We start from the raw sequence: 113,786 nt of genomic DNA on the forward strand, positions 1-113,786 counted from the left end.
CCAGGCGCCACAAGGCCGGCAAGCCGTTGTCGCCCGTCGACGGCTGTCCGGTCGCCATCAAGGACATCATGGCGACCCGGGACATGCCCACACAGATGGGCAGTCCCGCGTTCAAAGGCTGGCAATCGGGACAGGACGCGGCGTGCGTGCACGCGCTGCGCCGCGGCGGCGCGATCATCTTCGGCAAGACCGTCACGACCGAGTTCGCCATCGGCTTCTCGGGACCGACGACCAATCCTTTCGATCCGAAGCGCACGCCCGGCGGCTCGTCGAGCGGAACGGCCGCGGGAGTGGGCAGCGGCATGTTCCCGGTCGGACTCGGTACGCAGACGCAGGGCTCGACGATCCGACCGGCCGCGTACTGCGGCGCGGTCGGCTACAAACCGACGATCGGCGCGCTGCACACCGCCGGCATCCATCCGCTCTCCGCGACGAGCGATCACCTGGGCGTGATCGGGGCGACGCTCGACGACGTGTGGTGCGTCGCTTCGCAGATCTCGCTGGGGGTCGGCAGTCCCGGCTACGGGTTTCTCGACCTGCCGGGCGCCACGGCGCCGGAGGCGGTGAAGCCGCGCCGGATGATCCGGCTGTACACGCGAGGCTGGAAGGAGATCGACGAGGAAACCAGGGGTGCGTTCGAAGCCACGGTCGAGGCGCTGCGCGCGCAGGGCGTGGACATCGTGGGCAAGGACGACGACGCACGCATCGACGCTTTCGAGGACGCGCTCGAGCGCGACGTCGACGGGGCGCTCGACATCGTGGCGTACGAGATGAAGTGGCCGTTCGAGGACTACATCGAGCGCTTCGGCGACGCGATCGGCAAGCGCATCCACGGCCTCATCGCGCGGGCGCGCGAGATGACGCCCGCAGCGTACGCCGACCTGCTCTACAAACGCGAAGGGATACGGCGCTATTGCCGGCACGTGGCGGCGCAGCTCGAAGCGGACTGCTATCTCACCCTCGCCTCGTCCGGCCCGGCGCCGCAGGGCTTCGAGCACACCGGCAGCCGCAGCTTCATCGTCTACGGCTCGTGGCTGGGCTTTCCGGCGTTCTCGCTGCCGCTGCTCCAAACGCAAGGGTTACCGTTCGGGCTGCAGCTGCTCGGACTCGATCACCGCGACGGGGAGTTGTGTGCGCGCGCGAACTGGGTGATGCAGAACCTCGGTGAACGGGTGAACGGGTAAAAAGCCTCGGTGGTTGCAAAACCACGACCGGCTGATCGAGCCGCTTGGCGTCCGGTTTTCACCTTGGTTTGTCTTGTTTTCTTTGCGCCCTTTCTTTTTCCTTCGCGTCCTTGTTCTTCCCTGCTTTTAACGGTCAACGGCCATACTCGAGCTTGAGGTCCATGCTGTAACGAAACCGGTCCGCCGGATAGATGCTGAACGTCACCTCGAACACGCGATCCTCGGCATCGATGTAGTGCCTCACCAGCGCAAGCCCCAGCGAACCCGCTTTGACTTTCAGCGCGCGCGCCGCTTCGTCGGGCATCGCCACCGCCCCGATCTCCTGCCGCACTTTCTCGGTCTTGATGCCGTAACGCTCTTCGACGAGCGAATAGATGGGCACGGTGCGCTTGCCGACTTCGGACGCGACCGAGTCGTAGCGCGCGTCGATGTAGACCTGCTTCCATGCCGCAGGCTCGCCGTTTTTTTCGTAGCGCACCGCTTCGATGAGACGCCATGAATCGGCCGGCTGCGCGCCGGGCAGCGGCGTCAGCGCCTCTTTCGCGCGCACGAGCTTGCGCCTCACGACCTTGAGCTCGGTGTTCTTGACGTATTCCCACAGGTCGGGAATCGCGTCCATCGCGAGCACGTAGCGCGATGCGGCTTTCGACGCCTGTATGCGCGTGCCCAGTCCCTGGTGCCGCGCGACCAGACCGAGCTCCTGCAGCACGCGCGTCGCTTCGCGCACCGTGTGGCGGCTCACGCCGTGGCGCTCGCAGAGCTCCGCTTCGGAAGGCAGCAGCGTGCCGACGGCGTACGTGCCCGCCTCGATGCCGCGGCCGATCTCCTCCGCGAGCTCGAGATAGCGCGGTTTCGGCCGTGCGTCGTTCATTCCACTTCAGCGCCCGTCATCGGAATGAGTTTCGCATCACTGCCGGCGAGCGCGCCGAAAGGCATGCACGCGACGACAAAGGCGGCCGCCGCTCGCACGATGGCATTCATGGAAACTCCCCGGGATTGGTACAGGACTGCTGCGAGCCCGTATTTTATCCCGCCCCCTGCCAGGCTTGAAATGGATTCCCGCCTTCGCGGGAATGACGGCGTTCGTCATTCCCGGCCGCGCAGCAGCGCGAACGACCGGGAATCCAACTCGACCTCAATCGATCTTCGCCCCCGTCATCCTGATGACCTTTCCGTACTTGTTGTAGTCCGACTGCAACCGCTTGGCGAACTGCTCGGGCGTCATGAGCATCGGGTCGAGGGTCTGGCCTTTGAGCTTCTCGGCGACGTCGGGCATCTTGAGAATCTTCTGGATGTCGCCGTTCAGCCGATCGACGATCGGCTTGGGCATGCCCGCGGGGCCGAAAGCGCCGATCCAGGCGGTGAACTCGTAGCCCGGCACGCCCGCTTCGGCGAGCGTCGGCACGTCGGGAAACGTTTCGACGCGGTAATCGGACGACACCGCGAGCGGCCGCACGCGGTTTTGCTTCACCTGCTGCATCACCGCGCCGATCGTGCCCAACTGCGCCTGAGTCTCGCCCGACGAGATCGAGATCGCCGCGGGACCGCCGCCCTTGTACGGGATGTGCGTCATCTTGATGCCGGCCATCTGCGCGAACAGCGCCATGGTGAGGTGCACGAAGCTGCCGTTGCCCGACGAGCTGTACACGATCTGTCCCGGCCGCGACTTGGCGAGCGCGATGAACTCCTTGACGTTCTTCACGGGCAGCGAAGGATGCACGATGAGCATGCCGATCTGCGCGCTGATCGGCGCGATGCCGACGAAGTCCTTCAGCGTGTCGTAGGGCAGCTTGCCGTAGAGGTGCGGGTTCGCGACGTGCGTCGCCGAGTGCACCATCAGGGTATAGCCGTCGGGCGGCGCTTTCGCGACCTGGTCCGCGCCTATCGTGCCTGCGGCGCCGCCGCGGTTGTCGACGACGAACTGCTGGCCTGCGAGCTCGCCGAGCTTCTGCGCGACGATGCGCCCGACGATATCGTTCGAGCCGCCCGGCGGCCATGGGATGACGACGCGGACAGGCTTCGCAGGATACTGCTGGGCAAACACGGGCGCCGCGAATGCCGCTGCGGCGAAGACGAGCAAAAGACGGGTACGACCGGTCATTCGGTAATCCTCCTCGTTGGTATGTTTGGGGGGCATTATGGGTGCAGCCGCAAGACACGGCAACGCACCGCGGCTAGAATCGGTCCACGCGTGTCAGGCTCTTCCGCACCGCACGAACCCTCAAGGAGATTTCCACGATGGCGCTTCCTCTCGAAGGCGTCCGGGTGCTCGATTTGACGAGCGTCATGGCCGGTCCCTATTGCACGATGGTGCTCGGCGACATGGGCGCCGAGGTGATCAAGGTCGAGAACTTCCCCGAAGGCGACGCTTCGCGGCGCTTCGATCCCAAGGTCAACGGCGAGTCGTACTGCTTCGCGGTGCTCAACCGCAACAAGAAGAGCATCGGCATCAACATGAAGGACCCGCGCGGCAAGGAGGCCTTCATGAAGCTCGCCGCCAGGGCCGACATCATCACCGAGAACTTCCGCCCCGGCGTGGTCAGGAAGCTCGGCATCGATTACGACTCGATCAGCAAATTCAATCCCGGCGTGATCTACGCGTCGATGTCGGGTTTCGGCCAGACCGGCCCGTACGGCAAGAAAGGCGGTTTCGACATCGTCGCGCAGGGCATGTCGGGCATCATGATGATGACCGGCGCACCCGGCGGCCGGCCCGCGAAGGTCGGCATCGCGATGAACGACATCGCGAGCGGCGTCACCGCGCTCTCCGGCATCCTCGGCGCGTACATCCAGAAGCTGCGCACCGGCAAAGGCCAGTACCTCGAAACCTCGCTCCTCGAAGCGGGGCTCGCATGGACGTTCTGGGAGTTCGGCGCGTACTTCGGCGGCGGCGAGGTGCCGACCGCGACCGGCACGCGCCATCGCCGCTCGACGCCGTACCAGGCGTACAAGACCAAGGACGGTTACGTCACGGTCGGCGCGAACAACAACAAGCTGTGGGCGAACTTCTGCAACATCGTCGTGCAGAAACCGGAATGGCTCGAAGACCCGCGCTTCAATCCGCTCGGCGCGAGGATGAAGAACATCGACGAGCTCGAGCGCGAGATCGAAACGGTGCTCACCACGCAGCCCACTGCGCACTGGGTCGAGCTGCTCGACAAGGCCGAAGTGCCGGGCGGCCCGGTCTACACCTACGCGCAGATCCTCGACGACCCGCACATCAAGGCACGCCGGATGGTGGTCGAGATGGACCACCCGAAGATCGGACGCATGAAAGCGATGGGCATCCCGGTGAAGTCGACCGGCGAGCTCCTCGAGATCCGCAAGCCCGCGCCGTGGCTCGGGCAGCACACCGACGAAGTGCTGCGCGAAGTCGGCTACGGCGACAGCGAGCTCGGGAAGATGTGGTCCGACGGCGTGCTCTACGACCGCTATCGCGAGAATGCGGCGGGCGCGGACGATCAATCGGCGGCGGCAGTGACGGCGCAGTAGTGGCCTGGATCTATCTCACCATCGCCGGCGTGCTCGAGATCGTCTGGGCGATCGGGCTGAAGTACACCGAAGGCTTCACGCGCGTGCTGCCGAGCGCGATCACGATCGTCGCGATGATCGCGAGCATATGGTTTCTCGCGCTCGCGCTGAAGACGATACCGCTGGGAACGGGTTACGCGGTATGGACCGGGATCGGCGCGGTGGGCACCGCGATCCTCGGCATCGCGCTGTTCAACGAGCCGGCGACTGCGGCGCGGCTGTCGTGCATCGCGCTGATCGTCGCCGGGATCGTGGGACTCAAGCTGGTGTCGGGCTAGTCGCCGGTCTGCCGGGTGGCCTGGGGACCGGAGCTCTGCGACAGCGAGCGGAAGAACGAGCGCAACCCGCCGGATGACTCGGGCTCGGCGGTTTTCTGCACCGCCGACGCGGCCACTGCGGCGTTTTCCGGCGCGGACGTGGTCGCGGCAGGTTTGTCGGCTGCCGCCGCCGTCACGGGCTTCTCCACCGCGGCTGTCGATGCCGGCTTGTCGGCCGGCGTAGCCGCCGGTTTGGCGGCCTGCTCGACAGCGACCGCCGGTGCCTGAGTCTGCGGCTGGGACGGCACCTGCGGTGCTTCCGCCGGTTTTTCGGGCGCGTTGACGACCGACGGCGACTTGTCCGCCGGCGCTTTCGCCGCTTCCTGCGTCGTCACCGGCAGCAGCCCGGTCGGCGCCTTCTCGTCCTCCTTCTTCGCAAAGGCTTCGCCGAGCGGCGTGCCCTCGACCATGATGTCGCCGCCGAGCTCGCACGCGTCGGAGCCCTTTTTGATCGTCAGCGTGCCGTTGATGACGCCGTCCATCCCGCAGTAGCGCTCGCGGTCGACGTTGCGGAAGATGAAGTGGTATTCGTTCTTGCGGTTCTCGACGAGGAACGTGCCTTTTTCGATCTCGACCGTGGTGAGGTTCCCGGTGTCCGACCACTTGCTGTACATGTCGCGGTCGCGCTGAAGGTAAACCGAGCAGGTGCGCGGCTTCCACTTGCTGTAGTAGGCGAAGCTGTCGACGGTGCCGCCGATCGTCACCACGGCGATGCGTGCGTGACGGTCTTCGGTGCCGAGGCGGCAGGCGAGCGTCTCGTGCTTGCCCCGAAGCTTCTTGGGACCGGGCTTCGCCTCGGCTTTGGCGGTGCGCTTGGCTTCGGGTTTACCCTTAGTGGCGGCGACGCCGGGAACGGCGAAAGCCATCAGTGCTGCGCCCAGGATGAGGCGGGTACTAAGCATGCGTCTGTCTTCTCCTCGTCGGCTGGCGGCGTGACCCGCGCTCGTGCGCCTGAGTTTACGACGCTGGATCGCCGCGCTTCAATCCACTTGCATCCGGTTACAGCGCGCGTACGATCGCGTCTCCCATCTCGGTCGTGCTCGCCCTGCCCCCGAGGTCGCCGGTGAGATGCTTGGCTTCGGCGATCACTTTGTCCACGGCGGCGGCGATAAGTTTCGCAGCCTCGGCCGCACGCGGCTCGTTGCGCTTGCGCCCGAGCCATTCCAGCGCCATCTGGCCCGACATGATCATCGCGTAGGGATTGGCAATGTTCCTCCCTGCGATGTCGGGGGCGGAGCCGTGGGTGGCCTGGGCCATCACCTGCGTGTGGCCCACGCAGATTCCCGGCGCCAGGCCGAGGCCGCCGACCAGCCCCGCGCCTTCGTCGGTGAGGATGTCGCCGAACTGGTTGGTGGTGACGACGACGTCGTACTGCTGGGGCCGCATGACGAGCTTCATCGCCATGCCGTCGACCAGCACTTCCTCGAGTTCACAATCCGGGAATTCCTTCGCCACCTTGCGGCATTCTTCGGCGAACATCCCGCAAACGAGCCGGTAGACCGGCTCCTTGTGCACCGCGGTAACCTTCTTGCGCCTGCGCGTCCTCGCGATCTCGAACGCTTCGCGCGCGACCCGGTTGGCGCCCTTGCGCGTGACGACGCGCGAGCCGATCGAGATCTCGTCGTTCGGCCGGAACTCGCCCGCGCCCGCGAACACCACGCTGCCCGACTGCATGCCTTCGGTCACCTCGCGCAGGAAGACGATGTCGACGTCCTTGTGCAGCGAAGGCAGGTTGGGGTAGGACTTCACCGGCTTGATGCTGGCGAACAGCTCGAACTTCTTTCTGAGCGGCGGATTGATCCAGGTGTTGTCGTTGCGCGGATACGCGTTGTGACCGATCGGTCCCTGCACCCAGCCGTCGACGGTGGCGAGCGTGTCGACGGTGATCTGCGGCATCGTGTGGCCGTGGGTCTCGTGGCCGCGCTTGCCGATCGGCAGCGGCAACCATTCGACTTCGAGCCCGGTTTTCGCGGCGGCCGCTTTCATGACCTTGATGCACTCGGGGACGACCTCGAGGCCGATGTCGTCGCCTTCCAGAATCCCGATCTTCAGCACGCTGCAATCCTCTTCAACAGACCCATGTTAGCGCGCGATTATAGCGGCGCAGGCCTTGCCGCGGCCGCCCCGCGATGTGCAAGAATGAAGTCCACGTTACGAGCAGGTGAGCGATGGCTACGCGCGTGCCGCACCGCATAGGGCTCTATCTCGCATTCGTGCAGTTTTTTTTCACGCTGACGTGGACCGTGTACGTCATCTACCTGCCGAAGCTCGCGGCGCAGGCCGGCATTCCCAGGGAGGCCGTGGTCTGGATCCTGATGGCGGACCAGATCATCTTCGTGGCGGTCGATTACGCGATGGGCGTCGCCGCCGATCGCATGGCGAAGGTGCTCGGCAAGCTCTCTTACGTGGTGCTCGCCGTCACGCTCGGGTCGTGTCTCGCTTTTCTCCTGCTGCCTTTCGTGGCCCCGGCAGGCGGCGCATGGCTCTTCCTGCTGTTCACCGCGGCGTGGACCGTGTCGTCGTCCGCGCTGCGCGCGCCGCCGCTGGTGCTGGTCGGCAAGTACGCCGCGCAGCCGTCGGTGCCGTGGCTCTCGGCGCTGTCGCTGTTCGGGCTCGGTCTCGCGAGCGCGGTCAGTCCCTACCTCACGATCGAGCTGCGCGACGCCGATCCGCGGCTGCCTTTCGTGCTGTCGAGCGTGGCGCTCGCGCTGGCGACGCTCGGCATACGCTGGGCCGAGCGCAACCTCGCACAGGACGCCGCGGAGGCGAAGGCTGCTGCGGTCGAGCCCGCGCCCGCCCCGTGGGCGGTGTGGTTCCTGATCGCGGTGCTGCTCCTGGGATTCGGCTTCCAGATCCACTTCTCGCTCAACACCGCCTCGCTCTTCCTCAAGCACGCGCCGCCGAGCGAGCTCCCGTACCTGATGCCGGTATTCTGGATCGGCTTCAACCTCCTCATGCTGCCGGCGTCGCTCGCCGCGAAGCGCTATGGCGGACTCCCCGTCGCGGCCGCCGGCGCGCTGCTCGCAGCGGTCGCGGCGCTGGGTACGCAATACGCCGTCACGAAGAACGAGCTCGTCGCGCTGCAGTTCGTCGCGGGCGGCGGCTGGGGCTGCGTGCTGATGAGCGCGTTCTCCGCCGCGATCGCGCTCGGCCACACCGGCCGCGAAGGGCGCATGACCGGCGCGCTGTTCTCGCTGCTCGCGCTCGCCGCGGTCGCGCGCATCGTCATCCTCGCCGCGCAGCTCAACACCCATTCGGTTTTCGTCGCGGCGTCGGCGTGGCTGCCGGTCGCCGCATGGGGCATCGCGGGCCTGCTGCTGCTCGCGCTGCTGCCGAAGCAGAAGAAACCGATGCCCGCGCCGGCATAACCCCACAGGAGGAATCCCGGATGGCGATGATCGTTCGCGCGTTCCCGGTGTTGCCGGGCAAGGAAAACGAAGCGCTCGACTTCGCGCGCGTGGCCAGCGGCACGCGCAACAAGGAGATGACGAGCTTTCTTTCGAGCTTCGGCGTCCGGCGCGAGACCTGGCACCTGCAGCGCATGGACGGCCGCACCTTCGTGATCGTCGTCACCGACGTCGAGCACCCGCCGCTCGAGAAAGCGCAGGCGTACGGCGCGTCTCAGGGCGCGTTCGAGCGCTGGTTCAAGGACCACATCAAGGCGCTGTGCGGGATCGATCCCGACGCGCAGCCGCTGGGGCCGCCGAGCGAGACCATCTTTCAGTGGGACAGTGCGGACAACCGCCGCCGCACGCTCGACGCGCCCGTGGCTGCGCCCTGATCGTCATCCCGGACGCGTGCGCGAAGCGCACGCGATCCGGGATCCATTTTGACTTTGAGCCCCTGAAAATGGGTCCTGGCGTACGCCAGGACGACGTCCGTCAGCGAGGCACCGACGCGCGCGCGATCTCCCCCGCATCGCCGAGCTTCTCGACGTTCCATGCGAGCGCGATCAGCGCGTCGGTCTGCTGCGGCGCGAGTATGCCTTTCGCGAGCGCGCGGAACTTCGCCTCGAGGTCGGCGTCGCTCATCGGACGGTCGAGACTGCCGATCGCGTGCTCGACGTACTTCTCCAGCGTGCGGCCGTCCGCGAGCTCGATCGTCACGCGCGTCTGGTCCTCGCGCATCGACGCGTCGACGGTCGCCTCGACGCGGTCGCGCAGGCGGATCACCTCCGGGTCGCGCACCACTGCATCGCCGTACTCCGCCTCGCTCGCGGCGCCGTGAATGATCGCCGCCGCGGCGGAGTGATAGACGCTGAACTTGCCTTCCAGGCCCACCTGCGGCGTCTTCTTGCCGGTGAGCTCGAGCACGAGCGGATGCACCTTCGCTTCGATGCGCTCGATGTCGCGCGCTTTCAGCCCGTGCTCGTTGCGTAGCTGTATGCACGCGTCGATGATCGGATGGATCACGATGCCGCATGCGTAAGGCTTGTAGGTGTTGAGCGCGATCTCCCACGCGTCGCCGAGCCCGTCGGTGATCTGGTTCGGATCGAACTTGGTCGACAGCACGTTCCCGAAGCCGCGCTTGGCTTCGATGCCCTGATTCGAGCTCGTGAAATCGCGCTGCGCGAGCAGCGCGGCGAGCAGACCGTTGCGCGCGGCGTTGCCCGGATGGAAGGGCTTGCACATCGTGCCGAACATCTCGCGCAGCCCCGACGACTGCGTCGCGGCGATGCCCAGCGCCCACGTCATCTGCTGCTCGGTGAGACCGAGCAGCCGGCCCGCCGCCGCGGCGGCGCCGAACACGCCCGCGGTGCCGGTGATGTGCCAGCCGACGTCGTAGTGGTTGGGATACACCGCGTTGCCGATGCGGCACTCGACTTCGACGCCGAGGATGAAGGCGTGCAGGAAAGCCTCGCCGGACACCGGCTGCTTTTCCGCGAGCGCGAGGATCGCCGAGGCGACCGGGCCGCTCGGATGGATGACCGTCTTCAGATGGGTGTCGTCGAAATCGAAAGTGTGCGACGTGATGCCGTTCATCAGCGCCGCGTGCAGGATGTCGAGCCGGTCGCGGCGGCCGAGCACGGTCGCCTGCGCGGGCCCCGAGAACGGCGACAGCGCAGCGAGCGCGCTCTCGACGGTCTCATGGCGGCTGCCCCCGACCGCACAGCCGAGCCAGTTGAGGAACGAGCGCGCGGCTTCGTGGCGGACAGCCTGGGGGATTAACGAGAACTGATGCTGAACGACGAACTTGGCGAGGGTCTTTGTGATGTCCATTTGATCCAGTGAAACGTAAAACGTGAAACGTGAAAGGTGAAACGTGAAACGTGGATCCCTGGGGCACCGCAGTGGCGTTACGTTTCACGCCTCACGTTCCACGTTTCACGCCTCACGTTCCACGTGCGCTAGCGCATCAAGTACTTCTTCTCCCACGCCTCGACGTCCTTGATCCCGAGCACCTCGTTGTATTCCTTGAACGTCAGGGCCTGCTCGCGTGCCTGTTTGCTGTTGCCGTCGCGCTTGAGCACGTTGAGGGCGTTGCGGATGCCCCAGCCCGCGGCATTGCGGCCGAGACCCGGATAGATGGCGATGCGGAACCCGAGCCGGTCGTAGTCCTCGGCCGTGAGGTCGCCGAGCTTGCCGAGATCTTCGACGTTGACGAGGCACGGCGCATCGATCTCACCGATGACGCGCGTGAGCTGCTCGATGATGTCCGGGCTGCTCTTCAGCTCGACGAAGATCACGTCGGCGCCTGCCTTGCGATACGCCTGGCCGCGGCGGATCGCTTCGTCGAGGCCGTGGCCCGACGCCGAATCGGTGCGCGCGATGATGATGAAGTCGTCGTCGCGGCGCGCCGCACACGCGGCTTCGACCTTGCCGACGTGCTCCTTCATCTCGACCACCGGGCGCGAGCCCGGCATGTGCCCGCAGCGCTTGGGCGAGACCTGGTCTTCGAGGTGAATTCCGGACACGCCCGCGGCTTCGAACTCGCGCACGGTGTGCTGCACGTTGACCGCGTTGCCGTAACCGGTATCGGCGTCGCAGATCAGCGGGATGTCGACGCATGCGGCGGCGCGATGCGCGTGCGCCGCGAACAGCGAAAGATCGATGAGGCCGACGTCGGGCCGGCCGAGCAGGCTCGCCGAGACGCCGTTGCCGGTCATGTAGACCGCTTCGAATCCCGCCTGCCGCACGATGCGCGCGCCGTAGGCGTCGTAGATGCCCGGCGCGACGACCATCGGGCCGTCGCTCAAACGTTTACGCAGTTTCTGTCTGACTGTGGTCATGCAATCTTCCAATCCGGATGTTCTTTGAGAAAGGGGATGAGGCCGCCCGCCGCGAGCAGCGACTGGATCTCGCGCGGGAGAGGTGCGAACGTGCAGCCGCCGTCGCGCCCGGCTGCCTTCAGCGTGCCGGCGGTCAGGTCGATCGAAAGCTCGTCGCCTTCGCGGATGGCGGAGATGTCGCACTCCATCAGCGCGAGGCCGTTGTTGATCGCGTTCCTGAAGAACTGGCGTCCGAACGCCGGCGACACGACCGCCGACACGCCGAGCACGCGCATCACCTGGATCGCCTGCTCGCGCGACGAGTTGATGCCGAAGTTCTTTCCCGCAACGATGATGTCGCCTTTTTCGAAGCGGCCGACGAAGCCTGCGTCGATCTGCTCGAACGCGTGCTGCGCGACGTACTCGGTATTCTTCCCCGGCATATATTTGGCCGAGCAGTGCACGTCGGTGTTGATCTCCGCGGGCAGGATCCGCGCACGTCCCTGGATGATGCCGCTCATGCCGCGGCCCTCCAGCGTCCGCCTTCGACTTCGCGCGGGTCGGTCAGCCTGCCCATCAGCGCCGATGCGGCGACGGTCGCGGCGGAGCCGATCCAGATCTCCGACGTCGGGTTGCCGAGCCGACCTTTGAAGTTGCGGTTCGCGCTCGAGATGATGGTCTGGTGGTCGCCGGGGATGAGGTGGCCGGTGATGTTGACGCACGTGCCGCAGCCGGCGGCTTCGAACGATGCGCCCGCGGCGGTGAGGATCTCGATCAGGCCTTCGCGCAGCGCCGCGAGATAGATCTGGCGCGACGCGGGCGTCACGATCATGCGCACGCCTTTGGCGAGACGGCGCCCTTTCAGTATCGCGGCGGCCTGGCGTATGTCGTCGAGGCGTCCGTTGGTGCACGTGCCGATGAGCGCGATGTCGATCTTCTGCCCCGCCACTTCGGGGACGCCGATCACGTCGTCGATCTGGTGGTTGCGCGCGACCTGCGGTGCCAGGTCCGAAGCGTCGATCGTGATGCGCTCGGCGTACTTCGCCTCGGCGTCCGCGAACACCGGCTTGGGCTCGCGCGCGCCGTGCGCTTTCAGCCACGCAAATGTCTTGTCGTCGGCTTCGAGCAGCGCCGCCTTGGCGCCGAGCTCCGCCGCGTGGTTGGACAGCGTCATGCGGTCGTCGATGTCCATCGCGGCGACAGCTTCGCCGCAGTATTCCAGCGCCTTGTAGTTCGCGCCTTCCGCGCCGAGCTTGCCGAGCATCGTCAGCGTGACGTCCTTCGCCCACACGCCGGGCTGGAGCTTGCCTTTGAGTTCGATGCGGATCGTCTCCGGCACGCGGAACCAGAGCTTGCCGGTCATCATCACCGCGGACACGTCGGTGCCTTCGACGCCGGTGCCGAACGCGTTGAACGCGCCGTACGTGGTCGAATGGGTGTCGGTGCCGACGACGAGATCGCCGCAGGTCAGGTGACCGCCTTCGGGCAGCACCTGGTGGCAGATGCCGTCGCCGACGTCGTAGAGCACCGCGCCGCGCTCGTCGGCGAAACGGCGCATCGCGACGTGGGTGTTGGCGGCTTCGGGATTGGGCGGCGGCGAGTAGTGGTCGAGGACGAGCGCGGTGCGCCCGACGTTCGGGAGCTGCCTGGCGCCGAGCTTCTCGATCTGCTTGAGCGCGTTGGCTGCCCGCGCGTCGTGGATCATCGCGAAGTCGACGCGGGCGACCACCACCTCGCCCGCGGAGACGGTGCGATCGGCGTGGCTGCCCAGGAGTTTTTCAGCGAGGGTATGAGGCACGGGGGATTTCCGGGAAGGCGAAACGCTCAATTTTACGGGAGTTCTCTGGCGCCGCGACGCGCGCTGTGGTATTAAGCCTCCTCGCTTTTGCCCCACCCCCTCCCGCATGGCCCAAGACCCGTCGCTCACCGCTTACGTCGCGCGTTTCGTCGTCGATACCAAAGGCAGCCGAATCCCCAAGGACGTGATGCACCTCGGCAAGCGCTCCATCCTCGACGGATTGGGCCTGGCGCTTGCGGGCAACGCGGCGGAATCGGGACACCTCGTGCGCACGTACCTGAGGAAGCTGGGCGCGACGAGCGACCGCGGCTCGACCCTGATCGGCACCGACCTCAAGGCCGCGCCGCGCTTCGCCGCTTTCGCGAACGGCATCGCGATCCACGCCGACGATTACGACGACACCCAGCTCGCAGTGGCCAGGGACCGCGTCTACGGATTGCTCACGCATCCCACCGCGCCGGCGCTGCCCGCGGCGCTCGCGGTCGGCGAACGTGCGGGGAGTTCTGGATTGGACGTGCTCACCGCCTACCAGATCGCGGTCGAGGTCGAGACCAAAGTGTGCGAAGCGATCGACCCACGTCATTACGATGACGGCAATCACTCCACCGCGACGATGGGGACGCTCGCTGCCGCCGCAGCCGCGTCGCGCCTCATGGGCCTCGACGTCGAGCAGGTTCGGCGCGCCCTGGGCATCGCCGCCAGCCAGTCGGCGGGCCTGCGCGAGAACTTCGGCACGATGACCAAGCCTTTCCATCCCGGGCGCTCGGCCGAATCGGGCATCGTCGCCGCGGAGTTCGCGTCCCTCGGCTGGACCGCCACGCCGATCGTGCTCGAAGCGGGCCGCGGCTTCTTCAAGGCGGCGGGCGGCGGTTACGACGCCGCAGCGATCGACGGCAAGCTCGGCAAGCCGTGGACCTTCGCTTTCCCCGGCGTGTCGATCAAGCCGCACCCCAGCGGCTCGCTCACCCATCCCGGCATGGGGCTCATGCTCGACCTCATCCGCGAGCACGACATCAAGCCCGCACAGGTCGTGAAAGTGCGCGTCGGCACCAACCGCCACATGCCGAACGCGCTCATCCACCATCGCCCGACGACCGAGCTGCAGGCGAAGTTCAGCATGGAGTTCTGCATGGCGATCCTGCTGCTCGAGCGCAAGGCCGGCCTCGCCGAATTCACCGATGCCGTGGTGAACCGCCGCGACGTGAAGAAAATGATCGAGAAGATCGACTTCGGGGTGCACCCGGAAGCCGAAGCCGCCGGTTATGAAAAGATGACGACGATCATCGACATCGAGCTGAAAGACGGCCGGACGCTCAGCGGCCGCGCCGACTTCGGCAAAGGCAGCCCGGCGAACCCGATGACCGACGAAGAGCTCGCCGCCAAGTTCCGCGAGTGTGCGGCATGGGGTGGGCTGCCGAAACCGAACGCCGAGAAGATCGTCGATCTCGTCTTCGGTCTGGAGAAGGTCCGCAACATCCGCGAGATCACGAAGTTGCTCAGCATCACGGCGAAAGGCAATCGACCGCCAAGGACGCAAAGGACGCAAAGGACGCAAAGGTAACCCGTCGGTGGTCACCTCCGGCGAGTGCCAATGGCGACAGCGCAAGCTACGAATTATTTTGTTTCGATTTTCCTTTGCGTCCTTTGCGTCCTTGGCGGTTAAAAAGCTTTTGATCTTGTCTTCCTACAGCAATCCCAAACGTTAAGGATCGACTCATGGCAAACCTCCCCACCATCGGCGTCATGCTCGGCGACGTCACCGGTATCGGGCCGGAGATCGCGGCCAAGGTGCTCGCTTCCGGCGCCTTCAGGGAACGCGCGAACCTCGTCGCGGTCGGCGACGAGCGCGTGCTGAAGCTCGGCATCCAGGAAGCCGGCGTGGAGCTTCCCTACACCCGCTACACCGCCATCGACGACGTGAAGTTCCCGCGCGGCGACCTGCCGCTGGTCGACCTCGGCAACATCGATCCTGCGCAGTTCAAGCGCGGCGTGCACTCGCCCGAGTCGGGCAAGCTCACCGGCGACACGTTGAAGGCGATGATCGACCTCGCGCTCGCCGGCAAGCTCGACGGGATCTGCTTCGCCCCGCTCAACAAGGGCGCGATGCACCAGGGCGGCTGGAAGTTCCACGACGAGCACCAGATGTTCGCCAAGCTCACCGATCACAGCGGCTTCTTCGGCGAGATGAACGTCATCAAGGAATTCAGCACGTTCCGCGTCACCTCGCACGTGTCGCTCAAGGAAGCGGTCGGTATGATCACGCCCGAGCGCATCACGGCCGCGGTGCACCTCGCGCAGGACAGCCTGAAAGCCGCCGGTCACGCGAAGCCGCGCATCGGTGTGGCCGCGCTCAATCCGCACTGCGGCGAGAACGGCCTCTTCGGCGACGAGGAGATCCGCATCATCCGCCCGACGGTGGAGAAGCTCCGCGCGGACGGCATCGAGTGCGTCGGCCCGGTCTCGTCGGATGCGATCTTCCTGAAAGCGCTGAAGGGAGAGTTCGACGGCGTCGTGATGATGTACCACGACCAGGGCCAGATCGCGACCAAGCTCCTCGGCTTCAACAAGGGCGTGACGGTCACCGCCGGTCTCAAGACGGTGTTCACCACCCCCGCGCACGGCACCGCCTACGACATCGTCGGACAAGGGAAGGCGGATCCGGGCGCCATGACTCACGCGCTCGAGCTTAACGTGCAGCTCGCAACTTCGCGCAAGGCCGCGCGCGCGCAGGCTTCAGCGGCATAGCAGCACCCATTACTACGGAGGAAACACATGAAGGTCCCGGCAATTCGCATCATCACCCTTAGCATGGCGGTGCTCGCCTGCTACGGCGGCAGCGCCCTGGCAGCGGCGTATCCCGACAAACCCATCCGCATGATCGTCGGCTTCGCGCCCGGCGGCGGCACCGACACCACCGCGCGCGCGCTCACGCCCAAGCTCTCCGAGCGCCTCGGCCAGCAGGTCATCGTCGACAACCGTCCCGGCGCCGCAGGCAACATCGCGACCGAGATCGTCACCAACGCACCGGCGGACGGCTACACCATCCTCATGGGCACGATCGCGGCGCTCTCGATCAACCCGACGCTGTACGGCAACCTGCCGTTCAATCCGCTGAAAGACCTCGCGCCGGTGACGCAGGCGGTGGACTCGACCAACATCCTCGTCGTGCATCCCACCGTGCAGGCGAAAACCGTGAAAGAGCTGATCGCGCTCGGCAAGAGCGGCAAGCCGCTGAACGGCGGCTCGTCGGGCATCGGCGGCGCGGGCCATCTCGCGCTCGAGCTCTTCAACGTGAGCACCGGCACCAAGATCACGCACGTGCCGTACAAAGGCGGCGGCCCGGCGATGACCGATCTCCTCGGCGGCCAGATCAACCTCATCTTCGCGACCGCCGCGAGCGCGATCCCGCACATCAAATCGGGCAAGATCCGCGGCCTCGCGGTGACGACGCTCAAGCGCTCGCAGCTCGTGCCCGACCTGCCGACGGTCGCCGAAGCCGGCGTTCCCGGCTTCGAGGCGAACAACTGGTACGGCATCGTCGTGCCGGCCAAGACGTCGCGTCCGATCGTCGATCGCCTCAACAAGGAGTTCGTCGCGGTGCTCAACATGCCCGACGTCAAGGAAGTGCTGTTCCGCCAGGGCCTCGACGCGCATCCCTCCACCCCCGAGCAGTTCGGCAAGTACATCCAGGCCGAGACCGTGAAGTGGGCGAAGGTGATCAAGGCTTCGGGCGCGAAGCCGGAATAACCGTGTAGCGCAGGCGCCCTCGCCTGCAAGGGTTTGAGGGCGTGTTTGCTGCAGGCGAGGCGCCTGCGCTACGGCCGGATTATTGCAATACCGACGCAGGTGCCATAAACCTGCGCAGCGAATAACAAAAAGAAAGAACAGGGGGGCGTACCAACAGATTCCGAGGTTTTTACAATGCGACACTCCGCAGTCGTAACTCTCCGCACCCTGGCCGCGGCAGCAGCCGCAGCCGTCGTCAGTCCTGCTTTCGGCGCCTCCGGCGAGTGGACCCCGTCCAAACCGGTGCGCATGATCGTGGGCTTCCCGCCCGGCGGCGCGACCGATCTCGTCGCGCGACAGATCGCGCCGAAGATGGGCCAGGGCCTCGGCCGTCAGGTCATCGTGGACAACCGGCCCGGCGCGAACGGCGTCATCTCCAACGAGCTCATCATGCGCGCCGACCCCGACGGCCACACGATCGGCTTCGGCCACATCGGCACACTGGTCATCAGCCCGGCGATCCAGAAAGTGCCGTACAACGTTTACAAGGACCTGGCGCCGGTCGGCATGGTGGTGTCGCTGCAGAACATCATCGTCGTGACGCCTTCGCTCCCCGCCAAGACCGTGAAGGAGTACGTCGCGCTCGCGAAGTCCAAGCCGGGCAGCATGCTCTTCGGCTCGTCGGGCAACGGCAGCCCGGGGCATCTCGCCGCGGTGCTGCTCGAAACGATGTCTGGCGCCAACCTGACCCATGTCCCGTACAAGGGCGGCGGTCCGATGATCACCGACCTCGTCGGGGGCCAGATCCCGTCGGCTTTCGCGGTGATCTCGACCGGTCTGCCTCACGTGCGCTCGGGCAAGGTGCGCGCGCTCGCGGTGACCGGTGAAAAGCGAGCGGCCGCGGCGCCGACCGTCCCGACGGTCGCCGAATCGGGCTACAAGGGTTACGCGGCGACCAACTGGTACGGCATGCTCGCGCCCGCCGCGACGCCCGCCAACATCATCGAGCGTTTGAACCACGAGATGAACGCCGCGCTGCGCTCGCCGGAAATCGTCAACAGCCTGCGGGACAGCGGCATCGACGCCGCACCCTCGACGCCGGCGGACTTCTTCAAGTTCGTGCAGACCGAAGAGAAGAAGTGGGCTCCGATCATCAAGAAGTCCAACATCAAAGTTGATTAAGCGCGCCGAAGCGCGCTTAATCAACCTCGTCCGGTGAACGCCAAGGAGGGAAACCAAGGTTTCCCTCCTTGAACCTTTACGCTCGCTCTCGCTCGCGAGTCGTCTCTCAAGAGGAGCGGTCATGTCCGATCACGTCTACAAGTACATCGAGCTCACGGGTTCATCCAAGGCCAGCATGGAAGACGCGGTGAAGAACGCGATCTCGCGCGCGAGCAAGACGCTGCGCGGGATGCACTGGTTCGAGGTGACGGACACGCGCGGCTTCATCGAGAACGGCGCGGTGGCCTACTGGCAGGTGACGGTCAAAGTCGGTTTCACTCTGGAAGAGTGAAACCCCTTTGACTGTCATTCCCGACCCGCGATCCGGGTCCAAAATGGGTCCCCGCCGTCGCGGGGACGACGATCCGCGTCGCCTACGCGGGAATGACGGACCTCCCGGCGCCTGATCAGGAGCCGAAGAACCCCTTCAACTCCGAGTAAACGTCCTCCGGCGCCTGCTCCGCCGGATAGTGCCCGCACGGCAGCGCTTTGATGCGCTGGATGTTCGCCGCGTACTGCGGCCACGCCTTGCGCGGATCGTAGAATTTCTCGGTGTGCGAGAGCTCGCCCCAGTAGATCGCGGCGGGGCACTGCACCTTGCGCCCTGCTTCGAAATCGGCGGTGTCCATCTGCATGTCGATGCCCACGCCCGCGCGGTAGTCTTCGCACACCGCGTGGATGTTCTCGGGCGTGCAGCAGCGCGCGTATTCCTTTAGCGTCTCTTCCGAGAATCCGCCCTTGCCGATGCCCATCTTGGTGAGCTTCTTGAGGATGTAGTAATCCTCATTGCCCGAGATGAGCTTCTCGGGGATGTCGTACGGCTGCGCCATGAAGAACCAGTGATACGAGTTCAGCGCCCACTGCCAGGTCGCGCCGGTGAGGACGTTGTGCGTCGGCAGGATGTCGAACGTCGCGAGCTTCTGCACCTTGTCGGGATGATCGAGCGCCATGCGGTGCGCGGCGCGGCCGCCACGATCGTGGCCGGCCACGCAGAACGTGTCGAAACCGAGGTGCGCCATGACTTCGACGCCATCGAGCGCCATGCGGCGGAACGAGTAGTTGCTGTGATCCTCCTTGCCGCGCGGCTTGCCGCTGTCGCCATAGCCGCGCAGGTCCATCGCCACGACGGTGAAGTCCTTCGCAAGCCGCGGCGCGACGAGGTGCCAATGCACGTGCGTGAGCGGGTTGCCGTGGATGAGCAGCACGCCGGGGCCGCTGCCGCCGTAGCGCAGGTTGATCTTCACTTCGGGATCGCTGGTCTGGACCTGGATCTGCTTGAATCCTTCGAACATCGCTGGCTCCTTTGCTGAACCGCGTACGCTACACCAGGTCGGGCCGCTTTCACCGCGCGTGCTAACATCGCCGCCTGCCCCACTCGTTCACCCGTTCACGCCCTCCACACCATCATGAAAATCCTCGTACTCCCCGGCGACGGCATCGGCCCCGAGATCACCGAAGCGACGCTCCACGTGCTCGACGCCGCGAACGCGAAATACAAGCTCGGCCTCGAATGGCAGAAGGAAACGATCGGCTTCGACGCGCTGAAAGCGAGCGGCTCGACCTTCCCCGAGCGCGTGCAGGAGATCGCGCGCCAGGCGCCGGGAATCATCCTCGGCCCGGTCGATCACCTCATCTATCCGTCCAGCGACAAGGGCGGCATCAATCCTTCGGGCTGGCTGCGCGTGAAGCTCGACCTTTTCGCCAACATCCGGCCGGCGAAATCGCGCATGGGCGTCGGACTCACGGGCAAGCCGGTCGACCTCGTCATCTTCCGCGAGTGCACCGAAGGCTTTTACGCCGACCGCAACATGTTCATGGGCAAGGGCGAGTTCATGCCGACGCCCGACGTCGCGATCTCGGTGCGCAAGGTGACCGCGCGGCAGTGCGAGCGCATCGCGCGGGTGTCGTTCGACTGGGCGCGCAAGCGCCGGAAGAAAGTGACGGCCGTGCACAAGGCGAACGTGCTGCACATCTCGGACGGCCTGTTCCTCGAGCAGGTGCGCAAGGTCGCGAAGGAATACCCCGATGTCGAGCTCGACGAGAAGATCGTCGATGCGATGGCGGCGCTGCTGGTGCGCGACCCGTCGAAGTTCGACTGCATCGTCACCGGCAACATGTTCGGCGACATCCTGTCGGACGAAGCGTCGGAGATCTCCGGCAGCCTTGGCCTCGCCGGCTCGACCATGGCCGGGGACGAAGCGTGCTGCGCCCAGGCCCAGCACGGCTCGGCGCCGGACATCGCCGGCAAAGGCATCGCCAACCCGACTTCGCTGATCCTGTCGGCGGCGATGCTGCTGGAGTGGCTCGCACAGCGCCACTCGGCACCTGCGTTCGATCAGGCGGCGCAGGCGATCGACAAGGCGATCGACGCGGCGCTGCAAAAGCCCGAGACCCGCACGCGCGACTTGGGCGGCTCACTCGGCACGGCCGACTTCGCGAAGCACATCGCTCAGCAGATCGGGTAGACCTCGCACGGAAAAAGCAAAGCATTAACACGGAGGACACGGAGGTCCACGGAGGACACGGAGGAGAACCCAATGGACGCGAATGCCTTTCAGCCGAGCGTTCGCGACGAGCTGCTTCCCTCCGTGTCCTCCGTGCCTTCCTCCGTGCCCTCCGTGTTTAAGCTTTTGACTTTCAGCTCGGGGGGCCCTTCAGCTCGACGGTATTGCCCTCGGGATCGGTGATGTAGATCGACGGCCCCGTGCCGTCGGCGCCGTAGCGCTGCTTGGTCTCACCCGGCACGACGCCGTGCTTGATGAGGTGCGCGATCACCGCGAGCTGATCCCACGGCTCGACGCGCAGGCAGAAATGATCGAGGTTGCGGCCTTCGGCGCCCGGCGCCGCGCCGCCTTTCGAGCCCAGCTCGCCGTCGATCGGCACGAGGTCGATCAGCGACTGCCCCGCCCTGAGCTGTATCAACCCGATGTCCTGCCGCGCGCGCTCGACCTTGCAGCCGAGCACGTCACAGTAGAAGCGCGTCATCCTGCCTGCGTCGACGACGCGCAGCACGAGATGGTCGAGGCCGAGAAGATTGATCATCTTTATTTCGTCAGCTGCAGCGGGTAGCGTCCGTAGGTACCGGTGATGCGATTGCCCTCTATCGTGCCGCGCATTCCGAACTCACAGTCGCCGGCGCGTCCGCCCTTGACGTTCGAGCGCACACCGAGCTCGTTGCCCTTCAGAAAGCCTTCGAACGGATAGTCGCCGGCGCACGGACCGCCCAGCGTCGCGACGCCTTTCACGCGGCCGTTGTCGGCGCTGGCGATCACCATCGTCAGTCCTATGCTGCTGTCACGCCCCTGGTACTGCACCACGAGGTTGCCCGTATAGCGACCGGTGATGTCCGCCTGCGCCCACGCCGGCGACGCACAGCCGGCCGCCATCACGATCGCTGCTGCATGCCAACGTTGCCTCATGCACGACCTCCAAACAAAAAAGCCATCGCGCCCGTGACGCGATGGCTCGGTGGGGACGCAGGCTTGCCTTACTTCGTGATGTCGCCCAGACAGAGATACTTGATCTCGAGATAGTCGTCCATCCCGTACTTGGACCCTTCGCGCCCGATCCCCGACTCCTTGACACCGCCGAACGGCGCGACCTCGGTCGAGATGATGCCGACGTTGATGCCGACGATGCCCGCCTCCAGGCCTTCGGCGACGCGCCAGACGCGGCCGATGTCGCGGCTGTAGAAGTACGCCGCGAGGCCGTATTCGGTGTTGTTCGCCAGCTCGAGCAGCTCCTTCTCGGTCTTGAAGCGATAGAGCGGCGCGACCGGGCCGAAGGTCTCTTCGTGGGTGACTTTCATGTCGGTCTTCACGTCGGCGAGCACGGTCGGCTGAAAGTACTGGCCGCCCTTGTCGTGGCGCTTGCCGCCGGTCAGCACGCGCGCGCCCTTGGAGAGCGCGTCGCTGATGTGCTCCTCGACCTTCTCGACCGCATGCATGTCGATCAGCGGGCCCTGCGAGACGCCGTCCTCGAGGCCGTTGCCGACTTTCATCTGCGAGACCTTGTCGGCGAACTTCCTGGCGAACGCGTCGTAGACGCCGTCCTGCACGAAGAGCCGGTTCGCGCAGACGCAGGTCTGGCCGGTGTTGCGATACTTCGACGCCATCGCGCCCTCGACCGCCGAATCGAGGTCGGCGTCGTCGAACACGATGAACGGCGCGTTGCCGCCGAGCTCGAGAGACACTTTCTTGACGGTCGACGCGCACTGCGCCATCAACTGCTTGCCGACTTCGGTGGAGCCGGTAAACGTGAACTTGCGCACCAGGGGGTTGGTGGTGAGCTCCTGGCCGATCGCGCCGGCCGAGCCGGTCACGCACGAGAGCACGCCTTTGGGGATGCCCGCGCGCTCGGCGAGCACGCACAGCGCGAGCGCCGAATACGGGGTCATCGACGCGGGCTTGATGACCATGGTGCAGCCCGCCGCCAGCGCCGGGCCGGCCTTGCGGGTGATCATCGCGTTCGGGAAATTCCACGGCGTCACCGCCGCGCACACGCCGATCGGCTGCTTGATGACCACGATCCGGCGATCCGGCGACTGGGACGGAATCGTGTCGCCGTAGACGCGCTTGGCTTCCTCGGCGAACCACTCGATGAACGACGCGCCGTAGGCGATCTCGCCCTTCGACTCGGCGAGCGGCTTGCCCTGCTCGACCGTCATGAGGACCGCGAGGTCGTCCTGGTTCGCCATCATGAGGTCGAACCACTTGCGCAGGACCGCCGCTCGCTCTTTCGCGGTCTTCGCCTTCCATTCGGTCATCGCCGCATGGGCGGTCTCGACCGCGCGCCGCGTCTCGGCGGCGCCCATCTTGGGCACGGTGCCGATCTGGACGCCGTCGGCGGGGTTGTACACCGGCAGGGTGGCCTTATCGTCGGCGTCGACCCACTCGCCGTTGATGTAGCACTGCTGCCGGAAAAGGCTCATGTCCTTCAACTGGACCGCGGGTTTGACTTTGTCGAGCATGGCTGGATCCTGCCGTGTAGGGGTGTGGGAGAACGCGGGCGGCAGAGTCGCCGCCGGGGCTGGGCCAGTATAACAAACCGCCCGCGGCCGCCTTTCCGCGGTCTTTTGGTGCCTTGCGGCATCCCGGCTGCATAAAATGTGACGCTATGCCTTTTCGCCGGCAGGGGCCGAAAGTCCCATGGCCAAAGCGTGGCCGCACGCGTAAAACCGTTGATATAATGAAAAATCTTCGGATACAACAACAACGCAAGAACAAACAGGGAACCTACGGATGCCTTCCGCTTTTACGCGCCTGGTCAGGCTCTTCGCGTGCCTGACTCTCGCCGCCTCGCTCCTCGCGGGCTGCGCCATGGGACGCGATCCCCGCGACCCGTTCGAGCCCGTGAACCGTGGCATCTATGAATTCAACGAAGGGGTCGACAAAGCCATCCTCAAGCCGGTGGCGCAGGGCTACAAGTTCGCCGTCCCGCAATTCATCCGCTCCAGCGTCTCGAACTTCTTCTCCAACCTGAACGACGTCGTCGTCGCGCTGAACAACCTGCTCCAGGGCAAGTTCACCGCAGCGTACTCCGACCTCGGCCGCATCGCGATCAACAGCACGATCGGCGTGCTCGGTCTGTTCGACGTCGCGTCCGAAGCCGGCATCGAGAAGCACGACGAGGATTTCGGCCAGACCCTCGGCCGCTGGGGCGTGCCCGACGGTCCGTTCGTGATGCTGCCCTTCTTCGGACCGAGCACGGCCCGCGACGGCGTCGCCCGCATCGCCGACTACTACAGCGACCCGGTGACGTACGTCGAAAACATGCGGGTGCGCAACTGGATGTGGGGCACGCGCATCGTCAACCGCCGCGCCGAGCTGCTCGACGCGAGCACGGTGCTCCAGACCGCCGCGCTCGATCCGTACGAATTCGTGCGCGACGCGTATCTCCAGCGCCGCCGCAACCTGATCCACGACGGCAACCCGCCGCCCGACCGCGAGTTCATGGAGCCCGGCCAGCCGCCCGCGCCCAAGACCTCGATCTCGCCGTTCCCGACCGCGGCCTACGAGAATGGTCCGGCGCCGGGGCTCAATTACGCCCGCACGCCGGTCGTCGCGGCGCAGGACTCGCCGCTGCCGGTCAAACCGGCGCTGGCCAGGCGCTGAACGCACAACGCACGGCAAAACGGGCACGCAGTCGCCTGCCCGTTTACGTTTCCAGCCACGCTTTCACCGCCTCCGCCACGCGGCGCCAGCCCGGCTCGAGCATGAGCGCGTGCGCCATGTCCTCGAACATCACCGGCGTGACGCCGTGGAAGCGCGCGGTCTCCTCGATCATCGGCGGCGGGAAGAACGCATCGCGCCCGGCGCCGATCACCAGCGTGCGCACCCCGCGCGACGGCGCGATCCAGAAATGCTGCGGCCACGCGAGGTCGGCGAGCGCGCGGCTGGATTCGCGCTGCATGCGCATCAGATGCCGCCTCGCGTCGGCTTCGGTCACAGTCTGAGAGAAGAGATAGTCCCGCACGCGGATGAGGTCGGGCTTCGCGCCCCCGTTCGCGAGCTGCATCGTGTTGAGCGCGAGGAATAGCGGCGGATCGCGCGCCGCCAGCGTGAAGGCGCTCCCGGTGAGGCCGTGCGGCGGGACCGGCGCGAGCAGCGCCATCGCCGGCGCACGGGCGCGCAGCGCCGCACGCTGCACGACGATCGCGCCCATCGAATGCCCGATCAGCACCGGCGGCTCGCCGAGACCGCCCGCCGCTTCGAGCACGTCGGCGACGTAATCGTCGACGCTCGCGAAATCGAGCGAGCCCGGCACCGGGCTCGCCCCGTGGCCGCGCAGGCTGACCGCGTGCGCGTCGTAACCCCGACGCGCGAACCACGGCAGAAAATTCTCCCAGCACCACGCCGCGGTGTACGCCCCGTGCACGAACAGGAGCGGCGGTGCCTTGCGTTCCTGGTTCGCTTTGCGCGAGATGATCTCGAGCGTCACGGCTTCGCCCGCGACGCGATGAAGATGCCGGTGAAGATGAGGACCGCGCCGGCGTAGTGATACCAGAGCAGCGCTTCGCCGAGGAAGATCGCCGCCAGCATCGCGCCGAACAGCGGCATCAGGTGCAGGAACGTGCTCGAGCGCTCGCCGCCGACGCGCGCGACCGCGGCGTTCCAGAAGAAGTACGCGAGCACCGACGGGAAGATCGCGAAATAGGCCAGCGCCGAGAACGTGATCGGTCCCCAATCGGTGCGCGCCCCCGTCTCGTAATCCCATGCGAAGATCGGCAGCAGGAAGAGGACCCCGATCGCGATGAGGCTGCCGGTGAACGCGCTCGACGACAGCTCGCGCGGACGCCAGCGCAGCAGGATCGTATAGATCGCCCACGCCAGCATCGCCGAGAGCACCCACAGGTCGCCCGGATTGAGCTTCAGATGCAGCAGCGTGTCGGGATCGCCGCGCGCGACGATGGTCAGCACGCCGGTGAGCGACGTCAGCACACCGGCGGCCGCCGCCGGCTTGAGCGGCTCGCGCAGGAAAGCGACGCCGATGGCGATCACGAGTATGGGGATGACCGAGTTGAGCAGCACGCCGTTGGTCGCGGCGGTGTACTTGAGCCCGGTGTACGACAGGGTGTTGAACGCGCCCACGCCCAGCACGCCGAGCGGCACCGTCACTTTCCACGCGCGCAGGATGCTCTTCCACTCGCGCGCGATCGGCCGCGCGACGAACGGCAGCAGGATCACGAGCGCGCCGGCCCAGCGCCAGAACGCCATGGCGATCGGCGAGATGTGGCCCTGGATGCCGCGACCGATCACCCAGTTGCCCGCCCAGAAGAGCGTGGTGAGGACGAGGAGCACGTACGCCGTCGACACGCTGATGCGCGCGCCGGGGCGCGCGCTGCCGCCGCGTTCCCGCACGGGGTCAGTTCAGGCGCGCCGCGAGCGGCTCGAGCTCGGCGATGTGCCTGGACACCGCGGCGCTGTCGCTCGCTTCGGGCTTCATGCGCAGATAGCGCCGGAAGTCGGTGAGCGCCGCCCTGAAGCACTCGAGCTCGAGATAGAGCTGCGCGCGGTCGCGATATTCCTCCGCGGCGTGGGGGAGCAGCGTGACGATGCGGTCGCTGGCCGCGAGCGCCTTGAGCCGCTCCTCTTTGGAGAGCCAGATCGCGCGCAGGTTGCGCAGCAGGCGCGCGAAGACCTCGTTCGGCGCGGCCGCGGCGAGCATCGACTTCATCAGCTTGTCGTCGACGTCGAGGTCTTTCGCCAGCGAGAGCAGGCGCCGCTTCAGGTCGTCGAGGCCGAGCGAGGCGCCTTTCGCATACGGATCGAGGATGATCGCGCCGTCGCGCAGCGTGCACTTGACGAGGAAGTGGCCGGGGAACGACACGCCGTGGAGCTGCAGCCCGATGCGGCGTCCGACTTCGACGTAGACGATGGCGAGCGTGATCGGGATGCCGAGCCGGCGCTCGACCACCTCGTTGAGATAGCTGTTGCGCGGATCGTAGTAGTCCTGTCCGTTGCCCGAGAAGCCGATCTCGTCGAAGAGATAGCGGTTGAGCGCAAGCAGCGCTTCGGTCGGGCTGATGTCCGAGCGCAGCCGCCGGTGCAGCGTCGCGCCCATGGTGTGGATGCGCGAGAGGTACTCGTCGACGTCCAGGCCTTCGTATTCCTCGGCCGCGATGAGCAGCGCGCCTTCGGCGAGGCTCACGTTCTGCGGCGGCGCCGCGACGAGGCGCTGCCAGCGCTCGGCGGAGGACAGCCCGAGATTCACACGCGCCTCGCGAGCGGCAGGTTCATCAGCAGGTTCTGGGGTTTCATGCGCAGTGTCGATTGCGGCGTCGTCGCGAGCCCGAGGAACACCGGCGCCCCGCCGAGATCGGCGAGCGCCGCGCCCGCGTCGCGGAATTCGAGGCGATACAGCCCGACGATCCGCTTCATGCGATCCTCGTCGACGTCGCCGCCATTATAGAGGTCGTTCAACATCGCGGTCGCCTCGGCGTCGAGGCCGACGTGCCAGAGCCAGTCCTCGTCCGGGATCTCGCGCACCGGCTCGATCTGCGTCTGGATGCCGTGAAAGTGCGCGATCCAGCGCTCGAGCACACGGGCGAACGCCCGGGAGGCGTCCGAGCCGGGGTTCATCTGCAGCGCGAGGTCGTAGCGCTCGTCGCGTGAGAAATATTCGGTCGCGGTCGAGCGGTCGAGCACGTCGAGCTCGGCGCTCGTCAGGGGCTGCTGGAGCTCGCGCATGAGGCGCCCGAAGTCTCCGAGGCCGGCGCTCGAGGCGTGGCTGTGCACCGTCTGGCGGTCGGCGAACATCACCGCGCCTTCGGGGATCACGATCGACTGCTCGCGGAAGAAGATCTCGGCGGCGCGCGCTTCGAGGCCGTCGTCGACGCCGTCGAGGATGCCGCGCAGGATCACCTGCACCGTGTGATGGATGAAATCGGGCGGTACCGCGACGTCGCGCCGGAACAGGCCGTCGTAGAACGCTTCGAGCGTCGGCGCCTCGAGGAGCTGGTCGCGAAAGCGCAGCATCACCGCGTAGTTCTCGCGCGCATCCTCGTCCGCGAGCTCCGCGAGGCCGGCAGCGCTCACCTCGCTGCGGGGCTCGTCCAGCAGCCGCTCGTGCAGCGCACGCTCCGCGGCGCACGACTCGGGGACGAGCGCGAGCTCGGGGCGCGCAAAGTACAGCCTCAGGTAGTCGTCGGTGACGACGAGCCGACCTTCTTCGTTGCGGCGGAGCAGGTGATAACCGCTCGACGTCCAGAAATCCTGCGTCACTGGATCGGTTCTGAAATCTCGATCAGATTGCCGTCGGGGTCGCGCAGATAGATCGAGCGTATCGTGCCGCGCGCGCCGGTGCGCACCACCGGACCCTCCTCGATCGGGACGCCGCAGTGCTCGATCTTCTCGATCGCGTCGACCAGCGGCCCGTCCGCGAGGAAGCACAGATCGAGCGAGCCCGGCGTCGGCACGCGCGCGCGGATCCCCGCGACGTAGCCGGGCGGGTGCACGTTGAACTTGTGCGGGCCGAACTTGAGCGCGATGCGGCCGGCGCCGTAGGTCTCCATCGTCATGCCGAGGACGCGGGTGTAGAAATCGAGGCAGGCTTCGAGATCGTTCGTGCTGAGCACGATGTGATCGACGCTCGCGAGCATGGGACTCTCCGTGGGAAAACAGCGGTAGGCCGCCACTATAAACGAGAGAGGCTCATGTAAAATAGCCGGGCTTCTTTCCCCCTCGCCCCGGTAGCTCAGTGGATAGAGCAGCCCCCTCCTAAGGGGCAGGTCGGACGTTCGATTCGTCTCCGGGGCGCCATCCAGCGCAAACGCTTGTAAGGGATCCACCCTCATCCCGATGCGTGGTCTTCAATTCGACCTATACGAGGCGGCTACACGCGCTTGACGCATGCATAGTGCGCGAGTAGCTTGAATCTTCCCCTCGCGAGCGGGTTTCTTTACACGAGTGTTTCTCCCCGCTGCGCCACGCTTCGCCGTTCGAGGAGACGTCATGCGACTCCAGAGACTGCGTTCCTTTCTTTCTTGATTGCCCTGTAGTTCGTGCAGCCCGTCGCGCCGTAGCGCGCGCTTTGAAATGGGCGCACCGATGCGTTCAGTGGTGGGAGAGAAAGCGAGGTGTGCTGCACGGAAGCGACCGACTTCTCCATTGCATCGAAATCCCGTCGTTGCGGCCGGAGATAGCGCCGCACGATTCAGATGACTGTCCGGGTACCGAACAGGAGGGCAGCATGGCCGGCGATATCGGAATCCAGGAACGTGTAGTGATACTGCCCGAGGCGCGCGCGCTGGAACTGGCGCCCGCTCTCGCAGCCGACGCGAAACGGCGCGTGGTTCACGTGTACGGATCGCGCGTCATGGTGATGGAACACTCGGCGGATGCGCCTGCGCCGGGCGCGATGGCCGAGGCGATGGCGCCGTCGAAAGCGGTGCTGGGCTCGCTTTCTCCGGAGGAACAACTCGGTTACGCCGCATTCAACCTGCGTGAGTCGGACGAGTATCAAGCCGCGAAATCGGCGCGTCCGCGCGACGGCGAAAGCTGGGACATGGCGCCGGACACGAACCACGCGTGCACCGCGCCCGACGAAACCACCGGGCAGGCGGCCGAAGCGAGAGCGGCCCTGGCCGGTGCGCCGACGAGCCAGCGGCTGACCGGCAGCGTCGCCGTCGGCATCATCATCGTCGAGGGACCGACCGCGGCGTTGAAGTTCTCGCAGGCGGAGCGCACCAAAGTCGTGGCCGAAGTGCAGAACGGCCTGTCGTGGCTCGCGACGCAGAACCCCGAAGGCCTGACGTTCAAGTACGACATCAAGATCGTCACGCTCGCCGTTCAGCCGGGACCGAGCACGCTCAGCTTCGACGAGAAAGAGACGCGATGGCGGGATCCCGCGATGCAGCAGCTCGGCTTCGGCACCGGCATGGGCGCGTGCACGCAGTACGTCGAGCAGCTCCGGACGAATCTCGGCACCAACTGGTGCTATTGCGGGTTCTTCACGAAATATCCGCTCGGGCATTTCGCATACGCCTCGATCGGCGGTCCGCGCCTCGTGATGAATTACGACAACGACGGCTGGGGACCGGACAACATCGACCGCGTCTTCGCGCACGAAAGCGGCCACATCTTCGGCGCGCCGGACGAGTACGCCTCGAGCGGCTGCAACTGCGGCGGCTCGTGGGGCTATTACGGCAAGCCGAACGCGAACTGCGAGAACTGCGCGCCCGGCGGCGGCGTCGACTGCCTGATGAAAGGCAACACGTGGGCGATGTGCGTGAACACGCCTTATCACCTCGGCTTCCCCCTCGTGCAGCAGACGTATTCGGGCGTGTGGCGCGCGGGCACCGATCCGTACTACCTGTGGGTCAACGCGTCGTGGTCGAGCTTCCAGACGAAATGGCAGCAGCTCGCGCAGCAGAACCTGCGGCTGGTCGATCTGAAGATCACGCGCGAGAACGGCATCGAGCGCTTCCACGGCGCGTGGCGTCAGGGCACCGGCGGTTACTACCTGTGGGTCAATGCGGACCAGGCGTCGTTCATCAGCAAATGGCAGCAGGTGTCCGCGCAGAACCTGCGCCTCGTCGACCTCGAGTGCCAGAACGTCAATGGCACGCTGCTGTATTCGGGCGTGTGGCTGCCCGGCACCGACGCGTACTACCTCTGGGTCAACGCCGACTGGAACAACTTCGTCGCGAAGTGGCAGCAGCTCGCCGCGCAGAACCTGCGGCTGATCGACCTCAAGATCGTCAACGTCGGCGGGCAGCAGCGGTTCTCGGGCGTGTGGCGCCAGGGCACGGGCGCTCACTACCTGTGGGTCAACGCGGACTGGCCCAACTTCGTCGCGAAATGGCAGCAGCTTGGAGCACAGAACCTGCGGCTGGTCGACTTCGAGATCACCCAGACGCCGCAAGGCCAGCGTTATTCGGGCTGCTGGCTGCCGGGTACCGATGCGTATTACCTGTGGTCGGGCGCCGACTGGCAGCACTTCTACGCGAAGTGGCAGGAGCTCGGTGCGCAGGGACTGCGTCTCATCGATCTCGACGTCGTGCCGGCATCCGGCGCGCAGAGTCCCGTGGCCCCGTCGGGAGCGATCGAGTACGGTGGGCTCGCGCCTGCGGTTGCGGCGGCGTTGTCCGGTGAAGAAGACGGACTGGGTGGCGCCGGTGAAGGCACGGCCGAAGCGAGCGGCGCGGCCGGCTACGGCGTGGGCAGCCTGACCGGAGAAGCGCCGATCGCCGCATCGGCGGGCGGTCTCGCCGGAGACGGCGGCGGATCGCTCGGCGGCGAGCCGATGGCCTTGCGCATCAGCATCACGCCCGTCAGCACGGTACCGGTCGGAGGCGGAGCGGCGACCCCGGCCGGCGCCGAAGCGCCGCCGGAGCTGGAGACCGAAGGGCTCGGCGGGGGCTCGGCGGTTTGAGTCGGCGTTGAACGTCCTCGCGCACCACACGCGTGGTGCGTGAGGATCCCGCAATCAGGGTTTGCGTGGCGGATCCGGCGGAACCATCGGCGGCGTGTCCCAGCTCAGACCGTCGCCAGGACGCTGCTTGGTCTGTCCCGCCCGCGACAGCCACGCGTGCGCGAACAGCGCCTCGGTATCACTCAGCGTCGGCAGCGATTCAACGGGCTCGCCGCCGGTCAGCACTGCCGCGATTCCCGCCATCGAACGCAGCTGCGCGGCGTTACCGCCTGCGCTCGTGAACACCCGCTGCGAGATGGTCTGCGCAGCGGGCGCCGCGCTGATCACTGCCGCGCGCTGCGCATCGGTCGCCGAAGTCGCGAGGATGACGAGTACTTCAGGCATGGTTGTGTCCTGACGAACGCATGAGCTTACCTCCGCAGGCGTCCGCGTGCTCGACGCAATCGGGCACACCCGTTGCTGAATCGGTAACGTCTGCATCACGGTCATGAGTGCAGACCGGCCGAGCGAAGTACGGGATTGCGGTCGACTCGCCCTAGCAGACGGCCGGAAATAGTCTGCCACCTTCTCTGGTGGGCTGTGTAAGGAAATCGTCTTGGACCACTGGCATTTCGATGGCGGCGCCGAATCGCGCGAATGGTCGTGGATGTGCATGAGCGAAGAAGAAGGCATCGCGACGCAATGCTCTGCGCGCACGTTTCCGACGCTCACCGAATGCCTGCAGGACGCGGTGAACCACGGCTACGCCGACTAGAAACAAAAAAGCCGCACGGTTCACGTGCGGCTTTTGCTGAAGCTGCCGAACAGTCAGTCGCCGTCTTCCTCCTCGGACGCGGCGCACATCGCGCAATGCTCGCCGTAGCCGCCGGTGACGCGCTCGACCGCTGCGAGCAGCTCGCGCGCGTTGCCGTTGAAAACGCGGACGTTGGGATCGAGCGGATCGACCAGCGTCGGCGCGAGCTTCCTGCGGTTCACCAGCTTCGCCTTGAAGGGTTGGCCATGGAACGGGCACTCGCGCAGCCAGCCGATGTTGATCGCGAAGTCTTCCGCGGCCCACTGCCTGACGGTCTGAGGATCGCTTTTTTCCGATCCGAAGAGCGGTGTCATCGTCTGCATTCCGAGCTCCTCGTGGACAATATCGGTGAATCCCCGAGCAATGTCCGTGCCTCTTTCGTCCGGCGGCGGAACGAGAAAATTCGCCTCAATCACATTCGGTCGAACGGCGGCGGCGGCCTGCGCTCACGACCTGAGACGATCTATCGCGACGATCCGAGGAAGTTCGCAAAGCGCCCTGAATCTCGTGGTAAAGTTTGCGTCGCGCCCGCGGCCACGACACCAAATTACACGCGGGCGTTGCAACATCTCCTGAGGAGGAGGATGGAGCGAGACTAGCAGTAGCCATTTACGGTGAAGATTGGAGCCGGGGTCCCCCCCGGCTTTTTTTTGGTGCGCCCGCCCGAAATGCGCACCAGCTCGATGCCCTCAGAGGCATGTGCATTGCTCCGAATTCTTGCTTACGCCCGACGCATTCCGCGCCGGGTTTCACGAGATATCAACGGATCAAGGAGCACCCTATGGCCGAAAGACATCATTGGCGCGGCGGTTACGGCGAGCACGGCGGCAGCGGTCAGCGAGACGACGAGTCGTGGCGTCACGAGCGCCAGGGGCAACCGGGTTGGCCGGGCAATCAGGACTGGCAGAGCAACCAGCGCTGGCCGAGCAACCAGGGCCAGAGCAGCCAGAGCGGCGGCTACGGCGGCCCGGGCGGTTACGGTTCACAAGGTGGATACGGTTCGCAGGGCGGATACGGCGGCAGCCAGTGGTCGCAGCGCGAGCATGAGGGCAGCCACCGCGGTTCCCAGGGCTACGGCACCCAAATGAGCGGCGGCACCCAGGCCGGCCAGCAGAGCGGCAGCTATCACTCGACCGGCTACGGCAACGAGCACGGCACGGGTTACGGTCCGCAGGGCTACGGCACCGGCGGCGGCAGTTACGGCGGCGGCCGGAGCCATCAGGGCGGCGCCTACGGCGGCAGTTACTCCGGTGAGAGCGGCTACGGCCCCTCGGGCGGATTCCGCTCGCAAGGCGATTTCGAATCGCAGGGCGGCTATGGCTCGCACGGCAGTCACGGCGGCGGCCAGTGGTCGCAGTGGGAGCGCGGCGGCAGTCAAGGCTCGTGGCAGGAACGGCAACCGTGGCAGAGCGGCCAGGGCTCGCAGGCCCGATTCGGCGGCGGGCAGCAGGGCGGTTACGGCCAGGGCAACTGGGCCAACGAGCGCTACGGCGGTCAGGACTACGGCTCGTCGCGAGGCGGGCAGCAATCGGGCTACGGCGGTTACGGGGAGCACGGCGGCGGCTACGGCTCGCAGTCGAGCTACGCCTCACACGGCGGCTACGGCTCGCAGGCCGCCGGTTACGAGGGCCACGGCGGCTGGGCTCACGAAGGCTCGCCAGGCGGCTACGGCGGCGGCCAGCAAAGCGGCTACAGCCCACAGGGCGGCGGCTACGGCGGTCAGGGCGGTTACGGCTCGCAAGGCGGTTATGGATCGCAGGGCCGGATGAGCGGCTGGGACCCATCGGGCTCCGGGCAGCAAGGCCGTTCGATGCGCCGCGGGCCGAAAGGCTACCAGCGCTCCGACCAGCGCATGAAGGAAGACATCTGCGAGCGCCTGATGCAGAGCGGCCACATCGATTCGTCGGAAGTGACGATCGACGTCAGCCAGGGCAAGGTGGTCATCGACGGCACGGTGCCCGATCGCCGCATGAAGCACGCGATCGAGGACATCGCCGAAGCCTGCCCGGGTGTGACCGACGTCGACAACCGCGTGCGCGTCGAGCACGGCAACCCGTGGGGCTCGGACATGCGCCAGGGCGGTGAAGGCGGCCATTGGGCGGGCGGGAGCCCGACCACCCGCGGCGGCACCGGCACGACGAGCTCGCACACGGGCACGGGCAATCCGACCGCGACCACCGCGACCGGCGCATCGAGCGGCCAGAGCTACGGCGGCGCGACGACCCCGGCGGGCGACGGCGAGAAGACCGCGTCGCGCGGGCCCGGCGGCGGCATGGCCGGGCAGAGCGTGAGCTCGAGCTCGACGTCCAAGTCCAGGAAGAACGAATGAAGCGACGGATGAACCGTGACGGGTAACCCGTGACGAGGCCGGCGCGATGCCGGCCTTTTTCTTTTCTCGCGGCATTGCGGCACACGCCTTGCACTAGGCGCTCACAACCAACGTTCCACGTATCCGCCGCCTCATGCCCGCTCAAAGCCCCCTGCTCCGCCGGCTCGGCTGGCTGCTCGTCCTCGCGACCGCGCTCGCCGGGTGCGAGCAGCGCACGACCGCCACGGGCCCGCAGCAACAGGCCGGACAGCCCCCGGCACAGCCGTTCCCCGGACCGCAGCCCTCGGCCGACGCCGGTACGACGCCGCGCGCACAGGCGAGCGGCCTCCCCGACTTCACCGTCCTCGTCGAGACCCAGGGCCCCGCGGTGGTCAACGTGGTCACCACGCGCACGCGCGGCGGCGGCATCGGCGGCGACGCGGCCGACGATCCGCTGTCGGACTTCCTCCGGCGCTTCATGCCGCAGCAGCCCGATCCGGGTCCGGAGCGCGCGCAAGGCATCGGCTCGGGATTCATCATCACCACCGACGGCTACGTGCTCACCAATGCGCACGTCGTCTCGGACGCCGACGAAGTCACCGTGCGCCTCGCCGATTCGCGCGAGTTCAAAGGCAAGATCGTCGGCGTGGACATGCGCACCGACGTCGCGCTGCTGAAGCTCGCCGCGACCGGGCTGCCGACGGTGAAGCTCGGCAACTCGGAAAGCCTCAAAGTCGGCGAATGGGTCGCGGCGATCGGCTCGCCGTTCGGCTTCGTCAACACGATCACCGCGGGCATCGTCAGCGCGAAAGGCCGCTCGCTGCCCGACGAATCGTTCGTGCCGTTCATACAGACCGACGTGGCGGTGAACCCGGGCAATTCGGGCGGGCCGCTCCTCAACCTCAAGGGCGAAGTGGTCGGCATCAATTCGGCGATCTACAGCCGCACCGGCGGTTACATGGGCGTGTCGTTCGCGATCCCCATCGAGGTCGCACTCGACGTCGGCAAGCAGCTCCAGGCGACCGGCAAGGTCACGCGCGGAAGGCTCGGCGTGCAGATCCAGGCGCTCACGCCCGAGCTCGCGAAGTCGTTCAAGCTGCCCAGCACGCAGGGCGTGCTCGTCGCCTCGGTCGAGCCCAAGAGCCCCGCCGACCAGGCGGGCCTGCAGCCGGGCGATGTCATCCTCGCGTTCGAAGGCAAGCCCGTGAAGAGCGCGAACGAGCTGCCGCGCGTCGTCGCCGCCACCAAGCCCGGAACGGTGATCACGCTCGACGTGTGGCGCGGCGGCGCGAAGAAACAGATCAAGGCGACCCTGGCGGAGTTTCCTTCGGAGAACGTCGCCCAGCAGCAATCGCCCGAGACGCGCAAGAGCTCGAACAAGCTAGGCCTCCTTGTGCGCGAGCTCACGCCGCCGCAGGCAAAACAGCTCGGCATCGAATACGGGCTGCTCGTCGAGAACATCACCGCGCCCGGTCCCAACATGCAGGTGCAGCGCGGCGACATCATCGTCGCGATCAACAACATCTACTTCAAGAGCCTCGACGAGTTCAACCGGCTGCTGTCGAAACAGCCGTCCGGCAGCATCGTCGCGCTGCTCGTGCGCCGCGGGGACGCGGCGCTGTACATCCCGGTGAGGGTCGGACCGGAAGCCGCAAAGTGAGCTCGAATTGAAGCGGTACCTGCTGAACTGCCTCGTCTCGGGAACGCTCGGAGGAATCGCCTCGCACGTCGTCGCATCGCTGTTCAGCCGGCACGAGCACCGCCGCAGCGAGCTGCCGATGCACGCGGTGAGCCACATCTATTACGACGACGAGCCGGCATCGCACGAGGGCGATGAGCCGATCGACGCGGCGATCGGCTCGGTCCTGCATCACGGCGCGAGCATCTTCTGGGCGGCGTTCTTCGAAGCGCTGTTCGGCAGGGACGCGGAGAAGAGCACGTCCGCCGCTCTGGCCGGCGGCGCGACGATCGCCGCCGCCGCGTACATCACCGACTATCACATCGTCTCCGACCGCTACAAACCGGGCTTCGAAGCAGTTCTCTCCGACCGCGCGCTGTTCCTCGTCTACGCCGCGCTCGGCGCCGGTCTCGCCGCGGGTGCGCGCTTACGCGGGCTTCGCAACCATCAGGTAGAAGATGGCGATGAACGCGAAGAACGCGGGAAAGCCGAGCGCGGTCCAGATGCGGTCGTAGCGCCAGAAGAGCGGCGGTAGATCGCTTTCTTCCGCCGCCGCGCGCTCGGCCATCCCGGCCATGCGGATCTGCAGCCACACCACCGGCAGCCAGCACGCGCCCGCGACGACGTAGAGCACGAGCGCCCACGCGATCCACGGCGTCGTGTAGGGCATACCCATGAGATGCACGAGATACAGCCCGCTCGCCGGCTGGACGATCGCCGTCGGCGTGGTGAACAGCCAGTCCGCCCACACCACCCTGCGCGTCACCACCGCGATCGCGCGCACGTCGCGCGAGCGGTTGGTGCAGAACATGTAGAAGGCCGAGCCCAGGCCCGTGCCGAACAGCAGCGTCGAGCTGAGGATGTGGATGAATTTGATGAGCAGGTATTCCATAAACAGTGACGGGTAATGCGGTGACGGATAGTGCGGTGACGGATAGTGCGGTGACGGATAAAGCGGTGACGGAAGGCGTGTGCTCGGCTGAAACGCGTCACCGTTCCATCCGTCACCGTTTCACCCGTCACCGCATCATCCGTCACTTCTTTCAAACTGAAGCAGCACCAATATCGCAACCACCATCGGCGCATTCTTGGTCAGCGGTCCATACGGATGCAGCCAGTACTCGGGCAGGAAGATCGTGATCAGGATCGTGTAACCGACGATGAGCGCGATCTGCGCGCGCCACAGCCCTGCGCGGCGGCGCATGACGAGGCTGCCGATACCGAACGCGAGGTCGAGGAGCGCGGCGCCGTAGAGCGCGATCGACGCGGCCGGACCCGTGAGCCCGACGCGCTCGAGCAACGCGTAACTCTCGTTCACCGGATACACGCCGAGCGAGACGATGCCGGTGACGATCCACACCAACGCGACGGCGTAGCGCAGGAGCGGCAGCAGCCAGGCGAGCCGCGCCTGGTTCGCGAGCGCGCGGGCAGCGCGTGCGCTCACGAAGCGCTCGGCCGCGCATGGCGCGCGGCCGAGCAGGCGCGTCACGTCATCGGCCGGCGCGGCGTTGCCGCGTTCCAGCATCGCCAGCGATTCGCGGTCGAGGAGCGAGCCCGGCAGCTTGCCGCCGATCGCGGCGGCCTTGCGCACCAGCGGCATCGGCACGCCGACGAAATGCGGTGCGCCCAGCCCCATCGAGCGCCGCAGGATCGCGAGGTATTCGCGCAGCGTCAGCGGCCGCGGCCCCACGACCGCAATGCGCGTGCGATCGAACTCGGACGTCGCGAGCACACGCACGATCGCTTCGGCGAGGTCGTCGACGTGTACGGGTTGTATCGTTTGCGCGCCGCCGCCGGGCACCGGTACGAGCGGGAGCGACGCGAGCATCGCGAACAGCGCGGTGCTCGCGCCCTCCTCGCCGAAAACCAGCGACGGCTGCACGATCACCCACGGCATCGGCAGCGTCGCGAGCGCTTCGTCGGCGCGCCGCTTGGTCAGGTGATACGCGCTCGAAGCCCGCGCGTCGGCGCCGAGCGCCGAGACCTGCACGACCTTCTTCACGCCGGCTCGTGCGCTGGCGCGAAACAGCGCCTGCGGCGCGGCGACGTGCAGCGCCTCGAACGTCGCGCCGCCGGTCTCGCGCATGAGGCCGACCGCGTTGATCACGTAATCGATGCCCGCGAGCCGCGGCAGCCAGATCGCTTCGTCGTGATCCCGCGCGAAGTCGACGCGCATCGCGCGGCAGCCTTCGGGCGCTTCGCCTCTGACGCCGCACACCACGCCGTAACCTTCATGCGCCAGCGCCCGCAACGCGTGACGGCCGATGAAGCCGGTCGCGCCGAGGAGCAGGACGGTTCCCGGGCTCACCCCGAGAAAGCGCCGACGATCGCGCGCACGATGAAGTACGCGGCAGCGCCCGTCGCGGCGATCAGCAGCAGGAGCGCCGCGATCAGGCCCGTCACGAAGACGCCGCTGGCGCGTTTCGCGCGCCGCGGATGGTCGAGATGCCGTTCCAGCAGCGCGACGTTGCGCTGGTTCGCTTTCCACGCGGCGTCGAAGATATCGCCCGCGAACGGAATGAGACCGATCACGCCTTCGACCGCGACGTTCCAGACCATGTGCGCGAGCACCACGCGAGGCGCGCCGGCGCGGGCCGCTTCGCGCACGATGTAGCTCGACAGCACGACGCCGATCGCGTCGCCGAGCCCGGGAATCAGCCCGAGGATCGCGTCGAGGCCGAAGCGAAAGCGCGTGCCCGGCAGCGGTATCGAGCTGTCGAGCAGCCACGCGATGCGCCCGAGGCGCCGGCGCAGCTCTGTGAGGTCGTCCGAGCTCATAGATGCGGCAAGAGCAATTGCAGAGCCTAAGGGGCTATCTGCTACGATTGGACCATATCGGGACCGGGGAAGAACGTTGGCCAAAAAAGCTCCGAAGCGTGCGCTTCAATCGTGCTGTGCCGCGCACACCCTGCACGACGGTCTCTCGGACGTCACCTACGTGCTGCTGCCGCTGCTCGCCCAGACCTTCGGCCTCTCGCTCGCGCAGGTCGGCTTCATCCGCTCCGCGCACCGCACCGCGATGGCGGCTTTCCAGCTTCCCGCGGGTCTTTTCGCCGAGCGCTTCGGCGAGCGGAACCTGCTCGCGTTCGGCACCTTCGTCGCGGGCTGCGCGTTTTTCGCGCTCGGCCACGCGACCGGCTTCTGGATGATCATCGTCGCGCTGTTCTTCGCGGGCTTCGGCTCGGCGGTCCAGCACCCGCTCTCCTCCACCATCATCTCGCACGCCTATCCCGACGCGGGACGGCGCGCCGCGCTCGGCACCTACAACTTCTTCGGCGACGTCGGCAAGTTCGCGTTCGGCGGCGCGGTGAGCCTGTGCCTGCTCGCGGGCATCTCGTGGCAGGCGCCGGTGACGGCGTTCGGCGTGATCGGGGTCGTCACCGCGGTGCTCATCTTCATGAACGTCGCGAACACGCGCGCCGCGCGGACGGATGACGCCGCGGCCGAGGCGACGCCGAAGACCAAAGGCTGGGGCATACGCGACCGGCAGGGCTTCACCGCGCTGTGCCTCATCGAGATTCTCGATTCCTCGACGCGCACCGGCTTTCTCACGTTCATCGCCTTCCTGCTGATCGACAAAGGCATCCCCGAAGGCTGGGCGGCGCTGGCGGTGCCGCTGATATTGACCGGCGGCATGGCCGGCAAGCTCGCCTGCGGCTTTCTCGCGGAGCGCGTCGGGATCGTTCGGACCATCGTCGTCAGCGAGGTCTTCACCGGCGCCGGCATACTCGCAACCCTCGCGCTGCCGGGCATCGGCGTGATGATCCTGCTGCCGCTCATCGGCGTCGCGCTGCAGGGGACGTCGTCGGTGCTCTACGCGACCATCGGCGACCTGGTCGAGCAGGACCGCCTGCCGCGCGCGTTCGGGTTCTTCTATACGATCGGCTCGGTATGCGGCATCGTCGCGCCGCTCGGCTACGGCCTGCTCGGCGACATCACCAGCGTGCCGGTCTCGATCGCGACCGTCGGCTGTGCGGTGCTGCTCGCGGTGCCGCTGGCGGCGATGCTGCGGCCGTCGCTGGGGACCGCGAAAGCGGCGGCGATTTAGATCGTCATTCCCGCGCAGGCGAAAAATCGTCATTCCCGCGCAGGCGGGAATCCATTTTCAAATCGTCGAGGTCAAAATGGATTCCCGATCACTTCCGCTGCCGCGGGTCGGGAATGACGTCTCTCAAGCAGCCTTCGCGGGCTTGAGCATCGACCCGACCAGCATCGGCACGCGCGACGCGCGCACGTAGACGTAGCCGTCGAAGAGCCTGCGCTGGGTGCGGAAGAACGCGCCCTGCTCCGCATACCATGCGCCGCTCTCCTTGCGCACCGTCGCCGCAACCGTCAGCACGCCCGACGGCATGGCGATGCGGATCGGCGCTTCGGGATTGTCGGTCCTGCGCGCGGCCGCGTGCACCACGCTGCCTTCGAGCCGCGCCGCGACCGCCATGCACAGCGACGCGGTGAGCGGCAGCGCACGGTGCGTCTGACCGCTGGAGAGCATGCGGCCGGTCAGGTCCATATCGTCCGCGGCGAGCTTCTCGCCCGTCAGCGTCACGGCGTCCTGCGGCCCCGAGACGAAACCGATGAACGGCACGACGCGCTTGGCCTTCGCTTCCTCGATGTTGGAGGCGATGCCCATCGCGACCGAGGCCGCGAGGCGGATCGCCCCGAGCTTTTCCAGCAGCGCGGTGTTGCCGTCGAGCGCTTCGGGCATGTCGGTGCCGGCGATGCCGAGATCGGCGGCGCGCACGAAGCAGCACGCATTCGCGGCATCGACCATCGACACGGTGAGCTTGCCGCAGCCGGGCACGTCGAGCACGTCGGTGACGTTGCCCGTCGGCAGCAGCTTGCCGGTCGTGGCGCCGCCGGGCTCGCGGAACTCGAGCTTCACCGGTGAGCCGGTGCCCGACACGCCGGGTATCGCGAGCTCGCCGTCGACCGCAGACTCGCCTTCGTCGAGCGCGAAACGCGACCAGATGATCTTCCTGGTGTTGGTGTTGTGCACGCGCACCAGCGCTTCCTTGCCGCTCCCCGGCACGATCCCTTCATCGATTGCGAACGGTCCCATCGCCGAAGACATGTTGCCGCAGTTGCCGCTGTAGTCGACCTTGGCTTCCTTCACCGAGATCTGGGCGAAGGTATAGTCGATGTCGGCGTCGGGCCGCGACGAAGGACCGACGACGCACACTTTCGACAGCGACGAGATGCCGCCCCCCATACCGTCGAGCTGACGGCCGTACGGATCGGGGCTGCCGATCGCCGCGAGGAAGATCTCGTCCCACGCCGCACGCTCGCGCGGCAGGTCTTTCGCGTTGAAGACGATCGCGTTGCTGGTGCCGCCGCGCATGAAGACGGCGGGGATCTTGAGTTGCTTCATTCCGGGGGCTCCTTGGCTGCAGGCGAGGCGCCTGCGCTACGAAAAAGAACGATTCTACCGGCGCGGCAGCACGAGGTGGTCGCGCCCGAGCTCTTCGAGCCGCGAGACGCCGAGCAGAGCCATCACGCGATCGACTTCGCTCCTGAAGATCTGCAGCGCCCGCGCCACTCCCGCCTCGCCCGCGACCGACGCGCCGTAGAGCGTCGCGCGGCCGGTGAACACCATGCGGGCCCCGAGCGCGAGCGCCTTGACGACGTCGGAGCCGCGGCGCAGGCCGCCGTCGAGCACGACCGCGAGCTTGTGGCCGACCGCGTCGGCGATGTCCGGCAGCGCGTCGAGCGGAGCGAGCGCGCCGTCGAGCTGCCGTCCCCCGTGGTTCGACACGAAGACGCCGTCCGCGCCCGCCGCCAGCGCGCGGCGCGCATCGGCGACCGTAAGCACGCCTTTCACGAACAGCTTGCGCGGCCACGCGCGCCGCATCCACTCGAAGTCTTCCCAGTCGAGCGCGTCGCGGCGCGAGCGGAATTCCTGGAGGTTCCTGGCGACGATCCTGCCGCCGACATCGGTGTCCACGTTGCGAAACCGCGGCACCCCGTCTTTCATCAGCGTCCTGAAGAAGACGTTCAAGAGCCAGCGCGGGTGCAGCACGCCCTGCGCGAGGTTCGCCATGTTGAGACGGAACGGCACGTCGAAGCCGTTGCGCAGGTTGTATTCGCGGTTGCCGCCGACGCACACGTCGCTCGTCACGACCAGCGCTTCGTAACCCGCGTCGCGTGCGCGCGCGATGAGCGCGTCGACCGCGAGCCGGTCCTTGTTCGCATAGAGCTGGAACCACTTGGCGCCGCCCGCCTCCGCCGCGACGCGCTCCATCGCGACGAACGAGGCGGTCGAAAGCACGAACGGCACGCCGGCCGCCGCGGCGGCGCGAGCGAGCGCGAGGTCCGCCTCGTGCCAGTAGAGACCTGCCGCGCCGGTGGGCGCGATGCCGACCGGCATCGCGTAGGTCTTTCCGAACAGCGTGACTTCCTGCGAGCGCTGCGACACGTCGACGAGCGTGCGCGGTCTGAACCGGATGCGCTCGAACGCGGCGCGATTGTCGTCGACCGAGACTTCGTCTTCCGCGCCACGCTCCAGAAACTCGTACGCGACGCGCGGCAGGATGCGCCGCGCGGCGGCGCGCAGGTCGTCGATGTTGAGCGCTTCGGCTGCGTTCACGATACGGAATACGGGGCGTGGGCCATACGCGGCGTGCATTAGAATACCGCCTTCCCGCCGCTGTCCACGATTCAAAAAGTCCCACATTTGCGTCCGATCTATCTCGTCGCGTTCACCACGCTGCTGGTCCAGGGTTGTCACATGGGCAGCCGCGTCGTCGCTTCACTGCTCGCGATCAAGCTCGGCGCCAACCCTCTCGAAGTCGGCGTGCTCATCAGCGTCTATGCGATCTTCCCGCTGCTGCTCGGCCTGTATTCGGGACGCATATCGGACCGGCTCGGCCCGAGAAAGCCGATGATCGCCGGTGCGATCGGCATCGCCGCAGGGCTCGTACTGCCATTCCTCAACCCGACGCTGCCGGCGCTGTACGTCTCGTGCACCCTGATCGGCACCGGCTTCGTGTTCTTCAACGTCTCCAATCAGACGCTCGGCGGCGCGCTCGGAACAAAGGACGAGCGCACGCACAACTTCGCGACGCTGGGCCTCGGTTACGCCGCGGGCCACTTCGCCGGACCGGTGAGCGTCGGCTATGCGATCGATCATCTCGGCCACACCTCGGCGTATCTCATGCTCACCGCGATGGCCGTGCTCGCCGCGGCGATCTTCGCGCTCGATCCGCGCTTCAGGATCAAACCGTCCGAGACCCCGCGCGGCAGCGGCCACGTCTTCGAGCTGCTCAAGCTGCCGCTCCTGCGGCGCGCGGTCATCGTGAGCGGGCTGGTCACGACCGGCTGGGACCTCTACGGTTTCTACGTCCCGATCTACGGGCATTCGATCGGCCTTTCGGCGTCGACGATCGGCAACATCCTCGGCGTGTTCGCCGCGGCGACGTTCATCGTGCGCGCAGTCGTGGCGCGGCTCACCGCGCGCTTCGGCATCGAGCCGGTGCTGCGCGGCGCCGCCTGGATCGGCGCGGTGTTCTTCGTGCCGTTCGCGATGACCGAGGTGGTGCCGGTGCTCTTCGCGCTGTCGTTCGGCATCGGGCTCGCGCTCGGCTGCAGCCAGCCGCTGACGCTCAACCTCGCCTACAACTACTCGCCGCCGGGACGTGCGGGGGAAGCGACCGGCCTGAGGCTCACCATCAACAACATCACCCACGTCGGCGTGCCGGTCGCGTCGGGCGCGCTCGCCGCCGCCCTCGGCGTCGCGCCGGTGTTCTGGACCTGCGCCGCGCTCCTCGTCGCGAGCGGCTGGCTCGCGCGGGCCGACGCGTGATGGCGCCGGTCTACCTCGTCACGCTCGTCCACACCGCGACGCACGCGTGCTTCACCGGGAGCAAGGTGGTGATCGCGCTGCTCGCGCTCGAGCTGGGCGCGTCGCAGACGACGGTGGGCGTGCTGATCGCCGCCTACGCGGTGGCGCCGCTCGTGTGCGGCGTGTACGCCGGCCGGCTCGCCGACCGCATCGGCATGCGCCTGCCGATGCTCGCCGGCGCGACTGCGATCGGCATCGCGATGCTCGTCGGCGCGATCGGGCGCTCGATGCCGGCGCTCTTCGTCACCGCGCTGCTCGTGGGCTTCGGCTTCGTGTTCTTCATCGTGTCGGTGCAGAACCTCGTCGGCAAGCTCCCCGGCGAGCGCTCGCGCAACTACAGCATCCTGACGATCGGCTATTCGACGTCGAACCTCGTCGGGCCGCTGACTGCCGGGTTCGTCATCGACTACGCCGGGCACGGTTCCGCGCTCTTCGCGTTCGCGGGCCTGAGCCTGCTGCCGATCGGCATGCTGATCGCGCGTCCGGACCTGACGCGGGTCGCGCGCGCGGCGCATAAAGAAGCGCCGTCCGGCACGTTTACGTTGCTGAAGAACCCGGTGCTGCGCCGGCAGATCCTGATCAGCGGGCTGTCGATGAGCGCGTGGGAGCTCTTCATCTTCTACGTGCCGATCTACGGGCACGGCGTGTCGCTGTCGGCGTCGACGATCGGGCTCATCATCGCCTCCTTCGCCGTCGCGACGTTCGTGATCCGCTTCCTGCTGCCGTCGATCACTGCGCGCTTTGGGGTCGAGCGCGTGCTCGCCGCGTCGATGCTCTCCGCCGCGCTCGCATCGGCGGTGTTTCCGCTGTTCGCGCGGCCCGAAGTGCTGATGGCCATCGCGTTCCTGCTGGGCCTGGGCCTCGGCTGCGCGCAGCCGCTGTCGCTCACCACGTCGTACGAGCGCTCGCCGCCGGGCCGTTCCGGGGAGGTCACCGGCTTGCGGACCATCGCGACGAATTCGGCGCGGCTCGCGGTGCCGCTGCTCTCCGGCGCGTTCGGCGCCGTGCTCGGCGCGGGCGCGGTGTTCTGGCTCAACGCGGCGAATCTCGCGGTCGTGAGCTACATGGCCCGCCACATGGACCAGGTCTGACCCGGGTTTCATCCTGGATTACATGAGCATCGGTTTCCTCGTCTGCCTGAGCATCTCGGTCCACGCCTGCTACATCGGCAGCAAGGTGCTCGTCTCGCTGTTCGCCCTGGATCTCGGCGCGAGCCAGGCCACCGTCGGCCTGCTCGCAGCGCTGTACGCGGTCGTGCCGCTCGTGCTCGCGGTCTACACCGGCAGGCTCGCGGACGAGAAAGGCACGCGGCTGCCGTTGATCGTCGGCGCGGCGATGACGACGGCCGCGATGCTGACCGGATTCGTCTGGCGCGATCTCGCGGGTCTCTTCGCCGTGGCGCTGCTCATGGGCGGCGCGTTCGTCTTCTGGAACGTGTCGATACAGACGCTCGCCGGCGCGATCGGCACGGCGGAGCAGCGCCCGCGCAACTTCGCGTGGCTGTCGATCGGCTATTCGGTGTCCAACTTCATCGGCCCGGTGTTCGCCGGCTACTCGATCGACCACGCCGGGCACGCGATGACGTTCCTCTTTTTCGCATGCGTGCCGGTGATCCCGATTGCGCTGTTGTGGAAAAGGCGCGACCTCGCGAGCATTCACGGCGGCAAGGCGGCCGGCGGCAGCGGCGGCGCGCTCGATCTCCTGCGCGAGCCGGTGCTGCGCAGGCTGATCCTCATCAGCGGCCTGTCGGTGGCGTCGTCAGAGCTTTTCGCGTTCTACGTGCCGGTGTACACGCACAACGTCGGGCTCTCCGCGTCCACGACCGGCATGATCCTCGGCACGTATGCCGTCGCGATCCTGCTCACGCGCTTCATGCTGGGTCCGCTCACGCGCAGGTTGCGGACCGACCAGATCATGGTGAGCTTCCTGCTCGTCGCGGCGGCGGCGTTCGCGGCGTTCCCGCTGTTCACGAGCGCCTATGCGCTGATGAGCGTCGCCTTCGTGATCGGCATCGGCGTGGGCTGCACCCAGCCGCTCCTCATGGCGACCTCTTTCGACAAATCGCCCCCCGGCCGCGCGGGCGAAGTGACCGGACTGCGGCTGACGGCGAACAACATGGCGCGCATCGTCATGCCGCTGATCTCCGGCGTCCTCGGCACCGCCTTCGGCGCGTCGCCGGTGTTCTGGCTGAACGCCTTGAATCTCGCGACGATCAGTTTTCTTTCCAGGCGTTGAAGGCAAGAGCTGATTAACCGCCAAGGACGCCAAGGAAACCAAACCTGTCATTGCGAGGAGCGGCAGCGACGACGCAATCCCGACGCGGTCGATTCCGTGCGCCACGAGATCGCCACGTCGCGCTTCGCGCTCCTCGCGATGACCATTACGCCTTTCCTTGGCGTCCTTGGCGTCCCCTGCGTTAAAAAACGCCCTGCGCTTTGCGTCTAGAATAAAGCGACATCCCGAGGAGGAATCATGAACATGGACCGCAATGCCGTTCCCGCGGCGACGCGCGCGGTTGCGCGATGGGTTTCGCAGCTTCGATACGAGGACCTGCCCGAGCGCACGCGCGAAGTCGTGCGCTGCGCGATCCTCGATACGCTGGGCTGCGGCGTCTACGGTTACGCGACGCCGTGGGCGAAGATGCTGCTCGAGTGGGCGCGTGCGGGCGGCGGCAAAGCCGAATCGACCGTATGGGGCGACAGCGCGCGCAGTCTGCGCGCGGCCGACGCCGCGCTCGTGAACGGCACCTCCTCGCACGCGTTCGAGCTCGACGACTATCACAACGCCAAGCTGCACCCGGGCGCAGTGGTCATTCCCGCCGCGCTTGCGGTCGCCGAGAAGCTGAACGCCGACGGGAAGACGCTCGTCACCGCGATCGCCGCGGGCTACGAAGTCATGATCCGCTCGAGCCTCGCGCTCAATCCTTCCGCCGCGCGTCTTCGCGGCTGGCACCTCACCGGCGTGTGCGGTCCCTTCGGCGCCGCGGCGGCGTGCGCGGTGCTGATGGGTTTCGACGCGGAGCGCACCGCGTGGGCGCTGGGCCTCGCCGGCACGCAGGGCGGCGGCGTATGGGCCTTCAACGCCGACGGCGCGATGAGCAAGCGGCTGCACGCGGGCAAGGCCGCGCATTCGGGCGTGCTCGCGGCGGAGCTCGCAGCGCTGGGCTTCACGGGTCCGACGCAGATCTACGAATTCGAAGACGGCGGCGTGCTGAAAGCCTACTCCGACGCGTCCGATCCCGCGCCGCTCACTGCGCAGCTCGGCGAGGTCTGGCGGCTCGATGCGATCTCGATCAAGCCGTACTCGTGCTGCGGCAGCACGCATTCTTACGTCGACGCCGCCTTCGCGCTGCGCGACAAGCTCGGCGCGCCGTGGGACACGCGGCGCAAAGTGAAGGTCGGCACGAGCAAAGTGGTCGACGTGCAGTGCGGTTTCGACTACACGCCGACCAACGCGCTCAACGCGCAGATGAGCCTGCGCTACATCGTCGCGGCAGCGCTCCTCGAAGGCCGGGTGCTGCCGCCGCAGTTCAGCGACGACAAGATCCGCGATCCGCAGCTCGTGAAACTCGCGGCGCAGCTCGAGCTGGTGCCCGACCCCGAGCTCGACAAGCTGTACCCGAAGAACTTCGCGGCGTGGGTCGGCGCCGAAGCCGACGGCGAGCTCGTGCGGGTCGACGTGCTCGATCCTTCGGGCTCGACCGCGGCGCCGATCGACGCGCGCGGCATCACCGAGAAGTTCCGCGGCATCAATCCGCAGCTGCCGGTCGACGCCGTCGCCGAAACCGCGCTGAACATCGAGAACCATACGGTCAAGGAGCTACTCGCCCTGCTCGTCGCGCGCTAGCGCGCAAATCGGAGAAACAAGACATGAAGCGTGTGCCGCACGTGCTGTGTTCGTTGTTTGTCCTGATTGCAGTATCGATGCCCGCGCAGGCGCAGAAATATCCCACGCGCCCGGTGCGGCTCATCGTTCCTTTCGCGCCGGGCGGCGGCACCGACATCGTCGGGCGCACGATCGCGCAGAAGATGTCGGAAGCGCTGTCGCAGTCGGTCGTGGTCGACAACCGTCCCGGAGCGGGCGGGACCATCGGCGCGGACATGGCGGTGCGCGCCACACCCGACGGCTACACGCTCGTCATGGTGTCGGGGAGCTACGGCACCAACGCGGCGGTCTACAAGCTCGCCTACGATCCGATCAACGACATCCAGCCGATCGCGATGATCGGCGAGTCGGCGTTCGTCGTGGTGGTGCATCCTTCGGTCGCGGCGAAGAGCATCGCCGAGCTGATCGCGCTCGCCAAAGCCAGGCCCGGCGCGTTCAATTACGGATCGACCGGCACCGGCGGCATCACCCATCTGGGCACCGAGCTCTTCGAGCTCATGGCGGGCGTGAAGATGACGCACGTGCCGTTCAAGGGAACGGGACCGTCGCTCAACGCGCTGCTCGGCAACCAGCTTCAGCTCATGTTCGCAGCGGTCCCGGCAGCCGCGCCTCACGTCAAGAACAATCGCCTGCGCGGCCTCGCGGTGAGCACCGAGAAACCGAGCGGCGCGCTGCCCGGCGTGCCGACGATCGGCGAGACCGTGAAAGGCTACGACGTCGTGCTCTGGTACGGCGTGTTCGGGCCGAAAGGATTACCGAAGGACGTCGTCAACGTCTGGAACCAAGGCATCGGTCAGGCATTGCAGGCGAAAGAGCTGCAGGACCGCATGGCCGGCGAAGGCCTGGAGCCCGCCGGCGGCACGCCCGAGCAGTTCCGCGCGGTGATCAAGCGCGACGTGGAGAAGTGGAAGCGCGTGGTGAAGCAGGCGAAGATCACGGTGCAGAGCTGACGGGCCGGTAGGCCCGTCATCCCGGACCTGTGCGCGCCAGCGCACGCGATCCGGGATCCATCTTGACCTTAACGCCGTTTGAAAATGGATCCTGGCATTCGCCAGGATGACGCTTCGCGTCGCATGCGTCCTGCCGTACGCCAAGACGACTTTAGCGCGGCGACCAGCGGTCTCCCTCGAGCTTCGCCCGCGCTTCCTTCTCGAGCTTGATGAGATGCGCGTGCAGCGAGCGCTTCGCGACGGGGTAGAGCTTTTCCGAGACGTCGTCGTAGGCGTACGGCACGAGCTCGTCGAGCGTCGCCGGGTTCTTCCTCGATAAAGCATCGGCGACTTTCTTCTCGCGCCCCAGGCGGTGCGCGATGAGACGCCGCGCTTCTTCGTGCGGGGTGGTGATCACGTGACCGTGACCCGGCGCGAGCGCCGCGATGTCCAGCGCGAGCAGCTTCTCGAGCGAGGCGAGATACGCCTGCATGTCGCCGCCGGGCGGCGAGATGACCACCGTCGAGCCCTGCATGACGTGGTCGCCGGTGAAGAGCAGCCTCTGCTCTTCGAGCAGGTAACACAGGTGATTCGCCACGTGGCCCGGCGTGAACACCGCGCGCAGGCTGATGCCGTCGACGCTGATGCGATCGCCTTCGGCCAGCACGCGGTCGGGCGCGAAGTCACCGTCCTGCCGTCCGTCCTGCGCCGTCGGCATGCCCGCGATGCGCGCGCCGGTTGCGGCTTTCAGCGCCGCCGCCGCGGGCGAGTGATCGAGATGGGTGTGCGTGCAGAGTATCCACTTGAGCTTGTCGCCCACCGCCGCGCGCAGGCCGTCGATGTGCGATTCGATCGCCGGCCCCGGATCGATCACCGCGAGCTCGCGCGAGCCGACGATGTAGCTGTTGGTCCCCGGCCCCGTCATCACGCCCGGATTGGGGGCCGTCAGCCGCACGATGTTCGGCGCGATGCTCACGCCCTCACCCGGAATTATTTTTTCCATTGTCCTTGCGCCTCCGCTTGCGCTAACGCCTCGTAACCCGGATCGCCCGGCAGCAGCGGCTTGCCCTTGGGCCCGAGGCGGGGAAGGATCGCCGGGATCTCACGCAGCGACCGCAGGTGCCCGATCAGCGCATCCGCGGTATCGAACGGCGCGAAAACCTCCAGCGTGCGTATCGTCGGCGTGCGCATCTTGTACTCGCCCGCGTGGTGACGCTCCACCGCGACCGAAGGCTTGACCCACACGTGGTGGATCGCCTCGACGTTGTCCGGCGCCGCTTCCTGCCCCGCCGGCGCGACCGCCGCAAAAAAGCGCGTGTCGTAGCGCCGCGGCGCGTTCACCGGCGTGATCCAGTGGCTGAAATAGGTGAGCTTGTCGGTCGCGAGCCGCAAGCCTTCGCGCTCGAGCATGTCCGGCAGGACGTCCTCATCACCCGCGTTGAGCTTGCGGCGATATTCGGCGAAGCGCTCGCTGCACGCGGCCTCGCCGGGATTCACGAGCGCGCCGTCGCCGCCGTACGCCAGCAGCACCGCGGCTTCCTCGAACGATTCGCGGATCGCCGCGGCCCAGTACGCGAGGCCGCCGCCTTCGAGTCCGAGCGCGGCGCTCGCAGCCTGGTCATCAAGGCCTTGACAGCGGGACACCACCGCCGCGTGGCGGTCGCCCGGATCGATTCCGCCGCCGGGGAAGAGGAACATCCCCGGCATGAAGCCGGACTGGTGATTGCGCTGGAGCAGGAGCACTTCCATGCCCTCGTCGGTGTCGCGCACCAGCGTGACAGTGGCTGCGGGGAGAGCGGGTACGGGGGCCATCAGCGGTCGCTCAGCAGTGTCATGAGGCTGGAGGTGTCGAGCCGGCCGCCGCCCTGTTTCTGCACTTTCGCGTAGAACTGGTCGATGAGCGCGGTCGTCGGCAGCTCGGCGCCGTTCGCGCGCGCCTCTTCCATCGCGATGCGCAGATCCTTGCGCATGAGATCGACCGCGAAGCCGAAATCGAACTTGCCGTCGATCATGCTCTCTCCACGGTTTTCCATCTGCCAAGAATTCGCCGCGCCTTTTGAAATGACGCTCACCACGCGGTTCGCGTCGAGCCCGGCGCGAAGCGCGAATGCGAGACCCTCCGCGAGGCCCTGGACCACGCCGGCGACGCAGATCTGGTTGACCATCTTGGTCTTCTGACCCGAGCCCGAAGGTCCCATCAGCGTCACCGCTCGCGCGAAATGCGAGATGACCGGTTGCGCACGCTCGAACGCCGCGGCGTCGCCGCCGGCCATGACGGTGAGGATTCCCTGCTCGGCGCCGGACTGTCCGCCCGAAACCGGTGCATCGAGAAACGCAATGCCGCGTTCGCGACCGGCCCGCTCGAGCGCGACCGCAACCGCCGCCGACGCCGTGGTGTGATCGACGAAGATCGTGCCGCTTTTCATCGCGCCGAACGCGCCTGCGGCGCCGGTGGTCACCTGCCGCACGTCGTCGTCGTTGCCGACGCAGGAGAACACGATCTCGGCGCCGTCCGCCGCGTCCCGGGGCGTCGGCGCTGTGCGCCCACCGTTCGCGGCGACCCACGCGTCGGCTTTTGCTTTGGTGCGGTTGTAGACGGTCACGTCGTGACCGGCGCGCGCGAGATGGCGCGCCATGGGCGCCCCCATGACGCCGAGACCTATGAATCCGAGTTTCATCTTGTGGAGTATTCCGGAGGTAAAGCGGGAGAGTAAGGGGAATTTTACGGCGAATGCGCTACGGCGAACGAGGCCCGAGCACGTATTCGGCGCCGGTGCAGCGGCCGAGCGGGCCGAAGATCTGGCGATCGGCGACCTTCATGCGGTAAGTCGCTGCTTCGGCGCGCCGCAGGAGCGCGTCGGCGCTGTCGCCGTCGGCAGGAAAGACGCTCGAGCCGACCGTCACGCGCAGCGGCTGTTGGGCGCCTTGCGCGATGTACCAGCCGGCGCACGCGCGGCGCACCTTTTCGGTGACGACGATCGCCCCGAAGTCGCCGGCGTCGGGCAGCAGCGCGGCGAATTCGTCCGGACCGGCGCGCACCAGCGGATCGCTCGCCCGCAATGCCGCGCGCATACGCACCACGACGAGGCGCAGCAGCGCGTCGCCGGCGTCGCGCCCGAGGAGACGGTTCACACGGTCGAGCTGCTCCACGTCTGCATAGATCAGGCCAAGCGGAGTGCGCCGACGACGCGCGAGCGCGACGTGGAAGAGAAGAAATTCCTCGAGCAACTCGCGCCCGCCGAGACCGGTGACGCTGTCGCGGAAGTCAAGCACAACGTCATACTACGTCCGGTTGTCGTACGGGACAACCGCCGGGAACCATGGTTGGACGCGCTTGATGTTACCGTGGCGCAATGGCCCTGATGGATGAAAAGCAGGCTTTCAGCAAGCGCCTGAAAGATTCCCTGCGCAAGACCGGTGTCGACCCCGGCAGTTACGCCCACATCGCGCGTGAGTTCAACCTGCGCTACGCCGGCGATCCGGTTTCGACGCAGGCCGTCAGGAAGTGGCTGACGAACAGCGCGCTGCCGTCACAGGACAAGATCCGCACGCTCGCGCAGTGGCTGGACGTCGGCGTGCACTGGCTGCGCTTCGGCGACCCCGAGCGCAAACAGGACCGCGGCGCGATCGGCACCCGCCAGGACGCCGTCCCCTATCGCGCCGACCCGACCTGGGTCGCGCGCAAGTTCGACACGCTGGAAGACAATCACAAGCGCATGGTCATCGAGATCGTGCATGCGCTGCTGAGGCTGGAGGGGAAGCAATAGCTTCGCTATTGCTTCCCTTCGGGCGGTGAACGCCAAGGAGGGAAACCAAGGTTTCCCTCCTTGAACCCCTCCTTTCCTTCAAGTCCCGTAACGAATCGGCGAGTTCATCGCCTTCAACGCGGCCAGCGCGCTGTAACACGCGAGCCACGCGGTCTTGGGATTGTCCGGCGCCGGGACGTTCTCGAGCTTGACGGTGATGCTGCCGGTGCGGCCGCGGATCTCGATGGTGTGGGTGTTGCGGTCGATCGCCGGATCGGCGACCACCTTGAGCTCGGTGCGATCGAAGCCGATGCCCGCCATCGACAGCACCGCGGCGATGTTCACGTTGGCGGGAAACAGCGGCACGCCGCCCCTCGCCGGCCCTTCGTAGAGGGTTCGGGCTTCGGTGAGCGCGTCCAGGTCGATGTCGAGCGTCTCGACGTACTCGATGTTTTTCCACGCGCGCGGCGGCTTGGCCGCGGTGATCCGCACCGATTCGACGCCGGCGACGCATGCCGCCTTGAGCGCGTCGAGGCCCGCGATGCCGCCCGAGGGGACGTAGAGCAGCGCGCCGCTGTCGCGCGCGGCGGCTTCGAGGCGCGCGCGCAGCGCGTCGTCGTGCAGCGCGCCGCCGGACAGCACGATCACCGCGATGCGCGCGGCGAGCAGCGGCTCGACGTAGGTGCGCACCGCTTCGTGCGACGCGGCTTCGACGACGACATCGGGCCTGGCGTTTTTCAGCGCATCGAGGTCGGACGTGAAGCGCACCCCGAATTCGTCGGCGAGCGCCTTGCCGCGCGACGCGGCGCTGCGTCCCGCGACCGCCACGACCTCGACGCCTTCGCCGAGGTCGCCGCGCCGGATGTGCTCGAGAAAGAGGCGCGCGATCGTGCCGCCGCCGAGAAGGCCGACGCGCACCTCAGCTATTCCCGCTCACGGGCACGCCGTCGGTCGTGCGCTTAGTCGGCTGGACGAGGCCTTCGAGCTGCACGCCGTTCTTGACCGCGGTCATCTGCGCGAGGATGGCGACCGCGATCTCGGGCGGGGTCTTGCTGCCGATCGACAGGCCCACCGGGCCGTGCAGCCGGTCGATCTCGTGCTGCGCCAGATCGAACTCGGCGAGACGCTTGCGGCGCGCCTCGTTGTTCTTCCTCGAACCGATCGCGCCGATGTAGAACGCGGGCGATTTCAGCGCCTCGAGCAGCGCCATGTCGTCGAGCTTCGGATCGTGAGTGAGCGTCACGACCGCGCTGTGCGCGTCGAGGCTCATCGCGAGCACGGTGTCGTCGGGCATCTCGCGTGTGAACGTGACGCCGGGCAGCGTCCACGCGTCGGCGTATTCCTCGCGCGGATCGCACACGGTCACGTGGTAGTCGAGCGCCTGAGCCATCTGCGCGAGGTAATGCGAAAGCTGGGCCGCGCCGACGATGAGCAGCCGCCAGTGCGGTCCGTGCACGCTTTTCAGCGTCCGGCCGTCGAATTCGAGCTGGTCGCTCCATTTCCCGGGGGCGATGCCGGTAGCGCCGCTGTCCATGTCGAGCGTGCGCACGACGAGCTCGTGGCGCTCGACGCGCTCGAGCAGCTCGTCGATGCCGCTTTTTTCCGACAGCGGCTCGAGCACGAGCTCGAGCGTTCCCCCGCACGGCAGGCCGGCGCGGCGCGCCTGGTCTTCGGTGACGCCGTACGTGGTCGTCTCGGGTTTCTCGCGGGCGATCTCGCCGGCGCGCACGCGTGAGATCATGTCGTCCTCGACGCAGCCGCCCGAGACCGATCCGACGACCTGGCCGTCGTCGCGTATCGCGGTGAGCGCGCCGATCGGCCGCGGCGCCGAGCCCCACGTCCGCACGATCGTCACGAGAACGACGCCGTGACCGCTTTTCAGCCAGTCACGCGCACTTTTCATCACCTGCAGATCGACGCTGTCCACTTTCGATACTCCCGGGCACGTTCCGTGCACCACTCGCGAAACTCATTATAGGGAACGGTCGCGCGATTGCGAACCGCACTAGACTAGCGCTAGCATGAAACCGACTCGCCCTTCAGCAGTGCAGTTGGCGGCTCTACGCGGCCAGCCGTCGAAGACGCGCTCAAACGCAAAGACCAGCACGGCACGGGGCCTCGTTTCCACTTTGCGTTCGTATCTCATGGATGCACCGTCGTTTCTGAAGCGCTTCATCGGCGCCGTCGTCCCCAGCGACCGCCGCCGCTCCCATCGCCGTGCGCGCCACGCGATGGAGCTGTTCCAGGCGCTGCTGTCCGAGCGCGGCGAAGTCTCGGGCGCCGCCGTCGCGCGCGATGCCCTCGCCGCCTACAACGCGCTGCCCAAGACCGCGCTGCCGTCCTTTTTCGATGCGCTTTCGGCCGAATTCGCGCCCGATCGCGCCGAGCTCGAGACCGCGTACCACGCGTACCACGACCATCCGACGCAGGAGAACCTCATCCGGCTCCAGCGCTGCGTCGAAGCGCCGCGCCAGGAGCTTTTCCGGCGACTGAACACCGCGCCGGGCGGCACCGCCGCGCTCGTCGCGATGCGTCGGGAGGTCTTGACGGCGCTCGACGCCCATCCGGAGTGGAAAGGCATCGATTCGGACCTCGAGCACCTCTTCGGCTCGTGGTTCAACCGCGGTTTCCTCACGCTGGAGCGCATCGACTGGTACACCCCTGCGGTGGTGCTCGAGAAGCTGATCGAGTACGAAGCAGTCCACGAGATCCAGGGCTGGGAAGACCTGCGGCGCAGGCTCGCCGCCGACCGGCGCTGCTTCGCGTTCTTCCATCCCGCGCTCCCGCACGAGCCGCTGATCTTCATCGAGGTCGCGCTCACGCGCGGCATGAGCGCTTCGATCGAATCGCTGATCGGTCCCGACGCGCGCGAGACCGCTCCCGAAACCGCCGACACGGCGATTTTTTACTCGATCACGAACTGCCAGACCGGCCTGCGCGGCATCTCTTTCGGCAACCTCCTGATCAAGCAGGTCGCGCAGCGACTGGGGCAGGAATTTCCGAGGATCAGGAACTTCGCGACGCTCTCGCCGATCCCCGGCCTGCGTGCGTGGCTGCGCGGCATCGGCCCGACGCTGAAGGACCTGCCCGACGGCGCGGCGCATCTGGACGCGCTCGCGCGTATCGAGTCGCCGACATGGCACAAGGAGGACGCCGAAGCAGAGCGCGTGCGCAAGCTGCTCATGTCGTACGCCGCCTACTACCTCGCTTACGCGAAGAACGGCAGCGAGGCCGCCGATCCGGTCGCGCGCTTCCACCTCGGCAACGGCGCGAGGCTGGAACGGCTCAACTGGCTCGCGGACATCGGCAAGCGCGGCCTCTCCCAGTCCGCCGGGCTGATGGTCAACTATGCCTACCGTCTCGACGAAGTCGAGACCAACCACGAGACCTACGTGCGCTCCCGGCAGGTCGCGATGTCGCGCGACATCCGCCGCCTCGCGGCCGATTGCCCGTTCGCTCAGGCCGACGCGACTGCGCAATAGCGTACTGTCCGCCGCGACGGTGCGGCGCTCCCAGGCGTCATTCCCGCGCAGGCGGGAATCCATCTCGAATTCGAAGCGCTGAAAAATGGATTCCCGATAGCGCCCGCTCCCGCGGTTCGGGAATGACGATCCCTCCCCCGCTATACTGCGCGTTTTGCATTCGAGCGGTCAGGGAGAGCATCCACAGTGGAAATGAACGGCCAGCAGATCGTGCCGCTGTCGCAGCAGCGCACGTGGGAAGCGTTGAACGACACGGCGGTGCTCAAGCAGTGCATTCCCGGCTGCGACTCGCTCGAGCAGGTCGCCGAGAACCAGTACCAGCTCACGATGACGTCCAGGATCGGCCCGGTGAGCGCGAAGTTCAAAGGATTGATGACGCTGCAGGACGTCGAGGCTCCGCGCGCTTACACGATGGTGTTCGAGGGCCAGGGCGGCGTCGCCGGCTTCGCGAAAGGACAGGCGGCGGTCACGCTGCAGCCCGAAGGCGACGGCACGGTGCTCGCCTACACCGTCAAGGCGATGATCGGCGGCAAGCTCGCACAGCTCGGCGCGCGCCTGATCGACGGCGTCGCGCGCAAGCTCGCCGAAGACTTCTTCAAGTGCTTCAACCAGAAAGCGTCGAACCCGGACGCGGCGAAGGAGGCGAACTGACATGCTGAAGATCTGGGGACGCACCAACTCGAGCAACGTTCAGAAAGTGCTGTGGTGCTGCGCGGAGATCGGCCTGCAGTACGAGCGCGTCGACGCCGGCATGCAGTTCGGCGTCAACGACACCGCCGAATACAAGGCGATGAACCCGAACGGGCTCGTGCCGACGATCGACGACGACGGCTTCATCCTGTGGGAATCGCACGCCATCGTGCGCTATCTCGCGAAGAAGCACGGCGCGGGCAAGCTATGGCCGCAGGATCCGAAGACCAACGCCGACGCCGATCGCTGGATGGACTGGTACCACACCACGCTGTGGCCCAATATGGGACCGGTGTTCTGGAACCTCATCCGCACCCCGCCGGAAAAACGGAACATGCAGGTGGTCGAGGAGAACACGAAGAAGCTCGCCGCCAACTTCGCGATCGTCGACGCGGCGCTCAAAGGCCGCGACTACCTCGCCGGCAGCGCCTTGAGCATCGGCGACATCCCCATGGGCATCGCCGCCTATCGCTGGTTCGAGCTTCCGCTGGAGCGCCCGAGCCTGCCGAACTTCGAGCGTTGGTACCGTCGCATTTGCGAACGGCCGGGATACAAACAGCATTGCATGTTGCAACTGACGTGAAAAGTGACTGATGAAACGGTGACGGGAAAATCGGTGACGGATGAAGCGGTGACGAGTGCGACCGCGCGAACGCCTTTCGTCACCGTCTTATCCGTCACTGCTTTATCCGTCACCGCCCTATCCGTCACTTTCTTCCGCTAATGAGCTCCCAGCGGACATACCGCTACTACGAATTCGTAATGGCGGCCTTCGTCACGGTGCTCGTGTGCTCCAACCTCATCGGTCCCGCGAAGATCGCGCAGCTCGACCTGCCGGTAGTGGGCACGCTCACGTTCGGCGCCGGCGTGCTGTTCTTCCCGATCTCGTACGTCTTCGGGGACGTGCTCACCGAGGTCTACGGCTACGCGCGGGCGCGGCGCGTGATCTGGTGCGGTTTCGGGGCGCTCGCCTTCGCGTCGCTCATGGCCACGGTCATCGTCGCGCTGCCGCCCGCGCCGTTCTGGCAGCACCAGGCCGCGTACGAAGTCGCGTTCGGCTCGACCTGGCGTATCGTGGCCGCGTCGATGGTGGCCTACTTCTGCGGCGAGTTCGTCAATTCGTTCGTGCTCGCCAAGATGAAGATCGCGATGCAGGGCCGCCGGCTGTGGATGCGCACGATCGGCTCGACGATCTTCGGCGAAGCGGTCGACTCCACCCTCTTCTATCCGCTCGCCTTCTACGGCAGCGGCATCATCCCCGACGACAAGCTGCCGCTCGTCATGCTCGCGCAGTTCGTGACCAAGGTCGGCGTCGAGGTCGTGTTCACGCCGCTCACCTACAAGATCGTCGGTGCGCTGAAACGGGCGGAGCACGAGGACTACTACGATCGCGACACGAACTTCACGCCGTTCACGCTGAAAGCGTGATCAATCGCTCGCCGGCGTCAGGCTGAACTCGAGAATGTCGCCGTTCCTGCCGATCGCCGCCGCCAGGCGCTGTTCGGCGCCCATATCGCGGCTGCGGATGACCATCTCGTATTCGAGGTAGCGCTCCGCGTTGTTCACGCGATAGCTGACCGCGGACGTGGTGAAGCCGTGCTCGGCGAGAAACGCGCGATACGCCGATTCGGCTGTCGCACGATCGAGCGGGAAGCGCACGACGTGGCGGACGTAGAAAAGCACCGGCATGCGCGCTTCGATCCGGCGGAACACCGACAGCGTGCCGAGCGTGAGCACGGTGACGACGATCACCGGGAAGTAGAAGCCGACGCCGGCGAGGATGCCGATCGCGGCGGTGATCCAGATCGACGCGGCGGTGGTCAGCCCGCGCACCGACGCACCCTCCTTCACGATCACGCCCGCCCCGAGGAAACCGATACCCGTCATGATCCCCTGCGCCATGCGCGTGGGATCGATGCGCACCACTTCCGCACTCGCCTGAAACCACGACGACTGGAACACCGTGAGCAGCATGAGCAGCGAAGACGCCATGCACACCAGCGTGTGCGTGCGAAATCCGGCCGGCCGCCCCTGGAAGCTTCGCTCGTAGCCGATCAGCGCGCCGGCGACGAGCGCGACGAGCAGATGGGTGATGATCGTCAGATACGGTTCGGTCGCCAATGCTTACTCACCCCTTCACGCAAAGCACCTGCTTCAGCGTATGCACGACCTCGACGAGGTCGTTCTGGTTCGCCATCACTTCGTCGATCGACTTGTATGCCGCCGGAATCTCGTCGACGACGCCGCTGTCCTTGCGGCAGATGATACCCGCTGTCTGCTCGGCGAGGTCGGCGGCGGTGTAACGCTTCTGCGCCGCCGAGCGGCTCATCCGGCGCCCGGCGCCATGCGCGCAGCTGTGGAAGCTCTCTTCCGATCCCCGTCCGCGCACGATATACGACTTCGCGCCCATGCTTCCGGGAATGATGCCGAGCTCGCCCGCACGCGCGCTGATCGCGCCCTTGCGCGTCACCCACACGTCCTTGCCGTAATGGCGCTCGCGCTCGACATAGTTGTGATGGCAGTTCACGACTTCCTGCGTCACCTCGAACGGCGGCAGGTGCCGCTGCATGCCGTCGAGCACCGCGTCCATCATGGTCTGGCGGTTCGCCGCCGCGTAGCGCTGCGCCCAGTCGACCGCCGTCACGTAATCCTCGAAGTGCTGCGCGCCCTCGGTGAGATACGCGAGGTCGCGGTCGGGGAGGTTGGCGGCGGTGCGTTCCATGTCGCGCCGCGCGAGCTCGATGAAGTACGAGCCGATCGCGTTGCCGATGCCGCGGCTGCCCGAGTGCAGCATGACCCACACGCGCTGCGACTCGTCCAGACACACTTCGATGAAGTGATTGCCGCCGCCGAGCGTCCCCATCTGCGCCGCCCAGTTCGCGGTGCGCTTGAAACGCTTCTCGATCTGCGGGTGCGTCTTCAGGATGCGTCCGAGCTCGCGTCCGAAAGGCGCGCTGGCGTGCGTCGGCTCGCGCCCCGGCTTGTGCTGGTCGCGGCCGACCGGCACGTCGCGCGTGATCTGGTCGAAGAGCTTTTTGAGCTTCTTCTCGTCGACGTCCTGCGCGCCGAGCGACGTGCGCGCGGCGATCATCCCGCAGCCGATATCGACGCCGACCGCCGCCGGAATCACCGCGCGGTCGGTCGCGATCACGCTGCCGACGGTCGCGCCGATGCCGGCGTGCACGTCGGGCATCGCCGCGACGTGGTGATGAATGATCGGCAGTTTGGACAGGTTGACCAGCTGCTGCCGGGCCGTATCCTCGATGTCGCCGGTGAAGACTTTCACCGGGACGGCACCTTGCTCCAGAGTCAGCTTGACGGGCATGCGCGAGTCCATGCAGGTGCTGTACCGCACGCGGGCGGCGGCAGCGCACCCGGATTGTATTTTCCGCCCATGCCAAACGCGTAATCGCGCTAGTCTACGGTCGTGGAACGGCTGCACGCTGAAGGACGGGAAGAAAAAGCCATGAGCCAGACCAAGCGCAGCGGGGGTTTCGACGCGGTACTCCTCGACGAGCTCGCGCAGATCGCGGCAGCCCGCGGCACCGATATGACCGCCGGGCCGCGTGATGCAACGGCCCCCGCGAACGATGCGGAGCTGCGGCAGCGCGAGGTCATCGCAGCCCAGCGCGAAGCGATCGCGGCGGTGCGCGACGCCGCGCAAGGCCACGTCGCAGACGCCGACGCGTGCGCGCTCGCCCAGCGCATGCAGCTCGCCGGCCTTGCGTTCTCGGGCGGCGGCATCCGCAGCGCCACCTTCAACCTCGGCGTGCTGCAGGCGTTGTGCGAGAAGAAGCTCCTGCAGTCTTTCGACTACCTGTCGACCGTCTCCGGCGGCGGCTACATCGGAAGCTGGGTGTCGGCGCAGCTGCACGAGACGCTCGATGCGGACCGATCGGCCACACCGCGCGCGGCGGTCGCGGCGCTCGAAAGCGAGCTCAGTCCGCAGGATGCGGGCGGGCAACCCAAGGCGCGCGAAGCGCGGGCGATCGGCTTCCTGCGCCAGTACAGCAACTACCTGACGCCGCGGCTGGGGTTTCTCAGCACCGATGCGCTCGCCGCGATCGCGACGTACCTGCGCAATGTCGTCCTGATCCAGATGATGGTCGTCGCGCTGCTCCTCGCGGTGCTGGTGCTGCCGCGCGCGATCTATCTCGGCATCCCGCATGTCGCGCCCCACGCCGGTCTGCTCGGCACGCTGCTGCTCAGCGTGAGCGCGGCGTGCATCGGCATCAACCTGCGCGCGCCCAGCGAAAGCTCGCGTGCGACCACCGGCTTCGTGCTGCTCGCGGTGATCGCGCCCGCGGTCGCCGGCGCTTTCCTGGTCGCGATCGATCTCACCCAGCCCAAGCCGCTGTTCGACGCCGTATACGAGCACGTCACCAGCAGCGGCGACCTGCCGGGCACGCCGCCGCTGGCCGCATGGGCGGCCTGTCTCGCGGCGCTCTACGGCGGCGTGAGCGCGGTGGTGAGCCTGCTGCCGTCGCACCGCAAGGCGACGCCGATACCGTGGTTCCTGCTGATCACGATCGCCGGCGTCATCGCCGGCGCGGTCGGCGGCGCGGGACTGTGGGTGCTGCGCGATCTCGTCGCGCAGATGACGCCGCACGTGGCGCGCTGGTTCGCGGTGTCGATCGCGCCGTTCGCGATCCTCTACGTGCTCGGGCTCATGATCATCGTCCACCTCGGCCTGATCGGGCGCGTCTTCGACTACCAGGTGCACGAGTGGTGGGCGCGCGACGGCGCGTGGATCATCGGCGTGTCGATCGGCATCGGCGGCATCTTCGTGCTCGCGGTCTACGGCCCTGCGCTGGTCGAGTTCGGCCGCGGCTGGATCGTCTACGCCGGCGGACCGGTGTGGCTGCTGACGACGCTGTGGGGCGTGCTCGCGGGCAAGTCGGGCCGCACCAGCGGCAAGGACTCGGCGGCGCAGACGCCCGACGGGACAGTGAAGGTGAGCATGACCGAGCGCCTGCTGCCGCTCGCGCCGTACGTGTTCATCCTCGGGCTCGCGATCCTGCTTTCGTACGCGCTGTACAAGCTGTTCGGCGGCACGGCGGTCGGCGTCGCGCCGTTCGACAGCGTGCTCGGCGCCGTGCTCCAGAGCATGGCGCCCGCCGACTGCACGCCGCTCGTCGCGCTCGCCGCGTTCGCCGCGGTGTTCGTGCTGTTCGCGTGGCGCGTCGACATCAATCTGTTCTCGCTGCACAACTTCTACCGCAACCGGCTCACGCGCTGCTATCTGGGCGCGGCGCGCGCGGCGACGAGCGATCCCGCGCGCAGACGGCGGCCGCATCCGTTCACCGGCTTCGATACCAAGGACGACGTGCGCCTCGGGGCGCTGGTCGCGAGCGACGGCACGGTGCAGCGCCCGTATCACATCCTCAACACCGCGCTCAACATGAGCGCGGGCGGCAACCTCGCGTGGCAGCAGCGCAAGGCCGGCGCGTTCTTCTTCACGCCGCGGCATTGCGGCTTCCAGCTCCCGGCGAGCGGCGACCCGACCGAGGTGGCGGGCGGCTTCGTGCGCACGAGGCAGTACATGCACACGTCGAGCGTGTTCGGCCCTACCGACGACGACGGTCCGATGCTCGGCAGCGTGGTGGCGGTGTCGGGCGCGGCGGCTTCGCCCAACTGGGGTTTCCACACCTCGACCGCGGTCGCTTTCCTGCTCACGCTCTTCAACGTGCGCCTGGGGCGCTGGTGCCCGAATACCGCGCGCACCAGGGTCGAGCCGTACTCGAGCCCGATCTTCGGCGGCGGCCTGCTGCTGGAGGAGCTCTTCGGCATGACCGACGCGCAGTCGAAGTACGTGTATCTCTCCGACGGCGGGCACTTCGACAACCTCGGGATCTACGAGCTCGTGCGGCGCCGCTGCAGCGTGATCGTCGTCGGCGACTGCGGACAGGACATCCCGATGCGCTTCGACGACCTCGCCGACACCCTGCGCAAGTGCTATACCGATTTCGGCGTGTGCATCGACCTCGACGTCGGGGACGCCGCGCGTCTCACCGACAAAGGACTCGAACGCTTCAGCAAGGCGGGCGTCCTCGACGGCACGATCCGCTATCCGAACGTCGGCGGCGCGCGCGGCTTCACGGGCCGCATCTTTCTCGTCAAGCCTTCCTTGCGCGACGTGATCTACCGCAGCGCGCCCGACGTGCGCAACTACGCGCTCTCGAACGAGGACTTCCCGCAGCAGTCGACCATCGACCAGTTCTTCGACGAAGCGCAGTTCGAGTCGTACCGCAGGCTCGGCTACCTCATCGGCAAAGAGCTCGTCGAGACCTCGGCGCTGCGCGAGGTGCTGAACGCCTAGCGCTCGGCGAGGATCGCGTCGGCGGCTTTCTCCGCGATCATGTAGACCGCGGAGACGATGAAGAAGCCCGGGATGCGCGGAAACACCGAGGCGTCGACCACGCGCAAGGCCCGCGTGCCGTGAACCCGGAAGGCGCTGTCGAGCACGCCGCCGGCCTCGCGCGGACCGATCGGGCAGGTGCACGACGCGTGATGGCCCCACGCGTTGTCTTTCACGTATTCGCGGATCGCTTCGTCGGATTGCACGCGCGGCCCGGGCTCCTCTTCCTCGCAGAGCTTGCGCTCGCACAGGCTCGCGGTCATGCGCCGTACGAGCTTCACGCCGGCGACGACCGCATCGAGGTCCTCTTCGCCGCCCGCGCTGCCCTCGTCGAAATAGCGAAAGTCGACGCGCGGCGGATCGCGCGGATCGGCCGAGCGCAGCGTCACCACGCCTGCGCGGTTGTTGGTGTGCGCCTTGAGGATCGCCCAGGTGAGATAGTCGAGGTGCTGCGGAAAGAGCTTCGAATAACCCGGGAAGTAACCGCGGAACTTGCCGAGCAGCGCGAAGCAGAAGAGATCGGGCACGCGCTTGGTCGGAGCCGAGCGCGCGACGAACGCCATCACTGCGCCGTTCGTGGTGTACACGCCCTTGCGCGGCTTCGCGTCCCATTCGACGAAGCGCCGGTCTCCCTTGGCGAACGTGCAGCCTTCGAGGATCGGCCAGTCGGACGGCATGCGGTTGACCACGCCGACTTCGTAGCGGTCCTGCAGATTCCTGCCGACGCCCGGCAGGTCGACGCGGCACGCGATGCCGTGCGCCGCGAGCGCGTCGCGCGGGCCGACTCCCGACAGCATGAGGAGCTGCGGCGTGTTGAACGCGCCGCCGGCAAGGATCACTTCGCGCGAGGCATACACCGTGCGCCGCTCCCCTTCATTTGTCGCCGGCTGCGCGTGGGCGCGATACAGGCGCGCGCCCTTTAGGTACTCGACGCCGATCGCGCGCAGGCTGTCATCGAACAACACGCGCGTCGCGAGCGCGTCGAGCTCGACGTGCAGGTGCTCGCGATGGCGCGCGGCGGTTTCGAGCACGCGCTCGCGCGTGCCGTAGCGCTCGCCGTCGCGCGTCGACAGCGGCACATAGTGCACGCCTTCGGCATCGTCCTGCACCAGCCGCCAGTCGTTCGGATCTCCCTGGCTCATCAGCGCCCAGCGCAGGCGCGCGAGCCATCCGGACGGCTTGCCGAGCGTCGCGGCCCACGATTCGAAGATGGTGCGCTTGAGCGGACGGTCGGCGAGCGCCGCCTCGGGAATCGCTTTCCGGGTGGGCAGCCAGCCGTTCCAGCCGTGGCGCGAGGGATCGATGCCGAGCTTCGCGAGCAGGCGATACGGCGGACGGTGACGGCAGTTCTCGATGCGCTGGAAATAGCGGCGCATGTTGGACGCGCTCCACGATTCGTCGCCGGTGAGCCGCGCGATGTCGTCCCAATCCGAGTTGTGCGGATAGACGACCAGCATGGCGTTGTGGCTGGTGCAGCCGCCGAGCGTGCCCGCACGCGGGTAGAGCACGCCGTCCTGCTTCTCGCAGTATTTGTCGTCGCGGCGCTGGCGCGCGTCGTCGGCGTAGTGCCGGACGAAAAAATCCCAGCGCAACGCAGGGTTCTCCGATGCGAACGCGTGGAACACCGGCACGCGATAGTGCTCGGGGATGCCGTCGCCCGGCGCGGCGGCCGCGGCAGTACACGGGTCGCCGCCCGCTTCGAGCAGGAGCACGCGACAGCCGGCTTCCGCCAGCCGCGCCGCGACGGTGCCGCCGCCGGCGCCCGAGCCGACCACGATGTACTCGTAGTCGCCGGACCGGTCGGCGGCGTCGCTCACAGCGTCTTCAGGTATTCGAGCAGCGCGCGCTTCTCTTCGGCGGGCAACGCGGTGCCGAAGAGGTGGCCGGCGTTGCTGTTGCCGACCTCGGCCGTGTCGTAGCGGAATCCGACGCGCTGCGCTTCGGGTCCCTGCGACACGAAACCGACGTTCTCCGCGTCGAAGAGGTCGTAGCCCCGATAGAACACTTTCGGCCGCTGCTGCGGAGGCTCGAGCAGGTCGCGCAAGCTCGGCACCGAGCCGTTGTGCAGGTATGGCGCGCGCGTCCACAGCGCATCGAGCGGCGGCGCGACGTAGCCGTTGGTCGAGCGGAAGTGCTTGAACGGGCCGTACTCGTTGTACGCGGCCGCGGCCTGCGGCGTCCAGATCTTCACGCGGTGATCGTCCGTGCCGACCTTCTCGAGCGGGATCACCTGGCCGGTCTGCGGGCCCGCGTGACACGACGCGCACTCGCGCTCGAACACCGTCTTGCCGGACGCGCCGAGCGCGGCGTCGACGGGAATGCGCGACGGCAGCTTCGGCGGCGCCTTGGCGGTGAGCCACGCCTGGATTTTCTCCAGCTCCGCCGGCACCGAGCCGCGCTTCGCGCCGTCGCCGATCGCCGAGCTCCTGAACACTTCGCCCAGGTCGGTGTTCAGACCGTCCCAGTGGAACGCCATGCCCTTGCGCAGGCCCAGGTTCCAGATCGGCACCATGTCGGAGTTGCCGATGGTGTCGCCGACGCCGACTTTCAGGATGCCCGCCTTGACCGGATTGAACGGATCGATGCGCCCGCGGCCCCAGTACGGCCGACTTTCGGTCCACTGGTAGCGATCGCGCTCCTCGAGCAGCGCGCGGCGCGTGAACGGCACCAGCACGTAGCGATACAGCGCCTTGTCGAGCGGCGAGAGCGTGTACATCTTCGCGATCTCGGCCATGAGGGTGTCGGCGTTGAACCGCGGGTCGGACGCGCTCCTGAACAGGAAGCGCTGATAACCGAGCGCATCGAACGTCGTCGTCGCGCCCGCGACGAGCAGCGTCGGCGTCTCCGACGGCGAGAAGCGCACGCTGCCGGTGTGGCAGAGCGCGCAGTTGATGCCGACGCGCTCGAAGCCGATGGTCTTCACCGAGAACCCGATCGGCACCGCCCGGCCCTGCTCGCTGTGCAGTCCGAGCGCGTTGTAGCCGCCGGGACCCGGCAGGTACTCGGGGAAGATGCGCGGCAGCACGAACCAGATCCAGTACGGCAGCCCCGCCGCCTTCTCGGTGCCGATCGAGCCGTACTTGAAGCGCGCCGCCATCAGCGCGTCCTGCTGCTGTTCCGGGGTGAGGGTCTTGCGCTGTTCCTCGGTGAGCTCGAAGCGCTGGTCGACTTCGCGCAGGAACTTGTACCAGCCGACCGCGGCGATGACCACCACCGCCGCCGCGACGGCCCACCCCCAGCGCCTGCGATGACGCGCTTTCATCGAAGCGGCTTCCGGCGGCAGCGGATGCTCGACCGCACCGATCTTCACCAGGATGCGCAGTTGGAGCAGCAGGATGAAGAGATCGACGAAGCCGATGGAGAGAAACCCGAGCTCCTGGTCGAAGAACAGCACCGCGCCGATGCACGCCGTCGCGCCTCCGGCTCGCGAAGGGAAGATCGCGAGCCATGCGAACACGCGATACTTCTTCAGATCGACCGTCGCGGGTATGTAGAAGATGCTGATCCACAAGAGCAGCATGCCGGGCAGCTGCGCCCAGATGATCGGGCTCGGGACGGACAGATCGAGCACGCCGAGGAACCAGCGCGGCGCGATGATCAGCGGGAAAATGAACAGACTGTTCAGGAAGATCCCGAGCCACGTCACCCATTTGTATTGGCGATCGAGCTTGTCGTAGGCCGCCGTATCCATGTTCGCCGTCCGCGTCAGAACTTCTTCATGTATTCGACGATCGCCTGCTTGTCTTCCGCGGGCAGTCGCGTCCCGTAGAGATGGCCGCCGTTGCCGTTACCGGGCACGCTGGTGTCGAACGCGAAATAGCGCCGCCCTTTCTCCTCGGCCACGTCGGAGCGGAAGCCGACTTTCTCGGGGTCGTACACGTCGTAGCCGCGATAGAACAGTTTCGGCCGCGCCTCGGGCGGCTCGAGCAGGTCGCGCAGCGTGGGCACCGAGCCGTTGTGCAGATAAGGCGCGCGGGCCCAGATGCCGTCCAGCGGCTGGTTGGCGTAGCCGTTGGTCTTGCGGAAATTCCTGAACTGGTGCTCGGAGTGCGGATAGAGCGTGTACTGGTTGGAGGCGAACGCGAGCGTGTACGAATCGAGGCGATAGCGATCGGTGCCGATGCGCTCGATCGGATCGACCTCGCCGACGAGCCAGCCTTTCTCCAGATGACCGTCCACGCCGAAACGATGATCGGCGTGGCACCTTACGCAGTGCTCGCGGTACGCGGTCTCGCCTTTCGCCGCGAGCGCCTCGTCGATCGCGAACGGATAGCGCGGCGGGCGCAGGTCCTTGATCCAGTCCCGCACGCGATTGAGACGCGCATGATCGACGGTGACCGGCGTCACGCCCGCGCCGAGCGCAGCGCTCAGGTTTCTCTCGGCGAGCGAAGTGTTGTTGCCGTCCCAGTGCAGCTGCATGCCGTCGCGCGGCTTCTGGTTCCACAGGGCCGGATAGTCCGACGCGCCGATGAGCTCGCTCCTCGGGAGGTCCTGCAATCGCCAGTTGAACTGGATCGCCTTGTAGGGGTTGAACGTGTCGACGCGCCCGAGACCCCACTGCGTGACCGACCCGTCGAGGAGCGGCCCCACCCGCGCGCGCAGGCGCAGCACCGATTCTCGCGTCGTGGGAATCACCTGCGAGCGATACAACCAGCGGTCGATGAAGCCGAGATCGCCGCCCGCGGCCTGGATCTTCCCGATGACGTTATCGGGCGTGAAGCGCGGATCGAGCGTGCACGACGTGACGAAATCGAAAAAGCGCTGCAGGTCGAGGCTGTGCGCGGGCATGCCGAGCACGATTTTGGGCTGGTCGTGCGGCGACGCGCGATAGGTGCCGGTGTGACAGCCGGCGCAGTTGAGCGCCACCTGCTCGAAGCCGAGCCGCTTGCGCTTCGACACGCCGATCGGCATGTCGTGTCCGGGCTCGACGATGAGCCCGAGCGACGCATAGCCGCCGGGCAGCTTGTCGGGACAGATGTCGGGCAGCACGCGGAAGATGTCGTACGGCGGCAGCACGCCGCCGACCGGACTGAAGACCGAGCCGCCGGGCTCCGCGCCGATGGAGCCGTACTTGAAGTGGTCCTCGTCCGACTTGTAGGTCACGGGCGAATCGACGCGGAAGCGCCAGAGGAACAGGGCGAGCAGCACCACCAGCACCGCGACGACGATGATCACAGCTGTGCGCCTGAAGCGCAGCAGGTCCTCGTCGACCGGGCTCGTGCGCACCGCGTCGACGAGCACCCGGTCCTTCTGTACCGTCTGGGTCTCATGCATGGGATGTCTCCGTCGAGCGCGCGCTAGCGGAACGGCGCAGGGTCGTAGACCGTCATCACTTCGCGGATCATCGCGTCGCGATCGCCGTTGTAGCGCCGCACGTCGTAGCAGCCGAGCGGGTTGCCGAGCGCGTTGACCAGGCAGCGGTTGCAGAACGAGCACGGGCGGTCGGGTTCCTCACCCCGCTGGAGGATGTGCGGCAGGTCGTTGTTCGCGATGAGCGGCCGCGCGATCGTGACGCCGTCGCACCAGCCTTCCGAGATCACCTTGCGGATCAGCGCGCCGCTCTGGTAGCCGCCGGTGTTGATCACCGGGATGCTCACGGCCTTTTTGACTTCGCGCGCTTCCTCGGCGCACACGCCTTCCAGCGGCCGTTCCTTCTTGGTGCGGTTCCAGAACGCGTAGAACAGCGGGCGCAGCAGCTTGTAGTGGAAGAGCGTGTAGTTGAAATAGCCGCGCACGCCGGCCGAGAGCATGTTGCCGTACCACCAGTTCGCCTCGTCGAGCGGAAACCCGCCCGACGGCAGTTGCGGATGCGGGAACATGCTGCCGATCGAGACGTGCAGCGCGTCGGCGCCGGCTTGCTCCACCCACTTGCAGATCTGGATCGATTCCTCGAGGGTGTTGCCTTTCTTCTCCCACGGGTAGAGCGCGTTGTTGTTGTCGACCGCGTTGATCTTCACCTGCAGGTGGAAGTCGCGGCCGACCTCGCGGCGGATCGCGTGGATCACGTCGAGCAGGAAGCGGGCGCGGTTTTCCAGCGGGCCCCCGTACTCGTCCTTGCGGTCGTTGATCGCCGAGCTCAGGAACTGGGTGAAGAGATAGCCGTGGGACGCGTGCAGCTCGACGCCGTCGAGCCCCGCCTCGCGCGCGCGGCGCGCGCCTTGGGCGAAGTGGTCGATGGTCTGCTTGATCTCCTGCAGCGTCATCGCCTGGCACAGCAGGCCGTGGAAGCTGTCCATCGTGTCGGTCGAGGACAGCGCGCGGTTCATCAGGTTCTCCGCGCCGGGCACGTCGCGCTGCCGTCCCGAATGGCTGAGCTGCATGATGAAGCGGCAGTCGTACTCGTGCACCGCGTTGCCGACCGCGCGCCAGAACGGGATCTTGTCGTCGTGGTCGATCATGGCGTAGTTCGGCATGATCCGGCCGCGGATGTGCACCGGCACGAACGACGTGATGATCGCGCCGATGCCGCCGCGCGCGAACTTGGTCTCCCAGTTGATGCGCGCCTGGCTGCCGCTGCCGTTGTAGTTGTCCCAGCGTCCCGAGATGCTCGAGCGGAACAGCCGGTTCTTGACGGTCAGGTTCCTGAACTTGAGCGGCTGGAATATGACGTCTTCCATGTGCTTCCCCCTTCCGAGCCCGGCCGCGCTTCGCGCGCGGTCCGGGAGTCCGCCGCTTCAGAACGTCTTGAGGAATTCGATCAGCGCACGCTTGTCGTCGTCGGTCAGCGGCGTGAACTTCGCAGCGGGCGCGTTGGCGTCGACCCAGTCGGGCGGGTCGCGGTGGTAGCCCGTGCCGAAATAGTGGCCGCGGTTGACGACGAAGTCGGGACACTTCGACAGCTCGAGGAGCGGCGGAACGAGGTTCGCGAACTTCGCCTTGAGCTCGTCGTTGGTGGCCTTGCCGGGCGCGGTCTTCAAGTCCTTCTTCGCCATCTTCACGAACGCCGCGACCTTCTTGGCGTGCGCGATGCGCTGGTCGAGGTCGGTGCTCTCCGACAGCGGATTGAGATTCGCCAGCAGGTTCACCGGGGTACCGACCGGGATCGGCCCGATCTCGACGTCGCCGGTATCGCCGAACGCCCAGGGCGCGACTTTTTCGAGGAAGCCCGCGTGCTCGCGCACCGCATCGGGCAGGTACTTGCGTCCGACGCGCAGGTAGCTCCAGGGATCCGCGGCTTCCTTGCCGGTGGCGCGGTCGAGCCTGGGCAGCGTGCGGTCGATCCAGCCCATGCCCGCCTCGTACGGCTTGCCCTGCCACATCGGGTCGCGATCGCGCTTCTCCGGCCACAGCATCTTCTCGATCGAATCGTTGAACGAGCTCATGCGCGCTTCGACCGAAGGGCTCCACTCGAATTTGCCCACGCTGTTGTTGAGCAGGAACGGCGCGGTCGACCACAGGCTGATCAGCGACGGCGGACGCGTGTAGCCGCGACCGCCGGCGGGCATCGTGTACTGCCGTGCCTCGCCGGTGATCGGGTGATGCACGGTGATCGTGCCGACCGAAGGCAGGTTCTTGTAGCTGTCCGACGAAAAGTTGTCCCAGATATTGCCGCGCAGCGCGTTGGTCGCGAGCGGGCTGCACGCGTTGGTCTGCAGCAGCGTGACCGGCACGCGCACTTCGTTCGAAAGGTAATTGCCCGCGAGGAAGTCGTCGGCCATGACGATCCTGGTCATCTGCGCCTTGAACTCGTCGGTCTTGGTCCACGCCCAGAACTTCTTGAAGCACTGCAGGTAGTTCGGACCGTTGCAGCCGTTGTCGTCGAGGCCGACGATCGGTGTCGGGAGCTTGCTCGAGTGGCAGCGCGCGCAGTTCTCGGCGAACACCGTCTTGCCGCGCTTGAGCACCTCGGCGTCGGTGCTCATGAACTTCTCGCCGCCCGGCGCATCCTTCAGATGGTGCGGCGCCGTCGCCTTCACGAAGAACAGCGCGGTCGCCGGCGTCTGCATCTCGGTCGCCTGCCAGTAGCCCGAGCTCTTCTGTGCGACGGCGATCTCGATCGGCGTGATGCGCTTGCCGCCGACGAGCGGGTTGAAGTGACGCAGCCACTCCTCGCTGTAGAGCCCGATGTTCAAGTACACACGGTTGAGCGCGCCCAGCGCGCCGACCGAGTCGGCGCCGTCCTTGAGCACGCGCGGCGTGAAGGTGTTGGGCTTGGCGTACAGGGCGAGCAGCAGGTCACGCGTCGGCGGCGGGAGATCCTTCGGATCGATGCTCTTGAGCGCTTGCTCGAAATCGTTGAACTGCTTGTTGTTGAGCTCTCCGCCGTTGAGCGTCTCCTTGCCGACGCGCGTCGCCTGCTCCAGCCGCGGTCCGAGGTTGTACACCGCGTTCATGGTGCGCGGGTTGTTGATGTTGTCGGTGGAGACGAACGACGTGTCGAGCGAGCCCGGCCGCGAGGTGTGGAAGAGCTGGAACGCGAAGCTCGCGCGGTCCGCGCGCCAGTCGAAGATGCGATCGACCCAGAAGTACTGCGCGCCGACGGTCGAGCTCAGGTTCTCCCACTTCGGGTTCTCGGGATCGGCGGGCGGCTTCAGCGGATGCGGGCCGATGTGGCAGAAGCCGCACGACATGCCGACGCGGAACGGTTTGACGAGCTTCGGGTCCTCGTAATATTTCGGGTCGTTGTAGTAACGCTCCGCGTCCCACTTCTTCGCCGCTTCTTCGTCGAATGCCGGATTGGGGAAGAGGCGCAGGCCCACGATGCCGCTCGGGTACCCGTAGTACGAGCCCACGGGCAGCACCTCGGGATAGCCCTTGTCGCTCTTCGGCAGCTTCTTGCCGCGATGACCGATCTGCACGCCGGGATACTTCTTCTCGTCGGCGAAAGGATCGGGCGGACAATCGGGACCGGTACGGCGTTTGTCGAGCCACAGCCCGAAGCGCTCGGGATCGGGACCCGTCGCCGCTTCGAAGCACGGCTCGTTGACCAGGCCGAGCTCGCGCCAGCGATTCTCGCGCGAGAAACCGCCCTGCTCCTTGACCTTCGGGTGCGACGAGAGCGTCTTCAGGAAATCGAGCGTGCCGATGCTGATGTTGGACAGATCGTCCCAGAAGCGATCGTTGCCGCCCGACCACACGTTCCACGTATTGCGGCCCTGCACTTCCAGCGCGGTGAGCGCGATGCCGCCGTCCATGTCGCGGAAGAAATCCTCGTCCGCGGCCTTGAAGGTCTCGGGGCCGCGTTTCGCGGCGAGCGCTTCGTCGAGAACGGGTTGGGTGGGTTCGGGACCGCAGCCTGCGAACAGTCCCGCGAGGACCGCACAACAAAAGAGCGTACGCGCACAGACGGTGCCGGCCATGTTTCGTGCCCCCTTCGATCGAGTACGAACCGGTCAAACGGCCAAGCGACGCCGAGCTGCAATCCCGAATTGCGTCGCCCCCTGTTACGAGCTTCTTTTTTTGGACGCGAATGACAACGTTATACGCTGCGCCGTGCGAAGTCCAATATCGCCCGATTGGCAGGTTGCGCGAGATCTAGGCGCAACGACGTCGTGCTATGCGACTGAGGGGAAAGTCCTGACAAGCAGGGGAAGTGGTCGGGGTGACAGGATTCGAACCTGCGACATCCTGCTCCCAAAGCAGGCACTCTACCGGGCTGAGCTACACCCCGACGCGGGCAGCCGCCATTTTAGCGCGCGATCCGCGCCGCGTCCGCGAACTAAAATGGGGGTTTATAGCGAGACGAAGCACGATGAACGCAGCCCGCTGGCGCACGCCGAACACGATCCTGATATGCGGCGGGCTGATACTCACCATCGGCCTCGGAGCGCGCCACAACTTCGGCCTGTATCTGCAGCCGATGACGGTCGATCTGGGTATCGGCCGCGAGGTCTTCTCGTTCGCGATCGCGATCCAGAATCTGATCTACGGCGTGGCGCAGCCGTTCACCGGCATGATCGCCGACCGCCTCGGCACCGCGCGCGTGCTGATCGGCGGCGCGATCCTGTATGCGATAGGCCTCGTGCTGATGTCGATGTCGAGCACGAGCTGGGAGCTGAACCTCTCCGCGGGATTGCTCATCGGCATCGCGCTCGCATGCGGCGGCTTTTCGATCGTTTTCGGCGTCGTCGGCCGCGCGATCCCCGCTTCGAAGCGCACCATGGCGCTGGGCATCGTCGGCGCAGCGGGGTCTTTCGGGCAGTTCGTCATGCTTCCGTACGGGCAGACGCTGATCACCCATCTCGGTTGGCACAGCGCGCTGCTGGTGCTCGCCTGCACTGTGCTGCTCATCGTGCCGCTCTCCGCCGCGCTGGTGGAGGACAAGAAAGCGCAGGCGAGAGATTTTCAGAAGCAATCGATCCGCGAAGCGCTGCACGAAGCGTTCACCCACAAAGGTTACGTGCTGCTGTGCCTGGGCTACACCGTGTGCGGCTTTCAGCTCATGTTCATCTCGGTGCATTTCCCGGCGTACCTGCTCGACCAGAAGATGTCGCCGCAGGTGGGCATGACCGCGCTCGCGCTGATCGGCCTCTTCAACATCTTCGGCAGCTTCGTGTGGGGATGGCTCGGCAGCCGCTACACCAAGAAGAACCTGCTCTCGCTGCTCTACTTCACGCGCGCGGTGACGATCCTCGCCTTCGTGCTGCTGCCGCTCTCGCCCGCCACGGTGTATGCGTTCGGCGCGTCGATGGGCTTCCTGTGGCTCGGCACCGTGCCGCTCACCAACGGGCTCATCGCGCAGGTGTTCGGCACGCAATACCTCTCGACGCTCGGCGGCTCGGCGTTCTTCTTCCACCAGGTCGGGAGCTTCATGGGCGTGTGGATGGCGGGCTATCTCTTCGACACCACCGGCTCGTACGGGCTGATGTGGACGCTGACGATCGCGAGCGGCGTGCTCGCCGCCCTGCTGAATTTGCCGATCGACGAGAAGCAGATCGTGCGTCCGGCCCCGGCTGCCGCCTAAAGGCGTTATTGACCACCAAGGACACAAAGGTTAACTGACGTCGCGTCGTCAGGCGTGCGCGACGTTTGGCTTTCCTTGGTGTCCTTGGTGTCCTTTGTGGTTAAAAAGCTTTCAGCCGGCGCGAGGTTCTCGCGCGGCTTCCTCCAACAGCCAATCCCTGAAGAGCGCGACCGCAGGCCGCGTCGCCGCGCTCTCCTGGCACACGAGCCAGTACGCCGAGGCGAGCGGCAACTTCAGGTCGAACGGCGTCACGAGCCTTCCCGCCGCGATGTCTTCCGCGGCGAGCACCGGCATCGACGCCACCACGCCGACTGCGTCGATCGCGGCTTCGAAGGCGAGCACGGCGTGGCTGAAGTGCGGTCCGCGGTGCGAATCGACGACGTCCACACCCGCCGCTCGCAGCCACACATCCCAGAACGGCTCGTTGTCGTACAGATCGCCGGTGTCGTCGTGCAGCAGCATGTGATCGGCGAGATCCTGCGGCCGCCTGATCGCGTGCTCGCCCTGTAACAGCTGCGGGCTGCAGATCGGCGCGATCGTCAGATCGAGGAGCTTCTTGACCCACAGGTTCGGATAGTGGCCGCGGCCGTAGAGGATCGCGATGTCCGAATCGTCCAGCCATGCTTCGACCGTCGCGCGCTCCGCGACGTCGCCCTTGCCGTCCACGCTCACGCGCCGCATGCGCGCCGACACGCGCACGTCGACTTCGGGATGGGCCGCGATGAAGCGGTGCAGCCGCGGCATCAGCCAGCGTGCGGCGAACGACGGCGCCGCGCTGACCGTCAGCACCCCGCCCGACACGTGCGAGCGCAGGCGCTCGACCGCCTGCACCAGCGCCTCGAAACCTTCGCGCAGCTTGGGCAACGACGCCCGGGCGGCGTCGGTGAGCTCGAGCGCTCGGTTGTAGCGGTGGAAGAGCTGCACGCCGAGATAGTCCTCGAGCATGCGGATCTGGTGGCTCACCGCGGCCGGGGTCACGTTGAGTTCTATTGCCGCTTTCTTGACGGAAAGATGACGCGCGGCGGCCTCGAAAGCGCGCAACGCGTTGAGCGGCGGAAGTCGGCTGGCCATGATAGTCAGTTTAGCTTTATTAGCACGTCAGGTCACAATAAATCAGCTATTGCAATGCAACAAACCGCTGCCAATCGAGTCTATACTTGTGTCCGAAGTCGTTGAGATTGTTAAGAAGTACGTCGCGCCGGTGTCGGCAAATGGCGACGAAGAGCGAAAGGAGCAGCACCGTGAGAAAAGACATCGAAGTTAAATTGGGTTCAACCGTAGTCGGTCGCATCAACGCCGTGCGTATGTCGGAAGCGGAACGTCAGGTCGTGCTGAACGCGATGCGCGACGCCGATCTCCTGGTCGACGGGTTCGTGTGGGTTGCAAAAAAGATTGAGCAAATCGGCGCCCGTTTGTTCCTCAAGCCCGCGCTCAAGCACTAACTGCCTGTTCTCCCGGGCCGGGGTTCCTCCTCGTCCTCCCCCCCGGCCCCTGACCGCCCCGACGCGGTCACTCCAAGCCACGGCGGCCCACGCCGTGGCTTTTTTTCGTCCGGGCCAGACCCTGGTTTCCGGTCCTGTCGGGCGTTCGCGGACGTTGCAGGAAAGCATCAACGTCCGCACGCATCTAGCCTTTTTTTCAGCCTTTTTTGCCTGACCGATCGTAGACCGCGCTACACTTGGCGCGGAACGGCAGGCAGGCATTATTTCCGTGACTAGAGGAGCGGTTGAATGGCTGTCGCAGACCCCCCCACTGGCTCAAAGGAGAACCACGTGTTCAATCGAGACGGCCTGTTCGGCAAGAAGGACGAGAATCCGCGCAACGACCTGCGTCCGGTCAACGTGACCCCGGGGCTGTCGGGAGGCTCGTCACCGTCGCGGCCCCAGCCCCAGGTGCAACCGCAGGCCGAGACGCACAAGCCCGACCTGCGCTTCGCCGAGACGCCCAAGGCCCCCGTCGCCGCCGCCCGGGTCGAAGAGCCCGCCGGCAGCCGGCTCATCGTCGGCCCGGACATCAAGCTCAAAGGCGTGGAGATCACCGACTGCGACACCTTGGTCGTGGAGGGCCGTGTCGAGGCCTCGATGGACAGCCGCGTCGTGCAGATCGCCGAGAACGGCGTGTTCTCGGGCACCGTCAGCATCGATGTCGCGGAGATCCGCGGGATCTTCGAAGGCGAGCTCACCGCGAGAAAGCAGCTCGTCATCTTCTCGACCGGCCGGGTTTCGGGCCGCATTCGCTACGGCAACATCCGCATCGAGGAAGGCGGCGAGATCGCCGGCGAAGTGAGCACGCTCGCCAAGGCCCGTCCGCAGCAGCAGCCGGCCGCGGCGGCGCCGATCGCCGCCCCGGCACCCGCGGCCGCTCCTGCAGCGCCGCCCGCGCTCGAGCCGGAAGCGCCGACCCTCACCACCGAGCCCATCACCGTCCGCCCGCCGCTAAAGCAGCCCCTCAAAGGCACCGGCGTCAATACTGTCTAAGCTCCCGTCGTCGTTCAGGTTCGGCGCGTGCTTGCCGTAATAATCGGCAGCAGCGCCGGACCGGCTTTTTAGCTCCGGCGTATTCTCTTTTATTTTTAGGGATTTGCGCCGAACGCCTCATGGGACCCCGACTCACTCTGCTCGACACGTCCCGCACTACCGGCGCGGACTACGTCGACACCGCCATCGGCGTGGCCGCGGTGCTGCGCAAGGTCGCGGCGACACGCGCGCGCGCGGCCCTCTACCTCGACGACGGCGAGACGTTCCTGCACACCTGCGTGCTCGGCGTCGAGCCCGACGCGTTCTACTTCGAAAAAGGGCCGGACCCGAAGCTCAACGGTGAGGTGCTGGCGGCGCGCGAGATGACACTCGTCACGGCCGATCACAGCGTCCCGGTGCAGTTCACGGTGGCGGCGGCCGAAGCGGCGACGTTCGAAGGCGCGGACGCTTTCCGCGCTCCGCTGCCCGAGCGCCTGCTGCGGCTCCAGCGGCGCGACTTCTACCGCTTGACCGGGCCGGAGCTGAACTCGGTGATGCGCGTTCAGGTCGTGCCGGCGCACGAGCCGGCGAATCTGCTCCAGCCCGTCGTGATCGACCTCTCGTGCGGGGGCATGTCGATCGACATCCCGATCGCATCCGGCATGCTCCCGGACCGCTCGCGCCACACCTGCACCCTCGAATTTCCGGGTCTCGCCCGCATCGACACCGTGCTGTACGTGTGCCTCTCGCGCGAGGTATCGATGGAGAACGGCGTCCCCGGCCGCCGTTACGGCGTCGAATTCCTGAATCTGGACGCGAAGTCGGTCGCGCTGATCCAGCGCTTCATCAACGACGAGGAACGCCGGCTGATCCGCAGCGCCCGGAAGTAATCAGCGGCGGAAACAGGAAAGGGAGGTTCAAGGAGGGGAAACCTGGGTTTCCCCTCCTTGGCGTTCATCCGCATGCGCGCGCAGCGCGACATGCAGGTCTGATCGCGCTTCGCGCGATCAGACCTGCATGTTCATGATGTCGTGGTAGGCCTGCACTAACTTGTTCCGTACCTGAACGGCCTGGCTGAACGCGATCTGCGACTTCTGCATCGCGACCACGACGTCCTGCAGGCTGGTGTTCGGGTCGCCGACGGTGAAGTCCTTCTGAAGCTGCTCGGCCTGGTTCTGGGTGCGGGCGACTTCCGACAGCGAAGTCTTGAGCGCGCTGGCGAAGCTGCCGGATTCCCCGGCGGCGGGCGCGACCTCTTCTTTCGCCTGCGGCTTGCGGCTCGCGAGCGCCTGCGCGGTGCGCAGCTGCGAGAGCATACGATCGATTCCGGACGTATCCATGCGGGGCCTGTAAGTTGTCGGGCTGTGTTGAATTCCCGCTAAAGATATCAGGCGCTCTGTCGTCTACGTCCCGCAAATAGACGCGGAAAACCCCGCTTTTTCCGGCATCGATTCGACCCCGCCCTACCGATAATTCGGACCCTAGGCCTAAGCCCCGAACCGGTAAACGGAGTCCTTTCGAAATGTCAGGTGAAGCAGCAGCAGAAGGCATCGCTCAGCGGCTCCCCGCGTGGACGCGCATCCCGCCCCAACAGCTCCTCGCCATCCTCATGGTGGTGGCGACCGCCCTCGCCCTGGTGATCGGCGGCTGGATGTGGAGCACCGCCCCCGACTACAAGGTCCTGTTCTCGAACCTCTCGGACAAGGACGGCGGCGCGGTGGTCGCGGCGCTCCAGCAGGCCAACGTCCCCTACAAGTTCGCGGACGGCGGCGGCGCCATCCTGGTGCCGGCCGAGCACGTCCACGACCTGCGCCTGAAGCTCGCCGGACAGGGCCTGCCCAAGGGCGGGCTGGTCGGCCTGGAGCTCATGGAAGGCCAGCGCTTCGGCGCGAGCCAGTTCCTCGAGCAGGTCAACTACCAGCGCGGCCTCGAAGGCGAGCTCGCGCGATCGATCCAGACGATCCAGGCCGTCGCGACCGCCCGGATCCACCTGGCGCTGCCGCGCGGCACCGCCTTCCTGCGCGAGCAGGCCAAGCCCTCCGCCTCGGTGCTCGTCCACCTGCACCCGGGCCGCACGCTCGACCAGACCCAGGTCGCGGCGATCGTTCACCTCGTCTCGAACTCGGTCCCGGACCTCGCGCCCAAGAACGTCACGGTCGTCGACCAGAACGGGACGCTGCTGTCCGCCGACGGCAACTCGCAGGGTCCGGCGGTCGACACCAAACAGCTCAAGTATCGCCAGGAGACCGAGCTGGGCTACATCAAGCGCATCGAGGCGATCCTCGCCCCGGTGCTCGGCGCCGCGAACGTGCGCGCGCAGGTCTCGGCCGACCTGGACTTCTCGGAAGTCGAGCAGGCCGAGGAGCTTTACAAGCCGAACGGCAAGCCCGAGGAAGCCGCGGTCCGCACGTCGCAGACGAGCGAGCAGTCCGGTCCCGCGAGCAACGGCGGCGCCTCGGGCGTTCCGGGCGCGCTGACCAACCAGCCGCCGCAGAGCGGCGGCGCGCCGGTGCAAGCGGATCCCAATGCAACCGCCGCGAGCACCCCGGGCGCCTCGGGCAGCACGCGCAAGGAATCGGCGGTCACCTACGAAGTCGACAAGAGCATCCGCCACACCCGCATCGCGCAGGGCCGCATCAAGCGCCTGTCGGTCGCGGTGGTCGTCAACGACCGCCAGCTCACCGACGCCAAAGGCAAGGTCACGAGCAAGCCGCTCACCGACGCGGAGAAGCAGCAGATCACCGAGCTCGTCAAAGGCGTAATGGGTTACGACAAGGAGCGCGGCGACACGCTGTCGGTCATCAACAGCGCGTTCTCCACGCCTGCGGCGGAGAAAGTGGTCGACGTGCCGATGTGGAAGGACCCCTCGATCATCGGCATGGCGAAGGAGATCGGCAAGTACCTGCTCTACGGCGCGCTCGTGCTCTTCATCCTGATGAAGCTGAAGCCCTTCGTGAGCAACATCCTGAAGCCCGCGCCGCTGGTGGCCGCGCCGGCGCAGCTCGCCGGACCCGCCGTCGAAGGCGAGCTCATCGACGAGCCGGCGAAGGTCGTGGACCGCTACGAGACCACGCTCGGCAACGCGAAGCAGATCGCCAAGCAGGACCCGAAGGTCGTCGCCAACGTCGTCAAGAACTGGGTAGGCAGCAATGAGCGATAACAACGAAGGCATACAAAAGGCGGCGATCCTCCTGATGTCGCTCGGCGAGGACGACGCGGCCGAGGTGTTCAAGTTCCTCGGTCCGAAGGAAGTCCAGAAGATCGGCACCGCGATGGCCGCGCTCAAGGGCGCGACGCGCGAGGAGATCACCGGCGTGCTCGACGAGTTCTGCACCCAGGCCGGAGAGTCGACGACCATCGGCATGAGCTCGGACGAATACATCAAGCAGGTCCTGAGGAAAGCGCTCGGCGACGACCGCGCGGCGCACCTGATCGACCGCATCCTGCAGGGCGGCGACACCAGCGGCATCGAGGGGCTGAAGTGGATGGACGCGCAGTCGGTGTCGGAGCTCATCAAGAACGAGCACCCGCAGATCATCGCGACCATCCTCGTCCACCTCGACCGCGACCAGGCGTCCGAGATCCTGCTGCACTTCACCGAGCGCCTGCGCAACGACACGCTGCTGCGCATCGCGACGCTGGACGGCATCCAGCCGCAGGCGCTGCGCGAGCTGAACGACGTGCTGAACAAGCTGCTCTCGGGCACCGACAACGTCAAGAAGGCGCCGATGGGCGGCGTGCGCTGCGCGGCGGAGATCCTCAACTTCATGCCGCAAACGCACGAGTCGTCGGTGATCGAGGGCGTCAAGGGTTACGACGCCGATCTCGCGCAGAAGATCGTCGACCAGATGTTCACGTGGGACAACGTCATGGAGATCGACGACCGCGGCATCCAGGTGGTGCTGCGCGAAGTGCAGACGGACCAGCTCATCCTCGCGCTCAAGGGCTCGTCGCAGCAGTTCCGCGACAAGATCTTCAAGAACATGTCGACTCGCGCCGCCGAATCGCTCAAGGAAGACCTCGAGGCGAAAGGTGCGGTGCGGGTCTCCGAAGTCGAAGCGACGCAGAAGGAGATCCTCAAGGTCGTGCGCCGCCTCGGCGAGGAAGGCCAGATCCAGCTCGGCGGCAAGGCTGAGGAAGCGTACGTCTGATGCCGCAGAGCCCGCTCATCCCGAAGGAACAGGCCGCAGGCATCCAGCGCTGGGAGTTCGGCACGTTCGACGGTCCGCGCGACCGCCGCAAAGGCGAAAGCGTCGCGTCCGCAGCCGCCGCGGCGACCGCCGCGGCCGCCTCTGCTACTCGCGTGCGCGAGCTCACCGAACGCGCCAAGGCCGAAGGCTACGCCGCCGGCCATCGCGAAGGCCTCGAAGCCGCGCGGCAACAGGCCGCGGCCGAAACCGGCGCCCGCATCGCACGCGCCGACCAGCTCCTGCACGAGCTCGCGGAGGACTTGCAGCGCTTCGACCGCGAGCTCGCGCACGAAGTGGTGCAGCTCGGCCTCGCGGTCGCGAAGAAGATGATCGGCGCGGCCCTCAAAGCCAATCCCGAAGTCGTGCGTGTAGCGGTCGAGGAAGCGCTGCGCCACGTCGCGCACGTGCGCGGCCCCGTCACGCTCGCGGTCAATCCCGACGACGCCGCGGTGGTGCGCGCCTACCTCGAAACCTCGCCGCCGCAGAGCGGCTGGAGCGTGCGCGAAGACCCGCTCGTCGCTGCCGGCGGCTGTCGGGTCGAAACCGCGGCGGGCGAAGTCGACGCGACGCTCGAGAGCCGCTGGCATCGCGTCACCGCGGCGCTCGGCACGGCCACGAACTGGGTCGAAGAATGAGCGCACGCGTCGCACGACTGCAGAAGTTCGTCCAGGACTGCTCGAACGTCGCGGGCTCGGTCCCGCGCGTCACCGCCAGCGGCCGACTGACCAAGGTCACCGGGCTCGTCATGGAAGCCTCCGGCCTGCGCCTGCCGGTCGGCAGCTCGTGCTCGGTGAGCATGCCCGGCGGCAAGAACATCGATGCGGAAGTCGTGGGCTTCGCCGACGAGCGCCTCTTCCTCATGCCCGCCTCCGACATCTACGGCGTCGTCCCCGGCGCGCGCGTGGTGCCGGTGGAGCACGAGATCGATCGTCCCAGCCTCGACGCCCCACCCCATCCGCGGCGCCGCGCGTCGGACCAGGCGAAGCACGTCCCGGTCGGCCCCGGCCTGCTCGGCCGCGTGCTCGATTCGACCGGCAAGCCGCTCGACGGCCGCGGACCGCTGCTCGTCGAGCGCACGGTCTCGCTGCACGGCCGCGTGTTGAATCCGCTCGAGCGCGCGCCGATCACCCAGGTGCTCGACGTCGGCGTGCGCGCGATCAACGCGATCACCACCGTGGGGCGCGGCCAGCGCATGGGCTTGATGGCGGGCTCGGGCGTCGGCAAGTCGGTGCTGCTCGGCATGATGGCGCGCTATACCGAAGCCGACGTGATCGTGGTCGGGCTGATCGGCGAGCGGGGCCGCGAAGTGAAGGAATTCATCGAGAACATCCTCGGCGAGGAAGGGCTGCGGCGCTCGGTCGTCGTGGCCGCGCCGGCGGACGTCTCGCCGCTGCTGCGCATGCAGGGCGCCTCCTACGCGACCGCGATCGCCGAATACTTCCGCGACCAGGGCAAGCACGTGCTGCTCATCATGGATTCGCTCACGCGCTACGCGATGGCGCAGCGCGAGATCGCGCTCGCGATCGGCGAGCCGCCGGTGACCAAGGGCTATCCGCCATCCGTGTTCGCGAAGATCCCGCAGATCGTCGAGCGCGCGGGCAACGGCGCCGAAGGCGGCGGCTCGATCACCGCGTTCTACACCGTGCTCGTCGAAGGCGACGACCAGCAGGACCCGGTCGGCGATTCGGCGCGCGCGATTCTCGACGGACACATCGTGCTCACGCGCTCGCTCGCCGATCAAGGCCACTACCCCGCGATCGACATCGAGCAGTCGGTGTCGCGGGCGATGACCAACATCATCGATCAGGATCAGTTCTCGGTGGTGCGGCGCTTCAAGTCGCTGTACTCGCGCTACCAGCGCAACCGCGACCTGATCACGGTGGGTGCTTACGCGGCCGGCACCGATCAATTGCTCGACCGCGCGATCGCGCTGCACCCGCACATGGAAGCGTTCCTGCAGCAGAACATCGGCGAGAAGGCGCCGTACGGCGAGTGCCTCGAAGGCATGGAGGCGATCGTCGCGGGCGGACACGAATAACCAGAACCGCGGAGCATAAGCAATGAAGAATACGTTCCGGCTGAAAGTGGTGCAGGACCTGGCGATCAAGGCGAGCGACGACGCGGCGCTCGCGCTCGGGCAGCTCAACGCCGAAGTGACGAGGCAGGAGCAGAAGCTCGAGATGCTGGTGCAGTACCGCGAGGATTACCGCGGGCGCGTGCGCAGCACGGTCAATCAGGACGTGCACACCGCGGCCTGGATGAACCTGCAGCAGTTCCTGGGAAAGCTCGACGAAGCGATCGAGCAGCAGCGCTCGGCGGTCGCGCTGGCGAAGGCGGCGGTGGTGCGCGGCCAGGACGACTGGCAGGCGAAGCAGGTGAAAGTGAAAGCGTTCGACAAGCTCGAGCAGCGGCACAACGCCGCCGCGGACGAGCGGATGAAGAAATTCGAGCAGCGCGCGACCGACGAGTTCGCCGCGCGCGGCCATAACGCCAAGGGTTAAGACACGATGGAAGCGATCCCCGCAATGCCGGTCACGCCGGCGCAGGTTCCGAACGCGGCAGCGGCGCGCGACGCGAAAGGCTCCGAACCCGCCGACACGAGCGGCTTCGGCGACGCGCTCAAGGACGAGATCGCGTCGCGTTCGAGCGACGCCAAAGACGTTCCTGCCGACGAGGCCGCGACGGATGCGCCCGCCGACGAGAAAGCGGACGACACCGCCGCCGCCGACGCGCCCGCGCTCGATCCGGCGGTCGCGGCGCTGCTCGGCGAACCGAGCGCGCAACAGACCGCGGCGGCGCTTGCGGCGCAGGGTCAGATCCAGCCGCAGACCGTGACTCCGCAACAACCTGCGGTCGACGCGGCCGCTACCGATGCGGTGGCGGACGCGACGATCGCCGAAACCGCTCCGGCGGGCGTGCGCGGCGCGCGCGCCGAGTCGCCCGGCGAGCAGCGCGTGGACGAGCGCAGTGTTCGTCGGGGTCGCGGGGGAGCCGAGCGTGCGGGCGTCGACAAAGCGGGCGAGCGGGCACCGGCCGAGCGCAGCACGCTCGAGCGCATCGCCGTCGAACGCGGCGCCGAGCGCGGCGCGTCCGAGCGCGCGCTGGCCGAGCGGCCCGTGACGGCCGAGCACCGGTCGGGCGAGCTTCGCGCGGTGCGCGACGGCGGCGATCGCCCGTTCGTGGCCGGCGACAAGAGCGCGACGGATACGCCGGGGGCCTCGTTCCAGACCGGATTCACGGTCGACCGCTTCGCCAGCGCGGCGGATGCGCCAGTGCCCGTGGCCGCGTCTGCGCCGACGCTGGACAGCCTCTCCGCCGGCACGCTCGGCACGAAGTGGGGCGCGTCGGCCGCCGGAACGGGCGCCGATGCCGTGGGCGCGGCGCCGACGGCGACCGCCCGCGTCGACACGCCGCTCGGCCTGCCCGGCTGGGGCGACGCCTTCCAGCAGAAAGTGGTCTGGATGGTCGATCGCCAGCTCGAGCGGGCGGAGCTGCACATCAATCCCCAGCACCTCGGGCCGGTCGACGTCATGCTCGACATGACCGGCGACGGCGCCCAGATCGCCTTCACCTCGCCGCATGCCGCAGTGCGGGAGGCGATCGAATCGACCCTCCCCGACCTGCGCAACGCGCTCGACGCCAGGGGCCTCTCGCTCGGTCAGGCGAGCGTCGGAGCCGACTCGGGCGCCGCGCGCGAACAGTTCGCCGAACAGGCCCGCGAAGCCGCCAGGAACGCCCACCCCGGCCGCTCGGGCGGCTCCGAGCCCGTGGTCGAGGCCCGCACCCCTGCCCGTGCAGCGATCGTCCGTCGCGGCCTGGTAGACACGTTTGCCTGAGCAAAGCTCAGCGAAACGTGCCCGTTGAACGGCACGGAGCGAAACCCGTGGTTTCCCTCCGTGACCTCCTTTCCTTCGGCTCGCTTCCGCTCGCTCCACCGCCTCGAACCACCCCCAAACTCGCGGACAGGCCCGATTTCGATGTAAGTCGGATTTAGCGGCTTTTTCCCCCGGTTATCCCCGCATCGTCGGGCGGGCCGAATTCGCATAATGCGTGCTCTCAGCTAGTGGAGCTCGCATGGCCAAACAATCCGACAACGCAGCCGCGGACGCGGACGCGCCCAAGAAGAAGGGCAAGAAGCTCGTTCTGATCGCCGGAGTGCTCGTGCTCGCCCTCGGGGGCGGGGGCGCGGGCGCATGGTATTTCATGCGCCCCGCCGATAAGCACGACGAGGAAAAGACGGCGGAACCCGAGAAGCCCGCACAGTTCCTGCCGCTCGAGTCGTTCACCGTGAACCTCGCGGGCAGCGACGGCGCACCACAATACCTGCAGGCGGGCCTCACGCTCAAGCTCAGGCACGACGCGAAGGTCGAAACGATCAAGGAGCGCATGCCCGAGATCCGCAATCGCATCCTGCTCATCCTCTCCGGCAAGAAAGCCTCGGAGCTCCTCCCGGTCGCCGGCAAGCAGCAGCTCGCCACCGAGCTTTCGGAAACGGTGCGCGAGATCGTCGGCGATGCCGCCGGATCGAAGTCCGCGCCGAAGAAAGCCAAGAAGGCGAAAAAGGTCGAGGCGGAAGACGAAGCGAAAGACGAAGAAGCCTCCGAGAAGGGCGACAAGGCCGAGAAGTCCGACGACGCCGAAGACAAAGACACCAAGGATGCGAAGGCCGAAGCCAAGGCCAAAGCCCGGGCGAAGAAAGCCAGGACCGAAGTCGCGAAGAACGACATCGAAGTGCTCTTCACCTCCTTCATCATCCAGTAAAGCCAAACGAAGATGGCCAAGGATTTCCTCTCGCAGGACGAAGTCGATGCGCTGCTGAACGGCGTCACCGGCGTCACCGACGAGCCGCCCGCACCGGAAGAGACCACCGGCGTGCGGCCGTACAACCTCGCGACGCAGGAGCGGATCGTCCGCGGCCGCATGCCCACGCTCGAGATCATCAACGAGCGTTTCGCGCGCCTTCTGCGCATCGGCCTTTTCAACTTCGTGCGCCGCACCGCCGAGATCTCGGTGGGGCCGGTGCGCGTGGTCAAGTACAGCGAGTTCGTCCGCAACCTGGTGGTGCCGACGAACCTGAACCTGGTGCAGATCAAGCCGCTGCGCGGCACCGGTCTGCTGATCTTCAACCCGGACCTCGTCTACCTCATCATCGACAACCTCTTCGGCGGCAACGGACAGTTCCACACGCGCGTCGAAGGCCGCGACTTCACGCAGACCGAGCAGCGCATCATCCAGCGCATGCTCGCGGTGGTGTTCGAGGACCTCGAGAAGGCGTGGCAGCCGGTGCACCCGATCAGCATCGAGTACGTGCGCTCGGAGATGAACACGCAGTTCGCCAACATCGCCACGCCCAACGAAGTGGTCGTGGTGACCACGTTCAACATCGAGCTCGGCAGCGCGGGCGGCGAGTTCCACATCTGCATGCCCTACTCGATGATCGAGCCGATCCGCGACATCCTCTGCTCGAGCCTCCAGGGCGAGCAGGTCGACGTCGACAAACGCTGGGTGAAGATGCTCAGCAGGCAGGTGCAGTCGGCCGATGTCGAGCTCATCGTCAATCTGGGCAAGGCCGAGCTCACCCTGCAGCAGGTCCTCAACATGACGCCGGGCGACGTGATCGCGCTCGACATCGCCCAGCCGCTCGTCGCCGAAGTCGACAACGTGCCGGTGATGGAATGCAAGTGCGGCGTTTTCAACGGCAACTACGCGGTGAGGGTCGAGCGCCTCTTACCCGCCTCTGGCAACGAACAGTGATCCAACGTGGAGACGAACATGAGTGACAACGTAATCGCCGCAGCCGGCTCGGATACCGACGACTGGGCGGCCGCGATGGCCGAGCAGGCCCGCATGGACGCGACCGCCCCGGCGCAGCGCGCGCCGAGCGCCGTGTTCGAGCAGTTCTCCGCCGACGCGCCGAAATCGGCGGGCGCGAACGACATCGACCTGATCCTCGACATCCCGGTCCAGCTCACGGTCGAGCTCGGCCGCACCAAGATCGCGATCAAGAACCTGCTGCAGCTCGCGCAGGGCTCGGTCGTCGAGCTCGACGGCCTGGCGGGCGAGCCGATGGACGTCTTCGTCAACGGCTGCCTCATCGCCCAGGGCGAGGTCGTGGTCGTCAACGACAAGTTCGGCATCCGCCTCACCGACATCATCACGCCGTCCGAGCGCATCCGGAAGCTCAAGCGATGATGCGTAAGGACCTCGGCGCGTGCACGCCCGAAGCCGCGCGCTTCGTTCGCCTCGGCGCGTGCGGCCTCATCATCGCGACGTCGATGGTCTGCGCCCACGTCGCGCACGCCGCGGAGACCGCGGTGCCGGCGACGCCGCCGTCGGCGGTCGGCGCGGGCAGCATGCTGCAGTTCGCCTTCGGCCTGATCGTCGTGCTCGGCCTCATCGTCGCGGCAGGCTGGTTCATGAGGCGCTTTCAGGTGGGTCCCGCGGCGCCGGGTACGGTCAAGGTGATCGCCGGCGCGTCGGTGGGCCAGCGCGAGCGCGTCGTGGTCGTCGAAGTCGGCGACAACTGGCTCGTGCTCGGCGTAGCGCCCGGCCGCGTCAACGCGCTGCACACCATGCCGCGCGGCGAGATCGCGTCCGCCACGCCCGGCGCGCCGGCCGCGACCCCGCAGATCGCTTTCGCACAGTGGCTCAAGGACAAGATGGAGAAGCGCGGTGGCCGTTAAGAAGTCCCTGATCGCGGCGGGCGGCATCGCCCTCGGTCTCGCGGCTCTCGCGGTTCCCGCGCTCGCGCAGACGGCGGGCGGCCTGCCCGCGTTCACCAGCACGCCCACGGCCGGCGGCGGCACGAGCTACTCGCTGTCGCTGCAGACGATGCTGCTGCTGACCTCGCTCGCCTTCCTGCCGGCGGCGCTGCTGATGATGACGGGCTTCACGCGCATCATCATCGTGCTGTCGCTGATGCGCCAGGCGCTCGGCACGCCGGCGTCGCCGCCCAACCAGGTGCTGCTCGGGCTGTCGCTCTTTCTCACCTTTTTCGTGATGTCGCCGGTGCTCGATCGCGTCTACACCGACGCCTACAAGCCGCTGTCGGAGAACAGGATCACCATGGAAGAGGCGCTCGACCGCGGCGCCGCGCCGCTGCGCACGTTCATGCTGCGCCAGACGCGCGAAGCCGATCTCGCGCTCTTCACGCGGCTTTCGCGCCAGCCGGCGCCGGCGAAGGTGGAAGACGTCTCGATGCGCGTGCTCGTGCCGGCGTACGTGACCAGCGAGCTGAAAACCGCTTTCCAGATCGGCTTCGCGGTGTTCATTCCTTTCCTCATCATCGACATGCTCGTCGCGAGCGTGCTGATGTCGATGGGCATGATGATGGTGTCGCCGGTGCTGATCTCGCTACCGTTCAAGATCATGCTCTTCGTGCTGGTCGACGGCTGGAACCTGCTCATAGGCTCGCTGGCTCAAAGCTTCGCGATTTAGGAACCGTCATTCCCGCGAAGGCGGGAATCCATTTCGATTCTCTGAAAAAATGAACTCGACTGCCGTAATCGCGATGATCCGCGAAGCGCTGGAGCTCACGCTGCTGGTCTCCGCGCCCCTCCTCCTCACCGCGCTCGCCGTGGGTCTGGTCGTCAGCGTCTTCCAGGCCGCGACGCAGATCAACGAGATGACGCTCTCGTTCATCCCGAAGCTGCTCGGGGTGTTCGTCGCGATCGTCGTCGCGGGGCCGTGGATACTGCAGCTCCTGATTGATTACACGCAGCGGATCTTCACGAACATTCCGCTATTGGTCGGCTAGCGCCAAGAGCGAGTGTCGAGTGTTTGATGTTGAGTGTTTAGTGGTTCGACCCCACGCATGACGGGCGCGCACTATTCCACCCGAACAACTCAGCACTCAACACTTACCACTAAACACTAACCGTGATCACCGTCACCTCCGCCCAGCTGAGCGCCTGGCTCGTCGCGTTCATCTGGCCGTTCACGCGCATCCTCGGGCTGCTCGCGGTCGCACCGGTGACCGGCGGGAATCAGTTCCCCGCGCGGGCCAAGGTGGCGCTCGCACTGCTGATCAGCCTGGTCGTCGCGCCGACGGTGAAGGCGCCCGAGATCGATCCGGCGTCGTGGGGCGGGCTCTTCATGCTCGCGCACGAGCTCCTGATCGGCGTGGCGATCGGCTTCGCGATGCGCCTCGTCTTCATCGCGGTGGAGATGGCGGCCGAGCTGATCGGCCTGCAGATGGGCCTCGGCTTCGCGCAGTTCTACGACGTGCACGCCACGTCCTCGCAGCCCGTGCTCTCGATCTTCTTCGGACTGGCCGCGACGTTGACGTTCCTCGCGATCAACGGGCACCTCCTGCTCTTCTCCGTGCTCGCCGACAGCTTCAACACGATGCCGGTCGGCGCCGGCGCGGGCGTCGCGTTCTGGAAGACGCTCTCGTCGTGGGGCGGCTACATGATCTACGCTGCGCTCTCGCTCGCGCTGCCGGTCATCGCGGCGCTGCTCATCACCAACCTCGGCCTCGGCGTGCTGTCGCGCGCGGCGCCGCAGCTCAACATCTTCGCCGTCGGCTTTCCGATCACCCTCGTCATCGGCTTCGTCGCCGCCATCCTCTCGGTCCCGTTCTTCCTCCCGATCTTCGAAGGCCTGGTCGGAGAAGTCGTGACCATGCTCCTCCAGATCAAATAGTCGTAAGGGTCTGACCCGAGCTCTGTCCGGGTCAGACCCTGGTTTTGACCTTCCGGTCTGACTCCAGGCCCTTTCCAGGCCAGCCCCCCGTTTGCTCCGGCCTCGACCGAAGGGCTGACTCCATGCGAGCGCGGGGACGCGTTGTGTAGACAGGTCTTGCGCCGGAGCATCGATGCCTCGTCGACCACGCGTGTCGCCCGCCGGTTATCCAGTCCACGTCGTGCAACGTGGCGTAAACCGCGCGACATGCTTCTGCCGCGATTCGGACTATCTGTGCTATCTGCAACTCCTGTCGCAGTATTCGCGCGCATTCGCGTGTGCGGTTCACGCCTACGTCCTGATGCCGAACCACGTGCATCTGCTCCTCACGCCCGGCGAATCGGTTGGGATTTCGCTGCTAATGAAGCACGTCGCTCAGCTCTACACGCAATACGTCAATCGCACGTGGCACCGCAGCGGTCCCTTGTGGGAAGGCCGATTCAAATCCAGCGTAATCGTCGACGACGCGTACCTTCTCGCCTGCTATCGGTACATCGAGATGAACCCGGTGCGCGCGCGGCTCGCCGACGATGCCGCGCACTACGCGTGGTCGAGCCATCGTGCGAACGCAGGCGTCGCCGTCGACACGCTCGTGAAGCGGCATCCGCTCTACATCGGCCTGGCCAGCCACGACGAAGCCTGCGCGGCCGCATATAGACAGCTGTTCGAAAGCTCGCCGCGGCTCGATCGCGAGCAACAGATTCGAAACGCTGTCGAACGCGAATTGCCTGTCGGTCGAGGCGAATTCCGGTTCAGGTTGCTAGCGTCCATGCGACTCGCAGCGACAGGTGCGGCGGTGATCGCAGCAGCGCCTGCGCAGAACGGGGAGGAGCATCCCACAACCAAAAGCGGGATCTAACCAGGGTCTGACCCCGAAAAGCCGGGGTCAGACCCGATGAGAGGCTACAGCGCTCGCCCGTCGAACTGCTTCACCGGCACGGACGAAATGTCGAAGCCTTCCAGGCAGCGTGCGTTGATCGCCGCCATCGCATTGCCCTTGGGGTCCACGCCTTCGCCGAACGCGTGGATCCCGCACTCGGGGCAGAACCGGTGCTTGATGACGTGCTTGTTGAAGGTGTAGGTGCTCAGGTTCTCGTCGGGCATCGTCAGGTGCAGGTCTGCACGCGGAATGAACCAGAGCAGCGACCCCTTGCGGGCGCACATCGAGCAGTTGCATTCCATCAATTGTTTGATCTCGCCTTCGGCTTCGAAAGCGACGCGACCGCAGTGACAACTGCCTTTGTAGCGCATGCAGGGCTCCTGATAAGACTTACTCAGGCGCCAGTCTAGCGCATGGGACCGGAAAACCAGGGTCAGACCCCGAAAAGGCCGGGGTTAGACCCTAGCGGCGAGCAAGAGTCAACGGAAATAAAAGGAAAGGAGGTTCAAGGAGGGAAACCTTGGTTTCCCACCTTGGCGTTCACCGGCGCGAAGCGCTGGCGCCCGCTGGCGGGCGCTAGCGCAGCTCGATCACGCCCGAGGCGACGCGCTGGGCGATCGTCACCTTGGACTCGATGCCTTCGTTGAAGGAGAGGATGGCGTATTCGGAAAAGCCGCGCTCGTGCTGGAGCTTCTCCGCGGCGCGGCGGAAGACCTGGGTGCTCTCGCCTTCGCCGCCGACGATGAAGCGCTTCATCGTGAGGTTGACGCGATAGCGGCGATCGGAAAGCCGCTCGAGCTCGACCTTCCAGTTCGGCGCGAGCGGGTCGACGATCCAGTAGATGATGCCGATGGCGACCAGGCCTTCGGCGGGTATGTGCAGCGACGGGCTGACGTCGAGCGTCTTCGCCGGGATCAGGGTGTTCGGCCCGGTGTAGTCGTCCATGCTGCTGCAGCCGGCGGCGGCCAGCATCATCGCAGCCAGTAAAGCGCGGCGGATCATATGAAGTCGAAGAGCTTGAGGCTCGTCACCGCGACGAACGACTTCTGCGCCGCTTCGAGGCTGAACTGGCGCTGCGCGAGGTCCGACAGCGCCTGGGCGTAATCGAGGTCCTGCAGGCGCGACAGATCTTCGGAGTAGTGCAGGTTCATGTCCTCGGTCGTCGATTGCACCGAGTCGAGCTCCTGCAGCCGGACGCCGACCGCCGCGCGCGTCGTGAGGATCTGGTCCAGCGCGCGATCGAGGCTCGCGCCGACCGCGTTGAGGTCGCTCTGGTAGTTCGCCTTGGACGCAAGACCGGTGGTGACGCCGGTGTTGAGCGTCGTGATGAAATCGTGGATCGTCGAGAAGACGTCCTTGGTCTGCGCGGCGCCCACGCCGAACGTGTCGCCGCTCGCCGGCGCGCCGGTGATGTCGAGCTGTATGCCCGCGTCCCACGGCGTCGCGATCGGGTCGCCCGCCTGGCGCTGGAAGTCGATCGCGACGCCGGGCGTATACGTGCGGGCGTACGGACCGGCCGCCGGCGCGGCGCCGGTGAGCATCGAGGTGTTGCTGGCGTTGTCGACGATGTCGTACGTCGTCACCGGCGGCGTCGCATTGCTCACGTGAAAGCGCACGCTGAAGTTCTGGCTGTTCGAGGCGCCGTTCCATGCCGCGGCGTTGCGCAGCATGCCGGGCCCGGCGATGCCGCCGCCGGCGTTCGAAGCGCCCGGCTGCGTCACGAACGAGCCGTTGCCTTCCTTCATGCGCTGGAACACTTCGGTGCCGCTGTCGCCCACGGTCATGCGCCGCTGCGGGCCGATCTGGATGTAGCGCTGTCCTTCGTCGCCCGAGTACGCCACGACGCCGGGGCTGGTCTCCGCGAACGGCTGCGCTGCGGCCTGATAGCCGGCGAACATGTATTTGCCGTCGCCGTCGGTGCTGTTCGCGATGCCGATGAGCTGGTCGTACAACCCCCGCACCTGCGTCGCGATGCTCTGGCGGTCGGAGTTCTGCAGGCCCGGGTTGCCGGCCTTCACGACCAGCTCCTTGATGTCCTGGATGACGCCCGTCGCTTCGCCCAGCGACTCGAGCTCGAGGTTGAGCGCCGAGGTCGCGTTCGCGGCGTTCACGCCGTACTGGGTGTTGACCGCCTTGGACTGCTGCAGACCGATGACTGCCGCGGCCGCGATCGGATCGTCCGACGGCTTGACCACGCGCCGGCCCGTCGAGATCTGCTGCTGCAGCTCGAGCTGCTCGAGCTGCGGGCGCTGCATGCCGCGCATCCCGAGCTCGTAGAGCATGCTGGTGGAGACACGCATGATCAGTTTCCTAACCGCAGGATGGATTCGAACATGTTCTGCGCCACCTCGATCACCTTGCTCGAAGCCTGGTAAGCCTGCTGGTAGCGCAGCAGGTTCGCGGCTTCCTCGTCGAGGTTGACGCCGGAGAGCGCCTGCTGCTGCTCGCGCGAGCGCGACGCGATGGTGTCCTGCGCCGCCGAGGCGATCTGCATTTCGGCCGCGGTGTTGCCGACCGAGCTGGTGAGCTGGCCGTACGCCGCCTGGTACGACGCCGTGCCGCCGAGCAGCGTGTTCGACGTCTGAAGGTTCGCGAGACGCCCGGCGTTGCGGCTGTCGGACGTGCCGTTGGTGTTGGGTCCGATCGTGAACGTGTCGCCCGCGCGCGGGGTGCCGGTGATCTGGACCGTCCAGCCGTTGTAGCTGATGCTGCCGCCCGACGTGTAGGCCACGCCGGTCGGGTTGCCGGTGCCGGTGCCGGTCACGTCGAACGTGCCCGCGCCGGTGAACGTGAGGGTCACCGGCTGCTGGAGGTTCGCGTCGAGCGGCGGGTTCACCACCCCGTCGCTGATCCTGGCGGAGCCGAGGTTCGCCGTCGACGAGCCGGTGCGCATCGGCGCCGCCGCGGCGATGCGCGTGGGATCGTTGAGCGCGACCGTGAGGTTCCGCGCGGCGTAGCGCGTCGGCTCGATCAGGAAGCTGTCGCCGTTGGCCGGCGCGCCGCCCGACAGGCCGATGGTGAGGCCGTCGACGGTCTGCGGCAGCGACGCATACGTCGTCGTCGTGTTGTCCGAAAGACGCGTGAGCTGATAGTTGCCGCCGGTGTACGTCAGGCGGTAGTCGCTCGACGTGAGCGCGGTCGCGCTGGCGATGCCCGCGCTGACCGTGGCGGCGCCGGTGTTGGCCGCGTGCTGCGTCACGACCGCCTGCGGTTGGGCGAAGAACGCGCCGCCCATGCCGCCGACGAGATCCTGGCCCAGCGCGTGCTGGGCGTTGAAGGTCTCGGCGAGGCCCGCGGCGATGCGCCCGAGCTGGTTCTGGGAATCGGCGAGCGCGGTCGAGCGGAACGCGAGCAGCGCGCCGAGACTTCCGCCGGTGAGGGTCGTCGCCCCGAGCACCACCGAAGCGCTGCCGGTCTGGTAGGTGACGTCGAGCTGATCGGGCACTTCGGCCGACTGCGTGGTGCCCAGCGAGAACGCCTGGGTGCCGACGACCAGCGCCTGGCCCGATCCGATCGTCACCGACACGTTGCCGTCGGGCTGCACCACCGTGCTGGCGCCGACGAGCTTGTTGAGCTGGCTGACGAGCTCTTCGCGCTTGTCGAGGAGGTCGTTCGGCGGCTGCGCGGGATTCGCGCCGGTGGTCGCGATGCGCTGGTTGATCGAAGCGATCTCGCGCGCGTACGCGTTCACGCTCGAGACGGTGCTCTCGAGCTGGGCGTTGACGCCGCGGTTGATCTCCACGAGCCGGTTGTCGAGGGCCTGGAAGCGCGACGCGAGCGCGTTCGCCGACGAGATCATCGCCTGGCGCGACGGGATCGAGGCCGGATTGCTGGCGACGTCGTTCACGCTCGCGAAGAACGACTGGAGCTGCGGCGCGAGGCCCGCGTTCGGGTCCGAGAGCAGGCTGTCGATCTGCGCGATCTGGGCGTTGAACGCGGCGTAATAGCTCGCCTGGGCATCGGCGCGGTTCGCCTGCGCATCGAGGAAGGTGTCGTAGACGCGGCGCACCGTGTCGACGTTCACGCCCTGCCCGATGAAACCCGCGCCGTTGAACACCGGCGACGAGTTGCTCTGCACCACCTGCTGCCGATGGAAGCCGGGGGTGTTGGCGTTCGCGATGTTGTGGCCGGTCGTGACGAGACCCGCCTGTGCCGCGGCGAGTCCCGAGATACCGATGCCGAATAAGCTCATGATGGCTCTTCTTATGCCCGTCGATCATTAACGGCACGCGCGCAAAAAACCTTTGCGCCGTGCACGAATCTCCCCTCCCCCTGCCAGGGGGAGCGGCCGGGGGTGGGGGTCGGTTTGCTCAGGAACATCCTCATGCCGACAACCCCGAGCGCATCACGCTGCCGGTGATGATCCGCGTGAGCTTGGACGCATACGCCGGGTCGGTCGCGTAGCCCGCCTTCTGCAGGCCCTTGGCGAACGCGTGGGGATCGTTGCCCGCCTCCAGCACCTGCGAGTAGCGCGGGTTGCTCTTGAGCATGTTGGCGTAATCCATGAACGCTTCGCCGTAGCTCGCATACGAGCGGAACTTGTCCACGACCTTCTGCTTCACGCCCTTGATGTATTCGGTGGTCTTGATCGCGGCGACGTCGCCGTCCCACGAGCGACCGGCCTTGATGCCGAACAGGTTGTGCGAGTTCGTGCCGTCCGCGTCCTTGATCTGGCGCGTGCCCCAGCCCGACTCGAGCGCGGCCTGGCCGATGATGAAGTGCGCCGGCAGCCCGGTCGCCTTCGCCGCCTGCACCGCGTGCGGCCACATCTTGTCGATGAAGGCCTTGGCCTTGCCCGTCATGCCGACCGGCTTCTCCGGCATCGGCTCGACGGCCGGCGCGGCCGGCTGCACCGGCTGCTGGTTGCGCGGCGCGCCCCCCGTCAGGTTGAGCGGCGGCGCGACCACGCCCGCGGCCTGCGCCGCGGCGCTGCCGCTGCCTTTCGAAAGCTGCTTCACCATCACGTCGGCGAGGCCGACGCCGCGCGCGCTCATTGCCTGAGCGAGCTGCTGGTCGAGCATGCCCGTGTACATCCGCGTCTGCTCGCTGTCCATGATCCCGTCCTGAGGCGATGCGTCGCGCATGCTCTTCAGGAGCTGGTTGATGAACAGCGTCTCGAACTGCTTCGCCGCGCCCCGGATCGCCTTGTCGGGCGTCTGGTTCGCTTCGGTGCGCAGCTTTTCGAGGCCGCGGGGATCGAGTGCGACGGATGTGGTGGGAGTCATGACGACCTCGCTTAGATGATCTCGAGCTCCGCGCGCAGCGCGCCGGCGGCCTTCATCGCCTGCAGGATCGACAGCAGATCCTGCGGCGTCGCGCCGATCGCGTTGAGCGCCTTGACCACTTCGCCCAGATTGGCGCCTTTCACCGTCATGAGCTGCCCCTGGTTGGCCTTGATCTCGATCTGCGCGCGCTCCGAGACCACGGTGTTGCCGCGGCGCGCGAGCGGCGCGGGCTGGCTGATCACCGGCTCGCTGCTGATCGAGACCGACAGGTTGCCGTGGGCGACCGCGCACACATCCACCGTCACGGCCTGGTTCATCACCACCGATCCGGTGCGTGCGTTGACGATCACTTTCGCCGCGGCGCTGCCGGGCGTCACGTTGAGGCTTTCGATGCGCGAGAGGAACGCGACGCGCTGCGTCGGGTCTTCCGGGGCCGCGACCTGCACGGTGCGGCCGTCGACGGCCACCGCGATGTCGCCGAACGCGCCGTTGATCGCCGAGACGATGCGCTCGGTCGTCGTGAAATCGGTGGTGTTCACCGCGAGCATGATGCTGCCGCTGCCGCCGAGGTTGGTCTGCACCGCGCGCTCGACCGTGGCGCCCGCTGCGATGCGGCCGACCGACAGGTGGTTCACGGTGACGCTGCTGCCGCCCGCCGCCGCGCCGACACCGCCGACCAGGACGTTGCCCTGCGACAGCGCGTAGACCTGCCCGTCCGCGCCTTTCAACGGCGTCAGGAGCAGCGTGCCGCCGCGCAGGCTCTTCGCGTTGCCGAGCGAGGAGACCGTCACGTCGACCTGCTGGCCCGGCTTGGCGAACGCCGGCAGCGTCGCGGTGACCATCACCGCCGCGACGTTCTTCAACTGGAGGTTGGTGCCCGGCGGCAGCGTGATGCCCAGCTGCGAGAGCATCGTCGTCAGGCTCTGCGTCGTGAACGGCGTCTGCGTCGTCTGGTCGCCCGTGCCGTCGAGACCGACGACGAGGCCGTAGCCGATCAGCGCGTTGGAGCGCACGCCCCCGATGGAGGCGAGATCCTTGATTCGCTCGGCGTGGGCGGTGCCTGCCACTGCCGTCATTGCGAGAAGCAGCGCGCCGGCCACCCTGAGCGTAGCGCGGCGAAGTCGAAGGGCGAAGCAATCCCGGAGCGTCCGCATGGTCATGTTCATCGAATCCTCAGAACGGCAGCACGTTGAGGAAGAAGCGCGTGAGCCAGCCGGTCTGCTGGTTCTCGGCGATCGCGCCGCTGCCGCGGTATTCGATGCGCGCGTCGGCGAGCTGGATCGACTGGATCGTGTTGCCGGCGGTGAGCTGGATGGGGTTCACCACGCCCGACAGGCGGATGAACTCCGAGCCCTGGTTGATGCCGACCTGTTTCTCGCCGCTCACCAGGAGGTTGCCGTTGGGCAGCACTTCGGTGACGGTGACGGTGATCGTGCCGCTGAAACCGTTCGCGTTCGAGCTCTCGCCCTTGCCGTCGAACGAGAAGTCCGAGGTGGCCGCGAGGTTCGAGTTCAGCAGCGATTTGCCCGGCAGGCCCGCCAGCGCGGTCACGCCGAAGTTGTTGTTGCTGCCGCGGCTGGTGTTGGTGTTCGACTTCTTCGACGCGTCGGTCTTCTCGACGATCTGCACCGTGATGATGTCGCCCACGCTGCGCGCGCGGCGGTCTTCGAAGAGCAGCCCGCTCGCGAAGCCCGCGGTGTACACCGAGCCTTCGGTGCGCACCACCGGCGCCGGCTGCGCGGGACGCACGCTGATCGGCTGGTGGACGCTGGTGGGCGGGGTGACGGTGACGCAGCCGCTGGTGGCGGCGGCGACGAGCGCGGCGATCACTATGAGTTTCGTGTTCATGCGTGTCCTGAAGGTCAAAACCGGGGGCAGACCCCAAAAAGGCCGGGGTCAGACCCCGAAGTCACGCGCGCTGCGCGCGCCGGTTACAACTGCGCCAGCTTCTGGAGCATCTGGTCGGACGTCTGGATCGCTTTCGAGTTGATCTCGTAAGCGCGCTGGGTCTGGATCATCGAGACGAGCTCTTCGACCACGTTCACGTTCGAAGTCTCGACGTAGCCCTGGTTCAGCAGGCCCATGCCGTTGGTGCCGGGCGCGTTGCTGCCGGGCGTGCCCGACGCGGCGGTCTCGATGTAGAGGTTCTCGCCCATGCTCTGCAGGCCGGCCGGATTGACGAAGCCGATGAGCTGGAGCGTGCCGACCTGCGTCGGGGCGGCCTGCCCCTGGCGGCTCACCGACACCACGCCGTCGCGGGCGATGGTGACGTTCAGCGAGTTCGCCGGAATCTGGATCGCGGGCTGGACGGGGAAGCCGCTCGCGGTGACGAGCTGGCCCTGCGCGTTCACCTGGAACGAGCCGTCGCGCGTGTACGCCGCGCTGCCGTCGGGCATCTGCACCTGGAAGAAGCCCTGGCCCTGGATCGCGACGTCGAGCGGGTTGTTCGTCTGCTGCAGGTTGCCCTGCGTGAAGAGGCGCTCGGTCGCGACCGGCTTCACACCGGTGCCGAGCTGCAGGCCCGACGGGAGCTGGGTCTGCTGCGACGACTGCGCGCCGGGCTGGCGGATCGTCTGGTACAGCAGGTCCTCGAACACCGCGCGGCTCTTCTTGAAACCGTTGGTCGAGACGTTCGCGAGGTTGTTCGCGGTGACGTCCATGTTGGTCTGCTGCGCATCCAGACCGGTCTTCGAAATCCACAGGGAGCGAATCATTTAAGTCAGTCCTTTAGCGGGCGACGGAGAGGAGCTGCGTCGCCTGGCGATCGTTGCCGTCGGCGTTCTGGAGGATCTTCATGTTCATGTCGAACTGGCGCGCGAGCGAGATCATGCCGACCATCGCTTCGACGACGTTGACGTTGCTGCCTTCGAGCGCGCCGCCCTGCACTTTCACTTTCGGATCGCTGTCGACCTGCGTGCCGGCGCGCACGCGGAAGATGCCGTCGTCGCCGCGGTAGAGGCTTTGCTCGGGCGGGTTGACGAGCTTGATGCGGCCGAGGTTCTGCACCTGCTGCGCGCCGGTGTTGGGCACCGTCGAGACCGTGCCGTCGGCGCCGATCGTGATGCGCACGTTCTCGGGGATGGCGATCGGACCGCCCTCGCCGAGCACCGACAGCCCGGTGCGGGTCTGGAGCACGCCGTTAACGTTCACCTGCAGGCTGCCGTTGCGCGTGTAGCCTTCGGAACCGTCCGGCGTCTGCACCGCGATCCAGCCCGCACCTTCGATCGCGACGTCGAGATCGCGGCCGGTCGCCTGGATCGCACCCGGCGTGAAATCCGCGCCCGGGGTCGAATCGACGACGAACGCGCGCGTCGCGGCGCCGTCGCCGAGGGTCTCCGCGGCGCGGAACGACGCGACCTGCGCACGGAAGCCGGTCGTGTTGGCGTTGGCGAGGTTGTTCGCCGCCACGGCCTGCTGCGTGAGCATCTGTTTGGCGCCGCTCATCGCGACGTAGATCATGCGGTCCATGGTCTGCCTTAAATCTTCAATACCTGAGTGACACTTCGGAGCACACCGGGGTCAGACCCCGATGAAGCCGGGGTCAGACCCCGAGTCAGAGACGATGACGCGACTATGTCACGTCATCGTCCGGTTCTTAACGCAGATTAACGATGGTTTGCAGCACCTGATCCTGCGTTTTGATCGTCTGCGCGTTGGCCTGGTATACGCGCTGGGCGGTGATCATGTTCACCAGCTCCTGCGTGAGGTCGACGTTCGAGTCTTCGATCGCGGCCGATTGCAGCGAGCCCATGCTGCCGGTCTGCGGCGCGCCGATGATCGGCTGGCCCGAGTCCGCGGTCTCCTGCCACAGGTTGTTGCCCGTGGGGCGCAGGCCCTGCGGGTTGGCGAAGTTCGCGAGCACGACCTGGCCGAGCGTGTTCGCCTGGCCGTTGGTGTAACGGCCCGAGATCACGCCGTCGTCCGCGATGTCGAAGCCGACGAGGCGGCCCGAGGTGTAACCGTCCTGCGACAGCGCGGTCACGCCGAAGTCGGAGCCGAACTGCGTCGTGCCGGTCCAGTTCATCTGCATCGAGATGGGCGAGATCGCGCCGGTCGCGACCGTGACGTTGACGCCGCTCATCGGCTGCGCGGTCGTGAGCTGGCCGCTGGAGTTGAAGTCGAGCTGAACCGGGTTGCCGGCGCCCGCACCGAGGTCCACCGCACCCACGGCGCCGCCGTCGACCGTCGCGTGCACGTCCCACTGGCCCGGCGTCGCGGTCTTCACGAAGTAGTAGGTCAGCGCGTGCGCGTTGCCGAGCGAGTCGTAGATCGCGCTCGAGGTCGAGTTGGTGTAGGTCGCGGCGTTGTTCGGGTTGAACACCCCGGCGATCGCCGGGGAGCGCGAGTCGAGGTTGAGCGTGCCGAGCAGCTCGGTCGTCGCCGACGGGCTGATGTCGGTCGTCGACAGGTGCAGCGGCACCGGCGCCGAGGCGACGATGTTGTTCAGCGAGTCGACCGTGTAGCCGGTCAGGCGCAGGTTGTCGCTGTTGACGATGTAGCCGTTGTCGTCGACGTGCATCTGGCCGTTGCGCGAGTACATCGCGCTGCCGTTGTCGTCGAAGCGGAAGAAGCCGCGGCCGTTGATCGCCACGTCGAGCGGGCTGTTGGTGGTGGTGATGTTGCCCTGCGTGAATTCCTGCTGCACCGACGCGACTTTCGTGCCGATGCCCACGTTGCCGGAGCCGCCGCCGCCGAGCGAGCTCGCGAAGACGTCCGCGAAGATCGCGCGCGAGCTCTTGAAGCCCACGGTGTTGGCGTTCGCCACGTTGTTGCCGATGACGTCGATGTTCTTGGCAGCGGCATTGAGACCGCTCAGTCCAGCCTGGAAACCCATGGTTGCTTAGCTCCGGTTAGAGGATTTGTTTGACGTCGGACATGCCTACGCTGCCGCCGCCCTGAAGGTTGAGCTTCATGCCGCTCGATCCGAGCGACACGCCGTCGACTTTGCCGAGCGCGACCGGCTCGGCGGTGATCGTCTTGTTGCCGCTCGCGGCGACGACCTGGAACGTGTACTGGCCGGGGTTCGCGGTGGTGCCGGCGTCGGTCTTGCCGTCCCACTCGAAGCCCGACATGCCGCTGCCGGCGGCACCGAGCTCGATGCGGCGGATGATCGTGCCGGCCGAGTCGGCGATCGACACGTAAACGCGATCCGCGGGCTGTGTGAGGTTCACCGCGCCGACCGCCTTGCCGTCGGCGAGGTTGAGCGTCGAGCCTACCGCGTAGACCTGGCGTCCGATCATCGCGGCGCCCTGCAGCGACTGGCCCGACAGCATCGAGGTGGAGAAATTCTGCATCGTCGAATTGAGCTTCTCGATGCCGGTCACGGTATTGATCTGCGCGAGCTGCGTGGTGACCTGCGCGTTGTCGAGCGGGTTGAGCGGATCCTGGTTCTTCATCTGAGTGACCAGCAGCTTGAGGAACCGGTCCTGCTGCTCGGTCGCGCTGAGCGCGCCCGGCGCCGACGACGCCGCGGAGCTCGTCGTCGTGGTGTTGGTGCTGACGGGCACCGTCGTCGTGCTCTTGTTCGAGCTCGAATTGGAGCTCGAGCTGTCCGACATGAGGCTCTTGATGCCCGAGAGGACCGACAGTCCGGTGCCGATCGCGGTGAGTATGGGTAGCATTTGGACGATCCTTATTGAGCGGTCCGCACGGACCGCTGCGTTTACTGGCCGATCTGCAGCGTCTTGAGGAGCAGGGTCTTCGCCGTGTTCATCAGCTCGGCGTTGGTCTGGTACGAGCGCGACGCGGAGATCATGTTCACCATCTCCTCGATCACGTTGACGTTCGGCATGGTCACGTAGCCGTCCTTGTCCGCGAGCGGGTGCCTGGGATCGTGCACGCGGCGGCCGGGCGTCTGGTCTTCGCGCACTTCCGACACGCGCACCCCGACCGAGCCGTCCTGCGCGTTGACCGGCTGCGCGGTGAACACGACCTGCTTCGCCTTGTACGGCGTGCCGTTCGAGCTCGTGACGCTGTCGGCGTTCGCGAGGTTGCTCGCGGTCGTGTTCAGGCGCTGCGACTGCGCGGTGAGCGCGCTGCCCGAGACGTCGAGGATGCTGAATAAGGAAGACATCGTTTTCTCCGCGGGGTCTGCCCCCGTCCGTATCGGGGTCTGACCCCGGTTTTAAGCTCCGTTATCCCTGGATCGCGGCGAGCATCGCCTTGATCTTGCTCGAGATGAACATCGTCTGGGCTTCGTAGCGCACCGCGTTCTCCGCGAACTGCGCGCGCTCGACGTCGATGTCCACCGTGTTGCCGTCGACGCTGCGCTGGACCGCGCTGCGATACATGAGCTCGGTGTCCATCGGGCCTTTGTCGCCGAGCGTCTTCAGCCCGGGCGCCGCGAGCTTCGACTGCGGGGCGCGTGCGTCTTTCAGCGCGCTGGCGAAATCGATGTCGCGGGCCTTGTAGCCCGGCGTGTCCGCGTTGGCGATGTTCGACGCGATCAGCTTCTGGCGCTCCGCGTGCAGCGAGAGCGCCGTCTGGTTGAACTGGAAAAGTGCGTCGAGCTTGTTCATCTCAAGTTCTTCCGGTTTGTGTCGTGGAGCGAATAGTAGGTGCGAGGGGTTGAGAACGATCGACGGATAAAGCGGGAAAAACCGGTTCAATTCGGCGCGTAGTGGCTGCTTTTTTCCGTGGAGAATGCGAAGCCTCGACGAACCCGGACACCTGCCATGACCCGCTTTTTCCGCCTGATCGCGCTCGCCTTACTGGTTGCCGCCCTGCCCGCGGCCTACGCGCAAGTGCCCGCCGCACAAGGTCTGCCGGCGCGGGCCCAGCAGCCGCATTCCACGATCAAGGCCGCGGTCGAGGAGTTCCTGCGCGTGCAGACGAGCGGGCTTCCGGGAAAAGCAAGCTTTACCGCCGGGGCGATCGACCCCCGCCTCCAGCTCGCCGCCTGCGGCGCCATGGACGTCTTCAGCCCGCCCGGGAGCCGCCTGTGGGGTAACACCTCGGTCGGCGTGCGCTGCGGCGCCCCGACGCCCTGGACGATCTACGTGACCGTTTCGGTGCGCGTCAGCGGCCCCTATCTCGCCAGCGCCCGCGGCCTCACCGCCGGCCAGCCCCTGACCCAGGCCGATTTCACGGTCATGACCGGCGACCTCACCCACATGCCCGCCGGCGTGGCCACCGACGCTTCGCAGGTGGTCGGCAAGACGCTGGTCTCGCCGCTCGCCGCCGGCCAGCCGATCCGCGCCGATCTCCTGCGCACCCCGAACGCGGTGCTCTCCGGCCAGAACGTGAAAGTCGTTTCCGAAGGCGCCGGCTTCCGCGTCGCCGCGGACGGCAAGGCGGTGAACAACGCGGTGGTCGGCCAGGTGGCCCAGGTCCGCATGAATTCCGGGCAGACGGTCAGCGGCATCGCCCGCGCCGACGGTACGGTCGAAGTAAAGTTCTAATAAAACCAGACACTTAGAACTCCCGCTCAAGCGGTCGGCGCATCGGTCGTTATTTCCGGTGCGGACGGCGGACAATCCACTAAAGTGACGTGGATAACTGCCGTTAATCCCGCAAGCACCCTTGCTAGAAGGGCTGGAGATTCAAAGTGAAAATCAACCCGAGTGCAAAGAGCATCGCTCCCGCGGCCGTCGCCGAAGAGCGCTCACGCGTCCAGAAGCAGGCCGAGCAGCCGAAGTCCGGGGGCAGCTCCAGCGTCAAGCTGAGCTCGCTCTCCTCGTCGCTTTCCCAGATCGAAGCGGGGATGGACAAGGCGCAGGCCGTCGACAGCAAACGCGTCGCCGAGATCAAGAAAGCGATCGACGAAGGCCGGTTCGAAGTGAATTCGAGCGCCGTCGCGGACCGCCTGATCGAGAACACGCGCGACTTCCTGCGCACGCACAAGCAGTAAGACCGACGAAAAGATGAGCCAACCCGCCGCACAGCTCGCCGCCACGATCCGTTCGGAGCGTGCGGGCGTCCAGGCGCTGGTCGAGACGCTGACGGCGGAGCGCAACGCCCTCCTCAACGGCCTCACCGACCAGCTCGCCGAGACCGCGCAGAGGAAGCGCGAGCTGCTGCTGCACATCGCCCATCTCGGCGACCAGCGCAACCGCGTGCTCGAGCGCAGCGGCTTCGCCGCCGACCGCCGCGGCATGGAGAACTGGCTCGTCGCCAACGACCCCTCCGGCGTCGCCCGTACCGAGTGGAATGCGCTCCTCGAGCTCACGCGCGGCGCGCATCGCCTGAACCGGGAAAACGGCGCCTACATCGACGCCGGAATGCGCGCCAACCAGCACGCCTTGCAGGCGCTGATGAGCGCCAGCGCCGCCGCCAGCACCTACGGCGCTTCCGGCCGCGCCACCAACCCCTACGCATCCAGATCCCTTGCGTCCGCGTAGCAGCGTGCTGCGCTGGTTTTAAAGGAAAGGGAGGTTCAAGGAGGGAAACCTTGGTTTCCCTCCTTGGCGTTTACCGCCCGAAGGGAGCCGCAGGCTCCCTCCCTTCGGCTCGCTCCTGCTCGCTCCGCCGCCCTAGATTAGCTAGACTTCGGGCGACGCTGCCATGATCGCGTGCCCTAACTGCAAGCGGCGGATCATCACCCGCCGCGACATCCTGTACGCCCCGCTCGACGGGACCGCGCAGTGCCGCGCGTGCGGCCAGCACTCGCGCCTGGACACCTTCAGCCGCTGGGTGGTCTCGTGCCTGGTCGCGGTATCGCTGCCCGCGCTGCTCCTCACCTGGGGCGTGTTCTATAGCGGACACCTTCTGGTCGTGTCGATGATCGTCATCATCGTGGCCGCACGCGTGATGGCCTGGCTGGCCCTGCCGTTCTTCGGCCTCGAGCCGGTGCCGTCGCACATTCCGCTCGATCGCCGGCAGAGCGTGATCATCCTCTCCGCGCTCGTCGCCGCGGCGTTCGTGCTCGACGCGTTCATCGCGTCACGCTTCGAAAGCGAAGACACGATACGCGACGCCGAAGCGCCGGCCGCGATCCGCAACCTCCAGCGCTGATCCTTTTTTCACACACGCACCGTGAGTTTTGTCACGGTGCGTGTGCGTGGTGTGGGGAAACCGTGACTAGTGCCTCGTCCCGGTGCTCAAAAAGCTCAAGGATCGCGCATTCGTGATTTCGTAACGGTCCCATGCCCTCCAAGACCCTGTTCGTCGATGCCCGTACCGAGGCGCAGTTGCTCGAAAACGCCGCCGCGCAGATCCGATCTTTCGTCTCGAGCGACCTCTTCGCCTTGGCGGCGAACAGCGCTTTCGGCGCCTCGGGCGGCGCGCTCGCCGCCGCCATCCGCGACTTCGACCGCAAGGGCTGGCCCAAGCTGGTCCTGCTCGACGAGCACGACCTGCACGGCGCGCGCGCCGCGTACTCGCAGGAGACCGACACCATCTACCTCTCGCGCACCTTCGTCGCGAGCGCTTCGTCTTCCGCCGTGACCGCGGTCATCGTCGAGGAGATCGGCCACGCGCTCGACGCGCGTCTCAACAGGACCGATTCCGCGGGCGACGAAGGCCAGATCTTCTCGACGTACGTCATGGGGCACGCACCCACTGCGTCCGAGCTCGCCGCGATGAAAGGCGAGGACGATCACAGCACGATCGTCGTCGACGGCAGGACGATCTCGGTCGAGCTCGCGGCGCCCGTCGTCGGCTCGGTCACGCTCGACGGCAGCCTCGCCGACTGGACCGTCAACGACCAGATCGACAAATCGCTGTCGGTGTCGGGTTACGACCTCTACGCCAAATCGACCGGCGGCTCGTACGTGTTCGCGATCAAGGCGCCGGTGGCCGTCGGCGCGAACACGACGGTCTGGCTCAACACCGACCAGAACGCCGCGACCGGCTACAAGATCTGGGGCTGGGCCGGCGGCGCCGAATACAACATCAACTTCGATTCCACCGGCACGCCGCGCCTGTACACCGGCGCCGACGGCCAGACCCTGGTGTCGGGCGCGACGGTCTCCTACGGCTTCTCCGCCGACCGCACCGTCGTCGAGTTCGCGGTCGCCGCGAGCACGATCGGCGCGCCCTCCGCGCTCAACACGCTGTGGGACATCAACAACGCCACGTTCCTGCCGACCGATTTCTCGTCGGCTCAATACAGCGTGAGCGCCGCCACCACGCCCGCGCCCGCGCCGGTGGTCGGCTCGGTCACGGTCGACGGCAACCTCGCCGACTGGACCGCGACCGACGTCATCGACAAGACGCTTTCCACCGCGGGTTACGACCTCTACGCGAAAGCGACCGGAGGCTCGTTCGCGTTCGCGATCAAGGCGCCGGTCGCGATCGGCGCGAATACGACGGTGTGGCTCAACACCGACCAGAACACCGCGACCGGCTACAAGATCTGGGGCTGGGCCGGCGGCGCCGAATACAACATCAATTTCGACGCGACCGGGACGCCGCGCCTCTACACCGGCGCCGACGGCCAGACGCTCGTCAACGTGCCGGTGACCTTCGCGTACTCGGCCGACCGCACCGCGGTCGAGTTCACCGTCGTCGCGAGCGCGCTCGGCGGTCCTGCCGCGATCAATACCCTGTGGGACATCAACAACGCGACCTACCTGCCCGGCGACTACTCGGCGACGCAATACACGGTCGGGACGGCGGCAGCGCCCGCGCCGGTGATCGGCGCCGTCACGCTCGACGGGGCGCTGACCGACTGGAGCGCTGCGAACCGTCTCGACACCACCGGCGGCACCACCGGCTACGCGCTCTACGGCAAGGAGACCGGCGGCTCGTTCGTCTTCGCGCTGTCGGCGCCGGTGGCGATCGGCGCCAACACCACCGCGTGGCTCAACACCGACCAGAACAGCGCGACCGGCTTCAAGATCTTCGGCACGAGCGGCGGCGCGGAATACAACATCAACTTCGACGCGTCCGGCACGCCGCGCCTCTACACCGGCGACGCCGGCCAGACGCTCGTTCCGAACGCCAACATCACGTTCGGCTACTCCGCCGACCACAAGGTCGTCGAGTTCGCGGTGCAGGCGAGCGCGCTCGGCAACCCGGTCGCGGTCAACACCCTGTGGGACGTCAACAACAGCGTGTTCCTGCCGGGCAGCTTCGCCGGCACCCAATACACCGTCGTCAACACCGACGCGCTGCCCGCACGCACCGATTTCTCGAAGAAGATCGGCATCCTCTACTCCGACACGACCGCGGCGAAGTACTTCAGCACCATGGCGTACTCGCAGCTCTTCATGGACGCGCAGTCGCAGGCCGCCATGGCGGGCGTGCACTACGACATCCTGACCGAAGCCGACCTCACCAATCTCGCCAAGCTCGCGAACTACGACGCGCTGCTCTTCCCGAGCTTCCAGAACGTGAAAGCGAGCCAGGTGTCGGCGATCGAGAACACGCTGAAGATCCTGGTCGAGCAGTACAAGGTCGGCCTGATCGCCTCGGGCAACTTCATGACCAACGACGAGAACGGCGCGGCGCTGCCGGGCGACTCGTACGCGCGCATGAAGACGCTCCTCGACCTGCAGCCGGTCGGCGGCGGTTTCCCCGCGAACTTCACGGTGAACGCGGGCGACATCGCGCACCCGATGATGCAGGACTACACCGCCGGGGAGACGATCCACAGCTACACCGGCACCGGCTGGCAGGCGTTCGCGCCGGTCACGGCGCCCGGCACCGACGTGCTTGCGACCCAGAACGTCGGCGGCGTCACCTATAACTCGGTCATCACCACCACGACCGGCGGCCGCAACGTGCACTTCTCCAGCGACGCGGTGATGGGCGACAACAACCTGCTGTGGCAGGCGATCGACTACGCCGTCAACGGCAGCGGCGTCACCGCGGGTCTGCAACTGTCGCGCAACGCGAGCATCGTCGCCGCGCGCAACGACATGGACCAGGCGATGGAGCTGTTCGACGTCAAGCCCGAGAACGGCGGGCCGGGCATCTACGACAAGCTCGTGCCCATCCTCCAGCAGTGGAAGACCCAGTACAACTTCGTCGGCTCGTACTACGTCGACATCGGCAACAGCGCCGCGCTCGACCAGGGCACCAACTGGGCGGTCTCGGGCCAGTACTACAAGCAGATGCTCGCGATGGGGAACGAGATCGGCTCGCATTCATACACCCATCCCGAGGACACCAACCTCCTCACCGCCGCGCAGTTCCAGTTCGAGTTCCAGCAGTCCAGGACAGTGATCGAGCAGCAGATGTCGGCGATCCTCGGCCGGCCGTTCACGCTCGACGGCGCGGCCGTGCCCGGCGCGCCCGAGAACCTCGCGACGGCGCTGTCGATCATCCAGTACTACGACTATCTCTCCGGCGGCTTCTCGAGCATCGGCGCGGGCTATCCGAACGCGCTCGGCTATCTCACTCCGGCGATGGCGGCCGCGGACAAGGTCTACCTCGCGCCCAACGTGAAGTTCGACTTTTCGCTCGTCGAGTTCGGCGGCATGACCCCGGCGCAGGCCTCGGCCGAATGGGCGCGCGAGGTGGCCGAGCTTTCGAAGCACGGCGACGTCCCGATCCTGCTGTGGCCGATGCACGACTACGCCGAAGCGATGTGGTCGACCAACCCACCCGCGGGCTCGCCGTACACCACGCAGATGTTCACCGACTTCATCGCCAGGGCCTACCAGGCGGGCTCTGAATTCGTGACGTTGTCCGACCTCGCCGACCGCATCTCGCGCTTCAACGATTCGTACGTCTCGTTCAACACCTCGGGCAGCACGGTCACCGCCACGGTCGTGTCCCCCGACGCGGGCAAGTTCGCGCTCGATCTCGACAACCTCGGCACGCAGAAGATCGCGAGCGTCGCGAACTGGTACGCCTACGACGACGACAGCGTGTTCCTCGATCGCGACGGCGGCACGTTCACGATCACGCTGGGCGCCGCGGCGACCGACGTCACGCACATCACCGCGCTGCCGATGCGCGGCGAGCTGCTCTCGGTCACCGGCAACGGCACCAACCTCAACTTCTCGGTGATCGGCGAAGGCAGCGTCGTCGTCGACCTGCACACCCCGACCGGCCAGCAGGCCGTGGTCACCGGCGGCACGGTCAAGAGCCTGGTGGGCGACCTCCTCACGATCGACGTCGGCGCCTACGGCCAGCACGACGTCGGCATCACCTTCGCGGCGGTCAATCACGCGCCGGCGATCTCGTCCAACGGCGGCGGTGCGAGCGCGGCGTTGTCGATCGCGGAGAACGCCACCGCGGTGACGACGGTGAAAGCGACCGACGTCGACGCCGGTCAGACGCTGACCTATCTCATCTCCGGCGGCGCCGACGCGGCGAAGTTCGGCATCAACGCGACGACCGGGGCGCTGGCGTTCCTGAGCGCGCCGGATTTCGAGAACCCGACCGACTCGGGCGCGAACCGGGTCTACGACGTCATCGTCAGTGCGCGCGACAACCTGGGCGCGCTCGACACGCAGGCGCTCGCGGTCACCGTCACCAACATCGCCGGGCTCACGCTGAACGGCACGAATTCGGCGAACACGCTGAACGGCGCGGGCGAGGAAGACACGATCTCGGGTCTCAACGGCAACGACACCCTGAACGGGCTCGGCGGTAACGACACGATCATCGGCGGCGCGGGCAACGACACCATGAACGGCGGCGACGGCAACGACGTGCTGATCGGCGGCGCCGGCAGCGATAAGCTCACCGGCGGCGCCGGCCGTGACCGCTTCGACTACAACGCGATCAACGAAGGCACCGACACCATCACCGACTTCGCGCGCGGCGCCACCGGCGACGTGCTCGACATCCACGACGTGCTGGTCGGCTACCGTCCCGGCATCTCGAACGTGAACGCGTTCGTGAGATTGAGCGGCGGCGCCAGCACGACCGTGTCGGTCAACGCCGACGGCGCCGGCACCGATTTCGTCGCACTGGCCACGCTCCAGAACGTCGCGATGTCGTCGTCGCTCCTCAACGACCTCGTCGCGCAGGGCAACCTCGCGCTCTAGCGCGAACGTCATTCCCGCGAAGGCGGGATCCATTTTCACTTCGGGGGTCGGACAAATGGATTCCCGACAGCCCCGCTACCGCGGTTCGGGAATGACGGAAGGAGGCAGGCCCTACGCGCGGCCGCGCTTGAGCGCGGCGGTGATGCCCGCGACGTGCTTACCCTGGAAGCGCGCGATCGCGAGCTCGTTCTCGCTCGGCATGCGCGAGCCGTCGCCCTTGGTGATCGTCGACGCGCCGTAGGGCGTGCCGCCGCTGATCTCGTCCATGTTGACCAGGCGCTGCTCGGTATAGGGCACGCCGACGACGATCATGCCGTGGTGGAACAGGGTCGAATGAAAGCTCGTGATCGTCGTCTCCTGCCCGCCGTGCTGGCTCGCGGTCGAGGTGAAGACGCTGCCGACCTTGCCGACCAGCCCGCCGCTCATCCATAGCCCGCCGGTCTGATCGAGGAAGTTGCGCATCTGCGAAGTCATGTTGCCGAAGCGCGTACCGCTGCCGAAGATGATGGCGTCGGGCTCGGCGAGCTGCTCGACCTTCATCACCGGCACGTGTGCGAACGCTTCGCGCGCCTTTTTCGCGCCGCTCTTTTCCAGGATGTCGTCCGGCACCAGCTCGGGCACCTGGAAGAGCGCGACTTCCATATCGGCCACTTCGCGCGCGCCTTCGGCGATCGCTTCCGCCATGCGATAGATGTGGCCGTACATGCTGTAGAAAACGACGTAGATGCGGGTCGGCATGGTTGCTCCTGTAAGAAAGTCGGCACTGCAGCGCTGCTTTTTCTATGCCTGCTTCGGAAACGCGTTCAGCGCCTGCCTGACCGCCGCATGAGCCATGGCGACGTTCGGGTCCTCGTGGACGCAGGTCCAGTAATGCCGCGCGAAGGGCGTGTCGGCGTCCGGATTGGCGAAGAGATGATCGACCGCCGAGCGCACGCTGTAGGCCGCCTCGTCCCGCTCGGCGCCGTCGGCGTCGCGCACGACGTCGATGTCCGCCATGAGCTCGGACAGCTCGCGCAGCCACGCGAACTCCTCCCCCGTCGTGAGCAGCTTCAGGAGCTCGCCGGGGCTCACGGTCGTGATGTTGACCCGCTCGTAATCGCGCTGCGCGCGCTCCATCAGGGTGCGATGAAGCGCGCGCAGCGCCCGGGCGAGCCCGTCATACGCGGCGGCGTCCATCACGCGAGATCGAAGAGGAGGACCTCGGCGCCCGATCCGTTCGTGAGCGTCACCTCGCGCGCATCGACAAGCTTCAAGGCGTCACCCGCGACGAGCGTCCGGCCGTTGACCTCGATCGAGCCGCGCGCGACGTGCACGTACGCGCGCCGTCCCGCCGCGAGCGCATGCACCGCGCGCTCCGCACCGTCGAAGAGGCCGGCGTAGACGCAGGCGTCCTGATGGATCGTCACCGACCCGTCGCGCGCGTCGGGGGAGGCGATGAGGCGCAAGCGCCCCCGCTTGTCGGCGGCCTCGAAGCGCTTCTGCTCGTAGCTCGGCGCGATGCCGAGCTCGGCCGGCTGTATCCAGATCTGCAGGAAGTGAACCGGATCGGTCCGCGAGGGATTGAACTCCGAATGCCGCACGCCGGTGCCGGCGCTCATCCGCTGGACGTCGCCGGGGGCGATCACCGAGCCGGTGCCGAGGCTGTCCTTGTGCTCGAGCTCGCCTTCGAGCACGTAGCTGATGATCTCCATGTCGCGGTGGCCGTGCGTGCCGAAGCCCTGCCCCGGCGCGACGCGATCCTCGTTGATCACGCGCAACGCTCCGAACTCGACGTGCTGGGGATCGTAGTAATCCGCGAAAGAAAAACTGTGAAACGACTTCAGCCAGCCGTGATCGGCGTAGCCGCGCTCCTGCGATTTGCGAATCTCGACCATGTCTGCTCCGTGAGAGGGCGCCTGCAACCTGCACGCCCGTCAGAAGCAGCCATGGTATCCGCGCGGGCGGTGGGCGTCCGCCGGATAATTTCGATGGAGTTGATCGAAACGGTCAGCCGGCGGCCGCGCGGATGGCGCCACCTTCCACGACGACGTGAGCGAACGTCAGCCCCGAAGCGCAGTGGTCTTTCGAGACGAGCGTGGACATGAACACACCGGCGCCGTCGAGGACGACCAGACTGCCGCCAGCATGTCGCGCCTCGCGCGGTTCGGTGGATGCTTCGGCGGTGCAGGAGAGCGAGAACATGGCGGGCGCCTTTACACGGGGCTCGTGAGAGCGGACCGGCGCATTGTCGGGAGCCGCAGCGACCGGGACCATGCGCTATGCGGCCGCCGCCGGGCGGCCTACGCCGCGGGCCGCGTCACGCCAGGCTGATCGCGAGCCAGTGACGCTGGCCGACGCCGGGCAGCGCGGCGAGCCGCTGCCATTCGCTGCCGCACGTCGAGCAGACGTAGGTTTCGATCTGTCCCGCCCTGGTCGCCCAGAACGTCGACTCGGCGCGAAGCTGGGGATGAGGTCTTTCGTTGGCGGTCCGGTTGACCATCAATTGGCAAAGCGTGCAGCGGGCCATGTCTCGCGTCGTAGGGGTCGTGGAGGCGCCCGATTGTAGCAGCGCGCTTTTCTCACGCCATTGCAAATGCCACGACCCCGGCGACCATGAGCGCGGTGCCCGCGAGGCGCTCGCGCGTGTGTCCTTCGCGCAGGAGCTTCGCCCCGAAATACGCGCCGACCAGCATCGACAGCTCGCGCGCGGGCGCGACATAGCTGACCGGCGCCAGCCGCATCGCGAACAGCGACAGGATGTAAGAAAGCGGCATCAATGCGCCGATCGCCGCAGCGGCTTTGGCGTTCCTGCGCCATTCGCTCGCCAGCGCCTCGCGGTTCGCGAGCGTGGTCGGTGTGAGCATGACGAGCCGCACCACGTTGCCGAAATAATCGATCATCACCGGCGACACCAGCAGCACCTTCACCGCATACGCGTCGTTCACCGTGTACGAGGCGATGCAAAGACCGGTGAGCGCGCCGTACAGGATTCCTCGCGCCGTGCGCTCATCCCGCTGACGCAGCAGCGAGCGCCCGCCGGCGATGGTGAATATGCCGGCGGCGATGAGCGCGATGCCGCAGGCGCCGGCGAACGTCGGACGTTCGCCCAGCAGCGCGATCGCGGCGAGGCCCGAGATGACCGGTCCGGTGCCGCGCGCGATCGGATAGACGACCGAGAGATCGGAGACGCGATAGCCGTGGTTGAGCGTAATGGCGTACAGGAGGTGCAGCACGCCGCTCATGAGGATCAGCCCGATCTCGCGCCAGCCGTAATCGACCGGCTCGATGAACACGAGCGCGAGCACGACCGGCGCGTACCACACCGCCGAGGACAACGAGAACAGCCAGACGAAAGCCGGCCCGCCGTCGGCGCGCTTGACGAGCAGGTTCCAGTAGGCGTGGATGAACGCAGCGACGACGACGAGCGCGAGAGCGGTGAGCGACATACTCTTCTTCTCCGAAGGACGAGTGGGCGGCTCAACTTCTCCGCCTCTGGGCTTTTGTCCCTCGGGTGCAGGCCGGCCCCGCCGGCTTTCCGTGACGCTCGGACCGCACAGCGCGCGGCTGCCGGAACCCTAGTCACCACTCAGTTGATGGAGAGATTATAGTCTTCGACCTATGACGCCGGTCGTTGAGAAGCCGCTGCAGTTCAGCTTCGAGCCCCTGATGTCAACGACGCATGCGCGCCGCGCATGGCCGGCATTCGCAATTACCGTTTGTCGCGTGCGAAGCGGCCGTGGGATAGTCCGCCGCTTCTCACATTGAAAGCGGATCGATGAAACGCAGCGCTGTCGTCGCGGTCGCCGCCGCGGCGGCGATCCTCATGGTGACGATGGGCCTGCGTCAGTCGCTGGGCCTGTTCGTCTCGCCGCTCAACACGTCCACCGGCCTGGGTCTCGTGACGATCAGCTTCGCGCTGGCGGTCGCGCAGTTCGTGTGGGGCGCGATACAGCCGATCGCGGGCGCTTTCGCGGATCGCTACGGACCGGGCAAGGTGCTGATCGCGGGCTTGCTCGTGCTCGCGCTCGGCACGGCGCTGACGCCTTTCATGAGCTCCGGCATCGGCCTCGTCTTCACCCTCGGTCTGCTCTCCGCGATCGGCGCGGGCGCCGGCAGCTTCTCGGTGCTGATCGGCGCGGTCGCGCAGCGTCTCACGCCCGCGGAGCGCGGCAAGGCCGCAGGAGTGGTCAACGCCGGCGGCTCGTTCGGGCAGTTCGTGTTCGCGCCGCTGGCGCAGAAGCTGATACAGGTCTTCGGCTGGATGGGCGCCATGTGGGCGCTCGCGGTGGCGGCGCTGCTGGCGCTGCCCCTGGTCGGCCGGATCGCCGGCAAACACGGCGAGCCGCATGCCGCGGCCGCGCACGACGGCGGCTTGCGCGCCGCCTTGCGCGAAGCGGTGGGCGATCGCAGCTACCTGCTGCTGCACGCGGGCTTCTTCACCTGCGGCTTCCACATCGCTTTCCTCGTCACGCATCTCCCTCAGGAAGTGAACCTGTGCGGCCTGCCGGCGAGCGTGGCGAGCTGGTCGCTCGCGCTCATCGGCCTGTCGAACATCGCGGGCAGCCTGGTCGCGGGCTCGTCGACCGCGCGCTACCGCAGCAAGCACATCCTCGCGGTGATGTACGGCTCGCGCGCGCTGCTGATCGGCTGGTACCTGCTCGCGCCGAAGACCGAGTGGACGTTCTACGCATTCGCGATCGGGCTCGGGCTCACGTGGCTCGCCACCGTGCCGCCGACCGCCGCGATCGTCGGCAAGCTCTTCGGCGTGCGCTATCTGGCGACGCTGTTCGGCCTCACCCTGTTCTCGCACCAGATCGGCGGCTTCCTCGGCGCTTACCTCGGCGGCCTCGCGATAGAGCACACCGGCAACTACGCGTGGATGTGGTACGCCGACATGGCGCTCGCCGCCGCCGCAGCGCTCGTCAACCTGCCGATCCGCGAAGCGCCGCTGGCGCGCCGGCCCGCCGCCGCGTAGCCGCAGCGCCCGTCGGCACGGCCCCCAGGTGGGCCAGCAAGCTCTGCAT

At 66.8% G+C, this 113,786-nt stretch carries 112 protein-coding genes and 2 tRNA genes (2 of these 114 only partly in view); 54 read left to right on the plus strand and 60 right to left on the minus strand.

The genetic code is table 11. The annotated features are described in order from the left end of the window. A protein-coding gene (locus VHP37_21245; GenBank protein HEX2828890.1) for an amidase crosses the window boundary here: on the plus strand, positions 1-1,184 show its 3' portion. The gene continues 187 nt to the left of window position 1, outside the view; only the last 1,184 of its 1,371 coding nucleotides appear in the window; the start codon falls outside the window, past its left edge; its stop codon occupies positions 1,182-1,184. A gap of 133 nt (positions 1,185-1,317) precedes the next feature. Here VHP37_21245 and VHP37_21250 read toward each other — a convergent pair whose 3' ends face one another. Then, positions 1,318-2,055 (minus strand): GntR family transcriptional regulator, encoded by a 738-nt coding sequence (locus VHP37_21250; GenBank protein HEX2828891.1) that lies wholly within the window; start codon positions 2,053-2,055, stop codon positions 1,318-1,320. 264 nt (positions 2,056-2,319) lie between these two features. After that, positions 2,320-3,285: a tripartite tricarboxylate transporter substrate binding protein gene (locus VHP37_21255; protein ID HEX2828892.1), complete on the minus strand. Its 966-nt coding sequence runs from the start codon at positions 3,283-3,285 to the stop codon at positions 2,320-2,322. Between the two features lie 137 nt (positions 3,286-3,422). Between VHP37_21255 and VHP37_21260 the strand changes: the two genes are divergently transcribed. Together VHP37_21260 and sugE are read left to right on the plus strand one after the other, a co-directional pair. Next, the gene (locus tag VHP37_21260) at positions 3,423-4,676 is read left to right on the plus strand and encodes a CoA transferase (protein HEX2828893.1); all 1,254 of its coding nucleotides are present in this window, start codon (positions 3,423-3,425) and stop codon (positions 4,674-4,676) included. Beyond that, complete coding sequence (gene sugE / locus VHP37_21265; GenBank protein HEX2828894.1) at positions 4,676-4,993, plus strand: quaternary ammonium compound efflux SMR transporter SugE; 318 nt, start codon at positions 4,676-4,678, stop codon at positions 4,991-4,993. Before VHP37_21260 ends, sugE begins: the two co-directional genes overlap by 1 nt. On the opposite strand, the gene VHP37_21270 is transcribed toward sugE, so the two are convergent. Then, entirely contained in the window at positions 4,990-5,934 is a 945-nt protein-coding gene (locus VHP37_21270) for a hypothetical protein (protein HEX2828895.1), read from the minus strand. The two genes, sugE and VHP37_21270, sit on opposite strands and share 4 nt — an antisense overlap. A gap of 97 nt (positions 5,935-6,031) precedes the next feature. Then, the gene (locus VHP37_21275) at positions 6,032-7,087 is read right to left on the minus strand and encodes an isocitrate/isopropylmalate family dehydrogenase (protein ID HEX2828896.1); all 1,056 of its coding nucleotides are present in this window, start codon (positions 7,085-7,087) and stop codon (positions 6,032-6,034) included. Between the two features lie 113 nt (positions 7,088-7,200). Between VHP37_21275 and VHP37_21280 the strand changes: the two genes are divergently transcribed. Next, positions 7,201-8,400: an MFS transporter gene (locus VHP37_21280; GenBank protein HEX2828897.1), complete on the plus strand. Its 1,200-nt coding sequence runs from the start codon at positions 7,201-7,203 to the stop codon at positions 8,398-8,400. Between the two features lie 20 nt (positions 8,401-8,420). After that, on the plus strand, positions 8,421-8,813 hold the full coding sequence (locus tag VHP37_21285) for a hypothetical protein (GenBank protein ID HEX2828898.1): 393 nt from the start codon (positions 8,421-8,423) through the stop codon (positions 8,811-8,813). A 100-nt stretch (positions 8,814-8,913) separates the two neighbouring features. Here VHP37_21285 and VHP37_21290 read toward each other — a convergent pair whose 3' ends face one another. From VHP37_21290 to VHP37_21305, 4 genes are all read right to left on the minus strand, one after another. Next, positions 8,914-10,251 (minus strand): MmgE/PrpD family protein, encoded by a 1,338-nt coding sequence (locus VHP37_21290; protein ID HEX2828899.1) that lies wholly within the window; start codon positions 10,249-10,251, stop codon positions 8,914-8,916. A gap of 128 nt (positions 10,252-10,379) precedes the next feature. After that, positions 10,380-11,261 (minus strand): oxaloacetate decarboxylase, encoded by an 882-nt coding sequence (locus tag VHP37_21295; protein ID HEX2828900.1) that lies wholly within the window; start codon positions 11,259-11,261, stop codon positions 10,380-10,382. After that, positions 11,258-11,761, minus strand: coding sequence for a 3-isopropylmalate dehydratase (locus VHP37_21300; protein ID HEX2828901.1), 504 nt, complete (start codon positions 11,759-11,761; stop codon positions 11,258-11,260). Before VHP37_21300 ends, VHP37_21295 begins: the two co-directional genes overlap by 4 nt. Next, positions 11,758-13,038, minus strand: coding sequence for a 3-isopropylmalate dehydratase large subunit (locus tag VHP37_21305; GenBank protein HEX2828902.1), 1,281 nt, complete (start codon positions 13,036-13,038; stop codon positions 11,758-11,760). The genes VHP37_21300 and VHP37_21305 overlap by 4 nt, the downstream gene beginning before the upstream one ends. 106 nt (positions 13,039-13,144) lie before the next feature. Between VHP37_21305 and VHP37_21310 the strand changes: the two genes are divergently transcribed. From VHP37_21310 to VHP37_21330, 5 genes are all read left to right on the plus strand, one after another. Further along, positions 13,145-14,599 (plus strand): MmgE/PrpD family protein, encoded by a 1,455-nt coding sequence (locus tag VHP37_21310; GenBank protein HEX2828903.1) that lies wholly within the window; start codon positions 13,145-13,147, stop codon positions 14,597-14,599. Positions 14,600-14,754: 155 nt separating this feature from the next. Then, on the plus strand, positions 14,755-15,783 hold the full coding sequence (locus tag VHP37_21315) for a 4-hydroxythreonine-4-phosphate dehydrogenase PdxA (protein HEX2828904.1): 1,029 nt from the start codon (positions 14,755-14,757) through the stop codon (positions 15,781-15,783). A 27-nt stretch (positions 15,784-15,810) separates the two neighbouring features. Then, the gene (locus VHP37_21320) at positions 15,811-16,785 is read left to right on the plus strand and encodes a tripartite tricarboxylate transporter substrate binding protein (protein ID HEX2828905.1); all 975 of its coding nucleotides are present in this window, start codon (positions 15,811-15,813) and stop codon (positions 16,783-16,785) included. A 174-nt stretch (positions 16,786-16,959) separates the two neighbouring features. After that, positions 16,960-17,946 carry a tripartite tricarboxylate transporter substrate binding protein gene (locus VHP37_21325; GenBank protein HEX2828906.1) on the plus strand — a complete coding sequence of 329 codons (987 nt, stop codon included), beginning with the start codon at positions 16,960-16,962 and terminating at the stop codon, positions 17,944-17,946. A gap of 121 nt (positions 17,947-18,067) precedes the next feature. Beyond that, positions 18,068-18,277 (plus strand): dodecin, encoded by a 210-nt coding sequence (locus VHP37_21330; GenBank protein HEX2828907.1) that lies wholly within the window; start codon positions 18,068-18,070, stop codon positions 18,275-18,277. Between the two features lie 115 nt (positions 18,278-18,392). Here VHP37_21330 and VHP37_21335 read toward each other — a convergent pair whose 3' ends face one another. Next, entirely contained in the window at positions 18,393-19,277 is an 885-nt protein-coding gene (locus tag VHP37_21335) for an alpha/beta hydrolase (GenBank protein HEX2828908.1), read from the minus strand. 114 nt (positions 19,278-19,391) lie between these two features. Between VHP37_21335 and VHP37_21340 the strand changes: the two genes are divergently transcribed. Next, the gene (locus VHP37_21340; protein ID HEX2828909.1) at positions 19,392-20,450 is read left to right on the plus strand and encodes an isocitrate/isopropylmalate dehydrogenase family protein; all 1,059 of its coding nucleotides are present in this window, start codon (positions 19,392-19,394) and stop codon (positions 20,448-20,450) included. Between the two features lie 172 nt (positions 20,451-20,622). Here VHP37_21340 and VHP37_21345 read toward each other — a convergent pair whose 3' ends face one another. The 3 genes from VHP37_21345 to gabD all read right to left on the minus strand — a co-directional run bounded on the left by VHP37_21345 (position 20,623) and on the right by gabD (position 22,954). Further along, positions 20,623-21,027, minus strand: coding sequence for a VOC family protein (locus tag VHP37_21345; protein HEX2828910.1), 405 nt, complete (start codon positions 21,025-21,027; stop codon positions 20,623-20,625). A gap of 2 nt (positions 21,028-21,029) precedes the next feature. After that, positions 21,030-21,404: a hypothetical protein gene (locus tag VHP37_21350; GenBank protein HEX2828911.1), complete on the minus strand. Its 375-nt coding sequence runs from the start codon at positions 21,402-21,404 to the stop codon at positions 21,030-21,032. A 68-nt stretch (positions 21,405-21,472) separates the two neighbouring features. Continuing rightward, a complete protein-coding gene (gabD, locus tag VHP37_21355; GenBank protein HEX2828912.1) occupies positions 21,473-22,954 on the minus strand; it encodes an NADP-dependent succinate-semialdehyde dehydrogenase in 1,482 nt (493 codons plus the stop codon). A gap of 271 nt (positions 22,955-23,225) precedes the next feature. On the opposite strand from gabD, the gene VHP37_21360 reads away from it, so the two are divergent. Then, positions 23,226-24,098: a VacJ family lipoprotein gene (locus VHP37_21360; protein HEX2828913.1), complete on the plus strand. Its 873-nt coding sequence runs from the start codon at positions 23,226-23,228 to the stop codon at positions 24,096-24,098. Between the two features lie 43 nt (positions 24,099-24,141). On the opposite strand, the gene VHP37_21365 is transcribed toward VHP37_21360, so the two are convergent. Genes VHP37_21365 through VHP37_21385 form a run of 5 tightly spaced genes read right to left on the minus strand, consistent with a single transcriptional unit; the run spans position 24,142 to position 28,084 of the window. Further along, positions 24,142-24,924, minus strand: coding sequence for an alpha/beta hydrolase (locus tag VHP37_21365; GenBank protein ID HEX2828914.1), 783 nt, complete (start codon positions 24,922-24,924; stop codon positions 24,142-24,144). After that, complete coding sequence (locus VHP37_21370) at positions 24,921-25,844, minus strand: DMT family transporter (GenBank protein ID HEX2828915.1); 924 nt, start codon at positions 25,842-25,844, stop codon at positions 24,921-24,923. Before VHP37_21370 ends, VHP37_21365 begins: the two co-directional genes overlap by 4 nt. 4 nt (positions 25,845-25,848) lie before the next feature. Continuing rightward, positions 25,849-26,697: a tetratricopeptide repeat protein gene (locus tag VHP37_21375; GenBank protein ID HEX2828916.1), complete on the minus strand. Its 849-nt coding sequence runs from the start codon at positions 26,695-26,697 to the stop codon at positions 25,849-25,851. Then, positions 26,694-27,707, minus strand: a complete 1,014-nt coding sequence (locus VHP37_21380) for a DUF6352 family protein (GenBank protein HEX2828917.1) — start codon at positions 27,705-27,707, stop codon at positions 26,694-26,696. The genes VHP37_21375 and VHP37_21380 overlap by 4 nt, the downstream gene beginning before the upstream one ends. Next, the gene (locus VHP37_21385) at positions 27,704-28,084 is read right to left on the minus strand and encodes a VOC family protein (GenBank protein ID HEX2828918.1); all 381 of its coding nucleotides are present in this window, start codon (positions 28,082-28,084) and stop codon (positions 27,704-27,706) included. Before VHP37_21385 ends, VHP37_21380 begins: the two co-directional genes overlap by 4 nt. A gap of 84 nt (positions 28,085-28,168) precedes the next feature. Here VHP37_21385 and VHP37_21390 point away from each other — a divergent pair. Then, positions 28,169-28,244 (plus strand) — tRNA-Arg (locus VHP37_21390). Positions 28,245-28,674: 430 nt separating this feature from the next. Beyond that, positions 28,675-30,858, plus strand: a complete 2,184-nt coding sequence (locus VHP37_21395; GenBank protein HEX2828919.1) for a hypothetical protein — start codon at positions 28,675-28,677, stop codon at positions 30,856-30,858. Positions 30,859-30,912: 54 nt separating this feature from the next. On the opposite strand, the gene VHP37_21400 is transcribed toward VHP37_21395, so the two are convergent. After that, positions 30,913-31,242, minus strand: a complete 330-nt coding sequence (locus VHP37_21400; GenBank protein HEX2828920.1) for a hypothetical protein — start codon at positions 31,240-31,242, stop codon at positions 30,913-30,915. Positions 31,243-31,453: 211 nt separating this feature from the next. Between VHP37_21400 and VHP37_21405 the strand changes: the two genes are divergently transcribed. Next, entirely contained in the window at positions 31,454-31,612 is a 159-nt protein-coding gene (locus tag VHP37_21405) for a hypothetical protein (protein HEX2828921.1), read from the plus strand. A 53-nt stretch (positions 31,613-31,665) separates the two neighbouring features. Here VHP37_21405 and VHP37_21410 read toward each other — a convergent pair whose 3' ends face one another. Then, positions 31,666-31,974: a hypothetical protein gene (locus VHP37_21410; GenBank protein ID HEX2828922.1), complete on the minus strand. Its 309-nt coding sequence runs from the start codon at positions 31,972-31,974 to the stop codon at positions 31,666-31,668. Between the two features lie 458 nt (positions 31,975-32,432). On the opposite strand from VHP37_21410, the gene VHP37_21415 reads away from it, so the two are divergent. The 3 genes from VHP37_21415 to VHP37_21425 all read left to right on the plus strand — a co-directional run bounded on the left by VHP37_21415 (position 32,433) and on the right by VHP37_21425 (position 36,172). Next, a complete protein-coding gene (locus VHP37_21415) occupies positions 32,433-33,980 on the plus strand; it encodes a BON domain-containing protein (GenBank protein HEX2828923.1) in 1,548 nt (515 codons plus the stop codon). 133 nt (positions 33,981-34,113) lie between these two features. Next, the gene (locus VHP37_21420; GenBank protein ID HEX2828924.1) at positions 34,114-35,619 is read left to right on the plus strand and encodes a DegQ family serine endoprotease; all 1,506 of its coding nucleotides are present in this window, start codon (positions 34,114-34,116) and stop codon (positions 35,617-35,619) included. Positions 35,620-35,626: 7 nt separating this feature from the next. Next, complete coding sequence (locus VHP37_21425; protein ID HEX2828925.1) at positions 35,627-36,172, plus strand: hypothetical protein; 546 nt, start codon at positions 35,627-35,629, stop codon at positions 36,170-36,172. Here VHP37_21425 and VHP37_21430 read toward each other — a convergent pair. The 3 genes from VHP37_21430 to VHP37_21440 form a co-directional block, all read right to left on the minus strand. Continuing rightward, positions 36,065-36,529: a DUF2269 domain-containing protein gene (locus VHP37_21430; protein HEX2828926.1), complete on the minus strand. Its 465-nt coding sequence runs from the start codon at positions 36,527-36,529 to the stop codon at positions 36,065-36,067. The genes VHP37_21425 and VHP37_21430 overlap by 108 nt on opposite strands. Before the next feature lie 135 nt (positions 36,530-36,664). Then, positions 36,665-37,945: an NAD(P)H-binding protein gene (locus tag VHP37_21435; protein HEX2828927.1), complete on the minus strand. Its 1,281-nt coding sequence runs from the start codon at positions 37,943-37,945 to the stop codon at positions 36,665-36,667. Continuing rightward, entirely contained in the window at positions 37,942-38,415 is a 474-nt protein-coding gene (locus VHP37_21440; protein ID HEX2828928.1) for a DUF4112 domain-containing protein, read from the minus strand. The genes VHP37_21435 and VHP37_21440 overlap by 4 nt, the downstream gene beginning before the upstream one ends. A gap of 76 nt (positions 38,416-38,491) precedes the next feature. On the opposite strand from VHP37_21440, the gene VHP37_21445 reads away from it, so the two are divergent. After that, positions 38,492-39,685, plus strand: a complete 1,194-nt coding sequence (locus VHP37_21445; protein HEX2828929.1) for an MFS transporter — start codon at positions 38,492-38,494, stop codon at positions 39,683-39,685. Between the two features lie 123 nt (positions 39,686-39,808). Here VHP37_21445 and VHP37_21450 read toward each other — a convergent pair whose 3' ends face one another. Both VHP37_21450 and VHP37_21455 read right to left on the minus strand, forming a co-directional pair. Next, a complete protein-coding gene (locus VHP37_21450; GenBank protein ID HEX2828930.1) occupies positions 39,809-41,005 on the minus strand; it encodes a PrpF domain-containing protein in 1,197 nt (398 codons plus the stop codon). A 54-nt stretch (positions 41,006-41,059) separates the two neighbouring features. Continuing rightward, positions 41,060-42,220: an alpha-hydroxy acid oxidase gene (locus VHP37_21455; protein HEX2828931.1), complete on the minus strand. Its 1,161-nt coding sequence runs from the start codon at positions 42,218-42,220 to the stop codon at positions 41,060-41,062. Between the two features lie 87 nt (positions 42,221-42,307). Here VHP37_21455 and VHP37_21460 point away from each other — a divergent pair, with 87 nt between their 5' ends. From VHP37_21460 to VHP37_21480, 5 genes are all read left to right on the plus strand, one after another. Continuing rightward, positions 42,308-43,435, plus strand: coding sequence for an MFS transporter (locus VHP37_21460; GenBank protein HEX2828932.1), 1,128 nt, complete (start codon positions 42,308-42,310; stop codon positions 43,433-43,435). Next, positions 43,435-44,565 (plus strand): MFS transporter, encoded by a 1,131-nt coding sequence (locus VHP37_21465; GenBank protein ID HEX2828933.1) that lies wholly within the window; start codon positions 43,435-43,437, stop codon positions 44,563-44,565. The genes VHP37_21460 and VHP37_21465 overlap by 1 nt, the downstream gene beginning before the upstream one ends. Before the next feature lie 22 nt (positions 44,566-44,587). After that, the gene (locus VHP37_21470; GenBank protein HEX2828934.1) at positions 44,588-45,709 is read left to right on the plus strand and encodes an MFS transporter; all 1,122 of its coding nucleotides are present in this window, start codon (positions 44,588-44,590) and stop codon (positions 45,707-45,709) included. Positions 45,710-45,946: 237 nt separating this feature from the next. Then, a complete protein-coding gene (locus VHP37_21475; GenBank protein ID HEX2828935.1) occupies positions 45,947-47,320 on the plus strand; it encodes an MmgE/PrpD family protein in 1,374 nt (457 codons plus the stop codon). A gap of 23 nt (positions 47,321-47,343) precedes the next feature. After that, positions 47,344-48,309, plus strand: coding sequence for a tripartite tricarboxylate transporter substrate binding protein (locus VHP37_21480; protein HEX2828936.1), 966 nt, complete (start codon positions 47,344-47,346; stop codon positions 48,307-48,309). Positions 48,310-48,460: 151 nt separating this feature from the next. Here VHP37_21480 and VHP37_21485 read toward each other — a convergent pair whose 3' ends face one another. Genes VHP37_21485 through VHP37_21500 form a run of 4 tightly spaced genes read right to left on the minus strand, consistent with a single transcriptional unit; the run spans position 48,461 to position 51,561 of the window. Next, positions 48,461-49,291, minus strand: coding sequence for an MBL fold metallo-hydrolase (locus tag VHP37_21485; protein HEX2828937.1), 831 nt, complete (start codon positions 49,289-49,291; stop codon positions 48,461-48,463). After that, entirely contained in the window at positions 49,279-50,100 is an 822-nt protein-coding gene (locus VHP37_21490; GenBank protein HEX2828938.1) for a hypothetical protein, read from the minus strand. Before VHP37_21490 ends, VHP37_21485 begins: the two co-directional genes overlap by 13 nt. Then, positions 50,100-50,966 carry an NAD(P)-dependent oxidoreductase gene (locus tag VHP37_21495; protein ID HEX2828939.1) on the minus strand — a complete coding sequence of 289 codons (867 nt, stop codon included), beginning with the start codon at positions 50,964-50,966 and terminating at the stop codon, positions 50,100-50,102. Before VHP37_21495 ends, VHP37_21490 begins: the two co-directional genes overlap by 1 nt. Before the next feature lie 58 nt (positions 50,967-51,024). After that, the gene (locus tag VHP37_21500) at positions 51,025-51,561 is read right to left on the minus strand and encodes a GGDEF domain-containing protein (GenBank protein ID HEX2828940.1); all 537 of its coding nucleotides are present in this window, start codon (positions 51,559-51,561) and stop codon (positions 51,025-51,027) included. A gap of 80 nt (positions 51,562-51,641) precedes the next feature. Between VHP37_21500 and VHP37_21505 the strand changes: the two genes are divergently transcribed. Further along, positions 51,642-52,055: a transcriptional regulator gene (locus VHP37_21505; protein ID HEX2828941.1), complete on the plus strand. Its 414-nt coding sequence runs from the start codon at positions 51,642-51,644 to the stop codon at positions 52,053-52,055. A 78-nt stretch (positions 52,056-52,133) separates the two neighbouring features. On the opposite strand, the gene VHP37_21510 is transcribed toward VHP37_21505, so the two are convergent. Both VHP37_21510 and VHP37_21515 read right to left on the minus strand, forming a co-directional pair. Further along, positions 52,134-52,952, minus strand: a complete 819-nt coding sequence (locus tag VHP37_21510; protein ID HEX2828942.1) for an aspartate dehydrogenase — start codon at positions 52,950-52,952, stop codon at positions 52,134-52,136. Position 52,953: 1 nt separating this feature from the next. Next, a complete protein-coding gene (locus VHP37_21515) occupies positions 52,954-53,961 on the minus strand; it encodes an XdhC family protein (GenBank protein HEX2828943.1) in 1,008 nt (335 codons plus the stop codon). 217 nt (positions 53,962-54,178) lie between these two features. On the opposite strand from VHP37_21515, the gene VHP37_21520 reads away from it, so the two are divergent. The 4 genes from VHP37_21520 to VHP37_21535 all read left to right on the plus strand — a co-directional run bounded on the left by VHP37_21520 (position 54,179) and on the right by VHP37_21535 (position 57,634). Continuing rightward, a complete protein-coding gene (locus VHP37_21520) occupies positions 54,179-55,516 on the plus strand; it encodes a malonyl-CoA decarboxylase (protein HEX2828944.1) in 1,338 nt (445 codons plus the stop codon). 192 nt (positions 55,517-55,708) lie between these two features. Further along, positions 55,709-56,167: a carbon monoxide dehydrogenase subunit G gene (locus VHP37_21525; GenBank protein HEX2828945.1), complete on the plus strand. Its 459-nt coding sequence runs from the start codon at positions 55,709-55,711 to the stop codon at positions 56,165-56,167. Between the two features lies 1 nt (position 56,168). Beyond that, complete coding sequence (locus VHP37_21530) at positions 56,169-56,789, plus strand: glutathione S-transferase family protein (protein HEX2828946.1); 621 nt, start codon at positions 56,169-56,171, stop codon at positions 56,787-56,789. A 179-nt stretch (positions 56,790-56,968) separates the two neighbouring features. Beyond that, positions 56,969-57,634, plus strand: a complete 666-nt coding sequence (locus tag VHP37_21535; GenBank protein ID HEX2828947.1) for a queuosine precursor transporter — start codon at positions 56,969-56,971, stop codon at positions 57,632-57,634. Here the strand turns inward: VHP37_21535 and VHP37_21540 are convergent, their stop codons facing one another. Beyond that, entirely contained in the window at positions 57,635-58,327 is a 693-nt protein-coding gene (locus tag VHP37_21540) for an MgtC/SapB family protein (protein ID HEX2828948.1), read from the minus strand. Positions 58,328-58,334: 7 nt separating this feature from the next. Next, on the minus strand, positions 58,335-59,531 hold the full coding sequence (locus VHP37_21545) for an RtcB family protein (GenBank protein HEX2828949.1): 1,197 nt from the start codon (positions 59,529-59,531) through the stop codon (positions 58,335-58,337). A gap of 141 nt (positions 59,532-59,672) precedes the next feature. Between VHP37_21545 and VHP37_21550 the strand changes: the two genes are divergently transcribed. Beyond that, a complete protein-coding gene (locus VHP37_21550; GenBank protein HEX2828950.1) occupies positions 59,673-62,525 on the plus strand; it encodes a patatin-like phospholipase family protein in 2,853 nt (950 codons plus the stop codon). On the opposite strand, the gene VHP37_21555 is transcribed toward VHP37_21550, so the two are convergent. The 6 genes from VHP37_21555 to VHP37_21580 all read right to left on the minus strand — a co-directional run bounded on the left by VHP37_21555 (position 62,522) and on the right by VHP37_21580 (position 72,174). After that, entirely contained in the window at positions 62,522-64,381 is a 1,860-nt protein-coding gene (locus VHP37_21555) for a GMC family oxidoreductase (GenBank protein ID HEX2828951.1), read from the minus strand. The genes VHP37_21550 and VHP37_21555 overlap by 4 nt on opposite strands. After that, positions 64,378-66,255 (minus strand): hypothetical protein, encoded by a 1,878-nt coding sequence (locus VHP37_21560; GenBank protein ID HEX2828952.1) that lies wholly within the window; start codon positions 66,253-66,255, stop codon positions 64,378-64,380. The genes VHP37_21555 and VHP37_21560 overlap by 4 nt, the downstream gene beginning before the upstream one ends. A gap of 14 nt (positions 66,256-66,269) precedes the next feature. Then, on the minus strand, positions 66,270-67,838 hold the full coding sequence (locus VHP37_21565; GenBank protein HEX2828953.1) for a hypothetical protein: 1,569 nt from the start codon (positions 67,836-67,838) through the stop codon (positions 66,270-66,272). A gap of 23 nt (positions 67,839-67,861) precedes the next feature. After that, positions 67,862-69,181 carry an NADH:flavin oxidoreductase gene (locus VHP37_21570; GenBank protein ID HEX2828954.1) on the minus strand — a complete coding sequence of 440 codons (1,320 nt, stop codon included), beginning with the start codon at positions 69,179-69,181 and terminating at the stop codon, positions 67,862-67,864. A 57-nt stretch (positions 69,182-69,238) separates the two neighbouring features. Then, a complete protein-coding gene (locus VHP37_21575; protein ID HEX2828955.1) occupies positions 69,239-71,863 on the minus strand; it encodes a hypothetical protein in 2,625 nt (874 codons plus the stop codon). 234 nt (positions 71,864-72,097) lie between these two features. After that, positions 72,098-72,174, minus strand: a tRNA-Pro gene (locus VHP37_21580). An 81-nt stretch (positions 72,175-72,255) separates the two neighbouring features. Between VHP37_21580 and VHP37_21585 the strand changes: the two genes are divergently transcribed. Beyond that, complete coding sequence (locus tag VHP37_21585) at positions 72,256-73,467, plus strand: MFS transporter (GenBank protein ID HEX2828956.1); 1,212 nt, start codon at positions 72,256-72,258, stop codon at positions 73,465-73,467. Positions 73,468-73,578: 111 nt separating this feature from the next. Here the strand turns inward: VHP37_21585 and VHP37_21590 are convergent, their stop codons facing one another. Beyond that, the gene (locus VHP37_21590) at positions 73,579-74,538 is read right to left on the minus strand and encodes a transcriptional regulator GcvA (protein HEX2828957.1); all 960 of its coding nucleotides are present in this window, start codon (positions 74,536-74,538) and stop codon (positions 73,579-73,581) included. A 170-nt stretch (positions 74,539-74,708) separates the two neighbouring features. Here VHP37_21590 and VHP37_21595 point away from each other — a divergent pair, with 170 nt between their 5' ends. The 3 genes from VHP37_21595 to VHP37_21605 all read left to right on the plus strand — a co-directional run bounded on the left by VHP37_21595 (position 74,709) and on the right by VHP37_21605 (position 76,813). Beyond that, positions 74,709-74,909 (plus strand): hypothetical protein, encoded by a 201-nt coding sequence (locus VHP37_21595; GenBank protein HEX2828958.1) that lies wholly within the window; start codon positions 74,709-74,711, stop codon positions 74,907-74,909. Between the two features lie 330 nt (positions 74,910-75,239). Further along, positions 75,240-75,944, plus strand: a complete 705-nt coding sequence (locus tag VHP37_21600; GenBank protein HEX2828959.1) for a polymer-forming cytoskeletal protein — start codon at positions 75,240-75,242, stop codon at positions 75,942-75,944. A 119-nt stretch (positions 75,945-76,063) separates the two neighbouring features. Next, positions 76,064-76,813, plus strand: a complete 750-nt coding sequence (locus VHP37_21605) for a flagellar regulator YcgR PilZN domain-containing protein (GenBank protein HEX2828960.1) — start codon at positions 76,064-76,066, stop codon at positions 76,811-76,813. A gap of 117 nt (positions 76,814-76,930) precedes the next feature. Here VHP37_21605 and fliE read toward each other — a convergent pair whose 3' ends face one another. Further along, on the minus strand, positions 76,931-77,239 hold the full coding sequence (gene fliE / locus VHP37_21610) for a flagellar hook-basal body complex protein FliE (protein ID HEX2828961.1): 309 nt from the start codon (positions 77,237-77,239) through the stop codon (positions 76,931-76,933). A gap of 206 nt (positions 77,240-77,445) precedes the next feature. On the opposite strand from fliE, the gene fliF reads away from it, so the two are divergent. The 14 genes from fliF to VHP37_21680 all read left to right on the plus strand — a co-directional run bounded on the left by fliF (position 77,446) and on the right by VHP37_21680 (position 89,654). Beyond that, complete coding sequence (fliF, locus tag VHP37_21615; protein HEX2828962.1) at positions 77,446-79,083, plus strand: flagellar basal-body MS-ring/collar protein FliF; 1,638 nt, start codon at positions 77,446-77,448, stop codon at positions 79,081-79,083. Then, positions 79,073-80,074 (plus strand): flagellar motor switch protein FliG, encoded by a 1,002-nt coding sequence (fliG, locus tag VHP37_21620; GenBank protein HEX2828963.1) that lies wholly within the window; start codon positions 79,073-79,075, stop codon positions 80,072-80,074. Before fliF ends, fliG begins: the two co-directional genes overlap by 11 nt. Beyond that, entirely contained in the window at positions 80,074-80,748 is a 675-nt protein-coding gene (locus VHP37_21625; GenBank protein HEX2828964.1) for a FliH/SctL family protein, read from the plus strand. The genes fliG and VHP37_21625 overlap by 1 nt, the downstream gene beginning before the upstream one ends. Then, positions 80,745-82,151: a flagellar protein export ATPase FliI gene (gene fliI, locus VHP37_21630; protein HEX2828965.1), complete on the plus strand. Its 1,407-nt coding sequence runs from the start codon at positions 80,745-80,747 to the stop codon at positions 82,149-82,151. The genes VHP37_21625 and fliI overlap by 4 nt, the downstream gene beginning before the upstream one ends. Positions 82,152-82,173: 22 nt before the next feature. Next, positions 82,174-82,614 carry a flagellar export protein FliJ gene (gene fliJ / locus VHP37_21635; protein ID HEX2828966.1) on the plus strand — a complete coding sequence of 147 codons (441 nt, stop codon included), beginning with the start codon at positions 82,174-82,176 and terminating at the stop codon, positions 82,612-82,614. 6 nt (positions 82,615-82,620) lie between these two features. Next, positions 82,621-83,949: a flagellar hook-length control protein FliK gene (locus VHP37_21640; protein HEX2828967.1), complete on the plus strand. Its 1,329-nt coding sequence runs from the start codon at positions 82,621-82,623 to the stop codon at positions 83,947-83,949. A 238-nt stretch (positions 83,950-84,187) separates the two neighbouring features. After that, positions 84,188-84,874, plus strand: a complete 687-nt coding sequence (locus tag VHP37_21645) for a flagellar basal body-associated FliL family protein (GenBank protein ID HEX2828968.1) — start codon at positions 84,188-84,190, stop codon at positions 84,872-84,874. Positions 84,875-84,886: 12 nt separating this feature from the next. Beyond that, a complete protein-coding gene (fliM, locus tag VHP37_21650) occupies positions 84,887-85,867 on the plus strand; it encodes a flagellar motor switch protein FliM (protein ID HEX2828969.1) in 981 nt (326 codons plus the stop codon). Positions 85,868-85,885: 18 nt separating this feature from the next. Beyond that, entirely contained in the window at positions 85,886-86,305 is a 420-nt protein-coding gene (gene fliN, locus VHP37_21655) for a flagellar motor switch protein FliN (protein ID HEX2828970.1), read from the plus strand. Then, positions 86,302-86,796, plus strand: coding sequence for a flagellar biosynthetic protein FliO (gene fliO / locus VHP37_21660; protein ID HEX2828971.1), 495 nt, complete (start codon positions 86,302-86,304; stop codon positions 86,794-86,796). The genes fliN and fliO overlap by 4 nt, the downstream gene beginning before the upstream one ends. Positions 86,797-86,821: 25 nt before the next feature. Then, positions 86,822-87,550, plus strand: a complete 729-nt coding sequence (gene fliP / locus VHP37_21665; protein HEX2828972.1) for a flagellar type III secretion system pore protein FliP — start codon at positions 86,822-86,824, stop codon at positions 87,548-87,550. Between the two features lie 49 nt (positions 87,551-87,599). Beyond that, positions 87,600-87,869: a flagellar biosynthesis protein FliQ gene (fliQ, locus tag VHP37_21670; protein HEX2828973.1), complete on the plus strand. Its 270-nt coding sequence runs from the start codon at positions 87,600-87,602 to the stop codon at positions 87,867-87,869. Positions 87,870-87,991: 122 nt separating this feature from the next. Beyond that, entirely contained in the window at positions 87,992-88,756 is a 765-nt protein-coding gene (gene fliR / locus VHP37_21675; protein HEX2828974.1) for a flagellar biosynthetic protein FliR, read from the plus strand. A 190-nt stretch (positions 88,757-88,946) separates the two neighbouring features. Continuing rightward, on the plus strand, positions 88,947-89,654 hold the full coding sequence (locus VHP37_21680) for a transposase (protein ID HEX2828975.1): 708 nt from the start codon (positions 88,947-88,949) through the stop codon (positions 89,652-89,654). Positions 89,655-89,698: 44 nt separating this feature from the next. On the opposite strand, the gene VHP37_21685 is transcribed toward VHP37_21680, so the two are convergent. The 13 genes from VHP37_21685 to flgB all read right to left on the minus strand — a co-directional run bounded on the left by VHP37_21685 (position 89,699) and on the right by flgB (position 101,418). After that, complete coding sequence (locus tag VHP37_21685) at positions 89,699-90,046, minus strand: GFA family protein (protein ID HEX2828976.1); 348 nt, start codon at positions 90,044-90,046, stop codon at positions 89,699-89,701. Positions 90,047-90,251: 205 nt separating this feature from the next. Beyond that, the gene (locus tag VHP37_21690; GenBank protein HEX2828977.1) at positions 90,252-90,677 is read right to left on the minus strand and encodes a hypothetical protein; all 426 of its coding nucleotides are present in this window, start codon (positions 90,675-90,677) and stop codon (positions 90,252-90,254) included. Further along, on the minus strand, positions 90,674-91,975 hold the full coding sequence (gene flgL, locus VHP37_21695; GenBank protein HEX2828978.1) for a flagellar hook-associated protein FlgL: 1,302 nt from the start codon (positions 91,973-91,975) through the stop codon (positions 90,674-90,676). The genes VHP37_21690 and flgL overlap by 4 nt, the downstream gene beginning before the upstream one ends. Before the next feature lie 2 nt (positions 91,976-91,977). After that, entirely contained in the window at positions 91,978-93,867 is a 1,890-nt protein-coding gene (gene flgK / locus VHP37_21700) for a flagellar hook-associated protein FlgK (GenBank protein HEX2828979.1), read from the minus strand. Positions 93,868-93,997: 130 nt separating this feature from the next. Then, the gene (flgJ, locus tag VHP37_21705) at positions 93,998-94,900 is read right to left on the minus strand and encodes a flagellar assembly peptidoglycan hydrolase FlgJ (GenBank protein ID HEX2828980.1); all 903 of its coding nucleotides are present in this window, start codon (positions 94,898-94,900) and stop codon (positions 93,998-94,000) included. Positions 94,901-94,911: 11 nt separating this feature from the next. Then, entirely contained in the window at positions 94,912-95,976 is a 1,065-nt protein-coding gene (locus VHP37_21710) for a flagellar basal body P-ring protein FlgI (GenBank protein HEX2828981.1), read from the minus strand. 97 nt (positions 95,977-96,073) lie between these two features. Further along, a complete protein-coding gene (locus tag VHP37_21715) occupies positions 96,074-96,748 on the minus strand; it encodes a flagellar basal body L-ring protein FlgH (GenBank protein ID HEX2828982.1) in 675 nt (224 codons plus the stop codon). A gap of 83 nt (positions 96,749-96,831) precedes the next feature. Continuing rightward, positions 96,832-97,614 carry a flagellar basal-body rod protein FlgG gene (flgG, locus tag VHP37_21720; GenBank protein ID HEX2828983.1) on the minus strand — a complete coding sequence of 261 codons (783 nt, stop codon included), beginning with the start codon at positions 97,612-97,614 and terminating at the stop codon, positions 96,832-96,834. Positions 97,615-97,627: 13 nt separating this feature from the next. Further along, entirely contained in the window at positions 97,628-98,368 is a 741-nt protein-coding gene (gene flgF, locus VHP37_21725; protein ID HEX2828984.1) for a flagellar basal-body rod protein FlgF, read from the minus strand. Positions 98,369-98,495: 127 nt separating this feature from the next. Then, entirely contained in the window at positions 98,496-99,734 is a 1,239-nt protein-coding gene (flgE, locus tag VHP37_21730) for a flagellar hook protein FlgE (GenBank protein ID HEX2828985.1), read from the minus strand. A gap of 16 nt (positions 99,735-99,750) precedes the next feature. Then, positions 99,751-100,521 (minus strand): flagellar hook assembly protein FlgD, encoded by a 771-nt coding sequence (locus VHP37_21735; GenBank protein HEX2828986.1) that lies wholly within the window; start codon positions 100,519-100,521, stop codon positions 99,751-99,753. 41 nt (positions 100,522-100,562) lie between these two features. Further along, complete coding sequence (gene flgC, locus VHP37_21740) at positions 100,563-100,973, minus strand: flagellar basal body rod protein FlgC (protein HEX2828987.1); 411 nt, start codon at positions 100,971-100,973, stop codon at positions 100,563-100,565. A 61-nt stretch (positions 100,974-101,034) separates the two neighbouring features. Then, positions 101,035-101,418, minus strand: coding sequence for a flagellar basal body rod protein FlgB (gene flgB / locus VHP37_21745; GenBank protein HEX2828988.1), 384 nt, complete (start codon positions 101,416-101,418; stop codon positions 101,035-101,037). Positions 101,419-101,574: 156 nt separating this feature from the next. Here flgB and flgA point away from each other — a divergent pair, with 156 nt between their 5' ends. The 5 genes from flgA to VHP37_21770 all read left to right on the plus strand — a co-directional run bounded on the left by flgA (position 101,575) and on the right by VHP37_21770 (position 108,783). After that, a complete protein-coding gene (flgA, locus tag VHP37_21750) occupies positions 101,575-102,300 on the plus strand; it encodes a flagellar basal body P-ring formation chaperone FlgA (protein ID HEX2828989.1) in 726 nt (241 codons plus the stop codon). A gap of 146 nt (positions 102,301-102,446) precedes the next feature. Continuing rightward, on the plus strand, positions 102,447-102,749 hold the full coding sequence (flgM, locus tag VHP37_21755) for a flagellar biosynthesis anti-sigma factor FlgM (protein HEX2828990.1): 303 nt from the start codon (positions 102,447-102,449) through the stop codon (positions 102,747-102,749). A 13-nt stretch (positions 102,750-102,762) separates the two neighbouring features. Then, the gene (locus VHP37_21760) at positions 102,763-103,239 is read left to right on the plus strand and encodes a flagellar protein FlgN (protein HEX2828991.1); all 477 of its coding nucleotides are present in this window, start codon (positions 102,763-102,765) and stop codon (positions 103,237-103,239) included. A 163-nt stretch (positions 103,240-103,402) separates the two neighbouring features. Beyond that, complete coding sequence (locus tag VHP37_21765; GenBank protein ID HEX2828992.1) at positions 103,403-103,852, plus strand: hypothetical protein; 450 nt, start codon at positions 103,403-103,405, stop codon at positions 103,850-103,852. A 131-nt stretch (positions 103,853-103,983) separates the two neighbouring features. After that, entirely contained in the window at positions 103,984-108,783 is a 4,800-nt protein-coding gene (locus tag VHP37_21770; protein HEX2828993.1) for a type I secretion C-terminal target domain-containing protein, read from the plus strand. 111 nt (positions 108,784-108,894) lie between these two features. Here VHP37_21770 and wrbA read toward each other — a convergent pair whose 3' ends face one another. The 6 genes from wrbA to VHP37_21800 form a co-directional block, all read right to left on the minus strand. Then, positions 108,895-109,521: an NAD(P)H:quinone oxidoreductase gene (wrbA, locus tag VHP37_21775; protein ID HEX2828994.1), complete on the minus strand. Its 627-nt coding sequence runs from the start codon at positions 109,519-109,521 to the stop codon at positions 108,895-108,897. Between the two features lie 42 nt (positions 109,522-109,563). Next, the gene (locus VHP37_21780; GenBank protein HEX2828995.1) at positions 109,564-109,959 is read right to left on the minus strand and encodes a hypothetical protein; all 396 of its coding nucleotides are present in this window, start codon (positions 109,957-109,959) and stop codon (positions 109,564-109,566) included. Then, entirely contained in the window at positions 109,959-110,657 is a 699-nt protein-coding gene (locus VHP37_21785) for a pirin family protein (protein HEX2828996.1), read from the minus strand. The genes VHP37_21780 and VHP37_21785 overlap by 1 nt, the downstream gene beginning before the upstream one ends. A 112-nt stretch (positions 110,658-110,769) precedes the next feature. After that, complete coding sequence (locus VHP37_21790; protein HEX2828997.1) at positions 110,770-110,964, minus strand: hypothetical protein; 195 nt, start codon at positions 110,962-110,964, stop codon at positions 110,770-110,772. 115 nt (positions 110,965-111,079) lie between these two features. Then, on the minus strand, positions 111,080-111,289 hold the full coding sequence (locus VHP37_21795; GenBank protein ID HEX2828998.1) for a hypothetical protein: 210 nt from the start codon (positions 111,287-111,289) through the stop codon (positions 111,080-111,082). 52 nt (positions 111,290-111,341) lie between these two features. Further along, positions 111,342-112,208 carry a DMT family transporter gene (locus VHP37_21800; GenBank protein HEX2828999.1) on the minus strand — a complete coding sequence of 289 codons (867 nt, stop codon included), beginning with the start codon at positions 112,206-112,208 and terminating at the stop codon, positions 111,342-111,344. A 329-nt stretch (positions 112,209-112,537) separates the two neighbouring features. Between VHP37_21800 and VHP37_21805 the strand changes: the two genes are divergently transcribed. After that, positions 112,538-113,737: an MFS transporter gene (locus VHP37_21805; GenBank protein ID HEX2829000.1), complete on the plus strand. Its 1,200-nt coding sequence runs from the start codon at positions 112,538-112,540 to the stop codon at positions 113,735-113,737. On the opposite strand, the gene VHP37_21810 is transcribed toward VHP37_21805, so the two are convergent. Then, on the minus strand, positions 113,685-113,786 hold the final stretch of the coding sequence (locus tag VHP37_21810) for a LysR family transcriptional regulator (GenBank protein HEX2829001.1). It continues 1,032 nt past the right edge of the window; 102 of the gene's 1,134 nt are visible here — the last part of the coding sequence; its start codon lies beyond the right edge, outside the window; the stop codon is at positions 113,685-113,687. The two genes, VHP37_21805 and VHP37_21810, sit on opposite strands and share 53 nt — an antisense overlap.

The organism is Burkholderiales bacterium, from assembly GCA_036262035.1.
GTDB lineage: Bacteria > Pseudomonadota > Gammaproteobacteria > Burkholderiales > SG8-41 > JAQGMV01.

Coding starts and splice junctions, on each gene's coding strand:
- VHP37_21255 (HEX2828892.1), bottom strand. CDS start 3,285: ATGACCGGTCGTACCCGTCTTTTGCTCGTCTTCGCCGCAGCGGCATTC.
- VHP37_21575 (HEX2828955.1), bottom strand. CDS start 71,863: ATGGCCGGCACCGTCTGTGCGCGTACGCTCTTTTGTTGTGCGGTCCTC.
- VHP37_21485 (HEX2828937.1), bottom strand. CDS start 49,291: ATGGAAAAAATAATTCCGGGTGAGGGCGTGAGCATCGCGCCGAACATC.
- VHP37_21450 (HEX2828930.1), bottom strand. CDS start 41,005: ATGAAGCAACTCAAGATCCCCGCCGTCTTCATGCGCGGCGGCACCAGC.
- fliG (HEX2828963.1), top strand. CDS start 79,073: ATGAGCGATAACAACGAAGGCATACAAAAGGCGGCGATCCTCCTGATG.
- VHP37_21760 (HEX2828991.1), top strand. CDS start 102,763: ATGAGCCAACCCGCCGCACAGCTCGCCGCCACGATCCGTTCGGAGCGT.
- VHP37_21295 (HEX2828900.1), bottom strand. CDS start 11,261: ATGACCACAGTCAGACAGAAACTGCGTAAACGTTTGAGCGACGGCCCG.
- VHP37_21470 (HEX2828934.1), top strand. CDS start 44,588: ATGAGCATCGGTTTCCTCGTCTGCCTGAGCATCTCGGTCCACGCCTGC.
- VHP37_21360 (HEX2828913.1), top strand. CDS start 23,226: ATGCCTTCCGCTTTTACGCGCCTGGTCAGGCTCTTCGCGTGCCTGACT.
- VHP37_21250 (HEX2828891.1), bottom strand. CDS start 2,055: ATGAACGACGCACGGCCGAAACCGCGCTATCTCGAGCTCGCGGAGGAG.
- VHP37_21420 (HEX2828924.1), top strand. CDS start 34,114: ATGCCCGCTCAAAGCCCCCTGCTCCGCCGGCTCGGCTGGCTGCTCGTC.
- VHP37_21270 (HEX2828895.1), bottom strand. CDS start 5,934: ATGCTTAGTACCCGCCTCATCCTGGGCGCAGCACTGATGGCTTTCGCC.
- VHP37_21350 (HEX2828911.1), bottom strand. CDS start 21,404: ATGAGGCAACGTTGGCATGCAGCAGCGATCGTGATGGCGGCCGGCTGT.
- VHP37_21790 (HEX2828997.1), bottom strand. CDS start 110,964: ATGTTCTCGCTCTCCTGCACCGCCGAAGCATCCACCGAACCGCGCGAG.
- fliI (HEX2828965.1), top strand. CDS start 80,745: ATGAGCGCACGCGTCGCACGACTGCAGAAGTTCGTCCAGGACTGCTCG.
- wrbA (HEX2828994.1), bottom strand. CDS start 109,521: ATGCCGACCCGCATCTACGTCGTTTTCTACAGCATGTACGGCCACATC.
- VHP37_21690 (HEX2828977.1), bottom strand. CDS start 90,677: ATGATCCGCCGCGCTTTACTGGCTGCGATGATGCTGGCCGCCGCCGGC.
- flgJ (HEX2828980.1), bottom strand. CDS start 94,900: ATGACTCCCACCACATCCGTCGCACTCGATCCCCGCGGCCTCGAAAAG.
- VHP37_21325 (HEX2828906.1), top strand. CDS start 16,960: ATGCGACACTCCGCAGTCGTAACTCTCCGCACCCTGGCCGCGGCAGCA.
- VHP37_21335 (HEX2828908.1), bottom strand. CDS start 19,277: ATGTTCGAAGGATTCAAGCAGATCCAGGTCCAGACCAGCGATCCCGAA.
- VHP37_21475 (HEX2828935.1), top strand. CDS start 45,947: ATGAACATGGACCGCAATGCCGTTCCCGCGGCGACGCGCGCGGTTGCG.
- flgA (HEX2828989.1), top strand. CDS start 101,575: ATGACCCGCTTTTTCCGCCTGATCGCGCTCGCCTTACTGGTTGCCGCC.
- fliJ (HEX2828966.1), top strand. CDS start 82,174: ATGAAGAATACGTTCCGGCTGAAAGTGGTGCAGGACCTGGCGATCAAG.
- VHP37_21440 (HEX2828928.1), bottom strand. CDS start 38,415: ATGAGCTCGGACGACCTCACAGAGCTGCGCCGGCGCCTCGGGCGCATC.
- flgK (HEX2828979.1), bottom strand. CDS start 93,867: ATGAGCTTATTCGGCATCGGTATCTCGGGACTCGCCGCGGCACAGGCG.
- VHP37_21505 (HEX2828941.1), top strand. CDS start 51,642: ATGGCCCTGATGGATGAAAAGCAGGCTTTCAGCAAGCGCCTGAAAGAT.
- flgC (HEX2828987.1), bottom strand. CDS start 100,973: ATGTCTTCCTTATTCAGCATCCTCGACGTCTCGGGCAGCGCGCTCACC.
- VHP37_21395 (HEX2828919.1), top strand. CDS start 28,675: ATGGCCGGCGATATCGGAATCCAGGAACGTGTAGTGATACTGCCCGAG.
- VHP37_21785 (HEX2828996.1), bottom strand. CDS start 110,657: ATGGTCGAGATTCGCAAATCGCAGGAGCGCGGCTACGCCGATCACGGC.
- flgL (HEX2828978.1), bottom strand. CDS start 91,975: ATGCGTGTCTCCACCAGCATGCTCTACGAGCTCGGGATGCGCGGCATG.
- VHP37_21770 (HEX2828993.1), top strand. CDS start 103,984: ATGCCCTCCAAGACCCTGTTCGTCGATGCCCGTACCGAGGCGCAGTTG.
- flgB (HEX2828988.1), bottom strand. CDS start 101,418: ATGAACAAGCTCGACGCACTTTTCCAGTTCAACCAGACGGCGCTCTCG.
- VHP37_21545 (HEX2828949.1), bottom strand. CDS start 59,531: ATGCCCGTCAAGCTGACTCTGGAGCAAGGTGCCGTCCCGGTGAAAGTC.
- flgF (HEX2828984.1), bottom strand. CDS start 98,368: ATGGACCGCATGATCTACGTCGCGATGAGCGGCGCCAAACAGATGCTC.
- VHP37_21385 (HEX2828918.1), bottom strand. CDS start 28,084: ATGCTCGCGAGCGTCGATCACATCGTGCTCAGCACGAACGATCTCGAA.
- VHP37_21795 (HEX2828998.1), bottom strand. CDS start 111,289: ATGGCCCGCTGCACGCTTTGCCAATTGATGGTCAACCGGACCGCCAAC.
- VHP37_21415 (HEX2828923.1), top strand. CDS start 32,433: ATGGCCGAAAGACATCATTGGCGCGGCGGTTACGGCGAGCACGGCGGC.
- VHP37_21400 (HEX2828920.1), bottom strand. CDS start 31,242: ATGCCTGAAGTACTCGTCATCCTCGCGACTTCGGCGACCGATGCGCAG.
- VHP37_21560 (HEX2828952.1), bottom strand. CDS start 66,255: ATGGATACGGCGGCCTACGACAAGCTCGATCGCCAATACAAATGGGTG.
- VHP37_21310 (HEX2828903.1), top strand. CDS start 13,145: ATGGCCCAAGACCCGTCGCTCACCGCTTACGTCGCGCGTTTCGTCGTC.
- VHP37_21645 (HEX2828968.1), top strand. CDS start 84,188: ATGGCCAAACAATCCGACAACGCAGCCGCGGACGCGGACGCGCCCAAG.
- VHP37_21525 (HEX2828945.1), top strand. CDS start 55,709: ATGAACGGCCAGCAGATCGTGCCGCTGTCGCAGCAGCGCACGTGGGAA.
- fliE (HEX2828961.1), bottom strand. CDS start 77,239: ATGCTCTCGCAGCTGCGCACCGCGCAGGCGCTCGCGAGCCGCAAGCCG.
- VHP37_21330 (HEX2828907.1), top strand. CDS start 18,068: ATGTCCGATCACGTCTACAAGTACATCGAGCTCACGGGTTCATCCAAG.
- VHP37_21590 (HEX2828957.1), bottom strand. CDS start 74,538: ATGGCCAGCCGACTTCCGCCGCTCAACGCGTTGCGCGCTTTCGAGGCC.
- VHP37_21565 (HEX2828953.1), bottom strand. CDS start 67,838: ATGCATGAGACCCAGACGGTACAGAAGGACCGGGTGCTCGTCGACGCG.
- VHP37_21640 (HEX2828967.1), top strand. CDS start 82,621: ATGGAAGCGATCCCCGCAATGCCGGTCACGCCGGCGCAGGTTCCGAAC.
- VHP37_21735 (HEX2828986.1), bottom strand. CDS start 100,521: ATGCTACCCATACTCACCGCGATCGGCACCGGACTGTCGGTCCTCTCG.
- VHP37_21285 (HEX2828898.1), top strand. CDS start 8,421: ATGGCGATGATCGTTCGCGCGTTCCCGGTGTTGCCGGGCAAGGAAAAC.
- flgE (HEX2828985.1), bottom strand. CDS start 99,734: ATGGGTTTCCAGGCTGGACTGAGCGGTCTCAATGCCGCTGCCAAGAAC.
- VHP37_21260 (HEX2828893.1), top strand. CDS start 3,423: ATGGCGCTTCCTCTCGAAGGCGTCCGGGTGCTCGATTTGACGAGCGTC.
- VHP37_21715 (HEX2828982.1), bottom strand. CDS start 96,748: ATGAACACGAAACTCATAGTGATCGCCGCGCTCGTCGCCGCCGCCACC.
- VHP37_21550 (HEX2828950.1), top strand. CDS start 59,673: ATGAGCCAGACCAAGCGCAGCGGGGGTTTCGACGCGGTACTCCTCGAC.
- VHP37_21530 (HEX2828946.1), top strand. CDS start 56,169: ATGCTGAAGATCTGGGGACGCACCAACTCGAGCAACGTTCAGAAAGTG.
- VHP37_21710 (HEX2828981.1), bottom strand. CDS start 95,976: ATGACGGCAGTGGCAGGCACCGCCCACGCCGAGCGAATCAAGGATCTC.
- flgG (HEX2828983.1), bottom strand. CDS start 97,614: ATGATTCGCTCCCTGTGGATTTCGAAGACCGGTCTGGATGCGCAGCAG.
- VHP37_21280 (HEX2828897.1), top strand. CDS start 7,201: ATGGCTACGCGCGTGCCGCACCGCATAGGGCTCTATCTCGCATTCGTG.
- VHP37_21290 (HEX2828899.1), bottom strand. CDS start 10,251: ATGGACATCACAAAGACCCTCGCCAAGTTCGTCGTTCAGCATCAGTTC.
- VHP37_21765 (HEX2828992.1), top strand. CDS start 103,403: ATGATCGCGTGCCCTAACTGCAAGCGGCGGATCATCACCCGCCGCGAC.
- VHP37_21495 (HEX2828939.1), bottom strand. CDS start 50,966: ATGAAACTCGGATTCATAGGTCTCGGCGTCATGGGGGCGCCCATGGCG.
- VHP37_21685 (HEX2828976.1), bottom strand. CDS start 90,046: ATGCGCTACAAAGGCAGTTGTCACTGCGGTCGCGTCGCTTTCGAAGCC.
- VHP37_21480 (HEX2828936.1), top strand. CDS start 47,344: ATGAAGCGTGTGCCGCACGTGCTGTGTTCGTTGTTTGTCCTGATTGCA.
- fliN (HEX2828970.1), top strand. CDS start 85,886: ATGAGTGACAACGTAATCGCCGCAGCCGGCTCGGATACCGACGACTGG.
- VHP37_21490 (HEX2828938.1), bottom strand. CDS start 50,100: ATGGCCCCCGTACCCGCTCTCCCCGCAGCCACTGTCACGCTGGTGCGC.
- gabD (HEX2828912.1), bottom strand. CDS start 22,954: ATGCTCGACAAAGTCAAACCCGCGGTCCAGTTGAAGGACATGAGCCTT.
- VHP37_21585 (HEX2828956.1), top strand. CDS start 72,256: ATGAACGCAGCCCGCTGGCGCACGCCGAACACGATCCTGATATGCGGC.
- VHP37_21800 (HEX2828999.1), bottom strand. CDS start 112,208: ATGTCGCTCACCGCTCTCGCGCTCGTCGTCGTCGCTGCGTTCATCCAC.
- VHP37_21625 (HEX2828964.1), top strand. CDS start 80,074: ATGCCGCAGAGCCCGCTCATCCCGAAGGAACAGGCCGCAGGCATCCAG.
- VHP37_21315 (HEX2828904.1), top strand. CDS start 14,755: ATGGCAAACCTCCCCACCATCGGCGTCATGCTCGGCGACGTCACCGGT.
- VHP37_21570 (HEX2828954.1), bottom strand. CDS start 69,181: ATGGAAGACGTCATATTCCAGCCGCTCAAGTTCAGGAACCTGACCGTC.
- VHP37_21780 (HEX2828995.1), bottom strand. CDS start 109,959: ATGGACGCCGCCGCGTATGACGGGCTCGCCCGGGCGCTGCGCGCGCTT.
- VHP37_21520 (HEX2828944.1), top strand. CDS start 54,179: ATGGATGCACCGTCGTTTCTGAAGCGCTTCATCGGCGCCGTCGTCCCC.
- VHP37_21605 (HEX2828960.1), top strand. CDS start 76,064: ATGGGACCCCGACTCACTCTGCTCGACACGTCCCGCACTACCGGCGCG.
- VHP37_21430 (HEX2828926.1), bottom strand. CDS start 36,529: ATGGAATACCTGCTCATCAAATTCATCCACATCCTCAGCTCGACGCTG.
- VHP37_21345 (HEX2828910.1), bottom strand. CDS start 21,027: ATGATCAATCTTCTCGGCCTCGACCATCTCGTGCTGCGCGTCGTCGAC.
- fliQ (HEX2828973.1), top strand. CDS start 87,600: ATGAACTCGACTGCCGTAATCGCGATGATCCGCGAAGCGCTGGAGCTC.
- fliF (HEX2828962.1), top strand. CDS start 77,446: ATGTCAGGTGAAGCAGCAGCAGAAGGCATCGCTCAGCGGCTCCCCGCG.
- VHP37_21300 (HEX2828901.1), bottom strand. CDS start 11,761: ATGAGCGGCATCATCCAGGGACGTGCGCGGATCCTGCCCGCGGAGATC.
- VHP37_21805 (HEX2829000.1), top strand. CDS start 112,538: ATGAAACGCAGCGCTGTCGTCGCGGTCGCCGCCGCGGCGGCGATCCTC.
- VHP37_21320 (HEX2828905.1), top strand. CDS start 15,811: ATGAAGGTCCCGGCAATTCGCATCATCACCCTTAGCATGGCGGTGCTC.
- VHP37_21410 (HEX2828922.1), bottom strand. CDS start 31,974: ATGCAGACGATGACACCGCTCTTCGGATCGGAAAAAAGCGATCCTCAG.
- VHP37_21465 (HEX2828933.1), top strand. CDS start 43,435: ATGGCGCCGGTCTACCTCGTCACGCTCGTCCACACCGCGACGCACGCG.
- fliO (HEX2828971.1), top strand. CDS start 86,302: ATGATGCGTAAGGACCTCGGCGCGTGCACGCCCGAAGCCGCGCGCTTC.
- VHP37_21340 (HEX2828909.1), top strand. CDS start 19,392: ATGAAAATCCTCGTACTCCCCGGCGACGGCATCGGCCCCGAGATCACC.
- VHP37_21535 (HEX2828947.1), top strand. CDS start 56,969: ATGGCGGCCTTCGTCACGGTGCTCGTGTGCTCCAACCTCATCGGTCCC.
- fliM (HEX2828969.1), top strand. CDS start 84,887: ATGGCCAAGGATTTCCTCTCGCAGGACGAAGTCGATGCGCTGCTGAAC.